General features: G+C 61.9%; 108 protein-coding genes and 1 pseudogene (2 of these 109 running past the window's edge). 58 read left to right on the top strand and 51 right to left on the bottom strand.

Annotation, left to right across the window (positions count from 1 at the left end):
* The 4 genes from F0A17_RS05660 to F0A17_RS05645 all read right to left on the bottom strand — a co-directional run.
* On the bottom strand, nucleotides 1-1,006 hold the 5' portion of the coding sequence (locus F0A17_RS05660; RefSeq protein WP_149327368.1) for a FecCD family ABC transporter permease. The gene continues 65 nt to the left of window position 1, outside the view; only the first 1,006 of its 1,071 coding nucleotides appear in the window; it begins with the start codon at nucleotides 1,004-1,006; its stop codon lies off the left edge, out of view.
* The gene (locus F0A17_RS05655; RefSeq protein ID WP_149327367.1) at nucleotides 996-2,129 is read right to left on the bottom strand and encodes an ABC transporter substrate-binding protein; all 1,134 of its coding nucleotides are present in this window, start codon (nucleotides 2,127-2,129) and stop codon (nucleotides 996-998) included. Before F0A17_RS05655 ends, F0A17_RS05660 begins: the two co-directional genes overlap by 11 nt.
* Before the next feature lie 190 nt (nucleotides 2,130-2,319).
* Nucleotides 2,320-2,778: a RidA family protein gene (locus F0A17_RS05650; RefSeq protein ID WP_149327366.1), complete on the bottom strand. Its 459-nt coding sequence runs from the start codon at nucleotides 2,776-2,778 to the stop codon at nucleotides 2,320-2,322.
* A 144-nt stretch (nucleotides 2,779-2,922) separates the two neighbouring features.
* Nucleotides 2,923-4,002 (bottom strand): class I SAM-dependent methyltransferase, encoded by a 1,080-nt coding sequence (locus F0A17_RS05645; RefSeq protein WP_149327365.1) that lies wholly within the window; start codon nucleotides 4,000-4,002, stop codon nucleotides 2,923-2,925.
* 98 nt (nucleotides 4,003-4,100) lie between these two features.
* Between F0A17_RS05645 and F0A17_RS05640 the strand changes: the two genes are divergently transcribed.
* The gene (locus F0A17_RS05640; protein ID WP_149327364.1) at nucleotides 4,101-5,138 is read left to right on the top strand and encodes a GlxA family transcriptional regulator; all 1,038 of its coding nucleotides are present in this window, start codon (nucleotides 4,101-4,103) and stop codon (nucleotides 5,136-5,138) included.
* 35 nt (nucleotides 5,139-5,173) lie between these two features.
* On the opposite strand, the gene F0A17_RS05635 is transcribed toward F0A17_RS05640, so the two are convergent.
* A complete protein-coding gene (locus tag F0A17_RS05635; protein ID WP_149327363.1) occupies nucleotides 5,174-6,571 on the bottom strand; it encodes an aminotransferase-like domain-containing protein in 1,398 nt (465 codons plus the stop codon).
* 99 nt (nucleotides 6,572-6,670) lie between these two features.
* Here F0A17_RS05635 and F0A17_RS05630 point away from each other — a divergent pair, with 99 nt between their 5' ends.
* The gene (locus F0A17_RS05630) at nucleotides 6,671-7,273 is read left to right on the top strand and encodes a LysE family translocator (RefSeq protein ID WP_149327362.1); all 603 of its coding nucleotides are present in this window, start codon (nucleotides 6,671-6,673) and stop codon (nucleotides 7,271-7,273) included.
* 32 nt (nucleotides 7,274-7,305) lie between these two features.
* A complete protein-coding gene (locus F0A17_RS05625) occupies nucleotides 7,306-7,752 on the top strand; it encodes a PaaI family thioesterase (protein ID WP_149327361.1) in 447 nt (148 codons plus the stop codon).
* 40 nt (nucleotides 7,753-7,792) lie between these two features.
* Here the strand turns inward: F0A17_RS05625 and F0A17_RS05620 are convergent, their stop codons facing one another.
* On the bottom strand, nucleotides 7,793-8,740 hold the full coding sequence (locus F0A17_RS05620; protein WP_149327360.1) for a threonine/serine dehydratase: 948 nt from the start codon (nucleotides 8,738-8,740) through the stop codon (nucleotides 7,793-7,795).
* A gap of 10 nt (nucleotides 8,741-8,750) precedes the next feature.
* On the bottom strand, nucleotides 8,751-9,374 hold the full coding sequence (locus tag F0A17_RS05615; RefSeq protein WP_149327359.1) for an exopolysaccharide biosynthesis protein: 624 nt from the start codon (nucleotides 9,372-9,374) through the stop codon (nucleotides 8,751-8,753).
* Between the two features lie 356 nt (nucleotides 9,375-9,730).
* Between F0A17_RS05615 and F0A17_RS05610 the strand changes: the two genes are divergently transcribed.
* Nucleotides 9,731-11,452, top strand: a complete 1,722-nt coding sequence (locus F0A17_RS05610; RefSeq protein ID WP_149327358.1) for a methyl-accepting chemotaxis protein — start codon at nucleotides 9,731-9,733, stop codon at nucleotides 11,450-11,452.
* A 135-nt stretch (nucleotides 11,453-11,587) separates the two neighbouring features.
* On the opposite strand, the gene F0A17_RS05605 is transcribed toward F0A17_RS05610, so the two are convergent.
* Complete coding sequence (locus tag F0A17_RS05605) at nucleotides 11,588-12,577, bottom strand: LysR family transcriptional regulator (RefSeq protein WP_149327357.1); 990 nt, start codon at nucleotides 12,575-12,577, stop codon at nucleotides 11,588-11,590.
* A gap of 143 nt (nucleotides 12,578-12,720) precedes the next feature.
* On the opposite strand from F0A17_RS05605, the gene F0A17_RS05600 reads away from it, so the two are divergent.
* Nucleotides 12,721-13,344, top strand: a complete 624-nt coding sequence (locus F0A17_RS05600) for an FMN-dependent NADH-azoreductase (protein WP_149327356.1) — start codon at nucleotides 12,721-12,723, stop codon at nucleotides 13,342-13,344.
* Between the two features lie 118 nt (nucleotides 13,345-13,462).
* Entirely contained in the window at nucleotides 13,463-14,812 is a 1,350-nt protein-coding gene (locus tag F0A17_RS05595) for a cytochrome P450 (protein WP_149327355.1), read from the top strand.
* Between the two features lie 147 nt (nucleotides 14,813-14,959).
* Here the strand turns inward: F0A17_RS05595 and F0A17_RS05590 are convergent, their stop codons facing one another.
* Complete coding sequence (locus F0A17_RS05590; protein WP_228716820.1) at nucleotides 14,960-16,414, bottom strand: sensor domain-containing diguanylate cyclase; 1,455 nt, start codon at nucleotides 16,412-16,414, stop codon at nucleotides 14,960-14,962.
* A gap of 348 nt (nucleotides 16,415-16,762) precedes the next feature.
* Here F0A17_RS05590 and F0A17_RS05585 point away from each other — a divergent pair, with 348 nt between their 5' ends.
* The 4 genes from F0A17_RS05585 to F0A17_RS05570 all read left to right on the top strand — a co-directional run bounded on the left by F0A17_RS05585 (nucleotide 16,763) and on the right by F0A17_RS05570 (nucleotide 19,920).
* Nucleotides 16,763-17,698, top strand: coding sequence for a DUF5996 family protein (locus F0A17_RS05585; protein ID WP_149327354.1), 936 nt, complete (start codon nucleotides 16,763-16,765; stop codon nucleotides 17,696-17,698).
* 43 nt (nucleotides 17,699-17,741) lie between these two features.
* The gene (locus F0A17_RS05580) at nucleotides 17,742-18,047 is read left to right on the top strand and encodes a GNAT family N-acetyltransferase (RefSeq protein WP_149327353.1); all 306 of its coding nucleotides are present in this window, start codon (nucleotides 17,742-17,744) and stop codon (nucleotides 18,045-18,047) included.
* Between the two features lie 15 nt (nucleotides 18,048-18,062).
* Nucleotides 18,063-18,992, top strand: a complete 930-nt coding sequence (locus F0A17_RS05575) for a pirin family protein (RefSeq protein WP_149327352.1) — start codon at nucleotides 18,063-18,065, stop codon at nucleotides 18,990-18,992.
* A gap of 94 nt (nucleotides 18,993-19,086) precedes the next feature.
* The gene (locus F0A17_RS05570; RefSeq protein ID WP_149327351.1) at nucleotides 19,087-19,920 is read left to right on the top strand and encodes an AraC family transcriptional regulator; all 834 of its coding nucleotides are present in this window, start codon (nucleotides 19,087-19,089) and stop codon (nucleotides 19,918-19,920) included.
* Nucleotides 19,921-19,970: 50 nt separating this feature from the next.
* On the opposite strand, the gene F0A17_RS20745 is transcribed toward F0A17_RS05570, so the two are convergent.
* The 4 genes from F0A17_RS20745 to F0A17_RS05550 form a co-directional block, all read right to left on the bottom strand.
* Nucleotides 19,971-20,966, bottom strand: coding sequence for a DUF2795 domain-containing protein (locus F0A17_RS20745; RefSeq protein ID WP_228716819.1), 996 nt, complete (start codon nucleotides 20,964-20,966; stop codon nucleotides 19,971-19,973).
* A 103-nt stretch (nucleotides 20,967-21,069) separates the two neighbouring features.
* Nucleotides 21,070-21,663 (bottom strand): LysE family translocator, encoded by a 594-nt coding sequence (locus F0A17_RS05560; RefSeq protein WP_149327350.1) that lies wholly within the window; start codon nucleotides 21,661-21,663, stop codon nucleotides 21,070-21,072.
* A 194-nt stretch (nucleotides 21,664-21,857) separates the two neighbouring features.
* The gene (locus F0A17_RS05555; RefSeq protein ID WP_149327349.1) at nucleotides 21,858-22,544 is read right to left on the bottom strand and encodes a type 1 glutamine amidotransferase domain-containing protein; all 687 of its coding nucleotides are present in this window, start codon (nucleotides 22,542-22,544) and stop codon (nucleotides 21,858-21,860) included.
* A gap of 76 nt (nucleotides 22,545-22,620) precedes the next feature.
* The gene (locus tag F0A17_RS05550) at nucleotides 22,621-23,037 is read right to left on the bottom strand and encodes a DCC1-like thiol-disulfide oxidoreductase family protein (RefSeq protein ID WP_149327348.1); all 417 of its coding nucleotides are present in this window, start codon (nucleotides 23,035-23,037) and stop codon (nucleotides 22,621-22,623) included.
* Between the two features lie 228 nt (nucleotides 23,038-23,265).
* Here F0A17_RS05550 and F0A17_RS05545 point away from each other — a divergent pair, with 228 nt between their 5' ends.
* From F0A17_RS05545 to F0A17_RS05535, 3 genes are all read left to right on the top strand, one after another.
* Complete coding sequence (locus tag F0A17_RS05545) at nucleotides 23,266-23,607, top strand: YbjQ family protein (protein ID WP_149327347.1); 342 nt, start codon at nucleotides 23,266-23,268, stop codon at nucleotides 23,605-23,607.
* Between the two features lie 127 nt (nucleotides 23,608-23,734).
* Nucleotides 23,735-24,118 carry a nuclear transport factor 2 family protein gene (locus F0A17_RS05540; RefSeq protein ID WP_149327346.1) on the top strand — a complete coding sequence of 128 codons (384 nt, stop codon included), beginning with the start codon at nucleotides 23,735-23,737 and terminating at the stop codon, nucleotides 24,116-24,118.
* Nucleotides 24,119-24,165: 47 nt separating this feature from the next.
* Complete coding sequence (locus F0A17_RS05535) at nucleotides 24,166-24,912, top strand: SDR family oxidoreductase (RefSeq protein ID WP_149327345.1); 747 nt, start codon at nucleotides 24,166-24,168, stop codon at nucleotides 24,910-24,912.
* Here F0A17_RS05535 and F0A17_RS20560 read toward each other — a convergent pair.
* Nucleotides 24,870-25,094, bottom strand: coding sequence for a hypothetical protein (locus F0A17_RS20560; protein ID WP_187774629.1), 225 nt, complete (start codon nucleotides 25,092-25,094; stop codon nucleotides 24,870-24,872). The two genes, F0A17_RS05535 and F0A17_RS20560, sit on opposite strands and share 43 nt — an antisense overlap.
* Nucleotides 25,095-25,500: 406 nt before the next feature.
* Between F0A17_RS20560 and F0A17_RS05525 the strand changes: the two genes are divergently transcribed.
* The 3 genes from F0A17_RS05525 (at nucleotide 25,501) to F0A17_RS05515 (ending at nucleotide 28,959) form a co-directional block, all read left to right on the top strand.
* Nucleotides 25,501-26,019: a GNAT family N-acetyltransferase gene (locus F0A17_RS05525; RefSeq protein WP_149327344.1), complete on the top strand. Its 519-nt coding sequence runs from the start codon at nucleotides 25,501-25,503 to the stop codon at nucleotides 26,017-26,019.
* A 139-nt stretch (nucleotides 26,020-26,158) separates the two neighbouring features.
* Nucleotides 26,159-28,363: an OsmC domain/YcaO domain-containing protein gene (locus F0A17_RS05520; protein ID WP_149327343.1), complete on the top strand. Its 2,205-nt coding sequence runs from the start codon at nucleotides 26,159-26,161 to the stop codon at nucleotides 28,361-28,363.
* Nucleotides 28,364-28,482: 119 nt separating this feature from the next.
* The gene (locus F0A17_RS05515; RefSeq protein WP_149327342.1) at nucleotides 28,483-28,959 is read left to right on the top strand and encodes a LabA-like NYN domain-containing protein; all 477 of its coding nucleotides are present in this window, start codon (nucleotides 28,483-28,485) and stop codon (nucleotides 28,957-28,959) included.
* 367 nt (nucleotides 28,960-29,326) lie between these two features.
* Here F0A17_RS05515 and fabF read toward each other — a convergent pair whose 3' ends face one another.
* The gene (gene fabF, locus F0A17_RS05505; RefSeq protein ID WP_149327341.1) at nucleotides 29,327-30,592 is read right to left on the bottom strand and encodes a beta-ketoacyl-ACP synthase II; all 1,266 of its coding nucleotides are present in this window, start codon (nucleotides 30,590-30,592) and stop codon (nucleotides 29,327-29,329) included.
* 88 nt (nucleotides 30,593-30,680) lie between these two features.
* Between fabF and F0A17_RS05500 the strand changes: the two genes are divergently transcribed.
* The gene (locus tag F0A17_RS05500) at nucleotides 30,681-31,343 is read left to right on the top strand and encodes a TetR/AcrR family transcriptional regulator (protein WP_149327340.1); all 663 of its coding nucleotides are present in this window, start codon (nucleotides 30,681-30,683) and stop codon (nucleotides 31,341-31,343) included.
* Between the two features lie 189 nt (nucleotides 31,344-31,532).
* Nucleotides 31,533-31,961, top strand: coding sequence for a pyrimidine dimer DNA glycosylase/endonuclease V (locus F0A17_RS05495; protein WP_149327339.1), 429 nt, complete (start codon nucleotides 31,533-31,535; stop codon nucleotides 31,959-31,961).
* Nucleotides 31,962-32,172: 211 nt separating this feature from the next.
* Here the strand turns inward: F0A17_RS05495 and F0A17_RS05490 are convergent, their stop codons facing one another.
* Complete coding sequence (locus F0A17_RS05490; protein ID WP_149327338.1) at nucleotides 32,173-33,480, bottom strand: MFS transporter; 1,308 nt, start codon at nucleotides 33,478-33,480, stop codon at nucleotides 32,173-32,175.
* A 151-nt stretch (nucleotides 33,481-33,631) separates the two neighbouring features.
* Here F0A17_RS05490 and F0A17_RS05485 point away from each other — a divergent pair, with 151 nt between their 5' ends.
* From F0A17_RS05485 to F0A17_RS05450, 7 genes are all read left to right on the top strand, one after another.
* Nucleotides 33,632-34,489: a helix-turn-helix transcriptional regulator gene (locus F0A17_RS05485; protein ID WP_149327337.1), complete on the top strand. Its 858-nt coding sequence runs from the start codon at nucleotides 33,632-33,634 to the stop codon at nucleotides 34,487-34,489.
* 78 nt (nucleotides 34,490-34,567) lie between these two features.
* The gene (locus tag F0A17_RS05480; protein ID WP_149327336.1) at nucleotides 34,568-35,278 is read left to right on the top strand and encodes a class I SAM-dependent methyltransferase; all 711 of its coding nucleotides are present in this window, start codon (nucleotides 34,568-34,570) and stop codon (nucleotides 35,276-35,278) included.
* A 57-nt stretch (nucleotides 35,279-35,335) separates the two neighbouring features.
* On the top strand, nucleotides 35,336-35,776 hold the full coding sequence (locus F0A17_RS05475; RefSeq protein WP_149327335.1) for a DUF1801 domain-containing protein: 441 nt from the start codon (nucleotides 35,336-35,338) through the stop codon (nucleotides 35,774-35,776).
* Nucleotides 35,777-36,060: 284 nt separating this feature from the next.
* Entirely contained in the window at nucleotides 36,061-38,259 is a 2,199-nt protein-coding gene (katG, locus tag F0A17_RS05470; protein ID WP_149327334.1) for a catalase/peroxidase HPI, read from the top strand.
* A gap of 557 nt (nucleotides 38,260-38,816) precedes the next feature.
* Complete coding sequence (locus tag F0A17_RS05460) at nucleotides 38,817-39,410, top strand: DUF1294 domain-containing protein (protein ID WP_149327333.1); 594 nt, start codon at nucleotides 38,817-38,819, stop codon at nucleotides 39,408-39,410.
* Between the two features lie 230 nt (nucleotides 39,411-39,640).
* Complete coding sequence (locus tag F0A17_RS05455) at nucleotides 39,641-42,202, top strand: HD domain-containing protein (RefSeq protein ID WP_228716818.1); 2,562 nt, start codon at nucleotides 39,641-39,643, stop codon at nucleotides 42,200-42,202.
* 138 nt (nucleotides 42,203-42,340) lie between these two features.
* Nucleotides 42,341-42,850 carry a helix-turn-helix transcriptional regulator gene (locus F0A17_RS05450; RefSeq protein ID WP_223111505.1) on the top strand — a complete coding sequence of 170 codons (510 nt, stop codon included), beginning with the start codon at nucleotides 42,341-42,343 and terminating at the stop codon, nucleotides 42,848-42,850.
* Between the two features lie 473 nt (nucleotides 42,851-43,323).
* On the opposite strand, the gene F0A17_RS05445 is transcribed toward F0A17_RS05450, so the two are convergent.
* Nucleotides 43,324-44,349, bottom strand: a complete 1,026-nt coding sequence (locus F0A17_RS05445; RefSeq protein WP_149327331.1) for a GlxA family transcriptional regulator — start codon at nucleotides 44,347-44,349, stop codon at nucleotides 43,324-43,326.
* 102 nt (nucleotides 44,350-44,451) lie between these two features.
* Here F0A17_RS05445 and F0A17_RS05440 point away from each other — a divergent pair, with 102 nt between their 5' ends.
* Nucleotides 44,452-45,396, top strand: a complete 945-nt coding sequence (locus F0A17_RS05440) for a LysR family transcriptional regulator (protein WP_149327330.1) — start codon at nucleotides 44,452-44,454, stop codon at nucleotides 45,394-45,396.
* Between the two features lie 171 nt (nucleotides 45,397-45,567).
* On the opposite strand, the gene maiA is transcribed toward F0A17_RS05440, so the two are convergent.
* The 12 genes from maiA to F0A17_RS05375 form a co-directional block, all read right to left on the bottom strand.
* The gene (gene maiA, locus F0A17_RS05435) at nucleotides 45,568-46,191 is read right to left on the bottom strand and encodes a maleylacetoacetate isomerase (protein ID WP_149327329.1); all 624 of its coding nucleotides are present in this window, start codon (nucleotides 46,189-46,191) and stop codon (nucleotides 45,568-45,570) included.
* A gap of 93 nt (nucleotides 46,192-46,284) precedes the next feature.
* A complete protein-coding gene (locus F0A17_RS05430) occupies nucleotides 46,285-46,689 on the bottom strand; it encodes a cupin domain-containing protein (RefSeq protein WP_149327328.1) in 405 nt (134 codons plus the stop codon).
* A 60-nt stretch (nucleotides 46,690-46,749) separates the two neighbouring features.
* The gene (locus F0A17_RS05425; protein WP_149327327.1) at nucleotides 46,750-47,154 is read right to left on the bottom strand and encodes a GFA family protein; all 405 of its coding nucleotides are present in this window, start codon (nucleotides 47,152-47,154) and stop codon (nucleotides 46,750-46,752) included.
* Between the two features lie 39 nt (nucleotides 47,155-47,193).
* Nucleotides 47,194-48,417: a YbfB/YjiJ family MFS transporter gene (locus F0A17_RS05420; protein ID WP_149327326.1), complete on the bottom strand. Its 1,224-nt coding sequence runs from the start codon at nucleotides 48,415-48,417 to the stop codon at nucleotides 47,194-47,196.
* Nucleotides 48,418-48,462: 45 nt separating this feature from the next.
* The gene (locus F0A17_RS05415; RefSeq protein ID WP_223111503.1) at nucleotides 48,463-51,231 is read right to left on the bottom strand and encodes an FAD/NAD(P)-binding protein; all 2,769 of its coding nucleotides are present in this window, start codon (nucleotides 51,229-51,231) and stop codon (nucleotides 48,463-48,465) included.
* Nucleotides 51,232-51,240: 9 nt separating this feature from the next.
* Nucleotides 51,241-52,638, bottom strand: a complete 1,398-nt coding sequence (locus tag F0A17_RS05405) for a KamA family radical SAM protein (RefSeq protein WP_223111502.1) — start codon at nucleotides 52,636-52,638, stop codon at nucleotides 51,241-51,243.
* A 1,015-nt stretch (nucleotides 52,639-53,653) separates the two neighbouring features.
* Complete coding sequence (locus tag F0A17_RS05400) at nucleotides 53,654-54,553, bottom strand: hydroxymethylglutaryl-CoA lyase (RefSeq protein ID WP_149327325.1); 900 nt, start codon at nucleotides 54,551-54,553, stop codon at nucleotides 53,654-53,656.
* 204 nt (nucleotides 54,554-54,757) lie between these two features.
* Nucleotides 54,758-56,797: an acetyl/propionyl/methylcrotonyl-CoA carboxylase subunit alpha gene (locus tag F0A17_RS05395; protein WP_149327324.1), complete on the bottom strand. Its 2,040-nt coding sequence runs from the start codon at nucleotides 56,795-56,797 to the stop codon at nucleotides 54,758-54,760.
* The gene (locus F0A17_RS05390; protein WP_149327323.1) at nucleotides 56,794-57,621 is read right to left on the bottom strand and encodes an enoyl-CoA hydratase-related protein; all 828 of its coding nucleotides are present in this window, start codon (nucleotides 57,619-57,621) and stop codon (nucleotides 56,794-56,796) included. The genes F0A17_RS05395 and F0A17_RS05390 overlap by 4 nt, the downstream gene beginning before the upstream one ends.
* Nucleotides 57,622-57,628: 7 nt before the next feature.
* Nucleotides 57,629-59,236, bottom strand: a complete 1,608-nt coding sequence (locus F0A17_RS05385) for a carboxyl transferase domain-containing protein (RefSeq protein WP_149327322.1) — start codon at nucleotides 59,234-59,236, stop codon at nucleotides 57,629-57,631.
* A gap of 166 nt (nucleotides 59,237-59,402) precedes the next feature.
* On the bottom strand, nucleotides 59,403-60,572 hold the full coding sequence (locus tag F0A17_RS05380) for an isovaleryl-CoA dehydrogenase (RefSeq protein WP_149327321.1): 1,170 nt from the start codon (nucleotides 60,570-60,572) through the stop codon (nucleotides 59,403-59,405).
* A 308-nt stretch (nucleotides 60,573-60,880) separates the two neighbouring features.
* Nucleotides 60,881-61,822, bottom strand: coding sequence for a sodium-dependent bicarbonate transport family permease (locus F0A17_RS05375; RefSeq protein WP_149327320.1), 942 nt, complete (start codon nucleotides 61,820-61,822; stop codon nucleotides 60,881-60,883).
* A gap of 129 nt (nucleotides 61,823-61,951) precedes the next feature.
* Between F0A17_RS05375 and F0A17_RS05370 the strand changes: the two genes are divergently transcribed.
* The 5 genes from F0A17_RS05370 to F0A17_RS05350 all read left to right on the top strand — a co-directional run bounded on the left by F0A17_RS05370 (nucleotide 61,952) and on the right by F0A17_RS05350 (nucleotide 67,216).
* On the top strand, nucleotides 61,952-62,905 hold the full coding sequence (locus tag F0A17_RS05370; protein ID WP_149327319.1) for a LysR family transcriptional regulator: 954 nt from the start codon (nucleotides 61,952-61,954) through the stop codon (nucleotides 62,903-62,905).
* A gap of 295 nt (nucleotides 62,906-63,200) precedes the next feature.
* On the top strand, nucleotides 63,201-64,169 hold the full coding sequence (locus tag F0A17_RS05365; protein ID WP_228716817.1) for a Bug family tripartite tricarboxylate transporter substrate binding protein: 969 nt from the start codon (nucleotides 63,201-63,203) through the stop codon (nucleotides 64,167-64,169).
* Nucleotides 64,170-64,229: 60 nt separating this feature from the next.
* Nucleotides 64,230-64,685 carry a tripartite tricarboxylate transporter TctB family protein gene (locus F0A17_RS05360; RefSeq protein ID WP_149327317.1) on the top strand — a complete coding sequence of 152 codons (456 nt, stop codon included), beginning with the start codon at nucleotides 64,230-64,232 and terminating at the stop codon, nucleotides 64,683-64,685.
* Nucleotides 64,686-64,696: 11 nt separating this feature from the next.
* Nucleotides 64,697-66,205: a tripartite tricarboxylate transporter permease gene (locus F0A17_RS05355; RefSeq protein ID WP_149327316.1), complete on the top strand. Its 1,509-nt coding sequence runs from the start codon at nucleotides 64,697-64,699 to the stop codon at nucleotides 66,203-66,205.
* Between the two features lie 3 nt (nucleotides 66,206-66,208).
* Nucleotides 66,209-67,216, top strand: coding sequence for an AbrB family transcriptional regulator (locus F0A17_RS05350; protein WP_149327315.1), 1,008 nt, complete (start codon nucleotides 66,209-66,211; stop codon nucleotides 67,214-67,216).
* On the opposite strand, the gene F0A17_RS05345 is transcribed toward F0A17_RS05350, so the two are convergent.
* The 6 genes from F0A17_RS05345 to F0A17_RS05320 are packed head-to-tail and all read right to left on the bottom strand — an operon-like array spanning nucleotide 67,185 to nucleotide 73,131.
* On the bottom strand, nucleotides 67,185-68,588 hold the full coding sequence (locus F0A17_RS05345) for a sensor histidine kinase (protein ID WP_149327314.1): 1,404 nt from the start codon (nucleotides 68,586-68,588) through the stop codon (nucleotides 67,185-67,187). The genes F0A17_RS05350 and F0A17_RS05345 overlap by 32 nt on opposite strands.
* Nucleotide 68,589: 1 nt before the next feature.
* A complete protein-coding gene (locus F0A17_RS05340) occupies nucleotides 68,590-69,273 on the bottom strand; it encodes a response regulator transcription factor (RefSeq protein ID WP_149327313.1) in 684 nt (227 codons plus the stop codon).
* Between the two features lie 51 nt (nucleotides 69,274-69,324).
* Nucleotides 69,325-70,836: a tripartite tricarboxylate transporter permease gene (locus F0A17_RS05335; protein WP_149327312.1), complete on the bottom strand. Its 1,512-nt coding sequence runs from the start codon at nucleotides 70,834-70,836 to the stop codon at nucleotides 69,325-69,327.
* A gap of 14 nt (nucleotides 70,837-70,850) precedes the next feature.
* Nucleotides 70,851-71,330 carry a tripartite tricarboxylate transporter TctB family protein gene (locus F0A17_RS05330; protein ID WP_228716816.1) on the bottom strand — a complete coding sequence of 160 codons (480 nt, stop codon included), beginning with the start codon at nucleotides 71,328-71,330 and terminating at the stop codon, nucleotides 70,851-70,853.
* 23 nt (nucleotides 71,331-71,353) lie between these two features.
* A complete protein-coding gene (locus F0A17_RS05325; RefSeq protein WP_149327310.1) occupies nucleotides 71,354-72,316 on the bottom strand; it encodes a Bug family tripartite tricarboxylate transporter substrate binding protein in 963 nt (320 codons plus the stop codon).
* A gap of 56 nt (nucleotides 72,317-72,372) precedes the next feature.
* Nucleotides 72,373-73,131: a GntR family transcriptional regulator gene (locus tag F0A17_RS05320; RefSeq protein ID WP_149327309.1), complete on the bottom strand. Its 759-nt coding sequence runs from the start codon at nucleotides 73,129-73,131 to the stop codon at nucleotides 72,373-72,375.
* Between the two features lie 165 nt (nucleotides 73,132-73,296).
* Between F0A17_RS05320 and F0A17_RS20740 the strand changes: the two genes are divergently transcribed.
* The gene (locus tag F0A17_RS20740; protein WP_149327308.1) at nucleotides 73,297-74,094 is read left to right on the top strand and encodes an amidohydrolase family protein; all 798 of its coding nucleotides are present in this window, start codon (nucleotides 73,297-73,299) and stop codon (nucleotides 74,092-74,094) included.
* A 37-nt stretch (nucleotides 74,095-74,131) separates the two neighbouring features.
* Here F0A17_RS20740 and F0A17_RS20735 read toward each other — a convergent pair.
* The 3 genes and pseudogenes from F0A17_RS20735 to F0A17_RS05300 all read right to left on the bottom strand — a co-directional run.
* Nucleotides 74,132-74,221: pseudogene (locus tag F0A17_RS20735) on the bottom strand (helix-turn-helix domain-containing protein); the annotation flags it as partial.
* Between the two features lie 140 nt (nucleotides 74,222-74,361).
* The gene (locus tag F0A17_RS20880; RefSeq protein WP_267285430.1) at nucleotides 74,362-74,493 is read right to left on the bottom strand and encodes a hypothetical protein; all 132 of its coding nucleotides are present in this window, start codon (nucleotides 74,491-74,493) and stop codon (nucleotides 74,362-74,364) included.
* Between the two features lie 46 nt (nucleotides 74,494-74,539).
* Nucleotides 74,540-75,979, bottom strand: coding sequence for a sodium/glutamate symporter (locus F0A17_RS05300; protein ID WP_149327307.1), 1,440 nt, complete (start codon nucleotides 75,977-75,979; stop codon nucleotides 74,540-74,542).
* A 179-nt stretch (nucleotides 75,980-76,158) separates the two neighbouring features.
* On the opposite strand from F0A17_RS05300, the gene corA reads away from it, so the two are divergent.
* The 3 genes from corA to yddG are packed head-to-tail and all read left to right on the top strand — an operon-like array spanning nucleotide 76,159 to nucleotide 78,963.
* A complete protein-coding gene (gene corA / locus F0A17_RS05295; protein WP_149327306.1) occupies nucleotides 76,159-77,244 on the top strand; it encodes a magnesium/cobalt transporter CorA in 1,086 nt (361 codons plus the stop codon).
* An 11-nt stretch (nucleotides 77,245-77,255) separates the two neighbouring features.
* Nucleotides 77,256-78,017, top strand: coding sequence for an AraC family transcriptional regulator (locus F0A17_RS05290; protein ID WP_149327305.1), 762 nt, complete (start codon nucleotides 77,256-77,258; stop codon nucleotides 78,015-78,017).
* A 40-nt stretch (nucleotides 78,018-78,057) separates the two neighbouring features.
* A complete protein-coding gene (yddG, locus tag F0A17_RS05285) occupies nucleotides 78,058-78,963 on the top strand; it encodes an aromatic amino acid exporter YddG (RefSeq protein ID WP_149327304.1) in 906 nt (301 codons plus the stop codon).
* 3 nt (nucleotides 78,964-78,966) lie between these two features.
* Here yddG and F0A17_RS05280 read toward each other — a convergent pair whose 3' ends face one another.
* A complete protein-coding gene (locus F0A17_RS05280) occupies nucleotides 78,967-80,061 on the bottom strand; it encodes a patatin-like phospholipase family protein (protein ID WP_149327303.1) in 1,095 nt (364 codons plus the stop codon).
* A 183-nt stretch (nucleotides 80,062-80,244) separates the two neighbouring features.
* On the opposite strand from F0A17_RS05280, the gene F0A17_RS05275 reads away from it, so the two are divergent.
* Nucleotides 80,245-80,436 carry a hypothetical protein gene (locus tag F0A17_RS05275; protein WP_149327302.1) on the top strand — a complete coding sequence of 64 codons (192 nt, stop codon included), beginning with the start codon at nucleotides 80,245-80,247 and terminating at the stop codon, nucleotides 80,434-80,436.
* 45 nt (nucleotides 80,437-80,481) lie between these two features.
* Here F0A17_RS05275 and ycaC read toward each other — a convergent pair whose 3' ends face one another.
* Together ycaC and F0A17_RS05265 are read right to left on the bottom strand one after the other, a co-directional pair.
* Nucleotides 80,482-81,126, bottom strand: coding sequence for an isochorismate family cysteine hydrolase YcaC (ycaC, locus tag F0A17_RS05270; RefSeq protein ID WP_149327301.1), 645 nt, complete (start codon nucleotides 81,124-81,126; stop codon nucleotides 80,482-80,484).
* A gap of 73 nt (nucleotides 81,127-81,199) precedes the next feature.
* Nucleotides 81,200-82,069 (bottom strand): pirin family protein, encoded by an 870-nt coding sequence (locus tag F0A17_RS05265; protein WP_149327300.1) that lies wholly within the window; start codon nucleotides 82,067-82,069, stop codon nucleotides 81,200-81,202.
* A 127-nt stretch (nucleotides 82,070-82,196) separates the two neighbouring features.
* On the opposite strand from F0A17_RS05265, the gene F0A17_RS05260 reads away from it, so the two are divergent.
* Nucleotides 82,197-83,192 (top strand): LysR substrate-binding domain-containing protein, encoded by a 996-nt coding sequence (locus tag F0A17_RS05260; RefSeq protein WP_228716815.1) that lies wholly within the window; start codon nucleotides 82,197-82,199, stop codon nucleotides 83,190-83,192.
* Here F0A17_RS05260 and F0A17_RS20875 read toward each other — a convergent pair.
* Both F0A17_RS20875 and F0A17_RS05255 read right to left on the bottom strand, forming a co-directional pair.
* Complete coding sequence (locus tag F0A17_RS20875; protein WP_267285429.1) at nucleotides 83,163-83,288, bottom strand: hypothetical protein; 126 nt, start codon at nucleotides 83,286-83,288, stop codon at nucleotides 83,163-83,165. The two genes, F0A17_RS05260 and F0A17_RS20875, sit on opposite strands and share 30 nt — an antisense overlap.
* Nucleotides 83,285-84,493 (bottom strand): MFS transporter, encoded by a 1,209-nt coding sequence (locus tag F0A17_RS05255; protein ID WP_149327299.1) that lies wholly within the window; start codon nucleotides 84,491-84,493, stop codon nucleotides 83,285-83,287. The genes F0A17_RS20875 and F0A17_RS05255 overlap by 4 nt, the downstream gene beginning before the upstream one ends.
* A 160-nt stretch (nucleotides 84,494-84,653) precedes the next feature.
* Here F0A17_RS05255 and F0A17_RS05250 point away from each other — a divergent pair, with 160 nt between their 5' ends.
* The 12 genes from F0A17_RS05250 (at nucleotide 84,654) to F0A17_RS05195 (ending at nucleotide 94,940) form a co-directional block, all read left to right on the top strand.
* Entirely contained in the window at nucleotides 84,654-84,833 is a 180-nt protein-coding gene (locus F0A17_RS05250) for a hypothetical protein (RefSeq protein ID WP_149327298.1), read from the top strand.
* 132 nt (nucleotides 84,834-84,965) lie between these two features.
* Nucleotides 84,966-85,256, top strand: a complete 291-nt coding sequence (locus F0A17_RS05245; RefSeq protein ID WP_149327297.1) for a hypothetical protein — start codon at nucleotides 84,966-84,968, stop codon at nucleotides 85,254-85,256.
* A gap of 96 nt (nucleotides 85,257-85,352) precedes the next feature.
* Nucleotides 85,353-86,129, top strand: a complete 777-nt coding sequence (locus tag F0A17_RS05240) for an AraC family transcriptional regulator (protein ID WP_149327296.1) — start codon at nucleotides 85,353-85,355, stop codon at nucleotides 86,127-86,129.
* A gap of 145 nt (nucleotides 86,130-86,274) precedes the next feature.
* A complete protein-coding gene (dctP, locus tag F0A17_RS05235; protein ID WP_149327295.1) occupies nucleotides 86,275-87,348 on the top strand; it encodes a TRAP transporter substrate-binding protein DctP in 1,074 nt (357 codons plus the stop codon).
* A gap of 75 nt (nucleotides 87,349-87,423) precedes the next feature.
* A complete protein-coding gene (locus tag F0A17_RS05230) occupies nucleotides 87,424-87,984 on the top strand; it encodes a TRAP transporter small permease (RefSeq protein WP_149327294.1) in 561 nt (186 codons plus the stop codon).
* The gene (locus F0A17_RS05225) at nucleotides 87,981-89,258 is read left to right on the top strand and encodes a TRAP transporter large permease (RefSeq protein WP_149327293.1); all 1,278 of its coding nucleotides are present in this window, start codon (nucleotides 87,981-87,983) and stop codon (nucleotides 89,256-89,258) included. The genes F0A17_RS05230 and F0A17_RS05225 overlap by 4 nt, the downstream gene beginning before the upstream one ends.
* Nucleotides 89,259-89,286: 28 nt before the next feature.
* Nucleotides 89,287-90,321: a histone deacetylase family protein gene (locus tag F0A17_RS05220; protein ID WP_149327292.1), complete on the top strand. Its 1,035-nt coding sequence runs from the start codon at nucleotides 89,287-89,289 to the stop codon at nucleotides 90,319-90,321.
* 74 nt (nucleotides 90,322-90,395) lie between these two features.
* Nucleotides 90,396-90,752 carry a RidA family protein gene (locus tag F0A17_RS05215; RefSeq protein ID WP_149327433.1) on the top strand — a complete coding sequence of 119 codons (357 nt, stop codon included), beginning with the start codon at nucleotides 90,396-90,398 and terminating at the stop codon, nucleotides 90,750-90,752.
* Nucleotide 90,753: 1 nt separating this feature from the next.
* On the top strand, nucleotides 90,754-91,695 hold the full coding sequence (lhpI, locus tag F0A17_RS05210) for a bifunctional Delta(1)-pyrroline-2-carboxylate/Delta(1)-piperideine-2-carboxylate reductase (RefSeq protein WP_149327291.1): 942 nt from the start codon (nucleotides 90,754-90,756) through the stop codon (nucleotides 91,693-91,695).
* A gap of 2 nt (nucleotides 91,696-91,697) precedes the next feature.
* The gene (locus tag F0A17_RS05205; RefSeq protein WP_187774635.1) at nucleotides 91,698-92,807 is read left to right on the top strand and encodes a class II histone deacetylase; all 1,110 of its coding nucleotides are present in this window, start codon (nucleotides 91,698-91,700) and stop codon (nucleotides 92,805-92,807) included.
* 14 nt (nucleotides 92,808-92,821) lie between these two features.
* Nucleotides 92,822-93,790 carry a branched-chain amino acid transaminase gene (locus F0A17_RS05200; RefSeq protein WP_149327289.1) on the top strand — a complete coding sequence of 323 codons (969 nt, stop codon included), beginning with the start codon at nucleotides 92,822-92,824 and terminating at the stop codon, nucleotides 93,788-93,790.
* A 112-nt stretch (nucleotides 93,791-93,902) separates the two neighbouring features.
* Nucleotides 93,903-94,940, top strand: a complete 1,038-nt coding sequence (locus F0A17_RS05195) for an Lnb N-terminal periplasmic domain-containing protein (protein WP_149327288.1) — start codon at nucleotides 93,903-93,905, stop codon at nucleotides 94,938-94,940.
* A gap of 246 nt (nucleotides 94,941-95,186) precedes the next feature.
* On the opposite strand, the gene F0A17_RS05190 is transcribed toward F0A17_RS05195, so the two are convergent.
* The 4 genes from F0A17_RS05190 to F0A17_RS05175 all read right to left on the bottom strand — a co-directional run bounded on the left by F0A17_RS05190 (nucleotide 95,187) and on the right by F0A17_RS05175 (nucleotide 98,836).
* Entirely contained in the window at nucleotides 95,187-95,921 is a 735-nt protein-coding gene (locus tag F0A17_RS05190; protein ID WP_149327287.1) for an RNA methyltransferase, read from the bottom strand.
* 173 nt (nucleotides 95,922-96,094) lie between these two features.
* Entirely contained in the window at nucleotides 96,095-97,738 is a 1,644-nt protein-coding gene (gene groL, locus F0A17_RS05185) for a chaperonin GroEL (RefSeq protein WP_149327286.1), read from the bottom strand.
* 62 nt (nucleotides 97,739-97,800) lie between these two features.
* Complete coding sequence (locus F0A17_RS05180; protein ID WP_104204123.1) at nucleotides 97,801-98,094, bottom strand: co-chaperone GroES; 294 nt, start codon at nucleotides 98,092-98,094, stop codon at nucleotides 97,801-97,803.
* A gap of 220 nt (nucleotides 98,095-98,314) precedes the next feature.
* A complete protein-coding gene (locus F0A17_RS05175) occupies nucleotides 98,315-98,836 on the bottom strand; it encodes an FxsA family protein (RefSeq protein WP_149327285.1) in 522 nt (173 codons plus the stop codon).
* 227 nt (nucleotides 98,837-99,063) lie between these two features.
* Here F0A17_RS05175 and F0A17_RS05170 point away from each other — a divergent pair, with 227 nt between their 5' ends.
* Nucleotides 99,064-99,825, top strand: a complete 762-nt coding sequence (locus F0A17_RS05170) for an SDR family oxidoreductase (protein ID WP_149327284.1) — start codon at nucleotides 99,064-99,066, stop codon at nucleotides 99,823-99,825.
* A gap of 126 nt (nucleotides 99,826-99,951) precedes the next feature.
* On the opposite strand, the gene F0A17_RS05165 is transcribed toward F0A17_RS05170, so the two are convergent.
* The 3 genes from F0A17_RS05165 to phhA form a co-directional block, all read right to left on the bottom strand.
* Entirely contained in the window at nucleotides 99,952-100,218 is a 267-nt protein-coding gene (locus F0A17_RS05165; RefSeq protein WP_149327283.1) for a ComEA family DNA-binding protein, read from the bottom strand.
* Between the two features lie 211 nt (nucleotides 100,219-100,429).
* Complete coding sequence (locus tag F0A17_RS05160; protein WP_149327282.1) at nucleotides 100,430-100,780, bottom strand: 4a-hydroxytetrahydrobiopterin dehydratase; 351 nt, start codon at nucleotides 100,778-100,780, stop codon at nucleotides 100,430-100,432.
* A gap of 69 nt (nucleotides 100,781-100,849) precedes the next feature.
* Complete coding sequence (phhA, locus tag F0A17_RS05155; protein WP_149327281.1) at nucleotides 100,850-101,686, bottom strand: phenylalanine 4-monooxygenase; 837 nt, start codon at nucleotides 101,684-101,686, stop codon at nucleotides 100,850-100,852.
* Between the two features lie 306 nt (nucleotides 101,687-101,992).
* Here phhA and F0A17_RS05150 point away from each other — a divergent pair, with 306 nt between their 5' ends.
* A complete protein-coding gene (locus tag F0A17_RS05150; RefSeq protein ID WP_149327280.1) occupies nucleotides 101,993-103,564 on the top strand; it encodes a sigma-54-dependent transcriptional regulator in 1,572 nt (523 codons plus the stop codon).
* Nucleotides 103,565-103,620: 56 nt separating this feature from the next.
* Nucleotides 103,621-104,253: a hypothetical protein gene (locus F0A17_RS05145; RefSeq protein WP_149327279.1), complete on the top strand. Its 633-nt coding sequence runs from the start codon at nucleotides 103,621-103,623 to the stop codon at nucleotides 104,251-104,253.
* Here the strand turns inward: F0A17_RS05145 and F0A17_RS05140 are convergent.
* A complete protein-coding gene (locus F0A17_RS05140; RefSeq protein WP_149327278.1) occupies nucleotides 104,212-106,233 on the bottom strand; it encodes a RecQ family ATP-dependent DNA helicase in 2,022 nt (673 codons plus the stop codon). The genes F0A17_RS05145 and F0A17_RS05140 overlap by 42 nt on opposite strands.
* Before the next feature lie 60 nt (nucleotides 106,234-106,293).
* On the opposite strand from F0A17_RS05140, the gene F0A17_RS05135 reads away from it, so the two are divergent.
* From F0A17_RS05135 to F0A17_RS05115, 6 genes are all read left to right on the top strand, one after another.
* Entirely contained in the window at nucleotides 106,294-106,875 is a 582-nt protein-coding gene (locus F0A17_RS05135; RefSeq protein WP_149327277.1) for an endonuclease dU, read from the top strand.
* A 109-nt stretch (nucleotides 106,876-106,984) separates the two neighbouring features.
* Nucleotides 106,985-107,272, top strand: coding sequence for a dienelactone hydrolase family protein (locus F0A17_RS20650; RefSeq protein WP_223111501.1), 288 nt, complete (start codon nucleotides 106,985-106,987; stop codon nucleotides 107,270-107,272).
* Nucleotides 107,273-107,635: a dienelactone hydrolase family protein gene (locus F0A17_RS20645; protein WP_223111500.1), complete on the top strand. Its 363-nt coding sequence runs from the start codon at nucleotides 107,273-107,275 to the stop codon at nucleotides 107,633-107,635. It begins immediately after the preceding gene.
* Nucleotides 107,636-107,786: 151 nt separating this feature from the next.
* On the top strand, nucleotides 107,787-109,277 hold the full coding sequence (locus tag F0A17_RS05125; RefSeq protein ID WP_228716814.1) for a hypothetical protein: 1,491 nt from the start codon (nucleotides 107,787-107,789) through the stop codon (nucleotides 109,275-109,277).
* Nucleotides 109,274-110,110, top strand: coding sequence for a hypothetical protein (locus F0A17_RS05120; protein ID WP_149327276.1), 837 nt, complete (start codon nucleotides 109,274-109,276; stop codon nucleotides 110,108-110,110). The genes F0A17_RS05125 and F0A17_RS05120 overlap by 4 nt, the downstream gene beginning before the upstream one ends.
* Nucleotides 110,107-111,071, top strand: the 5' end (the start) of a protein-coding gene (locus F0A17_RS05115; RefSeq protein ID WP_149327275.1) for a coiled-coil domain-containing protein. It continues 3,937 nt past the right edge of the window; 965 of the gene's 4,902 nt are visible here — the first part of the coding sequence; it begins with the start codon at nucleotides 110,107-110,109; the stop codon falls past the right edge of the window. The genes F0A17_RS05120 and F0A17_RS05115 overlap by 4 nt, the downstream gene beginning before the upstream one ends.

Here is a 111,071-nt window from a genome sequence, read left to right as displayed (position 1 = left end):
TGATGATGCCGATGGGGATGACGGTGCCGGGCAAGATGATTTTCGACAGCACCGAGCCGATGGACAAAATCAGCGCGCCACAGAGAGCCGAGCCGGGCAGAAAGAAGCGTTGATCCTCACCCACCAGCATGCGTGCGATGTGCGGTCCGACCAGGCCGATGAAGCCGATGGTACCGACAAATGCCACTGCAATGGCGGCCAACAGCGAGACCAGCACCATCACCTCCAGGCGCAGAGCGCGAGGATTCACCCCCATGCTCTCGGCCTTGGTATCGCCCAGGCGCATGGCGGTCAGCGCCCAGCCGTGGCGGGCGAGCAGCGGCAACACGGCGACCAATACCGTCAGCGCGACCCAGAACTTGGGCCAGGTTGCCTTGGTCAGGCTGCCCATGGTCCAGAACACAACCGCCGCCACGGCCTGCTGGCTGGAGAAGAACTGGATCAGCGCCATCAGCGAATTGAAGATGAATACCATGGCGATGCCCAGCAGCACGATGGTCTCGATCGTGACCCCGCGCCGCAGGCTCATCGCATGGATGAGGAAGGCGGTGACCATGGCCATGACGAACGCATTGATCGGTACCACGTATTCCACCGCAGCGGGAACGATCACCACGCCGAAGGCTAGCGCCAACGCTGCACCGAAACTGGCACCCGCCGAGATACCCAGCGTGAAGGGGCTGGCCAGGGGATTACTGAGGATGGTCTGCATCTGGGCGCCGGCTATCGACAGGCTGGCACCGACGACCAACGCCATCAGCGCCACCGGCATGCGAATTTCCCACAGGATGACCCTGGCCTGCTGGCTAACGGCATCCGGCGATGCCAGCGCGGCCATTACCTCACCGAGGCTGAAGCGGGCAGGGCCCAAGGCCAAGTCGAGACAAAAACTCAGCGCCAGGGCAAGCGTGAGCGCCAGCAGGATGAGCTGGCGCCGTAGCACTAGGGCACGATAGAAACCGTGCCCTTTGACTTGCTGGCGGGTCCGGGCGATTTCAACGCTCATTCAGCGTGACCCAATAGCCGGGTTCGTAATCCACGGGTAGGAAGCGCTCGTGCAGCTCCTTCATCGTGGCTTCGGGGTCGAGGTCGGCGAACAGCTCCGGATGGAACCACTTGGCCAGTTGCTGCACGGCGACGAAGTAGTACGGGTTGTTGTAGAACTGGTGCCAGATGGCATGGAAGTTATCGTTCTCCACGGCTTGGGTACCGGTCATGGCGGTGCGCTCGGTCAGCGCTTCGAGCTTGGCCCGGGCACTGGCCATGTCGGCTCCCGGCCCCACGCCGACCCAGGCGCCACCCGGCACGTAGGCGTCCCAGTTGCCCCCCGTCACGACCACATGCTCAGAGTTGGAGGCAATGATCTGTTCGGGATTCAGCGTGCCGAAAGTGGTCGGAATGATGTCCTTGGCGATATTGTCGCCGCCGGCAATCTCGACATATTCGCCAAAGTTGCCGGGACCGAAGCTCATGCAGCAGTCCTCCGAGTAGCCGCCGGCGCGGTCGACGAACACGCTCGGTCGTTCGTCGGCCTCGACCTCGGCTTCGATCACCTGAGTGACCCGCGCCATCTGGGCCTCGGAGAATTCGATGAAGGCCTCGGCATCTTCCTCTTCACCCAACAGTTGGCCCAGCAGGCGCATGGAGGGAATGGTGTGCCGGATCGGATCCTCACGGAAGTCCACGTAGACGATGGCAATGCCGAGTTCCGCCAGCTTTTCGTCGTAGGCGGCATCCTCGGTGGCCGCTCTGGCCTCGAGGTTCATCAAGACGACATCGGGGTTGAGGGAGGCCGCCTGCTCCACGTCGAAGGTACCATCCTTGAAGCCGCCGAAGGTGGGGAGCTCCTCGAGCTCGGGAAACTTGGTGGCGTAGCGCGCATAGCTGTCCGGATCGGCTTGGGAGAAGTCTTCGCGCCAGCCCACCACGCGGTCAAAGGGGTCTTCCGGCTGCAATGCGCCGAGCAGGTAGACCTGACGCCCCTCACCGAGAATGACACGCTCTACCGGCGCCTCGAGGGTAATCTCGCGACCGGCAATGTCAGTAACGGTGATCTGCTCGGCCTGCACGGCGCTGCAGCCAAGCGCCAGGGCCACACCGGAAAGGGCTTTCAAGACAGGATGGGGCATGTTCGTCACTGTTCGCCACTCATGAGGGTATCGTCGCAAAGAGCGTCGGCTGAATGGTACGCACTGCTCCACGACAAGTCGTGTGAAAGCGCTTGCGTATCATTCTTGTCTATAGGAGGAGGCGTAGTATGTGCGAAACGCTGCGGGCTGTCGAGATCGAATCGCTAGCCAGTGGCCGGCGCAGTAGAGCTCAAGTGGCGTGAGATTCGTCGCGGCCGTTCGCTCGGGTCTCATCGCGCTGCGTATCGTGCCGAAAGGCCGGCTCGGCCGGTTGGCGCGCCATCAACGTGATCTCGACATTGGCCCCGCCGCTCAGGCGTGATGACTCGGTGCAGGTGCGAGCGGGGTAGCTGTGGTTCTCGAAGAACTCGGCGTAGGCGGCGTCCATGGTGTGGATGGTGTCCAGGTTGGTCAGGTGAATGTCCACTCGTACCACTTCCGCCATCGAGGCGCCGGCGTATTCCAGCATGCGCGAAAGACGGCGCATCACCCAGCGTGTCTCTTCGGCGATGTCGCCGAGTACGGCCTCACCGCCTTGGATGTCGCTCACCGTCAAGCCGGAAAGAAAGAGGTAATGGCCATCCATCGCGATGTGACTGCCCGGGAAGACCGGAACGGCAAGCGTCGGATCATTGAGGAAGCGATGCATAGCGGCTGGGCCTCGTTGGGTTGTTGTCTCATCCATTGTGGCGTCTCGCGCCGTGGGTGCAAGGCGCTTGCCTTCCTTACCGCTTCCGAGCTGTCCCGTTGAGGCCGGATGCAGTCTGCAACTACCTGCATCCGGCTGGGCTCATCAGGTGCGGCAGACGAAATAATCGTTCTGAATGTCGTGCTCGAGCTGGTATACCTCGATAGCGCCGAAGCCTGCCTCCTCGAGATAAGCCAACGCGCGCTCTCGCCCCCACATGGTGCCTAGCCCTTCGCCGCCCTGGGCCAGCGATACCGTCATGCAGTGGCTGACCGATACCGCGTAGAGCATGACGCCCAGCGGGTGATTCCGGTCAAGATGGTGGTGGCTCGAAGCGTGGATGTCCTGCACCAGGTAAACGCCGCCAGGCGCCAGGGTGCGGTGGATGCCCTTGAGCAGGTTGCGCGGACGCGCCTGGTCGTGAATGCCGTCGAAGGTGGTGACCAGGTCGAAGGCATCGGGCTCGGCGGTGACGTCGAAATCACTCAGGTCGCGTACCTCGAAGGTGAGGTTGGTAAGGCCGGCCCGGTCGGTCTCCCGTCGTGCCCAGTCAATGGCTTCCTGCGATAGGTCGTAGCCGACGAAGCGACTGGCCGGGTAGCGCTCGGCCATGGCCATGAGCGCACGGCCACGTCCGCAGGCGCAATCGAGCACGTGGATGCCGTATTCGAGCCGCTCGGGCAAGCCCTTGGCCAAGGGCAGAATGGCATCGAACAGGGCAGGTAGTACCGTCTGTGCGCTATCGCTTGCCATGACTTCCTGAAAACGGGGGTAGCGTGAGTACGGCACGCCTCCCCCTTCTCGGAAACAGCGCACCACGTCGTCCTCCACGTTGGCCAGAAGGGAGATAAACTGAGCGTAGACGGCGAAATTGACCGGGCCGGAGCCGGTCAGGAGTTCGGCATGCGCTTGCGGAAGCCAGTATCGGCCGGTATCGGGGTCGGCGTCGAGAAATCCGGCCACGAGCATACCGCCAAGCCACTCCCGTACGTAGCGCTCCTGCAACCCGGTACGCTCGGCCACGGCCTGGCTGGTCATGGGAGGTCGCCCGGCCATTGCCTCGAACAGGCCGGTGCGATGACCGATGGCGGTGAGGAGCAGCGCGCCCGCCTCGTTGAGGGCGCGAATCAGACGCCCCTCGAAGGCCTCGGAGTCGGCAGGGGGTATGGGATGAGCATGGCACATGATGGTTCTCCTTGTGGTTGGGTTGTGCAGGGAGAACGTTACTGCCGAGGGATCTACACCACGAAAGGGTCTTGTGCCGCAACAGGGGCTTTCGTGCCATGAGGCGGGATGCGGCGCGCCAGACGCCTTTGACCATCGCCTTGCTGGCGACGCCGGAGGCCACCGCCTCAACGCTCTACGGCATGTTCGATCTGTTCGGTTCGGCGGGGCGTGACTGGGATCTGCTGATCCATGGACGCATGGGCGAACCGCTATTGCGTCCACTAATCGTGTCGCGGAGCGGAAAGGGATTTCGGGCGCCCAATGGCGCCTGGATCGAGCCGGACCGCAGCCTGGCGACTTGTCCTTTGCCCATTGCGGCCTGTATCCCGGATCTGTTCATTGCTCCCGACGAATCATTGACGGGCCGCTACGGGGATGAAATTGCCTGGCTGCGCAATTGCCATGTCCAGGGAGCGCTGCTGGCCGCCGCCTGTACCGGTGCGATGCTGCTGGCCGAAGCGGGATTGCTGGAGGGACAGGCCGCCACCACCCACTGGGCCTACTGCGACGCCTTGGCGCGCCGGTACCCCGGTGTCAGCGTGCACCCCCACCGTACCCTGGTCGCCAGCGGGGAAGGGCAACGGTTGATCATGGCCGGCGGTGGCTCCAGTTGGTTCGATCTCACGCTGTACTTGGTGGCGCGCCTGCTCGGCATCGACGAAGCGATGCGACTGGCTCGAATCCATCTGATCGATTGGCACCATGACGGCCAGCAACCCTTTGCCGTGCTCAGCAGTTCACGCCAGGCCGAAGACGCCTGCATCGCGCGCAGCCAGGTCTGGGTGGCACAGCACTACGATACGCCGTCACCGGTGTCGGAGATGGTCAGAGTCAGCGGCCTGACCGAACGCTCCTTCAAGCGCCGCTTCAAGATGGCTACCGGTGTGACACCACTGGATTACGTTCAGACGCTGCGCTTGGAGGAAGCGAAGCAGTATCTTGAGCAGGGCGACGATCCCATCGAGGCGATTGCCGAGCAGGTTGGTTACGCCGATCCGAGTTTCTTCCGCAAACTCTTCGTCCGCCGGGTGGGGCTCACGCCCCGCCAGTACCGCCGTCGTTTCCGTGGACTTCGGCTGCGACTTTCCTCGTAGGCGTCATTTGCCTGCTCGTGGCGGTCTCGCCGAGCTTACAGCGTGCGCCAGGGCGTCGCAGGGGGCTCGGCGAGCAGCTCGGCGATCGTTTCCAGCGCTCGGGCCAGTGCTTCGCGCGAGGGGGCTGCGCTGAGGCACAGACGCAGCGCCTGGGGGGCCGGCTCACTGCCCACGCAGAAGGGTTCGGCACTGGACACCAGAATATGGCGCTGGGCCAAGGCCTCCATCAGTTCGGCGCTGCGCAGCCCCTCGGGCAACGGTAGCCACAGGTTGTTGCCATGCGGCCGGCCGCTTACGGAATAGTTGGCCAGGCAATCGCGCGCCAAGGACTGGCGTGCGCCCAACTCCTCGATCAGCCAGTCGAGCAGGGCGCGGCTATCGTCGCTGGTCACCCAGCGGCAAACCGCCTCCACCATCAGCGGCGGTACCATCCAGTTCTGGGCGCGCAGCGTCGCCCCCAGGCGTTCGCGCAACATGGGAGGAGCCACCAAGGTGCCGATACGCAGCCCGCCGGCCAGCACCTTCGACGTGCTGAAGATGAACAGGGTTCGCTCCGGAGCCAGACGATAGAGCGGCGTGCCGCGCTCCGACTCGGGCAGGTATTGCACACCATCCTCGACGATCCAGAAATCGTGGCGGCGTGCCAGCGTCACCAGGCGTTCGCGGCGGGCTTCGCTCAGTGGCGTCCCGGTGGGGTTGTTCTGGTCCGGTGTGACATAGACCAGCCTTGGTGGTTGCTGCTGTGCGCAGAGCCGGGCGAGGGCATCCATGTCCATGCCCTGATCGTCCATCGTTACGCCCGCTACTTTCAGGTGTGCCTGACGCGCAGCGCTGATCAGTCCGGGGTAGGTGAGCACGTCGGCGGCGATGCGTTCACCCGGCCGGGCGAGCGCATGCAGTGCCAGGCTGATGCCGTGCTGTCCCCCTTGGGTGACCAGCAGCTCTTCCGCATCGACCGGCATGCCAAGCTCGGTCATCCAGGCGGCGAGCCGCTCGCGATGGGCGGCCACACCCCGGTCCGACTGGTATTCCACCGCGCGGTGCAGGACGAGATCGTTGTCCGCCATCTCTCGCAGCACGCGCCCCAACGTGGCGGCTCGCATGGGATGGGGGGGCGGCAAGCTCAGACTGAGGTCGATGATGCCCGCTTCGACGGGGCGGCTGGCGAGGAAGTCCTGGCTCGAGGACGTCTCGGCTCCCCGTACGTAGGTGCCACTACCGACCCGAGCCACCACCCAACCCTGACGCTCGGCCTCGGCGTAGGCACGTGTCACGGTGCCGACCGTCACTCGGAGGCGGTCGGCCAGGCGACGCTGGGGCGGTAGTTTCGCGCCGGGTGCAAGCTCGCCGCGACGTATCGCATCGGCAATGGCCTCGGCCAGATTGCGGTAGCGAATCCCCCTTGCCGCGAGCTGAGGAACCCAAATTGTCATGGTGACAATAAAACCTTTGACGCTGGATATAGGCTCATTATGCTGGGTGATGAGCGAACAATCCAACCGAAACCGAATGAATTGTATGGGTGCAAATACATGGAAGCTTTGGCGTTCCTCTGGCCGGCGGGCCTCTACATGATTTCCATGACCATCACGCCGGGACCCAATAACGTGATGCTCACGGCCTCGGGCGCCAACTACGGCTTTCTTCGCACCTTACCGCACATCTTCGGCATCATGGGGGGCTGTTTCCTGTTGTTCGCCGGCATCGCTCTGGGGCTGGGGCTGATCTTCGAACGCTATCCCGCGGTGCAAATGACCCTGCGCGTGCTCGGCAGCGCCTACCTGCTGTATCTGGCCTGGAAGATTGCCACGGCGCCGCCGCCCGATCTGCGCCACCGGGGCGAGGGGAGGCCACTCAACTTCTGGCAGGCGGCCGCCTTTCAGTTTGCCAACCCCAAGGCATGGGTGATGGGCCTGGCGCTAATGGCCGGTTTTTTGCCCGAGGGTGGCGACACCATGATCAACGCCCTGCTGTTGGCGGGGTTCGCCGAGCTGGTGGGATTCCCCTGCGTCGCTCTTTGGGCCGGGTTCGGCATGGCCATCAGCCGCTGGTTGCATACGCCACGTGCCTGGCGAATCTTCAATGGCGTCATGGGTGGGCTCACCGCGGCCTGCGTGATATTCATATTGGGCTGATCCGTGCGTCAATCAAAAAAACAGGAGCCCCGATGACGCCCTCTACCGTATTCCAGCCCGCTCACGCCGATTACCGTCAGGAAGTGGAACGTATTCTGCAGGCGGCGCCCTTCATTCGGGCGCTGGGGCTAGAAGCCGAGGAAATTGCACCGGGTTACTGCGCCACTCGACTATCGGTACGCCACGATCACCTGCAGCAGGATGGTTTCGTGCATGCTGGGGTGCAGGCCACCATGGCCGATCACACCGCCGGAGCCGCCGGGGCCACCCTGATTGCCCAAGGTGCGCTGGTGCTGACGGCGGAGTTCAAGATCAACCTGCTCAGGCCCGCTCAGGGCAGCGAACTGCGTTGCCTCGGACGCGTGCTGAAGCCCGGGCGCACGCTGATCGTGACGGAGTCCGAGCTGTATGCAGGCGACGATGCCGCCATTCTCGTCGCCAAGGCGACCGTCACCCTGGCAGTGGTCGCGCCACGCTAGGCCATGTTCGAAGGTATGCGTATCGCGGATGTCGTCGCGATCAAAGACACTCCTGCCACTCTTCCCGGCTCATGTTGCCGCCGGTAATCACCACCACGATATCGCCCTCCGGCGGCAGTACGGCGAGATCCTCCATCAATGCAGCCACACCCACGGCCGCCCCCGGTTCTGCCGCCAGCTTGGCTTGGTAGACCAGATGACGCATGGCGAGTCGGATGGCATCCTCGTCAACCGCTACCAGTTCGCGGGTGTGGGCTCGGCACAATGGGTAAGTCAATTCCCCGACCACGGCCGCTCCCAGGCTCTTGGCGCGGGTATCGATTCGCTCCAGGCGCGCCGGCTCGCCGTGAAGCCAGGCGTGCGCCATACTGGCCGCCCCCGCTGGCTCCACGCCGATCAGCGCCAATTCGGGGCGCAGGGCCGAAGCTGCCACACCGATGCCTGCGATCAACCCACCGCCGCCCACCGGGCACAAGATCGCCGACGCTTCGGGCGCCTGCTCCAGTATCTCCAATCCTACCGTGCCCTGACCGGCGATGATGCGCTCGTCGTCGTAGGGGTGAACCAGCGTCAGGCTGCGTTCCTCGATCCAACGATGCATCAGCTCCCAGGCGGCGTTGATATCGCCATGCAGAATCACGTCGGCGCCCAGGGAGCGGCTGCCTTCCACCTTGAATGCGCTGGCATTTTCGGGCATCACGATGGTTACCGGCACGTCCGCCTGGCGTGCCGCCCAGGCCAAGCCCAGGGCATGGTTGCCGGCCGACACGGCGCCTAGCCCACCGGCAAGCTCTTCCCGGCTCGCGGTACGCACCCAGTGCAGGCCACCGCGTGTCTTGAAGGAACCGGTGCGCTGGAACAATTCCCCCTTGAGCCACACACGGCGCCCTAGTCGATCGGAAAGGGCGTGGTCGAGTACCAACGGGGTAGGCGACAGGGTATCGGCAATGAGGCGCTGCGCTTGTTGGAGCTGTTCGAGCTGGAGCATGACGGGTCTCCTAGAGAAAATGAATCAGCACGACGGACAGCGACAGGCCGGTAATGGCGAATGCCAGCACGGCCAACAACCCGTCGCGGGCCATGAAAGACAGGCCGAACAGGGTCAGGGCGACCCCCGCGATGTTGACGGAAAAGGGAATGAACTCCATGGGTGGCATGGCGATAGAAATGATCACGCAGGTCAGGGCAGAGAGCTGCATGCCGAGGTTGCCGGTCATGAAAGTGATACGCCGGTGCAGCAACCGGTCGATCCAGCAAGCTGGCCGATACATCCACTTCAGTGCCGTGTGTACCTTGTCGCTGGGCAATGTGCGGTTGCGCAGCCAGCGGGGCAGCCAAAAAGTGCGTCGTCCGATCAGCAACTGTATACACACCAGCAGCGTGAACATGGCCATCAGCGAGGGCACGCCGGGAATGCCGCTGATGATCGGCGCCAGCGTGACCAGACCCGCCAGCAGTAGCAGGGGGCCAAAAGCACGCCGACCTATGGCGTCAAGCACCTCGTCAAAGCGAATCCGCCCCGATGGGGTTTCGATCGACTCGATGGCCTGCATCAGCTCGACGAGGTTGTGCGGCTCGTCCTGGTGGGAATCGTCGCGATTTTCGCTTCGTGTCGTCGGCATCCCTTCTCCTTCGTTCTCTTGCCGCTGGGTGGAATCCATTCCATTGGGGTTGGCTTGGCTACAGCATAGTCACGCCTCGCTGCCGGGTGGCTGAACAGGCTCGTGCTCAGCCCTAGGCGTCAGGTCCGGCGCCGCTCGTGAGAGAACCTGGATGACGGAGGCGCCGAAACGGAAACCTCCGATACTCGCCCAGGCCGGCACGGTGAGAACGTGTGAGCATTGTCGAGACTGGCTCGGAGTGTGGTGCGGAGAGCTTGGCGAGAAGACAGGGGCCTCAACTTTTCCCCTTGCCTGCCGATGTATAACTCAAGGAACCCAAGGCCAAAAATCAGAACGCACCATGCAAGGGGCTAATGATGAAGAATGTATCCATCAAGTGGAGCCTGACTGCAGCACTAGCGGCGCTGGTGCTGATGATCGGCTTGATCAGTGGGTTGGGATTCTATTCCAGCTCCCACAGTGAAGCGGCCCTGCACGAACTGGCGGAAACCAACGTGAAGCTGGCCAACATGGCCAACCGCGCTCAGGTGAACGTGTTGCGCGCGCAGAACTTCCTGGATCGCTATGCCAGCCTGAGCACCCAAGGCAACCCGGACAAGGGGCGAGAATACCAGCAACGAGCAGTGGCGGCGGTGGAAGCGGCTCAGCAGCGTTTCGTCGAGTTCCGCGAGGTGCCTCTCGATCCGGCTGACGTACGCACGCCCCACGTGGAGGCCATTACCGAGGCCTACGAGGCGTTTGTCACCGAGGGCCTGGTGCCGATGCTGGAGGCAGCACCGTTCCAGATCATGCGCAGCCAAGAGCAGTTGGGCGAGCTGGGCGCGGAGCTCGACTATGCCATGGAGGCCTTCATCGACTTCACCGAACAGCGCGGCACTAGCGCCATCGAGGAGGTCGAGAACCTGGACCGTCGCGTGGCGATCATTGCCACGACGCTGTTGGTGGTGGCACTGGCGGCCGCCTTCCTTATTCGCTTCGCGTTGATGCGTGCGGTGGTCGCTCCGCTGCGCGAAGCGGTCACGCACTTCGATCGTATCGCTGGCGGCGATCTGACCGCTCGCATCGAGGATCGCGGTCGCAACGAGATCGGTCAGCTCTACGGGGCGCTGGGGCGCATGCAGGAGAAGCTCAAGGCACTGGTGATCTCGCTGCGCGACAGTAGCGATAGCGTATTCACCGGTGCCGGCGAGATCGCCACGGGCAGCCAGGACCTCTCCTCGCGTACCGAGCAGCAGGCTTCGGCCCTGCAGGAAACCGCCTCCAGCATGGAGGAGATGGCGTCTACCGTCAGCAAGAACACCGAAACCGCTGTCGAGGCCGACCGGCTCTCCACCGCAGCATCGAAGACCGCGGAGGCCGGCGGCCAAGAGGTCGAGCGCACCGTACGGCTGATGCGCGAGATCGCCGACAGCGCTCGGCGCATCAACGACATCATCGGTGTGATCGACTCCATTGCCTTCCAGACCAACATCCTGGCGCTGAATGCTTCGGTCGAGGCAGCCAGAGCAGGGGAGCAGGGACGCGGTTTCGCCGTGGTGGCAAGCGAAGTGCGATCCCTGGCCAGCCGCAGCGCGGAATCGGCCAAGGAGATTCGCAAGCTGATCGAGGACACCACGACCCGAGTGGCCAGCGGTGCCGAGCAGGCCGAGCGCAGCGGCGAGACGATCAATGAAACCGTCGAATCGATTCGCCAGGTCAGTGCCCTGATGGGGGAAATCTCCACCGCCACGCGAGAGCAGAACAGCGGCATTGAACAGATCAACACCGCACTGACCGAAATGGACTCGGTGACCCAGCAGAACGCCTCGCTGGTGCAGCAGACCAGCGCCGCTGCCGCCTCGCTGGAAGAACAAGCCCAGCGGCTTGCCGCACTGATCGACACCTTCCGAATCGACAGCAACGCCAAGACGGCGCCGGCGCTGCCCACGCAAGCGAACCATGCCTGTCGCGAAGTACCGACAAAGGCCGGAACCGAAAAGCGTCCCGCATCGCATCAACTGGTCAAGCTTGAATCGCCCAAATCGGAGAAGTCCCGTTCGCAGACCAGCGGCGACGAGGATGGCTGGAGCGAGTTCTGACCACTGCCGAAGCCTGTCTCGGACGGTAGCTTTCCCTCATGCCCCGAACCGTACCCGGCTCGGGGCTTTTTAGGTGTCGTCGCAGCACTTAACGAAGGCTGAACCGAGCGACAGATGAAGCGCAGTGAAGTTCCATCAAGTCACTGGCGGGTTCGCTATGGCTGGCTTCGGCAACGCCGGATCGTCCCCTGGGCTCGGCGCCTGGCACAGTGCCGAGAGTCCCGTCTCTTCGGCAAGCGCCGGCAGTCGTTCCGCCAGGAAATCGATCAGGTAACGTACGGCGGGGCGCAGCCCGCGTCGGTACGGATACACCGCATGCAATTGCCCTTGGGGCAGCCGCCAGTGCGGCAGCAGCCAGGTCAGTTCGCCCGTTTCCAGTGCCTGGCGACACATGAATGTCGGCAGGACCACGATGCCGATACCGGCCATGGCGGCATCCCTCAGCACATTCATGTCGTCGGTGATGAGCCGTGGCGTCAGCGAGACCGGCACGCGGTTGCCATCGGGGTCGGTGAACTCCTGCACGTGGCGCCCGTCGGCAAAGCGCATGGAGAGGCTCGGAAAGCGCTTTAGATCGTGCGGGGCCACCGGCATACCGAGACGCTCCATCAGCCTAGGGCTTGCCACCAGCATGGCGGGGCTGGCGGCGAATCGTCGCGATACCAGCGATGAATCCTCGAGACGGAGGCGAACGCGAATGGCGAGATCCACCCCTTCGGATACGAGATCCACTCGTCGGTTGGTGGCATCCAGTTCCACTTCGACCTTGGGGTAGCGCTCCATGAATTCGGGCAGCGCCCGTGCCAGCAGCGACTGGGAAATCGAGATGGGGCTGGTCAGCACGACTCGCCCTCGCGGCTCCTCGTGCACCTGTTCGACGACGCTCTCGGCCGCTTCGGCGGCTGCCAGTAGATCGCGACAATGACCCAGGTAGGCGCGGCCGGTATCCGTTAGCGTCAGGCGTCGCGTGGTCCGGTGCAGCAACCGAACCTCCAGCCGCTCCTCGAGCCGGGCGATACGACGGCTGAGCGTGGACTTGGGCATGCCCAAGGCATGCGCCGCGGCGGTGAAGCTTCCATGTTCGGCGACAAGCGCAAAGAAATAGAGATCGTTGAGGTCCTGCATGCCGCATCCTCTTTGGGGGCTATCTATTGTTCTAGCAGTGGAACAATGATTTCAACCAGCACCGACTAGTGGCAGTGGTGAGGAAATCCCAAGATGGGCGACATAGGCGCACGGGGCGCCGACTCACCGTCCGAGGAGGTATCATGAAACTGCTGCATCTGGATTCCGGCCTGTTGGAAAACCAATCGATTACGCGGCAGCTTTCCGCTCGCATCGTCGAGCGGTTGCGTGCTGCCACGCCCACGCTCGATGTCGTCTATCGCGATTTGGTCGTTAACGCGCCCAGTCATCTTTCCGGTGAGATACTGACTGGCGCAGGCTTGCCAGAAGAGACGCGCAACGCGCACCAGCGCGAGGAAACGGCGCTGACCGAAACGTTGCTGGAAGAGTTCCTGACGGCTGATGTGATCGTGATCGGCGCCCCCATGTACAACTTCGCCATTCCGAGCCAGCTCAAGGCCTGGCTGGATCGTATTCTCCAGGCCGGCAGGACTTTCCGCTACACCGAGAACGGTGCGGTGGGCCTGGCCGGGGGGCGCAAGGTATACATCGCATCCTCGCGTGGTGGCCTCTACTCGCAGGGGCCGGGCGTCGACAGCGACTTCCAGGAACGTTATCTGCGCGCCGTGTTCGGCTTCATCGGTATCGACGATGTCACCGTCATTCGTGCCGAAGGCGTGGCAATGGGCGACGAGATGAGGCAGAACGCACTGAACGCTGCCCACGATGCCATAACCGAGACTGTCCTGTCCGCAGAAGTGGTCTAGCGTTGCCGGATCCGAGGCCCAGCTTAAGGCAACGCTTGTAAAGATTTGTGTAAAACAAGGGCTTACGATCACTCGCGCGACTAGACTGCCCATAGTCAGGCAATCAAAGGAGCGTGAGATGACAAGGGATTCGGTTCAAGGAACGTTGCCGAAGGCGAGCGTGGCGGAATCGCTTGCCGTATTGAACGATGTCTTCGTTCCCAACGTGGCGAAGGGGGTGCTCATCCGGCGCCCCAAGGTGGTGGGCATGGCGGAGCGTCTTGGGCTGGACCGGCGCGCCGTCCACCGCCTGCAGCAGCTCAACGAGAAATACGGCAGCGGGCCGCTGATGCTGCAGGTGCCGGGTGAAAAAACGATGGCACTGGTGCTTGACCCCGCGCATGTCAATCGGATACTCGAGCAGTCGCCGGAGCCGTTTGCCACCGCGGAGCAGGCCAAGCGCAGCGCGCTGGAGCATTTCGAACCCGACATGGCGCTGGTTTCCCATGGCTCAGAACGTGCCGAGCGACGCCGCTTCAATGAGGCCGTGTTACAGAGCGAATGCCCGGTACACGGGCTGGGGGAGCGTTTCGTCAAGGTGGCCAAGGAGGAGGCCGATGAACTTCTCCATACCACGCGGCAACGGGGCGATTCGCTGGACTGGGATACCTTCTTCGAGACCTGGTCGCGTGTGGTGCGCCGCGTGGTGCTGGGCGACACCGCCCGCGACGATCACGCCCTTACCGAAACATTGGGCAAGCTGCGCGCCGCCGGCAATTGGGGATTCATGCACCCGGGTCGTCATCACCTGCGTGACGCCCTGCATGAACGGCTGTGCATTTACCTGAAACGGGCGGAGCCGGGCAGCCTGGCCGCCGAAGTGGCCCGCGTGCCCACCAACGACATCACCCAGCCCGAGCACCAGGTTCCGCAATGGCTGTTCGCCTTCGATCCGGCGGGCATGGCCACCTTCCGCACCCTGGCGCTGTTGGCCGCACACCCTGAGCACGCAAGGCGCGCACGGGAAGAGGCCGCCAATCTGGAACAGCATCCCACCCCCGAGCTTCCCTACCTGCGCGCTTGCGTGCTGGAGTCGCTGCGCCTGTGGCCCACCACGCCGATGGTGCTGCGTCAGAGCACCGAGACAACCCTATGGGAAAACGGCGCCATGCCGTCGGACACTTCGCTCTTGATCCTGGCGCCCTATTTTCATCGCGACGACCGTCACCTCGCCTCGGCCAACCGCTTCGATCCGGACCTGTGGCTGCAGCCGGAAGGGACGGGGACATGGCCTCTCATCCCCTTCAGCGGCGGCACCGGCATCTGCCCGGGGCGGCGCCTGGTCCTGCTGGTGACCAGTACGGTATTGGCGAGGCTCTTATCCCATCGCGAGTTCCGCCTGGACCCGCCCTCCCGCTTACTCAGCAGCAAACCGATGCCACCGCTGCTCAACAATTACGATCTCAAGTTCACGCTCGGCGGATACTGAGACGGAAACGAGTCCGGCCGGGGCCGGCCGTGTGCCTTATCGACCAGGTCCGATGGGATATTCGCCTTCCCCCGTCGGTGACGACCCCGGATCGGCTAGCCCGGCCATCATGCGGTCGAACAAGGCAGCGACCTGACGTCGTGGCGCTCAGCCGAGGGCGCGTTGCTTGCGGCGTTGGGTCTTGTCGTCGTACATGCGCTCGTCCGCCAGGGTAAGCACCTCCTGGGCGGGCGTTTCGGTGGAGCTGGCGCAGCCCAGACTCATGCGAAGCGTCAATGTCACGCGCTCGCCATGTGCGGTAGTGATGAGACATCGCTGGTCCTCCATGTGCGTCCTGACCAAGCCTGCCAGGCGATTCGCTGCCGACAGGCCGGCGGAAGGAAACAGGACCACGAATTCGTCGCCACCGTAGCGCGCCAGGATATCGCTCGCGCGACAGTGCATTTGCAGACGCTCGGCCACCGAGGTGATGAGCTGGTCGCCCGCTACATGGCCGTGGCGATCGTTCACTTCCTTGAGCCCGTCGACATCTATCATCAGCACGGCAAAATCCAGGCCTGGCGACTGGGTCTTGCCCTGAATGCTCAGCTGCAGCGCCGATTCGAAGAAGCCCCGGTTGTAGAGACCGGTCAGTCCATCGCGTTCCGCCGTTTTTTTCAGCGCCAGGTGGAGTAGCTTGTTCTCGGTGGCCGCCGCCAATTGGTCGACGAACAGAGTCAGCATGCGCTCCAAGGCGGCGTCGAGCTTGGGGGCGCGTACGATCAGCCAACCTTCGTACATGCTGAGACGTCCCGCCATGGGAGTGGCGTAGAGCTGCTCGCCGACGGCTTTTTCGCTGAGCTTGACGGTGCTGGCATGTGGCTCGTGCAATGTCGCGAGCAGTCTGCACAAGCGGTGCTCATCGTCGGGATCGAGGCGAAGGCCGGCAACGGCCGCGTAGCGCGTCACTTCGGGGCGCTGACACTCCTGCAGGAACACGGCGAATCCGTACTCGGGGAAATCGGCGTGCAGATGCTTCAAGGAGTCATCCAGCAGCGTATGGATGTTCGAGGCGCGATTGGCGACGACGCCGAGATCGAGCAGGGCGTGAAAGACGCGGTTCTGGAACTTGATCTCGACGATACTGCGGCCAATCTGGCGGTTCTGCCCGTACATCACCCGGGCAATCGCCAGAAAGTAGACCACCGCCCCGGCGCCCTGGTAGATATCCAGGCCGGCACTGACGTAAGGGCGAAAAGCGAACCCCGTCAAGATACCCCAGCCCAAGGCACCGCCGGCAAACAGGGCCATGGAAGCCAGCATTCGGTGCGGGCCGCCCACCACCATATTGTTCATGAAGCAGGCAAGGCCGATGGACAGAGTGGCCAGAACGTAGAAATCCAGTACGCTGCACCAGATACCAAACAGCAGGCTATCGAGGAGCAGGTTTTTGAACTCGGCATGCTTCGAGTGCTGAGCTCTGGCAGCATGGACGTAGGCGACTCCCGGCCATAGCAGCAGGAGAAGACCCGGCAGTATCAGCGACCAGCCGCTGCCCTCGACCAAGGCAATCCACACGGTAAGCCCGAAGGTATGACAGAAGGCAAAAGCACGGGGAGCCAATGTAGCCAGGGCGAGACGATGGGGGCGCCTATGTGGCTCTTGAGAGAAGGGAAGCCGAGAGGTTTGCAAAGTCTTGGTCTGATCCGCCTGCAATGAATTGTAGGTCGTTGGTTGAGCGGCTGACGCCGTTTCAAACGGATTTACCCTTTAGCCTAGCACTTGTGCAGGTCGCAAGCAGTACCCGCTCACCCGTTCCGCTCTTGGGTAACGCTTGCCATGCGTCTCTTCGACCCCGGTACCGAATCCTGGGCTAGCGCCTCAAGCGTCACATGATCCCCGTGCACGATCCGTTGCGGGCAGCTAAGTTTCACAGGACGGTTTCGCGTTCTCGTGGCGGGGAAGAATGAGATGACCCTTGACTGGCCGGATATTCCCTATGGCGCCTGGCAAAAGACGTGCTCGGCTCTGCATCTCTATACACAGGTCGTCGGCAAGTACCGGCTTGCCCGCACGCCTTGGGTGAACCATTCCTGGCACGCTACGCTGTATGTCAATTCGCGCGGGTTCACGACCTCGCTCGTTCCTGATGGCGGCGGCGGGGTGGAGATCGTATTGGATCTTCTCGATCACGCCGTGGTGGGGGCAACGACCGACGGGCGGACCGCCGGGTTCGATCTAGGCCCGATGTCGGTTGCCGCTTTCCACCATCAGTTCGTGAAACTCATACGTCAGCTCGGTGGCACGCCCGAGTTTCATGGTCGCCCGAACGAAGTCCCGCAACCGATCCCTTTCGAGGAGGATCGTGCCGAGCGTCCCTACGATGCAGCCGCCGTGACCCGCTTTTTCCAAGCCTGCGTTGCCGTCGATCTTGTGATGAAGCGCTTTCGCACCTCTTATCTGGGCAAGGTCAGTCCCGTGCATCTCTTCTGGGGCAGTTTCGACCTGGCCGTCACGCGATTTTCGGGACGGACCGCACCGCGGCATCCCGGCGGTATCCCGGCGCTGCCGGATGATGTCACGCACGAAGCCTACAGCCATCAGGTATCGTCGGCCGGGTTCTGGCCCGGGGGGGCGGGCGTGGATTTTCCGGCGTTCTATGCCTATGCCTATCCTGTACCGTCTGGGTTTGCCGATGCGCCCGTGACCCCTGAGGCCGCCTATTTCGACGCCAACCTGGGTGAGTTCATTCTGCCCTACGATGCGGTGCGACAATCGAACGACCCCGTGGCCAGGCTGATGGCCTTCCTCGAGAGTACCTATCGGGCTGCCGCCGATCTCGGCGGTTGGGAGCGTCATGCCCTCGAATGCAAAACCGGAATTCCCCGCCAACCGCGAGCGATTTGAATGTCGAGCGGGCGGCGTAACGTTACAAGCGGGAGGAAAGGCCATGGCCACACCCACCTCGGAGACGCTGCCGATCGAGCGGGAAGAGGGGGCGAGCAAGGGACGCTACGTCGTTCGCCTCGAGGGCGCCGAAGCCGAAATGACCTATTCACGTGCAGGGGACGCCATGATCATCATCGATCACACCGAGGTTCCCGATGCGATGCGTGGCCGTTCGGTGGGACAAGCCCTCGTGCGCCGCGCCATAGAAGACGCTCGCACCGAAGGACGCACGGTCCTGCCGCTCTGTCCTTTCGCCAAGGCCCAGATCCTGCGTCATCCCGAGTGGCAGGACGTACTGAAGCGCTGAGCGCTGGGAGCGACCATGAGCTGGCTACCTTGCCCTGACCCTATTCCCGGCGATGCACGCGCGGCTGACCTGATCGAGACAGCGATCATACCGCGGGCACGTGATCTCGGTGGGCTGGAGGTCCGCCGTGCCCTGCCTTCGGCGAAGCGGCAAATGGTGGGACCCTTCATTTTCTTCGATCAGATGGGACCGGCCGAGTTCGTGCTGGGGGAGGGGTTCGACGTGCGACCGCATCCCCACATCCATCTTGCGACCGTCACCTATCTTTTCGATGGCGAGATCCTGCATCGGGACAGTCTTGGCACCGAGCTCAAGATCCGGCCGGGTGCGGTCAACTGGATGACGGCCGGCCGCGGTATCGTTCATTCCGAGCGCACCGCGCCCGAGACGAGAGCGCGTGGCACGCGGCTCTTCGGCCTTCAGACGTGGGTCGCGCTGCCCGCTTCCCACGAGGAGACCGATCCGGCGTTCTCGCATACCGGTGAGAGCGAGCTTCCGGTCATCGAGGAGGGCGAGTGTCGTGTGCGGCTCGTGGTGGGAAAGGCGTGGGGACACAGCTCGCCGGTCAACGTCTTCTCCGACACGATCTATGCTGATGTTGCGCTCGAGCCCGGCGCTCGTCTCCCCATCGACGCGGATCACGAGGAGCGTGCACTGTATACCGTTAGAGGCGAGATCGAGATTGCCGGAGAGCGGTTTCCGCCCGGCCAACTTCTGGTTCTGCGCTCCGGCGCGCCATTGACGGTCCGCAACCCAGGGCCAAAGGAGGCGCGCTTCGTGCTGGTCGGAGGCGAGACGATGGACGGACCGCGATACATCTGGTGGAACTTCGTCTCGTCACGTAAGGAGCGCATCGAACAGGCAAAGGCGGAGTGGAAGGCTGGACGCTTCGACACGATTCCCGGTGACGCCGATGAGTTCATCCCGCTGCCGGAATCCCGCTGAGAATGCGATCGCCCTCCTGTGCCGCCGAGCGAGACAAGCGTACACGCACCATGACGGGTGATGCTGGACGCTGTCGATCGCTGGGGAACCGACTATGACCACGCTTGCCAAGCCCATCTTCTGGCGTGATCCGCGCCTACCCCATGTGGAGCTGCGCAAGGTCGAGGATGGTCGTCAGGTCTGCTACGCGCCGCATAGCCACACGCAATGGTCGCTGGGCGCCGTCACCGCGGGGGAGAGCACTTTCCAGTATCGCGATGACGACTACCCCATCCAGGCTGGCACCCTGGTGATGATGAACCCCAACTGGGTACACGCCTGCAACCCCATCGACGACCAACCCTGGTCCTACCTGATGCTGTACGTCGACACCGCCTGGCTGACCCGCCTGCGCTTCGACCTGGGGCTGCTGGACGCGCCGCGCTGGCAGGATATTGCCACCGCAGTGATCCGGGAACGTGAATGGTATGCAGGCTACTGCCGCATGGCGGCTTGCCTGCTGGATCCGAGCCACGACCTGTCGACCAAGCAAACGGCGGTGGTCGAGTACCTTGCCGCCCTGATGCACAAGCTGGCCGATCCGCTCGCCCAGCCGCTGCCCAGGGCCCCGATCCTGCTGCAGGAACTGGCTGCCTACCTGGACGAGAACGCGGCAAAAGAACTCTCGCTGGACGACCTGTGCGAGCGCACCGGTTATAGTCCCGGACATCTCATCCGCGCCTTCAAGCAGCATTTCGGCTTCACGCCCCACGCGTACTTGATCAACCGCCGCATTCAACTCGGCCAGCGCGAACTGAAGGGCGGCAAGCCGATTGCCGACGCAGCCCTGAGCGCTGGCTTCTCCGACCAGCCGCATTTCCAGCGCACCTTCAAGCGCCTGGTAGCCGCCACGCCGAACCAATATCGGCAAACGTCTCACGAGCCGTAGGTACTCCCGCCTAGCGATGGGCGCGGCGTTCGCCGAAGGCACGCGCGCCATCAGCGCACCTCGCCCACCGCCTTCTGGATATCCGCCATCGTCTCGTAGCGCCGATCGGGAAATTCGTTCAGCGCCTCGATGACCTCGTCGGCGGCATGGTTGGACGTTGCCTGCTTGATCAGGTCGGCCTTGCCACAGGGGAAGTTCACCCCCTTGAGCGCCTGAGCGATGCCTGCCGCGGAGGCCGTATCGCTGGCCGCCTTCCCGCCACGCTCACCGCCCTTGCTGCGGTCGCCCCTGGGCTCGTGAGTGTCGGGCTTCATCTGTGGCTCCGCCAACCGGCCCCCCTCCAGCGCTTCGGTCGGCCACTCCCGTCGCTTAAGACCCAGCGTCTTGAACAGTGACGCCTTGCCCGAGATCGATATCTCTTCCTCACCGAGGTCGTCATGCGCGCCGATCAGCAGCAACTGAGCGTTCTCGTAATCAAGCAGCCGGCTGTCGTCGATATCGATCCAGCGCTTGTCGGCGAACTTGTCCTGGAGGTGCTTGGGGTAGTCCGGCTTGGCGTGAGGGAAGCCGGGCACGTCGAGGGAGGGGTGACGCACCGAGATGACATAGCTCGCCTCGGCCAGGATCTTGAGTTCCCGCTGTGCCTGGCCGGGCTTGGCGGGGCTGGTAAGACGGTAGGCCAGACGCGAGCCGTCGTCGCGCTCGAAGATGGCATAGCGGCCTTCACCGACGGGAATGGCCTCGCCCTGTTCCTGCTCGCCGCGAGTCTTGGTCTCGTACTCCAGCGGTGCCAGCGACTCGCCGATCTCCTTCGGCTTGCCCGTCATGTCGATCATCATCCACTCGCGCGCGGTGGACGTCGGCTTGCCTTTGACGATTTCCGGCATTCGCTTCTTGCCCACCAGGAACAGCCGGGCGTCATTGCCTTCGTCTGGCACCAGCACCACGTACAAGCGCTGAATGTCATCGAGGCTCGCTACCTTCTGCACGTTGACCTTGGGGCGGTAGAAAAAATAGATATCTCCTTTCTCCACGTAGTCCGCCATCTGGCACCTCCTGCGCCGAATCGGGCGTTAAGACAACTCGTCTTCTTGGGGTAGCAGAGGGGCATCGGCCGTGCAAAGGCGATGGGCGCACTCGAAAGGCGGCTCACTCGACCAGCAGGTACGCGCAGCTAGCGGCGAGCAGCAGCGCCAGGGTGCGATTGACCGACATCAGTACCCCCGGTCGGTGTACGTGGCGGCGCAGAAAAGCCCCGGCGTAGACCCAACTGCCCAGCGACAGCCAGCAGATCGGCAGGTAGAGCCCAGCGAAGAGCAGGATCTGCTCCAGGTCGCCGCCGCTGGTGTAGGCCCCGATACCCGAGGCCGACGCCAGCCACGCCTTGGGGTTGAGCCACTGCATCAGCGCGCCCGTCATGAACCCCGGCGCTCGATGAGCCACACGTTCCGGCAGGCGGCCATCGTCGCGAAACAGCCGAACGCTCAGGTAGAGCAAGAACGCCACGCCGGCCCAGCGCAGGATATCCTGCAGCCCCGGTACCATCGCCAGCACCGAATAGAGCCCAAGCCCCACGGCAACGAACAGCACGACGAAACCCAGCGTAGCCCCGGTGACGAACACCAGGCCCTGTGAGAGGGGGTAGCGCGTCCCGCTGCTCAGGCACACCAGGTTCACCGGTCCGGGCGAAATCGAGGCTGCAAGGGCGAACGCCGACATGGGCAGAAGCAGGGCAAGGCTCATCGTCATCTCCTGGTAGCAATGAGCCGAAGCATGCCGCCGCAGTGTGCAGGCGGTATTGAACAAAATTGAGGTGTCAGGGCCGGGCAGTGGAAGAATCGAGAGTCGATCGGACGGCATGTCCGTTGATGGAGATACGATCGGGCAAGGGAGGCGACGCTACCGGCCTGGAGCAGGCCGGTAGCGCTGTGCGTGCTTTACGGACCAAGCGCTTCCAGCAGCAGCCGGGCCGTCGGCTCGGAGGAAGCCGGGTTCTGGCCGGTGATCAACTGGCCGTCGCGGCGGGTGTAGGGGGCAAAGTCGTCGGCCTTGGAATAGCGGGCGCCGCCGGCGATCAGTGCGTCCTCGACCAGATGCGGCACGACGTCGGTGAGCCCAACGGCGGCTTCCTCGCCGTTAGTGAAGCCGGTGACGTCGCGACCGCGAATGATTGGCTCGCCGTGGGTGTCATGGGCGTGGATCAGCGCGATGGGCGCGTGACAGACAGCGGACACCGGTTTCTGCTGCGCCCAGAAGGCTTCGATCAGGCGGATGGAATCCGCATCATCCACCAGGTCCCATAGCGGGCCGTGGCCCCCCGGATAGAAAACGGCGTCGAAATCGTCGGCGCTGACCTCGCTCAGACGACGGGTATTGGCCAACGCTTGCTGAGCCTCGTCATCCTGCTGGAAACGGCGGGTCGCTTCGGTCCGGCTCTCTTCGGCGTCGCTCTTGGGGTCCAGCGGCGGTTTGCCGCCCTTGGGGGAAGCCAGCACCACCTCGGCACCGGCATCCAGGCAAGCGTAGTAGGGTGCCGCCAGCTCCTCGAGCCAGAAACCGGTGGGCTCGCCGGTATCGCCGAGGCGGTCGTGCGAGGTGAGGACCATTAGAATGCGTGGACTCATGGAACGCTCCTGTGGTGCTGTTCGGTAAACAGATGACGTCAGTCATCAAGATAGCGTGGCCTCGAGGGTTCGCGAATCATGGTTCCCGCTCCCGCCCCAGATTCTCGATTGGCTTCCTGCCCAGTACCTTCAAGAGCCCACGCCGACACGCCCTGAGCAGCGGATAGAGCCGTGCCGTCCGTTCGGGGTTCGCAAACAGACGATACATCAGCCGGTTGAACATGCCGCTGTGGGTACCGAGCAGGGTGAGACGATGCAGGGCTTCGCTACCGTGGTACCAGCGTTCGCCAATCTGCAGGGCGAAGCCTTGGTCCAGGTCGATGCCAATGGCGGTGAGTTCCCGACGCGCTTCACTGTGCTGCCGAGCATCGATCAGCTCGAGTTCGCCGACGTCCGTGCGTATGCGATGCCAGCGCACGTAGCGTCGGCACATCGGGCATTCGCCGTCATAGACCAGGCGAAGCTGGCGCTTCGGCGCAGCATCCTCTTGCATGGCACTCGCTCTTCGATGTACGGCGACCGTTTCTGGAGTTTCCTTTCGCATAGCATGGCTGCAATAAGACGCTGTGCCCAGGCCGTCTCTTCGAGCCGTCATCGCTGCCTGGAGGGTCGTTCCCACCGCAGGGTGAACAGTGCATGATGTCGTTCAGACTCCTGCCGACGGGCTGTGTTGCTCCTCGGCCTCGTCATCAAAACGCAACCACGGAACGGAGGGCCCCCCATGTCCGAGCGAGTGATCCTTACCACTTCATCGCATCTCGAGGGCTACCGCGTCACGGAACACATCGACATCGTCTCGGCGGAGTGCGTGTTCGGCATGAACATTCTCAAGGACATGTTCGCCGGCTTCCGGGACTTCTTCGGCGGGCGCAACAAGGCGTCCCAGAACGCACTGCGCGATGCTCGCGTCACCTGCCTCAACGAGCTGCGCCGGGAGGCGGAGGAAATGGGCGCCAATGCGGTGATCGGTATCGATCTCGACTACAGCGAGATATCCGGCGGCGGCAAGTCGATGCTGTTCCTGGTGGCTACCGGTACCGCGGTGAAGGTGGCCAAGGCCTGACTCGCGCCACTATCCACCACGCATGCCGAGGTCGTTTGCCGACCCGTTCGCAATCGGCTGCTCTTCATCCATGTGATCAGTACCTGCACTCAAATTTCCGTTACCGCTAGCTCAACAGGAGCATTTCATGGACGAATCGACGAAGCGCGATCTGATAGAGCGCTACATCGCTGCCTACAACCACTTCGACATTGACGGAATGCTGGCCGTGCTTGCCCCGGATGTCGTCTTCGAGAATTACTCGGGCGGTGAGCTCACCACCTCGGCTGTCGGCATCGACGAGTTTCGCCAACTCGCCGAGCATACCAAGGGATTCTTCTCCGAACGTGTGCAGCGTATTACCAGCCTGACCTTCAGCCAGGGCGGCGCCACGGCGGAGATCGACTATCACGGCCGCCTGGCGGAGGATATTCCCGGCGGGTTGAAGGCGGGTAGCATCCTCGAATTGAATGGCGAAACGGAGTTCACGTTCGGCAGCGAACGGATCTCCAAGATCGTTGATCGAAGCTGACGTGCCATGGCTGCGCGCGGTTTGGAGAGGACAGGGGAGGAACCTCAGTGAACAAAGTTCTGGTGATTACCGGTGGCAGCCGAGGCATCGGCGCGGCAACGGCGCGTCTGGGCGCCGCTAGCGGTTATGCCGTGTGTATCAACTATCGGCACAACGAAGCCGCTGCGCTCGCCGTGGTCGAGGAGATTGCCCGTGCCGGCGGCGAGGCGATCGCCGTGGCGGGTGACGTCGGCCATGAAGCCGATGTGGTGCGGCTCTTCGAAGCGGTCGACGAGACGCTCGGTCCGGTGACGGCACTGGTCAACAACGCCGGCATCCTGGAAACGCAGATGCGCGTCGAAGACATGGAGGCAGCGCGCTTGAGCCGTATACTCACAGCCAACGTGATCGGCAGCTTCCTCTGTGCGCGGGAGGCCGTGCGGCGCATGTCGATCCGGCACGGTGGCCAGGGGGGGGCGATCGTCAACGTCTCCTCCATCGCCTCGCGGCTCGGCGCACCCAACGAATATGTCGACTACGCGGCGGCCAAGGGCGCCATCGACAGCTTCACCCTCGGACTGTCCAAGGAGGTCGCGGCGGAAGGCATTCGCGTCAACGCCGTGCGCCCGGGCGTGATCTACACCGAGATTCATGCCAGCGGCGGCGAACCCGACCGCGTCGAGCGGGTTAAGGCCTCGGTGCCCATGCAGCGCGGCGGCAAGGCCGAAGAGGTGGCTCGCGCCATCCTCTGGCTGCTCTCCGACGAAGCTTCCTACTCGAGCGGCGCGCTGCTGGACGTGACGGGCGGGCGGTAGTCGCCTGCTTCGATATCGCGCCTCAATGCTAATGCCTGAGTTTCCAGAAACTGCCACAGCCGCTTGGCGACAGGCCCGTGGGGGCGGTCGCGCCGACGCCCCGCGACCAGTTCCTCGGTAACGCAGGGGAGGTGGCGCCCGGCAGTGGAGAGCACCATTCCCGGTGCCCGTTTGCGGATCATACCCGCGGCTCACATGACCCCCATCGAGTTCCCGTCGGAATTCATGGAGGCAGTACTCAATTTTTTGCGCAGCTAGAAGGCACGGGAGCCGTACTCAGGGATACGGCGAGAACCAGCGACGCCGAGGATTCAATGACTTGGTGGCATTGTCTGGCTGCCGGCCGCATGGCATGGCTATCCGTCTTAGCCCTTTGTCTATATTGTGTCTCTCGTTACTTATCGTTAAATTAAGTAACAAAGCCGCCAAGACGGCTCGATAGCAGCAGACAAACGTACGCAGGGAACTACCCGGCAAACAGGAAGGGAGCGCTCGCAACCTTCCTGTTTGCCGGGTAGATTCGTTATTTGTCCATGTCTCGATTTCTCCCCAACTCAGCCTTCTCATCCTTTCAAGACGACCTAGGCCATGAAGCCGAAGTTCCTCATCCGCGATGAAACGGCAGCCGATATCGGCGCGATACGTGACGTGACTGCGGCCGCCTTCCAGACGATGGCATATAGCCGCCACACCGAGCAGTACATCATCGAGGAACTGCGTGCCGCCAATGCCTTGGCGGTATCGCTCGTGGCGGAGCGGGATGGCCGGCTGGTAGGGCACATCGCCTTCTCCCCGGTGACCGTCTCGGACGACAGCCAGGGCTGGTACGGGCTGGGACCCGTGTCGGTGCTTCCGGCATACCAGCACCAGTGTATCGGCAAAGCTCTGGTGGAGGAGGGGTTGGCGCGCCTGAAAACTGCCGGTGCTCAAGGATGCTGCCTCGTCGGCCACCCGGAGTATTACGTCAAGTTCGGGTTTCGCAACATGCCGGAACTCGTTTGTGAAGGCGTGCCACCGGAATATTTCTTCGTGCTGCCTCTGGGCGGTGAGGCTGCCCAGGGTACCGTTACCTTTCATGAGGCATTTTCCGCTGAGGGACCGGGATAATCCCTTTTTGCTCCCGATTTCAGCCATGGCTCGGGCTATGCGTTCTCAACTGCGCCGGCGGTGCCGAAAGGGCCAGAGCGGTGTGCTAGACTGCGTGCCTCGGCCTGCGCCCGCAACACTTCCCCACCGGTAGCCCGTCATGGAAATCAACGTCAATTTTCTCGAGAATCTCAGGCTTGAAGCCAAGTTTGACGATTTCACCGTCATCACCGACCAGCCCATTCGCTACAAGGGCGACGGCTCGGCGCCAAGCCCCTTCGACTACTTCCTGGCGTCTTCCGCGCTGTGTGCGGCCTACTTCGTGCGGGTGTACTGCAAGGCGCGTGACATTCCCACCGAGAACATCCGCCTCTCGCAGAACAACATCGTCGACCCGGAGAACCGCTACAACCAGATCTTCAAGATCCAGGTCGAGCTGCCGGAAGATATCTCCGAGAAGGACCGCGAGGGCATCCTGCGCTCGATCGACCGCTGCACGGTCAAGAAGGTGGTGCAGACCGGGCCGGACTTCCAGATCGAGACGGTGGAGAACCTCGACGAGGACGCCCAGGCGCTCTTGATGGCCAAGCCCGACGAGGCATCATACACCTGGATCGAGGGCAAGGACCTGCCGCTGGAGCAGACCATTGCCAACATGTCGGGCATCCTGGCGGACCTGGGCATGAAGATCGAGATCGCCTCGTGGCGCAACATCGTGCCGCACGTGTGGTCGCTGCATATCCGCGACGCGGCTTCGCCGATGTGCTTTACCAACGGCAAGGGCGCCACCAAGGAGAGCGCACTGTGCTCGGCGCTGGGTGAGTTCATCGAGCGCCTGAGCTGCAATTTCTTCTACAACGACCAGTTCTTCGGTGAGGAGATCGCGAACAGCGCCTTCGTTCACTACCCCAACGAGGAGTGGTTCAAGCCGGGGCCTAACGACGAGCTGCCCGAGGGCATTCTCGATGCCTACACTCGGGAGATCTACGACGCCGACGGCGAGCTGCGCGGCTCGCACCTGATCGATACCAACTCCGGCAAGGTCGATCGCGGCATTGTCGCCTTGCCCTTCGTGCGCCAGTCGGATGGCGAGACGGTCTATTTCCCCTCGAACCTGATCGAGAACCTCTACCTCAGCAACGGCATGAGCGCCGGCAACACGCTGCAGGAAGCGCAGGTGCAGTGTCTTTCGGAGATCTTCGAGCGGGCGGTGAAGCGGGAAATCCTCGAGCAGGAACTGGCGCTGCCCGACGTGCCCACGGCAGTGCTCGAGCGCTATCCGGCCATTCTCGAGGGCATTCGGGCGCTGGAGGCACAGGGCTTCCCGGTGCTGGTCAAGGACGCCTCCCTCGGCGGCCAGTTCCCGGTGATGTGCGTGACCCTGATGAACCCGCGCACCGGCGGCGTGTTCGCTTCCTTCGGTGCGCACCCCAGCTTCGAAGTGGCGCTGGAGCGCAGCCTCACCGAGCTGCTGCAGGGCCGCAGCTTCGAAGGCCTGAACGACTTCCTGCCGCCGACCTTCAACTCCCAGGCCGTCAGTGAGCCGAACAACTTCGTCGAGCACTTCATCGACTCCTCGGGGCTGGTCTCGTGGCGCTTCTTCAGTGCGAAGAGCGATGTCGAATTTGTTGACTGGGACTTCTCCGGTAGCGGTTCCAACAGTACGGAAGAGGAAGCCGCCACCCTGTTCGGTATTCTCGAGGAGATGGGTAGAGAAGCGTACATGGCCGTGCACGAGGACCTGGGCGCGCCGGTGTGCCGCATCCTGGTGCCGGGCTACTCCGAGGTGTATCCGGTGGATGACCTGATCTGGGACAACACCAACATGGCCCTGGATTACCGCGAAGACATCCTCAACCTCCATGCGCTGAACGACGACCGGCTGGCGAACCTGCTGGAGCGCCTGGAAGAGAGCCAGCTCGACGATCACATGGATATCATCACCCTGATCGGTATCGAGTTCGACGAGAACACCGTGTGGGGGCAGCTCACCATCCTCGAATTGAAGCTGCTGATCAACCTCGCCCTGCAGCAGCATGAAGAGGCGCTGGAACGGGTCGAGATGTTCCAGCAGTACAACGACAACACCGTGGAGCGCGGCCTGTTCTACCAGGCAGTGGCCGCGGTGCTGGAGATCGTCCTCGACGATGAGCTGGAGCTCGACGACTATCGGCACAACCTCACGCGCATGTTCGGTGAGAAGACCATGGAAGCGGTGGTCGGCTCGGTGAACGGCGAAGTGCGCTTCCACGGCCTGACGCCCACCAACCTGCAGCTCGAAGGCCTGGAGAAGCACCAGCGTCTTATCGAGAGCTACAAGAAGCTGCATGCGCACCGTGCCAAACGGGCAGGCGTAACGGGGTAGGCCGTACAGGCGTTCCCCCGCTTCTGCCGAGACGCCCCGGGCCAGCACACTGGCTCGGGGCGCTGCGCCAAGATGGGCTGCGCACGCCGGCGTAGCCTTGCAGAGAAAGAGTCCACAACATGGAACGAGTTGCGATATTCGTCGACGTCCAGAATGTCTATTACACCGTACGGGATGCCTATAAGCGTAATTTCGACTACAACAAGTTTTGGGCAGCGGCCACCGCGGGTAGAGACGTCGTGAAAGCGGTGGCCTATGCGATAGATAGGGGGGATCAAAAGCAGCGGGAGTTCCAGAATATCCTTCGCGCTATCGGCTTCGAGGTAAAGCTCAAGCCTTTCATTCAAAGGGCGGACGGTTCTGCCAAAGGCGATTGGGACGTTGGCATCACGCTCGATGCCATCGAGTACGCCGAGCAGGCCGATGTCATCGTGTTGGTATCGGGCGATGGAGATTTTGACCTGCTGGTGACTAAACTTCGTGAAGTACATGGGAGGAAGGTCGAAGTCTATGGCGTTCCCCAACTGACGGCCAATTCACTGATGAGCGCGGCCAGTGAGTTTATCGCTATCGATCAACCACTTTTGTTGGGCTGAACTGGCTTACTGAGGCCATGACGGTACGGCTCGAAGCGCATCTGACGGCCGTTAACGGTTCCCCGAGCCTGAACGAAACAGGCCCCTCGATGGCCGACCTGATTCTCACCACTTTCGATTGGGTTCCGAACAGACGCGGGGCTTCGTGCGTGACCTGCGGGTGCGCTGGGCGTTGGAAGAGGCCGGGCGAGCCTATTGTGTCGAGAGCGTGCCGTTTCGCGGCCGAGGAGCCGAGCGGTCGCCTTGGCTAAGCGCGCCTACGTGTGGGCGTTAAGCCAAAAAACAATTTCGCGATAGTACCATACTCCGAACAAGATAACTGGTTCGGGGTAAGTCGTTTATGACCCGCGAGTCTTTAAGCGTGCCGCTACACCTTGCTCACGATCAGCGCCGCATTCACCCCACCAAAGCCGAAACCGTTGCACAGCACGTGCCGAGTCGCGTGTTCGCGTGTCTCACCCGGGACGATATCCAGGTCATGCAGGTCCTCGTCACGGTTCTCCAGGTTCAGCGTCGGGGGCAGGCGGTCGTGCATGATCGACAGGGCGGAGAAGATGCTTTCCACGCCGCCGGCGGCACCGAGCAGGTGGCCGGTAGCCGACTTGGTGGCAGAGATCGGAATGCCACCGAGGGCATCGCCGAAGGCGTTGCGCAGCGATGCGACCTCGGCGCGGTCGCCGACCGGCGTCGAGGTGGCGTGGGCGTTGATATGGTCGATGTCAGCGGGAGAGAGCCCCGCCATGCGCAGCGCCGCCCGAATGGCCGCCGCGGCACCGGCGCCGTCTTCCGGGCCGGCGGTGATGTGGTGGGCATCCGCGCTGGTGCCGTAACCGCTGAGGATGGCCAGCGGCGTGGCCCCGCGCGCCTCGGCGTGGGCCAAGGTTTCGATCACCAGCAGCCCTGCGCCTTCGCCCATGACGAAGCCGTTGCGGGCCTGGTCGAAGGGGCGCGAGGCCTTGGCGGGGGCGTCCTGCTCGGTGGAGAGCGCCTTCATGGCGTGAAAGCTGGCCAGTGACAGCGGATCGATACAGGCCTCGGCGCCGCCCACCAGGGCAATGTCTGCCTCGCCGCTGCGGATCAGGCGCATGCCGTCGCCGATGGCCTGCACGCCGGCTGCACAGGCCGTCACGGGGCAGCCGATCGGTCCCCGGAAGCCATAGCGAATCGAGACATTGCCCGCCGCCAGGTTGGCCAGGAAGGCCGGCACGGTGAAAGGGGAGAGCCGGCGGTGGCCGCGCGTCGACAGGGTGTTCTGCGCCTGGGTGATGGTAGGGAAGCCGCCGATACCGGAGCCCACGATGGTGGCCGTAGCCAGGCGATCCGCATCGCTCTGGGGGAACCAGTTGGCCTGGATCAGCGCCTCTTCGGCGGCGGCCATGGCGTAGAGGCTGAACAGCTCCAGCTTACGGCGCTCCTTGGCATCCATCACGCGGTCCGGATCGAGGCCGGCTTCCGGGTCGTCTTCAATGCTGGGCACCGAGCCCGCGACCTTGACAGGCAGGTCGCCGGTATCGAAGCGGGTAATCGAGGAGAGGCCGGAGCGGCCGGCAAGCAGGCGCTCCCAGCTTGCCTTGACGCCGCAACCAAGCGGGCTGATCATGCCCATGCCGGTGATGACGAGCGGTGATTGCATGGTAATTTCCTGAACAGCTTGGGGTTGTGCCACGCTAACACCGGACTTGATATGATCAAGGTAATATTCAGCGGAGTGAGAGGTCGCCATGCCCTACTCGACGAACCACAAGGCCAAATCGCGGGAGCGCATCCTCAAGTCCGCTATCGAGCTGTTCAGCCGTAAAGGCTTCGAGAAGGTATCCATCGGCCAGATCATGAAGCTGGCCAAGATGACCCATGGCGCCTTCTACGCGCATTTCGCCTCGAAGGAAGCGCTCTATCACGCCTCGGTGCGGGAAACCCTGGAGAGCAGCCGTGCGGCCAGGCTGGTCAAGGGGCCGCTCTCGGTGAAGCACCTGACGGAACTGGTCGCCAACTGCTGGAACCTGCAGGAGCTGGAACGCAAGCGCAAACCGGGGCCCGAAACGGTGCTGTTCAACGAGATCGGCAACGAAAACGCCGAGATCCGCACGCTGTTCGAAGCCTCCTACCTGCGCATGAAGAAGATGCTGGAAACCCGTCTCATCGCCCTTAGCCGCCTCAAGAAACTGCCCTTCGAACCCGACCGCGAGGTCATCGCCGACAAGTCCCGCGTCATCCTCGCCTCGCTGGTAGGCGCCGTGGCCATCGCCAAGAGCCTGCCCGGCGAACAGGAACGCCAGCACATCCTCAACGCTGCGCAGCGCAACATCCTGCAGATGCTCGGCGTCGACGAGAGCGAGCTGGAAAGCATGCTGGACGACGTGAGGCAGGAGCAGAGTCCGGCGTAGCATGACCCTCCCGGGCTCGACGCAGCTTTCCAACCGATGGTCGAGCCTTGCAGGCGAAGAGATGAAAAACGCAAGCGATGTGAAATAACGGGTCGTCGGTTCTGAGGCGGGGTAACCCTCTTATCGAACGTGCGTGCGTGTTGGATTCGATAGACGAGCAGGCAGCGAAACCTTTGAGGAGCCCCATGCATGCGTCTCTGGTCTTTACATCCCAAGTATCTTGATCCCCAAGGCCTAGTTGCCCTGTGGAGGGAGGCTTTGCTAGCGCAAGCTGTGTTGCGCGGCGACACACGTGGCTATCGCAACCATCCGCAGTTGCACCGATTTAGCGACCATGCGACACCGCTTTCTGCCATTTCACTCTATTTGAAAAACGTTCATTTGGAGGCTGTGGCGCGTGGCTATGCCTTTGACGTAAGCAAAATCGGACCAGCTCAAGAATTGGTTTCCCTTACCGTCACCGCTGGGCAGATGGAATACGAATGGAAGCATCTCTTGGCGAAACTTAAGGTACGTAACCCTGCGTTGTGCCAGAAATGGCAGGTTATCGAACGACCCGAGGCACATCCTATTTTCCGTGTGTGTCCCGGCGAAGTTGCGTCATGGGAGCGTCAGTGAAAAGGCTCAATTTCACGCCAATCCAGTCCGCCCACATTAGCTACGCTTCGCTCTACTAAAGCCCCTTTTTCGGTTAAATATTCTCTAACGCCCGGCGGACGGTACATGGTGGTTCGCGGCCGCCTGTGGCGAATCTCAACCCGAACCTCCCGGCACAGGAGCGCGAGGGTCTTGTACGAGACCTTATGGCCGCCCGTCGGGAGGTCGGAAGTCAAGGCAGCCTGGCCGTTCTGGTGATTCCGTCGTTCCTGCCATCAACGTATCCCGGCTGGGCGCATTGGGTCGCCGGGCAGGGTGCATTCGCGTTGGCCTCATTCGGGGTCGTGCTTTTATTGGCTTGCGTCTCGCCCCCTAGGGTTGGTTGCCGGCGCAGATTGACGATCTGCAACAGAGCCCCCAACGCTGCCACACCGGCAGCGCAGATAGCCAGCGTCCAGACGGGTAACTGTAGCAACAGCACGAAGCCGCCCGCCGCGGCGCCGATGGCGCTGCCCAAATAGAGCGCCGATTCGTTCAGAGCGATGGCGAGGTTGCCATCGCCCTGGGTTTGGCGAGCTCGCAGCAGCTCGTTGTTCTGCGGCACTTGCAAGGCCCAGCCAACGGCCCCCCACAGGGCGATTGGCAGCATCACCAACCAAGTGCTCAGGGCTGCTGAGAGCGGAAGCACGAACAGCGACACAGCAAGAACCACCATTATGGCAAAGGTCAGGTTCGGGCCTTTGAGACGATCGACCAGCGGCCCGATCAGAAAGCTGCCTAGCACGCCGCCGATGCCCCAAACCCAGAGGTAAGGAGTGACGGAGCGCACGGCGCCGTATGCCGGATCGGTCAGAAGGGGAGCGATAAAGGTGTACATGCCGAGGCTGGCAATGGCCGCAAACAAGGACACCGTCAGTATGACCAGCACGTGGCCGTCGCTGAGGATCGCCAGCTTTTGACCTAGTGAGCTGGCTGTCGCTGCGGGCAGAGGTGGGAGCCTCAGCAGCAAACCGATGAAGGCCATCACGCCGAGAATTGCGACCAGCCACAAAGCCGACTGCCAGCCCATCTGCTCGGCGATGAATAACCCCAATGGGACGCCCAGTACGACACCGCTGGCCATACCTCCCATGATGATGGCAATAGCCTTGCCACGGTGCTCTGGCGTGGAGACTGCGGCTGAGGCGCCAATGCCCATGGCCAAATACACACCGGCGCCCATACCGGCAATGGCGCGCCAGGCCATCAGCGCGGTGAAGTTGTCGACTAGGGCGCTGGCAGCGTTAGCGATGACGAACAGGCCTAACGACAACAGCAGGCCGGTGCGCTGGCGATTGGCAGGCGTCAGGGCAACGACGATCGGTGAGCCCAACCCATAGGCCAGGGTAAAAGCGGTAACTAATTGGGCGGCTACCGCGACGGAAACCGTGAACGAGGCTTCGATCATCGGAATCAGACCAGCGGTAACGTAGGACGCCATGCCGAGGGCAAAGGCGCCCAACGCTATCAGGTAGATGGGAGACCGGTTGGGTGTGTGCATGTTCTTACCCCTACAGATTTATGACACATCACGATGTATGCTGCGGGTCAGGCTAGATTCCTGATTAGGCCCGCCAGCCAGGCAAGGTAGTTTTCTTCGGTTCTGCGAAGAGTACAATTTGATCGTTTATGCTATTACTTGAGGTAACGGGATGAGCGCACCTCAGACAGCTTCCCGACACACTCGGGCAGAGTTGGCCGATTTTCTTCGTAGCCGCCGAGAGCGAATTTCACCGCAAGAGGTAGGATTGCCTGCTGGTGGCCGGCGGCGCACACCGGGGCTACGCCGCGAAGAGGTCGCCGCCTTGGCCGGGGTTGGGCTGTCCTGGTACACCTGGCTGGAACAAGGGCGTAACATCAAGGCGTCTTCTGCCTTCCTCGACAATCTCTCGCGAGTGCTCAAGTTGGATGCGACCGAACGCCGGCACCTTTTCCTGCTGGCGCATCAACGGTTGCCGCAGGAATCAGGACATACTTCGTGCGCGGTGCCGCCGTTGATCAATCGGTTGTTGAGGGATATGCCTTCACGTCCCTCTTACGTACTCAACTTGCGCTGGGATGTGTTGACTTGGAACACGGCTGCGGACAAGGTGTTTGAATTTTCCCGTGTTCCCACGGATCGACGCAATCTGCTATGGATGTTATTTACTCGCCCCACCATGCGCGAACTGTTTTCCCCCTGGCATGAGCAGGCGCTACAGATATTGTCGAGCTTCCGTCGCGATTTCGTACGTGCCATTCATGATGCCGATATCACCCACTTGGTGAGAGAACTGGAAAAGGCATCGCCGGAATTCGAAACCTGGTGGCAGCAGCAAGATATCCATGGACCATGCCTGGGCATTCGCCATTTGCATATACCCGAGGTAGGCCACGTGGTGTTCGAGCATACGTCGTTGTCTATCGACGAAGATCGTCATCTGCGTCTTGTCTACTATGCAGCAGAGGAGGAAAGTCCTGAGAGTCGAGCTTTTGAACAGTGGCTTCAACAAGACACGGCGCAGGCATAGACGCATATCGACCGCCCGAGAGGAGGAGACGCTGACGACCGCGAATCAACCGATAACACGGAGAGTACGGAGAGTGAGATGCATCAGGACGAAATCAAGGCGCTGTTCGACCGGCAGGCCGCCAGCTACGACGCGCAGTGGGCGAAGACGGCGCCGATTCGAAACGGCTTGCACTGGCTCCTCGGGTCGCTGTTTGCCGAGCTGCCATCGGACGCGCGGATCCTCTGTGTCGGCGTGGGAACCGGCGATGAGCTGCTCTATCTCGCCTCGAAGTATCCCGGCTGGCGTTTTACCGCGGCAGAGCCATCGGGCGCTATGCTGGCGATCTGTCGACGCAGGGCAGAAGAGGAAGGGGTGGCGTCACGGTGTGTATTCCACGAAGGCTACCTTGCCTCACTGCCGGCGCTGAAGTCGCATGATGCTGCCACTTGTTTCCTGGTCTCCCAGTTCATTCTGGACGAGGTGGAGCGCTCCCGGTTTTTCCGCGAAATTGCAGAAAGGCTCAAGCCGGGCGGACTTCTCGCGAGTTCCGACCTGGCGTCGGATGTCGACTCGCCTGAATACGACGTGCTGCTGCATGCCTGGATGAACATGATGGCCGGAGCGGATATTTCCCCAGAAGCGGTGGAGCGCATGCGTAACGCCTACGCCAACGATGTGGGTGTCCTCTCGCCGGCCAAGGTTGCGTCGATCATCGAGGCAGGTGGCTTTGAGCTTCCTGTGCCGTTCTTCCAGGCCGGCTTGATCCATGCCTGGATATCGAGACGAGGCCAAAACCCAGTTGCCTGACCAGGCTGTGCAGAGGATTCACGCTAGGCCTGCATTCAGACGGATGAGGGGCATGCCATGACACGCGACAAGATCAAGCCACCGTCAGATGCGAAACCGAAGCTTCTCTCGGGAGGCAACCCGCAAATCGCTAAAGCTGACGGCAACGGCCCGGTGCAGGCCTACATCGCCGCCATGCCGGAGTGGAAGCAGGACATCGGGCGCCGGCTCGATGCGCTTATCGTGCGTACGGTCCCCGAGGTGCAAAAGGCCGTGAGATGGAACTCGCCCTTCTATGGGATCGAGGGCCAAGGGTGGTTTCTCACGTTCCATTGCTTCACCAAGTACATCAAGGTGGCGTTCCTCAACGGCGCCTCGCTGGAGCCGCTGCCGCCCATCGCATCCAAGGACCCCAACACGCGCTACCTGCATATCCACCAGGACGAACCGATCGACGACGCCCGGGTGGCGGAGTGGATTCGCCAGGCCTCCAAGTTGCCCGGCGAGCGCATGTTCTAGCGAATGCCCGGGCCCGGCGTACGTGACCCTTTAGCGGCCAGGTGTGTTGTCCCGTCGATGAACCGTTCGTGAGATTGGCACTGATCGCATAGCCTACCTTTATCGAGGCGAAAGCCTCTCCCAGTTTGACGGCTTCGTTGTTGAATCCTTCACTGTAATGTGACGGCTTATAGGATCTCCCCAATGCCTTCCGTATCGGACCTGTGGTGCTTTCGAAACCTGAGGCGATACGGAGTCGTAGGCGCCAATGCCCTGTAGGCCACCATCCAGTGAGGAGAATTCCCGTGTCAGAACAAAAGCCTACACGCCCGGAGTGGGCTGCGCGCACCACGCCCCGCCTGCAGGGCAACGAGCACTGGTGGCCCGACCAGCTCACCCTCAACGTACTGCACCAGAAGCACCCCGACGCCAGCCCGTTCGGGGCCGATTTCAGCTATGCCGAGGCGTTCTCGCAGCTCGACGTCGACGAGCTTTGCGCCGATGTCGATGCACTGATGACCGACTCACAGGAGTGGTGGCCCGCCGACTGGGGCCATTATGGTCCATTCTTCATTCGCATGTCGTGGCACGCGGCCGGTACCTACCGTGCGCTCGACGGCCGCGGCGGCGGCGGTACCGGCGCCCAGCGTTTCGCGCCGCTCAACAGCTGGCCAGACAACGGCAACCTAGACAAGGCGCGTCGCCTGCTGTGGCCGATCAAGCAGAAATACGGCGAGAAGATCTCCTGGGCCGATCTGCTGGTGCTCGCCGGCAACCGGGCGCTGGAAACCATGGGCTTTCGCACCTTCGGCTTCGGCTTCGGCCGCGCCGACATCTGGGCGCCCGAGGATGACATCTACTGGGGTCCCGAAACCGAGTGGCTGTCGACCAACGACGACCGCTACACCGGGAGCTGGGAGGATGGTAGCCGCGTACTCGACAACCCGCTCGCCGCGGTCCAGATGGGGCTGATCTACGTCAACCCGGAAGGGCCCAACGGCATTCCCGATGCGATGAAATCCGCCCAGGACGTGCGGGAAACCTTCGCCCGCATGGGCATGAACGATCGCGAGACCGTTGCGCTGACGGTGGGCGGCCACACCTTCGGCAAGATGCACGGTAACGGTCCCGCTGAGGCCGTGGGCGAGGCGCCCGAGGCCGCGAAGATCCACAAGCTGGGGCTCGGCTGGGCCAACAAGCATGAGACCGGCCTCGGCGAGTATACGGTCACTTCCGGGCTCGAAGGGGCCTGGACCCCGACACCGATCCAATGGGATCACTCCTACCTCAACACCCTCTTCGCCCACCGGTGGGAGGTCAAGAAATCGCCCGCCGGTGCCAACCAGTGGGAGCCGGTCGAGGTCAAGGAAGGCTACTGGGTGCCTGACGCCCATATCCCAGGCAAGATGAATCCGCCGGTGATGAACACCGCCGACATGGCGATGATCACCGACCCCGCCTACCTCGAGATCGCCGACGAATTCCACCGCCACCCGGACGTGCTTGCCGACGAGTTTGCCCGTGCCTGGTACAAGCTGCTGCATCGCGACATGGGCCCGCAAGCCCGCTACCTCGGCCCGCAGGTGCCCGACGAAGTGCTCGTCTGGCAGGACCCGGTACCCGAGCGCGAGGGGCCGCTGGTCAACGAGCAGCAGATCGCCACCCTCAAGCAGCAGATCGCCGACGCCGGCCTCAGTGCCAAGCAACTGGTGAGCACCGCCTGGGCCTCGGCCTGCACCTACCGCCAGACCGACCACCGCGGCGGCGCCAACGGCGCACGCATCTGTCTCGAACCGCAAACCGGCTGGGACATCAACCAGCGCTCCGGCGTGTACGACGTCATCGACAAGCTCGAGCAGATCAGGAGCGCTTATGACGCCAATATCTCGCTGGCGGACATGATCGTGTTAGGCGGCAGCGTCGGTGTCGAGATGGCGGCCAAGGCGGCCGGGAACAACATCACCGTGCCGTTCACCCCGGGCCGTACCGACGCCACCCAGGAGATGACCGAGGTGGATACGTCCGCCTACCTGGAGCCGAGACACGATGCCTTCCGCAACTACATGCAGCCCCAGGTGACCTCCATCCCGGCCGAACACCTGATGGTCGACCGCGCCTTCATGCTCAACCTCAGCGTACCGCAGATGGCCGCGCTGCTCGGCGGCATGCGCGCCATCGGCGTCAACGTGGGTGACAGCAACGACGGCATCCTCACCGACCGCCCCGGCCAGCTGACCAACGACTTCTTCGTCAACCTCATCGACATGGGCACCGTGTGGGAGCCCCTCGACGACAGCGAGGAACGCTTCGAAGGCCGCCACCGCAAGACGGGCGAGAAGAAGTGGACCGCCACCCGCGTCGACCTCGTGTACGGCTCCAACTCCCAGCTACGCGCCATCGCCGAGGAGTATGCCGCCAACGGCGGAGAGGAGCGCATGATCGACCGCTTCGTGAAAGGGTGGGTCAAGGTCATGGAGAACGACCGCTTCGACCTGCACCGCTGAACGACAGGTCCGCGGCAGCAACGCGGACCTGACTTAAATAATTGACCCCGAAGGTGGGATATCTGCCTTCGGGGTTTTTTAGGCACTGTCGGAAAAATGCCTGCGCTCGGCCATACGGCGTTAAAAATCATCTCAAAATACTCATTTACAGCTCGTAAACTCCGCTTTTTCGATAATTTTTGCCTTGTCTGGCCATCGCTCGCCGATTTTTCCGGCAGCGCCTCGGCTCGCATGTCAGGACAGAAACAGATCAGAGAAGTGGCGCTATCGCCGCCTCATGCTTTGGTTGGCGTTGCCCTAAACGTTTCTGTTGGTTACGGTTAGTAAAAAGTCACAGAAGATGACTAAGCAACTAAGACGTACTCAGGGACTGCCGCATTAGGATGATGCGAATCATCATCCATTCTGCCAGCAGGGGCGGTAGCGTGCCCTGACTCCCAACTTCCCCGCCAGACGAAATCAATCCTATTTACATTTTCCAGTAACTTACTGAATTGAAACAGATTCGACAGCACATGGTATTCTCTGACAATTGATTGATTCAGAAGAGATAACCCATGCGCCATGAAGGCAAACTCACCGAGTGGAACGACGCCAAGGGCTTCGGATTCATCACGCCAGCCGCAGGCGGCCCTCGCGTATTCGTGCACATCAGCGCCTTTCCCCGTAGTGGGCGCCGCCCAACAGTCAACGAGCCGATTACCTACCACCTGACACAAGACAGCCAGAACAGACCGAAAGCCCAGAAGGCGGCCTACCTGAAAGCAGCACGCCACGCATCCCCGCGCTCCAAAGGGCTGACACTGGCATGCGCCATAGCCGCTGCGTTCTTCGCGCTCCTGGCAGCCCTGAGCGCTCTAGGGCATATGCCATGGCATCTCATAGCGGCATACGCACTGCTGAGCGTGATCACTCTCGCCATGTACGGTATCGACAAAGCCGCAGCAGGGAAGGGCAGAAGGCGCACACCAGAAGCCACGCTTCTCTTCGCAGGCTTGATCGGCGGCTGGCCCGGTGCGCTGGTGGCACAGCGACTGTTTCGGCACAAAACCAGGAAGCGGCCTTTTCAGGTAATTTTTTGGTGTGGGGTGGTGGTGAATTGTGGGGTGCTTGGGTGGCTTGTTTATTCGGGTGAGGTCGGGCGGCTTTAGGCTGGTTTAGGATTCGGTAACAGTTACTAGGCTGTGGCGCGTCATGATCATTTCTGCATCCAGACATATTAGTTAACACGAATGCATGTGTTGGAGCCAGTAACGTGAGCATGCACGCGAATGCTGTATAGGTGGTCGAGCTATACTTGGCCGCGTTAAAAAATCAATGAAGGTTGTTTGTGAATTTTTTGTATGTTGTTGTTTGTGATAATTAAGTAGGAGGGATGGTTTTGTCTTTTGAAAGAGTTGGGAATACCGCGTTATGGAATAATACTCTAGGCGTAAAGAGTGGCCAGTTTAACGAAAAGAGAGAAGAGTTGCGGGCTTCTTACATGAATTTTAGAGAAAAGACAGCCCACCTGGTCTCTAAAATTTCAGGAACACTTCCTGGGCTGACGCAGCATGATGTTAGCCATTTGGATGCTTTGTGGGAAGTTGCTGATCTAATATGTGGAGATAGTTATCCATTTAATCCGATAGAAGCGTATGTTTTCGGCGGTGCAATACTTTTGCACGATTCAGCATTGTGTTTCGAAGCTTACGATGGTGGTGTAGAAGAGGTCCGCAGTACAGCTATTTGGAAAGATACTTTAGCCAGTGTTTTGGATAGCGTGGCCTATGATGAGGCAGTACAAATTTCAGATTTTGCCGCGTTAAGGTATCTTCATGCTCATCAGGCAGAGTCGTTAACCGAAAAAAGCTGGTTGGATCCTGAAAGTAAAAGTCCTTTGTTTTTGATTGAAAATAGTTTTTTTCGAAAGCATTTGGGGAGGCTGATAGGGCAAATAGCGGCTAGTCATCACTGGTCCATAGAAGAAGTTTCTAACAAATTGCCCTTGCAAGTAAACGCTTTACCTGGTTTTCCAAGGGATTGGCGCATAGATCCTATAAAAATCGCCTGCATGTTACGTTGCGCTGATGCGGCACATATTGATAATGAAAGAGCTCCTGATTTTCTCCATGCGCTAATTAAAAGGAGAGGAGTCTCTTTTACACACTGGAAGGCGCAAAATAAATTAGCATCAGTGGATGTAGATCAATCTGATAGCACTGGATCAACACTGATTTTTACTTCAACTCACAGGTTTCTAGAAAACGAATCAGAAGCATGGTGGGTAGCTTATGATGCGGTTTGTATGGTTGAAAAAGAAATAAGAGCATCAAATGCTCTACTTGAAACAAGGAGCCAGCAGGCACTTTTTCAAGTTAAGCGAGTTAAGGGGGTTGAATCTCCAGAGTTAATGTCTAAGTATATTCAAACCGAGGGCTGGTCTCCCTGCATGGCAGAAGTTTATGTGGGGAATATAGAAAATCTCGTAAGGACACTTGGTGGGGAAAAATTATATGGTGAGAGTTGCGATAAATTCGAGGTCATGGTTAGAGAGTTGATACAAAACGCCCGAGACTCCATACAAGCACGAAAAGAGCTGGAAAAAGATTTTAAAGGTAAGATATTAATAAGTTTGGAAAAAAGCTCGACAGGCTACTGCTTGTGTATTGAAGACGACGGCGTCGGAATGTCAAAAAGGGTTCTGATAGGGCCGCTATTGGATTTTGGTACTAGTTTTTGGACTTCTACGCTAGTGCATAGTGAGTTTCCTGGACTGAGATCCTCTAAGTTTAAGGCTGTTGGACAGTTTGGTATCGGTTTTTACTCTGTTTTCATGGGGGCTGAAAAGGTTGTTGTTGCTAGTAGGCCGTGGAATGGTGGCTCTTCAGATGTTTGGCAGCTAAATTTCAATCGCGGTCTATCTTTGCGTCCACTGCTTAAGAACACAAAGCCCGATGATTTTAAAACAGATATTTCTACACAGGTTAAGCTTGATTTGAAACCAGAGATTTTAGTAAATCATGAGGAAGTAGAGGTTAAACGAAATGTTGCTGGGGCTGAAAATTTAAAAATTAATGCTGCTGATTTTATTTCTTCACTCTGTGCGGCTTTGGATGTTTCTGTTTTTTTCAAAGTTGGAAACTGTGATTATACTGAGATACATAGAAATATTCTTCTGCAAGATGATTACCAGTGTTGGTTGGATAGAATATCTTATGCCAAATACCAATCAACATACGTTTCAAATTATATATCCAATAATGTGGAAAGATTAAGGCCAATAGTTGAGGATGGTCTGTGGCATGGTTTGGCTGCTATTTCCACTTCATCCCACGTGGAGCAAAGTTTCCTAAACGTGCGAACTGTTGGTAATCTTTGTAGCAGTGTTCATGGTCGCAGCGGTGAGGATTTTATTGGATATGTTAATTATCTTCCTAAGTCAGCGCGGCGGGAGGGTTTAAAGTTTTCTGCCTCTCCCCAAGCAATTGAGTCTTGGGCCAAGGAACAAATTGAAATACTACATGAAAAAGGCATCACGCCTTTGGAGAAATGTCAATTGGCTTATAGTTTATGTTATTTTGACATTGATCCTATAGATGTGGCGAATGTTGTTGTATGTCGCAATAATGATTTTGAGATTTTATCTTTTGAGGAGTTGGCGCTTCTTTCTGTTGAGGAAGGTGTTGCTTTTGTGAAGGCTTCATACATGGACCATGTAGATGCTTATAGCAGCATAAAATCAATGGAAGGCAAGGCTCTTTTTAGACCTATAAGAAATTCGAATTTCCTTTCTTTGAAAATGTTAGACGGTAAGCCAGAAAATGATAGAAGTGTCCTAGGATGCTTGTTTCGTAAAATTATTCAATTAGGCTATAAACCTGAGGTGAGAATAGAAAGCGAAATTGGAAAATCCATGTTTGGTATGAACGACGCTTTAATAGTTACTTCAAAAACAAATTGAAGCTTTAAGTTTTGCTTTAATTGTCGTTACTCGCCTATTTTAATTTAAATAATTGCTGATCGGTTCACTTTGCATAGACGTACCATACAGTTATGATTTTCACCTGACACGTGCCCCCACCCAGCAAAGGACCCCAAATTGATCATCCCCCAAGCCGGGCGCCTGCAGCTGGATCGTGAGCGCTTGAAGCAGCACCGCAAGCGGCTGGGCCTGAGTCAGGAGGCGCTGGCCGAGTACTGTTTTGATCGTCGCTTGTGCGTCTCTATCGCTTCCATCAAGCGGGCGGAGAGTGGCAAGGCGGTGTTGTATCGTACCGCTCGCCATCTGGCCGAGATCTACGAGGTGGAGGTCGAGGCGCTGTCGGCAGAGGCCGAAGAGGCTGCCGTTGTCGCTTCCGATATCGAGGAGATGGAGAGTGCGCGCGTACTGATTCAGCTGCATGCCGTGGCGGCCGATCCCTCGGCGCTGGCGAGCTGGGTGCAGCATTTCGGCGGCAGCCTGGAGGAAGGGGGCACGGCGCTGTTCGGGCTGCCCCGGGCTTACCGCAGCGATGCGCAGCGTGGCTTGTTGTGCGCCGCCACCCTGGTGGAGCAGGGGGTGGCCCGCGGCGTATATCTTCACGCTGGTCACTTCGTACGATATAATTAAAAAGCTACCATCACGGTAGCTTTTGTCATTAATCAGGAGGCCAATTTTTTGAGGATTTGCTAGGTTTTAATTCCGGAGTATTTCCCGGAGTGTTTTTATTATCACGTCGGCGTTGATCAAGTTTTCCTGTTGACTTGGCAGTTGGCTTTGGACCTGGTTTAAGAGCCATGGTGGTTTTCCTTATGTGTTTGAGAGAAAGCCTCTCATGTATCAATGTACCTGTATTGATGCAGGTGTCAATAGGCATGAGATGTGTGCAGTAATGAAATCCGTCTGACCCCACACCCCGTGGGCTCCCTAGAGTTAAGCAGTATTTTTTGCCGTTTACCTGACTTCCTTCTTACGTGGAGCAACACTTCTTCCAGCGTTAACGGCAGTGCGAGAGCCGCAGAAGACTCTATACTACCTATCAGCGATTGCAGCGATGAAAGAATGGCAAACCCAAAAACCAGAATTATTTACCAAACGAGTAGTTACTCACCCGGGACCGATACCTTTCGCTTAAGCGATGCCGGAGTTGTCTGCTCCATCTTAAGTGTCAACTTCCAAAGCGACGAAACATTGGCATATCCGACACGGTATGCAATTTCATCTAGCGTGAGACTACCGGTAGCCAGCAAGCGATGGGCATGACGCATACGGACTGTATTGATAAGCACTTGAGGGCTTGAGCCTGTTGCTTTAACGATGCGCCTAGCCAAGGTTCGATGGGTTAGATTTAAAATTTTTGCTGCCTCAGCGATCGTAGGCACATCCGGCAAGCTAGTTTCAATCAGCGTTTCGAAACGGGAAGTCACGTCGTCTTCACCCGACCGTAAGTGGTCCCATACCCTGTAGCGGGCTTGAGTGGGACGGCAGTCAATTAGAAAATATTTCATTGCCATATCGGCAATATTACGCCCCACCTGCTTACGGATTAGGTAAAGCATGAGGTCCATCTGCGCCATAGCAGCACCGGCGCTGATGACGTTCTTGTCATCGATAAGCATCTGTCGGGTGTCGACTTTCACCTTAGGAAAGTGTTTCTGGAAGAATCCGCCGAGTCTCCAGTGGGTTGTTACTGTTCGGCTATCAAGAATGCCAGCCTGAGCCAATAGCAAAACACCAGAGCAAGACGCAGCGACCGCACCTCCAGCATCATGATGGGCACGTGCCAGCTTTGCGAACACATGTGCATCTGCCAAAAGCAGTCTTTGCCAAATATTAGAATCACGGAAGCGATCCACTATATCGGCTTCGGCGTTGAGTGCTGGATGATCCAGCCCAATGCCTGGAATCACCAATATCGCATTCGAGAAGTTCCTCACTTCTTCGAGAGGCAGAGCAGGCAGAGTCATGCCCGCTGAAAGCGCTACCTGTCTCTGAGTAGAAAACACTCCCCACGTGAGTGGTGGCTTCCCTTGAGCGCATGCACAGCGGCTTGCCACCGTCAAAACATCCAGCGTAGCACCAACGCTGGCAGCAAGAGCCCCTTTCGGTACGGCGATTGCGAATTGCATAAGCAGTGTCCTAAATGGAATCTATTTTGTCATTTTAGACAATTGCTGAGACTGCGCAAGCCCACGTAGCTTGGCACTAGGTTGCTGACAAAGGACATCGTGATGGAGCTTAGACACCTGCGCTGTTTCCTGGCTGTGGCTAATGAATTGCACTTCACACGAGCCGCAGAGAAGCTACACATAGACCAATCTCCTCTTTCGAGGACGATCAAGGAGCTTGAGGAAGACGTTGGTGCACAACTTTTCACTCGTACGACGCGTAGCACGCGCTTGACGGCAGCTGGCGCCTCGTTGCTTCAGCAGGCCCCGCGGGTTTTTTTACTTTTGGAGCAGGCACGCGACGGGATACGTGCCGCAGCGGCAGGTTGCGATGGAAGGTTGCGTATTGCGCTGTCGGATGGGATTTCTACCCCTAGGCTCGCTTCGTTGGTCGCTCTGACTTGTCTGGAAGAGCCTGACCTGGGAATCCATTTTGACGAAGTATCGCTTGCTCATCAGGTCAAGGGCTTAAGCGATGATCTTTACGATTGCGGACTTTGCCAAAGTAGCGACCGTAACCATGGATTGCGTACTGAGCTGGCATGGACAGAGCCATTGCATGTCGCTATGCCTGTTGATCATCCGTTACTAGCCTACAAACAGATTCGTGCCGAAGATGTGTTGAGGTACCCGCTTCTGCTAGGGCATGCAGAAAGCTGCGCAGGCTACAACGCTCAAATTGAAAAGCTTTTTCTACAGAACTCTCTGGGACTACCACTACCTGTGCAACGTGTAGCTTCGTTTAGCCTGATGATGTCTTTGGTTTCGGCTGGCTATGCTTTGGCACTGATTGGTGAGTCGCAGATGCAAACCAGCCGGGATACCCTTATTCGCAGCCGACCACTTGCTGACCCACAATATCGACTGTCGACATATTTACTTCTGAGGGACAGGCCGGCCGAGCCAGCTCTAACTCGTCTTATAGATCGGCTTCGTCGATTGGACTCGCATAATGACGGACCCCATACCGATCGCCGCCCTACCTACGGTGAATTACGTGCTTGCTAAGCCGCGCTGGGTTATGGGCACGCTTCGACGTCTGATCCGGAGCGCAACAATGAGCGCAACAATGTTTTGGAGTCTGGCCAGGGAGTTAAACAAGTGTGGCACTGTAGGCACCTGCACGATACTCATTAGTCATCTTCCGCACGGTGCTGCTTCCCTCTGTAGTCGCTGATCTCAGCAGTTGTCCGGATGCGCCCTTTGAAAAGCGGGAAGCTCTAAGCACATCGAGTAAATCCGAGAGACGGTCGGCATGTCGTCAAGCCGCAGACCCAGCGATAATGCCGAATAGACTTGAGGAGCCAGCCCGATGTCAGCAAGTGTGGGCTGGTTACCGTGGCAAAAATCACCGGTGGAGTTAGAAGCGAGCACCTCCTCCATACCCATAAGCCCGTCACGCAGCCAAGCCAACTTCCACATGCTAACATCGTTTTGTGTCGCATTAATATTCTGCTGGAGGTAACTAGCCACTCTCCGAGTCGTGAGAGGATGGGTATCGCATACAATTTGATAAAAAAGGCTTCTGACCCGGGCTCGCCCAGCTGGATCAAGAGGCAGCAAGGCCGGGCTGGAATACTTTTCCTCAAGGTACTCGATGATAGCTCCTGATTGGGCAATACGCACTTCGCCATCTTCTAAAGCAGGTATCAATCCGAAGCCATTCACTCTTAAATAACCCTTTGATCGATTGGACTGTTGATCTAGGTCCTGGACTTTAGTTTCATAACCGATTCCTTTAATATTCAAAGCAATGCGAACCCTGAAAGCGGACGAGGATCGAAAGTAGTCGTGCAGAATCATGTTAGCACTCCGTACGGTGAATCCGTTATCCGGATGACTCGTAACAAATTGCCCAAAAACCTGCCGTATTGGCAGGTTTTTGGGATCTACCTACTAACGCGCCTCTGCCTTTCCGACTACTCGGGCAACCGGTTCGCTTTCCTTGTTGACAAAAACACAAAGTAGTTTCATTGGAATATCACTCAACACCCTGGCGTAGTGAACATCTTGATCAGAGACCATGTAAGACATACCTGGAGTAAAACGGCGGTCCGGCTTGCCTTGTGTAACGAGATCGAACTCGCCTTCAAGCACATAGGTAATTTCCAAACCAGGATGGACATGAGGAGCTGCGCTATTCCCCGCCGGAACTTCAATCAAATTAAAATTGATAGTGTAGCCCTCGGGAAACTGCGCTTTTTGTAGGACGGTACGCTTGATGCCACCTTGTACGTAAGTCGTTCCAACAGCAGCGGTAAGCGCGGACTTTAATTCTTCATCATACTGGGCTTCGTTCATTACAATCTCCTTATTCATTTCAGATTCGTCGCTTATAAACCCGGCGCATAGCCGGCTGGATTATATGCCTAGATCAAAGCGTTGCGTCTTCTCAACAGGCAACAGCCACTCAGAAGCTCGACATGTATATATTTCAGCTTGCGGGGTAAAGTCGTTGGGGTGATCGAGAGTCCCTCCCTTTAGCACGATTTTTCCTGGAGCTGATGAAATTTTTGCAAAGATGTGTGATCCACAGTCTCCGCAAAAATGGCGCTGCACTGGGTGTCCACTATCACCACTGTCTTCAAACAACGCGGTTGCTCCCTGTTGCTTAAAGTCTTGTTCTTGTATAAGGAGATTGATTGTATAACTTCCGCCACTTAGCTTTTGACAATGCGTGCAGTGGCATAATGAGACAAATCGAGGCTCACCGGTAAAAGCGTATCTCACTGCACCGCACAAGCATCCGCCTGTATGTTCTTTCATGGAAGTCTCTCTTATTTTATGCGATATTATTCGAGCCGTTTACTTCAGTGGCTTTTGCCGCCAGGCCAAAAGGGCGCCAACAGCCAATGCACCAGCTGATACAGCGAGTCCTTGCTCTAGTCCACCAGGTCCATCAGCCAACCAACCAACAAGCAGCGGTCCGATAATCTGACCGAATGCAAAAACCACAGTAAAAGCGCTTATAGCGGCCGACCAGTATTGTTCATCCAGGTTGTGCCGCACCAAGGCTGTTGTTGAAGCGACGACGGACATGAAGACGCCACCGAACACCAGTCCTGATAAGAATGCCAATGGCACAGAACCAGCTAGGATTGGTAAAAGTGTCGCGCCTGCCAAAACCGCGTTCAGGATGGCTAGCGCTTGACCACCTTTGTATCGGCTTAACAAACCCGCCCAAAGGCGAGAAGAAGCCATCACAGCAACACCCAATACTGAATAAAAAAGAGTTATGAGCCAGGGTTGCATCTGTTGCTCTTTCAGCAACGCGACCACAAAAGTCATGTACCCAATGCAGCCCACCCCAAATAGGAAGTAGCCCCCTAACGCCCAGCTGAAGCGACGCAGATCGTATTGGTGGCGCTGGGTTGAGCTACCCGGACTGCTGCTGATCGCCTTAGCCAGCGGTGCCATCAGCCCAGCTGCGACAAAGCAAAGCAGGCCTAGCCCGTACCAGGTCCATTGCCACGCATGGGCATGCCCATATACTTGGGCAGCGTTTAAAAGCACAGGGATTAATAATGAAGACAGTACAATTCCCAACCCTGTGCCGCCATAGTAAATACCTAATAGGAGGCCAGAGCGCTTAGAGTGCATCGAACTGATTCTGGAAGCCAATACACCTCCTGCTATAAAAATAAAGGAACTCACCACCCCTGAGCATACCCGCAAGACAAGAAGCACATCAGCTACCAAAGTGGTACCCGATAGGAGCATGAAGATACCAGCTAACACGGTGCTCAATGTCAGCAAGCGTGACACGCCAATCCAGCGCAATACCAAGGGCGCAAGCAACGCACCGGCCAAATATCCTACAGCGTTACTTGTGTTCAGAGACCCCGCTAGAGTGTAGCTCCAGTTAAGGTCCTCTCGCATTGGCGGTAGTAACAGACCATAGGAAAACCGCGTGATGCCCAATGCCACTGCAGATGCCAACGACAACGTGAGGGCAGCCAAGCAGGGGTGCAACTCATGTAGGGCCGGCAACGGTTTATCAATAGTGTGGGACGGCCGGTACGTTTTCATTTCGGAGCCCTCTTATTGCGCTTATCGATAGTAAGCGATGGGTTATCAAGCAATTTTCTTAGTGGCTTCCTCGGTGCGAGCCGGTTGTAACTGGTGCTTTTTCTTATGCTCCTCTTCCATCTGATTCTTTACCGAAGGCGAGGCATGTCTGCGTGAAAGCACTTCCACTATCTGCAGAGCACACTGCTCAGCGTCGAGAGAAAACCGGGACGCTTTAGAGGAGCGCGGCAGGGCATGAGTATAAAAATGCGGGCCTTCAATCGGGATTCCGATCGCCCAGAGGCGGTCGTGAACGCAGCCCTTTGAGTCAATGACTTTGAGATCCTGGCTAATGTCGAGCCCGCCTGGATGATAGTCGCCGTTGAGGTAAGGCCGGGCGATGCCGCTAGCCAGCAAATTATTGGATAGAGGACTGGAGTCCGTAAGCGGTGAGTACACATCTAGACGGGCTGAAATCAGCACATCAGCATAGTCTCGTGCTGGTTCCTTTCCTAACCGGCTAACGATGCAAAACTGCCCGCGCTCGCGATCCAACTCAATTTCATTGCCAGGGCCGCCGGCTACGCTTAGTACTCCAGCTTCCATCAGTGCTAACAGTTCGGCGTTTCGCTGCTTGGGTGGCCCGAAAGAAATTCTGTTCGCTGTTGGAACGAAGGACTCAACGAAAACACGGTGAGATGAAGGGGTAAGGCCGCCAAACTCCACTGCAGCACGCAAGGCTTCGCGTGTATCTCGAAGCACATCAGCTGCCGCTTTGACTGGGCTAGTTAGGTTCCCGAGACAGGCATGCCTGAGATCCTCTTCGACCTGCCGACGGAAGTAGTCGCGAAAGTGCTCTAGCGACGAAAACTTCTCGTATGCGAGCGGATCAAGCAATCTATCTATAGCCTCGCATTCCTCGTCGGATGGCACGAACTCTGCGGGGTCGACCTTTCCATCTTGTAGGGCCAAGCGGTAAGCATAAGCCATCTCTAGCTTAATGAGTGGTAGCACTTCATGTTCGTAGTTCAGACGAGGGCTACCACGAGCAACGATCGCGGTATGGCGTAGAGAGTCAACAGATTTTAGCGTAAAGAATGCCGCCTGGTGGCTTCCAGTCAATCCTTTCTGGTTGATCCCCCTTGCAGCAAATGGCAAGCAGTTGCGAGAGACAAGCAGTATTCTGGGTTCGTTTCCGGACGGTATGTATTCGAGTCGGTCTTTGGTTTCGCGAAACCATCCGCCACGTGCACTGGTAAGGGAGGAAATCACATCGTAGGCAGTCAGTCCAAGTCCTTGGATGGCAACGCACGCCCTCTCATGGATAGTGGCCAGGTTTTCAGTGGGGTATGGCGATCTGTAATAAGCAGCACTCGGATTAATATTTTCAGCTGTGCTGGCAAACGATTGGTACTTGAGATCAGTTTCCGTGGGCGACCGAGTTCCATGACCAGTGGCAAGAACTATGTAATTCGCAAGGAGTTGGGTCCCTTCGTCGAGTTCAAGCAAAAAGGTTTCGTCGTCTATCTTTCGAAGATCAAAAACGCGACGGCGGATGTGCCTAATTTGGATTCGTTCCGGTAGAGAACGTGTCATTTGCTCGAACGCCCACCCCAAATACTGACCCAACAATCTTCTTGGAAGATAGTCCGCGTCGCTAATTGCTTCACCTTCACCGGAGTTAGATATGCGATAGCGGTTACCGATGCGGCGATACCCAGCTTGCCGCGCCCATTCAGTAAGTGACGGGCCGTGGGCCCCGTTAACCAGACTATTAAGCCCGAAAATACTGATCTGTGAAGCCACGGTATTGATCAGTAGATCCTCGTGCTGATCTGAAGAATGAGCGCCTTCACCACAGGGGCCTGGATCAATCATCATGATTTCTACTTCTTGGCCGTCTAGACTGACCTCCTCAATATACTTGATGAGTTTTTCGAGCACGCTTATGCCCCGCGGCCCCATCCCCACGATGGCAATCCGACTGACCGTTGCAGCCTCTTTGTTCCCTCCTTTAGCAATCGGGCTCAACCCATGATTTTCTACAGGCTCCGCATGCAATATGGCAATATCCGCATTATTGGGAAGACGCGGAAATATCTCAAGCACCTTCGGGTCGTGTCCGGGGATGACGTGAAAGGGGCCATCCGCCAAGCACTCCATGACGTCATAAGCAGCGAACATTTGCTGGACGTCCACAACGATTGGAAAAGGGCTTCGTAGGTTAATGTTTTCCCAGAAATGGGCAGCATCGCTGGCGAGAACGATGTTCCCTCGCTGGGTTGGGATGCTGACGATCTGCATGCCCTTCGTGTGCCCCCCAACGTTATGCAAGCGGATACCATCCCCAAGATCAACGTCTCCATCATGGACGATCAATCTGTCTTGGAAGAGGCAATCAATAGCATCTTTGATATTTTTCGACTCGAACGGCCTCCGTAGAAGCGAATAGGTCATTGAGCGACCTGTGCAGTAAGCCATCTCAGCTTCTTGTATGTGATATTTGGCTTTTGGGAACAGTCCAAGATTGCCACAGTGGTCATAGTGCATATGCGTGATGATCACGTCAGTGACATCTTCGGCCTTGATGCCGATGTCGGAGAGTAGGTCTTTCGGACTATGCAAAAACGTCCTACCTCTTTTGCGGGCCATACTCTCGTCGAATCCCGTGTCGACAACAACAGTGCGACCAAGGCCCTTAATTGCCCACAGGTAAAAGGACAAAGGCATCGGACTGCTATGTTGGTCCTCGTGGAATAAGAAATTCTCACTGGCTTTGCGACCCTCATGCATTGCGTAGCGAAGCGCATATACCTCAAAGATTGACGAATCCATATCAATTCCTCACGAGACAGAAGCGCGTTTATCGACGCCACTATTGCTTGTACTAGAAATAGTTGAGTCATCCCAAGCCGAGGAGGAAATGATACTGCTGACCTCGGCATGAGCTTCCTGCTCAAAAAAGAAACGTGACTCGCCAAATGCTGGCCGTAGTTGGTCTAGCCAAGTTGCATGCGGATCAAAGCGTGCGTAAAAAGGCCGGCGCACCCAATTAGGATTTCTCGCCTGTAAGAACTGCAGCGCGAATACTTTCTCACCGGCCAACTTTACGATTCCGTCTATCACCACCTTTCCAGGATGAGCGCTCATTGATGGTCCGCGAACTGTCCGCGCTAGGCCCGACACCTGCTGATAAGCCTGCTGAAAGACTTCATAAGCCTTGACCAGTGGCACCTCAAAGTAGCTTCGAGGCCCAGTGTCTCGCTCGACGAACATATAATAGGGAGTCGCTCCGAGCTTTACACCGGCAGTCCAGAGCTCTGCCCAACCTGCTGGGTCTTCATTAATATGGCGAATCAACGGTGCTTGCATTCGGACCGTTGCACCGGTAGCGATGATATTGCGAACAGCTTGTTGAGCTATCGCCGGGCGCAATTCGGCGGGATGGTTGTAATGCCCCATCACAGCAAGATTCTTTCCTGATGCAACGACTTTTTCAAACAGCCGCATGACATCATCTGCATCGGGATCGCTAACGAAGCGTTGTGGCCAGTACGCGACGGACTTTGTGCCGATGCGAATATTCTGTATATGAGAAAGATCAGCCGACAACAAAGGCTCAATGTAGCCAGCCAGAGAACGAGCATTCATTATCATCGGGTCGCCACCGGTAATAAGAACATCCGTCACCTCCTTGTGAACCTTCAAATAGTCAACAAGAGCCCGAGCATCTTTTGCGTCGAATTTAAGTTCGTTCATACCAACGAACTGCGGCCAGCGAAAGCAAAACGTGCAATATGCATGACAGGTCTGACCTGCACTTGGAAAGAAAAGCACGGTTTCCCGATATTTATGCTGTAGACCCTTGATAGGCTGTCCATAAAGATAGGGGACGTTGTGTGTAAGCTGCCCAGCAGGATGGGGATTCATATTCATTCGAATACGTTTTATGAGCTCCCCCTCGCTTCCTGCGGAACGCCCACTTTCAATATTGCAAAGTAATTCATACTCTTCAGTTCGCAGCATTTCGCGATGCGGAAACGTTAGGCGGAAAATGGGATCATCTGGAATGTTGCTCCAGTCAATAAGTTCATCTAAAACGTAAGCATTGACTCGAAAAGGTAGAACGCGTGAAACTGCAAGAACCGACTCTTGCTGTGACGGCGTTAATAGTTTCCATTGCGGTGCGCTTTTAATACTGTTGCGGGTGTAAGGCTTGAATCGGTAATCATGATTATCCATGTGAACCAATCTCCTTGCGCTGAACAGTAGGGCGTGCTGTTTGCCGGTCGTGCTGGTCTTAGGACTATCCGTCTATGTAAGTATAAGGGTCATCACGGTTGCTTGATGACTCCAGAAAGTCTGCAAGACGGTATCTACTGGATTAACTATACCGTCTCATCACCCTTAGACCATGGCTGTTTAAGTCTTATTCATTGCCCATTTGGCTATAATTCAAAAAATTGTTACACTACAAATAATTAGTGACTTCGACCCGGCCTTTTGCAGGTGTAATGCCCCTTGGTTTCTGCACACCTACGCAGCTAATGCCGGGTGTGCCCGGTGTGCCACACAGCCCAACAGCTGATGTGACTCTAGTGCTGTATCCAGCGGCTGATGACTGCTCGGGCCTAGCCCAACGACTCGAACCGATATTGCCAAATGCGCTCTTCCTTCAAGGACCGGAGACGTTATCGAGGTCGGTTTCGATGCTGGTGTTCGCTATGTTGAACGGCTTGAGCAGGACATGACTGCGATGCCAATCGGTCCACGACAACAACGTTTTGCAACGGCCGCATCAATCACTTTACTGGATAGGCTGGGCCAATCAGAACATCCGCGCGACCTGTTGGAATACCCTTGCTTGGCTGGGTGCTTTCTTAATTTGGCGGCGACTTCCTGGAGTTTGAGAAAGACGGGGAGTTGCTCGAAATATAACCATCCGGACCTTTGACCGTAAGTATCGGTCGTGGTGTTGAACTTGCTGTCGAGGCAGCGGTTGCTGGCAGCGTTATTCAACTTGTTGTGCAGTGGTTGCAGCCTTATCTAAATAGCGGGCAGCTCGATCCGGTACTGGAGCCATGGTGGCCTTCCTTCAACGGGCCTAATTTATGCTACACCGGCCGAAGATTGGTGCCTACACCTTTGCGAGCTTTCATCGACTTCATCAAAGATAGAGAGTAGAAATTTGTTTGGGGAACGACAAAGCCCCCAAGCCAGTCACCTGGCTCAGGGGCTTTTCGTTTCTATCACCTGATTACTTAGCCGCCAGCGCCACGCCGACCTTGGAGCGGTTCGGTCGGCCGATGGTCTGGGTGATCCAGGTACCGGTGTCGGCGAGCTTGTCGAGGTCGATGCCGGTGTCGATGCCCAGGCCGTTGAGCAGGTAGACGACGTCTTCACTGGCCACGTTGCCGGAGGCGCCCTTGGCGTAGGGGCAGCCGCCGAGGCCGGCGACGGAGCTGTCCACCACGCTGATGCCTTCTTCCAGCACGGCGTAGAGGTTGGCGATTGCTTGGCCGTAGGTGTCGTGGAAGTGGGCGGCGAGCTTGTCCATGGGAATGTCGCGGCTCACGGCTTCGATCATGCGCTTGGCGGCGAGCGGGGTACCGACGCCGATGGTGTCGCCCAGCGAGACTTCGTAGCAGCCCATCTCGTAGAGTGCTTTCGATACATCAGCGACCTTGACCGGGGCGATCTCGCCTTCGTAGGGGCAGCCGAGCACGCAGGAGACGTAGCCGCGCACTCGCACGTTTGCCTCTCTGGCTCGCTCCAGCACCGGGGCGAAGCGCTCCAGGGATTCGGCCACGGAGCAGTTGATGTTCTTCTGCGAGAAGGCCTCTGAAGCTGCGCCGAAGACCGCCACTTCCTCCACGCCGCACGCCAGTGCCGCTTCCAGCCCCTTGAGGTTAGGGGTAAGGGCGGCATAGGTGACGCCTTGGCGACGCGTGAGGCCGGTCATCACGTCGCGATGGTCGGCCATCTGCGGCACCCACTTGGGTGAGACGAAGCTGGCCGCTTCGATGTACTTGAGGCCGGCGGCAACCAGGCGGTCGATCAGTTCCAGCTTGGTGGCCGTGTCGATCGGGTTGGGTTCGTTCTGCAGCCCGTCGCGGGGGCCGACCTCGACCAGGCGCACGTGCTTGGGAAATGCCATTCGAATTTTCTCCTATCCTGTACACGGCACGCGACCGGTGGCCTTGCCCGCGGCTGATCCGGGGGCTGCCTTTCGCGAAGATCGCTGTGAACCCCTCCCTGGGCGCTCCATTTTTCATCCTGAAAAATGAGCTTCGCTCACGGCAGCTCCCGGCGCCGCTACTCTCGGCGCACTTGCCTTGACGCTCTCGTTTCCGCTCCAATCTTACTCGGTGGGAGCAAACTCGAGCAGTACATCGCCTTGTCCCACCGTATCGCCGGCGTTGAAGTGGAAGCTTTCCACGTGGCCGTCGGCGGGGGCGGTCATGGTGTGTTCCATCTTCATGGCTTCCATGACCATCAGCGGCATGCCTTTCTCCACCTTCTGACCGGCTTCCACCAGCAGTGCGACCACGGTGCCGTGCATCGGTGCGGTGAGGGTCGATTCGGTTTCGTGGTGGCCGTGGTCGATGGCGTCGATGCGGCGCCAGAACAGGCGGGTTTCGCCACGCGGATCGACCATGACGACGACGTTACCGTCGCGCCGGGCCTGCAGGCGGCGGCGATGGCCGTTAAGGGTGACGGCCACGGCGTCGCCCTCCAGGTGCTGCAGGCGGGCGGTGAGGGTTTCGCCGCCAATGGTCAGGTCCCACGGGTCCGCGCCGCTGGCCCGGGTGCCTTCCACGACCACCACGCTCGCTTCGTTCTGCACATGGGCCGGGTCGCAAAGCGAGATGCGGATGGTGTGCGGGGCGTTGAGGCGGAAGCCGTCGTGGCGGTCCCAAGGGGAGTCGCTCTCGCACTCGCGGGCAAGCTGGTTGAGGCCGATCAGGGCGGCGCCGGCGTACTCTTCGATGGTGTACTGCTTGGGGGCGAAGAGAGTGGCTTCGTTCTTCTCGATGAAGCGGGTGTCCAGCTCCGCATTGCGGAAGGCGGGGTGCGTGGCCAGCCGCTGCAGGAAGGCGCGGTTGGTGACCACGCCCTGCACGTCCAGCGCGGCCAGCGCCCGGTTGAGGGTGGAGAGCGCCTGGTCGCGGTCGTCGCCGTGGACGATCAGCTTGGCGAGCATGGGGTCGTAATGCATCGAGACCACATCGCCGGTGTCCACACCGCTGTCCAGGCGTACCCGTTCAGGATCGAGACCGGCACCCTTGAGGTCCATGGCGAAGCGCTCGAGCTTGCCGGTGGCGGGCAGGAAGTCCTGCTCCGGGTCTTCGGCGTAGAGGCGTGCCTCGAAGCTGTGGCCGGTAATGGTCAGCTCGTCCTGCTGGAGCGGAAGGGCTTCGCCCATGGCCACGCGCAGCTGCCACTCGACCAGGTCCTGGCCGGTGATCATCTCGGTAACGGGGTGTTCCACCTGCAGGCGGGTGTTCATCTCCATGAAGTAGAACGACCCATCTTTGTCTAATAAGAACTCGACGGTACCGGCGCCCACGTAGCCGATCTCCTTGGCGGCGCGTACGGCGGCTTCGCCCATCTCGCGGCGCAGCTCGGCGGTCATACCGGGGGCGGGGGCTTCTTCGAGCACCTTCTGGTGGCGGCGCTGCACCGAGCAGTCGCGTTCGAACAGGTAGACGCCGTTGCCGTGGCTGTCGCAGAACACCTGAACCTCGACGTGGCGCGGCTGGGTCAGGTACTTCTCGATCAGCATGCGGGTGTCGCCGAAGGCGGCCTGGGATTCGCGGCGACAGCCGTCCAGCGCAGCCTGGAAGTTCTCACCGCTCTCCACCACGCGCATGCCCTTGCCGCCGCCGCCGGCGCTGGCCTTGAGCAGCACCGGGTAGCCGATCTTGTCGGCTTCGCGGCGCAGCAGGGCGTCGTCCTGGTCGTCGCCGTGGTAGCCCGGCACCAGCGGCACGCCGGCGTTGGCCATGCGCGCCTTGGCGGCGGATTTGTCGCCCATGGCGGCGATCGCCGAGGCGGGCGGGCCGACGAAGGTGATGCCGGCGGCGTCCAGCGCCTCGACGAAGGCACCGTTCTCGGAGAGGAAGCCGTAGCCGGGGTGGATAGCGCCGGCGCCGGTGCGCTTGGCGGCTTCCACCACGGCTTCCACGTTGAGGTAGCTCTCGCGGGCGGCGGCCGGGCCCAGGCGCACGGCCTCGTCGGCTTCGCGCACGTGGCGCGCGTTGGCGTCGGCATCCGAGTACACGGCCACGGTGCGCAGGCCCATGGCGCGGGCGGTGCGCATCACGCGGCAGGCGATCTCGCCGCGGTTGGCCACCAGCAGGGTGTCGAAGGGCGTGGTGCGGGAATCGGTCTGGCTCATGAGCGGCGCTCCGAGGAATGCGTGTTGTCGTCGGCCCAGGCGGGGCGGCGCTTCTCGAAGAAGCTGGTCAGGCCTTCTTGACCTTCGGCGCTCACGCGCAGCTCACTGATCACGCGGCAGGTGTGCTCGCGGGTGGCCTTGCTGTCACCGTCGCGGGCCACTTCGGCCAGCAGCGCCTTGGTGGCGCGCTGGGCCTGGGGCGAGCCGACCAGCAGGGTCGCGATCATCGCCTCGACCGCCTCGTCGATGGCGTCGTGACCGACGATCTGATGGGCCAGGCCCAGCTCCAGCGCCTGGTCGGCGTCGATCACTTCGGCGGTCAGCGCGTAGCGGCGCATCTGGCGCGAGCCCAGGGCGCGCTGCACGTAGGGGCTGATTACCGCCGGCGAGAGGCCGATCTTGACCTCGGAGAGGCAGAACTTGGCTTTCTCGCTGGCAATCACGATGTCGCAGCAGGCGGCCAGCCCCACGGCGCCGCCGAAGGCGGCGCCCTGCACGCGGCACACGGTGGGGCAGGGCAGGGTGTCCAGGCCATGCATCAGCTTCGCGAGCTTGCGCGAGTCGGCCAGGTTGCCTTCGAAGTCGTACTCCACCATGCGCTTCATCCAGTTCAGATCGGCGCCGGCGGAGAAACTCTTGCCCTCGGAGCCCAGCACCACCACGCGCACCTCGCCGTGGCGGGCAGCGTCGTGAAGCTTGTCGAGATGCACGTTGAGTTCGGCGATCAGACTGTCGTCGAAGGCGTTGTGTACGTCGGGACGGTTCAGCGTCAGCCGGGCGACGCCGCGATCGTCGATGTTCAGGTTCGAATATGTCTGTGTCATGGCGACCTCACATCCGGAACACGCCGAACTTGGTCTCTTCGACCTCGGCATTCATGGCGGCGGCAAGCGACAGCCCCAGCACGTCGCGGGTCTGGGCCGGGTCGATCACGCCGTCGTCCCATAGCCGCGCACTGGCGTAATAGGGGTGCCCCTGGTGCTCGTACTGCTCGCGGGTGGGCTGCTTGAAGGCTTCTTCCTCTTCCTTGCTCCACTCGCGGCCTTCACGCTCGTACTGCTCGCGCTTGACCTGGGCCAGCACACCGGCGGCCTGTTCACCGCCCATCACCGAGATGCGCGCGTTGGGCCACATGAACAGCAGGTTGGGCTCATAGGCGCGGCCGCACATGCCGTAGTTGCCGGCGCCGAAGCTGCCGCCGATCAGCACGGTGAACTTGGGTACCTTGGCGCAGGCCACGGCGGTGACGAGCTTGGCGCCGTGCTTGGCAATGCCTTCGTGCTCGTACCTGGAGCCGACCATGAAGCCGGTGATGTTCTGCAGGAACACCAGCGGGATCTTGCGCTGGGCGCACAGTTCGATGAAGTGGGCGCCCTTCACTGCGGATTCGGAGAACAGCACGCCGTTGTTGGCGACAATGCCCACCGGGTAGCCGTGGATGTGGGCGAAGCCGGTGACCAGGGTGTCGCCGTAGTAGCGCTTGAACTCGTCGAAGTCGGAGTCGTCGACGATGCGGCCGATCACTTCGCGCACGTCGAACGGTTTCTTGAGGTCGGTGCCGACGATGCCGTAAATCTCGCTGGGATCGAGCTTGGGCGGCTTCGGCTCCTGCCTCTTGAGCTGGCCGCGCTTCTGCCAGTTCAGCCGCGACACGCAGGCGCGGGCGAGTTGCAGGGCGTGGGCGTCGTTCTCGGCGTAGTGATCGGCCACGCCGCTCACCTTGGCATGTACGTCGGCGCCGCCCAGGTCCTCGGCGCTGATGCTCTCGCCGGTAGCCGCCTTCACCAGCGGCGGGCCGCCGAGGAAGATGGTGCCCTGCTGCTTGACGATGATCGACTCGTCGGCCATGGCCGGCACGTAGGCGCCGCCGGCGGTGCACGAACCCATGACCACGGCGATCTGCGGGATGCCTTCGGCGGAGAGGGTGGCCTGATTGTAGAAGATGCGCCCGAAGTGGTCGCGGTCGGGGAACACTTCGTCCTGGCGGGGTAGGAAGGCACCGCCGGAGTCGACCAGGTAGAGGCACGGCAGGCGGTGCTTGCGGGCGATCTCCTGGGCGCGGATGTGCTTCTTCACCGTGAGCGGGTAATAGGTGCCGCCCTTGACGGTGGCGTCGTTGGCGACGATCACGCATTCCACGCCACTCACACGGCCGATGCCGGTGACCACGCCGGCGGCGGGCACGGCGCTCTCGTAGACCTCATGCGCGGCCAACGCCGAGAATTCGAGGAAGGGCGAGCCTTCGTCGATCAGGTGGTCGATGCGGTCGCGCACGAACAGCTTGCCGCGCGATTCGTGCCGGGCACGGGCCTTCTCGCCGCCGCCCTGGCTGATCGCCGCGGTCAGCTCGCGCAGCTTCATCACCTCGTGGCGCATGGCCTTCTCGTTGGCCTGGAAGCCGTTGCTGCGCGGATTGATTTGGGTTGTCAGGATGGACATGTTTCGGTTCCTGAACTGGCTCGCGTGACTCGGCACGCGATTTGCTGGGAATTTGGCAAGAGGGAAGAGATAAGAAGGAAGAGATAAGAAAACCTCTTCGCTCGGCAACGCCTGGTGGCTCCGACTTCTTTTCTTCCCTCTTTCCTCTTCGCTCTTCCGTCTTCGGTTATGCCGATTCAGTAAAAATTTCGCGGCCGATAAGCATCCGGCGGATCTCGCTGGTGCCGGCGCCGATCTCGTACAGCTTGGCGTCGCGCAGCAGGCGCCCGGTGGGGTACTCGTTGATGTAGCCGTTGCCGCCGAGCAGCTGGATGGCGTCCAGGGCCACCTGGGTGGCCTTCTCGGCGCAGTAGAGAATCACACCGGCGGCGTCCTTGCGAGAGGTCTGGCCGCGGTCGCAGGCGGCGGCCACGGTGTAGAGGTAGGCGCGGCAGGCGTTGAGCGTGGTGTACATGTCGGCGATCTTGCCCTGCACCAGCTGGAACTCGCCGATGGACTGGTCGAACTGCTTGCGCTCGTGGATGTAGGGCACTACCACGTCCATGGCGGCCTGCATGATGCCGATGGGGCCGGCGGCGAGCACGGTGCGCTCGTAGTCCAGGCCGCTCATCAGCACGCGTACGCCCTTGCCTTCCTGACCCAACACGTTCTCGGCGGGCACTTCGCAGTCCTGGAACACCAGCTCGCAGGTGTTGGAGCCGCGCATACCCAGCTTGTCGAGCTTTTGGGCGGTGGAGAAGCCGGGCATCCCTTTCTCGATGATGAAGGCCGTGATGCCCTTGGAGCCGGCGTCCGGATCGGTCTTGGCGTAGACCACCAGCACGTCGGCATCGGGGCCGTTGGTGATCCACATCTTGTTGCCGTTGAGAAGGTACGTGTCACCGTCCCGGCGCGCGCGCAGTTTCATCGAGACTACGTCGGAGCCCGCGCCCGGCTCGGACATCGCCAGTGCGCCGACATGTTCGCCGCTGATCAGCTTGGGCAGGTACTTGGCCTTCTGTTCGGCACTGGCGTTGATCTTGAGCTGGTTCACGCACAGGTTGGAGTGGGCACCGTAGGAAAGGCCCACCGAAGCGCTGGCCCGCGAGATCTCTTCCATGGCGATGCAGTGCGCCAGGTAGCCCATGCCGCTGCCGCCGTCCTCGTCCGGCACGGTGATGCCGAGCAGGCCCATGTCGCCGAACTTGCGCCACAGGTCGTTGGGAAATTCGTTCTTCTCATCGATCTCGGCGGCGCGTGGGGCGATCTCGTCGCGGGCGAAGGCGTTCACGTGGTCGCGCAGCATGTTGAGTTCGTCATCGAGGCCGAAGTCGAGGGGCTTGTAGGACGTGAACATGGCGGCGGAACTCCCTAGTGTCAGTGATAGACCAGCTGTCTATGATGCGGACCGCGCAGGCGCAGCTCGCAGCGCAATAGATGAATGGTACTAGACTAGGCGAGGTTGACGTTAACGTAAAGTGCAGCTTTGGAGCGTTCTACGAATGTCGAAGAGGGGCGCGCCTAAAGGTTGGATCGTCCTTATCAACATAGCCGGTGAGACGGTGGGCGAAAGAGCCGCAGAGATAGGCGTTGCCAGTCATAAGCCAAAGGCTGAGATGCAGCGAGCCATGGCGGATGCCGAAGGCTCGCTGCGCCTTGCTCGAGCTAGCCGGCCGCCCACTGAATGGCCTGGTGATAGAGCGGGATGCCGACGATCACGTTCAACGGGAAGGTGAAGCCGAGGGAGGCGAGCATGGCCAACCCGATGTTGGCCTCGGGAATGGCGGTACGCATGGCCGCCGGTGCGGCGATGTAGGAGGCGCTGGCGGTAAGGGCCGTGAGGATCAGTACCGAGCCGGCCGGCAGGCCCAGCGCCAGTCCCACTATCATCCCCACCAGGGACAGCGCTGGCGGCGCCACCAGGGCGAAGGTCAGCAGTCGCCAGAGCCGCCAGGGAACGGGGCGCAGGGTGTCCGCCGCGGTCAGACCCATTTCGAGCAGGAAAAGGGCCAGCACCGCATGGAAGGCGCCGGTCAGCAGATCGGTGACGTTGGCACCTTCCGCCGGGCCGTACATGGCGCCGATCAGTACCCCCCCGGCCAGCAGGATCACGCCGCGGTTGGTCAGCGTCTCGTGCCACAGCCCTTGCATGGCTTCACCGGCTTCGCTGCCACGGTAGCGGCGATACAGAGCAATGGCGACCATGATCGCCGGCAGTTCCATCATCACCAGGTAGAGCGTGACCTCGGCGCCGATGACCAGGCCGCGCCCCTCGGCGAAGGCGAGCGCCACGGCGAAGGTGCCGGCGCTGACCGAGCCGTAGTGGGCAGCGAGGCTGGCGCTGTCTGCCGGCGAGAGATGCACGCATCGCCGCAGGATCGGCATCAGCGCCAAGGGAATCAGCGCACCGAGCGCCGCCACGGCGAGCAACTCCGGCACGATCGACCAGCCGAGGTTGCCGTAAAGCGCCATACCGCCCTTGAGGCCGATAGTCAGCATCAGCAACAAGCTCAGGGTGTCGTAGGCGGCCTTGGGAATGGTCAGGTCGGACTTCACTAATCCGGCGAGCAGACCGAGCAGAAAAAACATCACCACGATATCGGGCATGGATAACTTTCTCGCAATGCGGTGGCAGGGGTGTCGCGGATTGTGCAGAGGGGGTACTATTGATTCCAATAAATTGTTTGTGGGTGTTGTATAGATGATTCACTATAGATTGCCGCACGGGGTACCGAAGTGAACGTTCGGCATCTGACGTTCCGGCTCCTTCAGGTGTTCACCGCGGTAGTGCGCACGGGCTCGGTCAGCGAGGCGGCGCGTCAGCTCCACCTGACTCAGCCGACGGTGTCGCAGCAGCTCAGGCGTTTGACCGAGGCGGTGGGCGAGCCGCTGCTGCATAGTGGCCATGGGCGGCTGACGACCACCGAGGCGGGGCGGGAGCTCTATCGCGCCAGCCGCGAGGTACTAAGCCGCTTCGAGGATTTTGAGGACTATCTCGCCGCCTTGCGCGGTGGCGAGCGGGGACGCTTCAGCATTGCCCTGGTCAATACCGCCCAATACGTGCTGCCGCGGCTGCTGGGCCCTTTTAGCCAGGCCTTCCCGGAAATCGACGTGACCCTGCACATTGGCAACCGCCGCCAGATGCTCACGCGTTTCGAACGCCAGGACGACGACCTCTATGTGTTCAGCCATCCGCCCTCACTGGCGCATGCCCTGGCTGGTCGTTTCCTGCGCAATCCGTTGGTAGTGGTGGCACCGCATACCCATCGCTTCGCCGAACGGAATCAGGTGGCCATGAGCGAACTGCTGGAGGAACGCTTCCTGCTGCGCGAGCCCGGCTCGGCGACGCGCATGTTGTTCGAGAGCTGGTTGCAGGAGCACGGCCTGTCGCTGGGGCCAACCCTGCAGATGGCGAGTAACGAAGCCATTCGCGTGGGCGTGGCGGCCGGCATGGGGCTGGCCGTGCTCTCCGAGCACGTGCTGCCGCCCGAGCATCCCGATCTGGTGATCCTGCCGGTGCGCGACCTTCCCATCGAGAGCCACTGGCAGTTCATCGTGCGTCGCGACCGCCGCCTGCCCCATGCCGCGCTGGGCTTTCTGCGCTTCGCCTCGGGGCATCTCGACGAGTGCGTCGAGCCACACTTCGTGGCCAATGAGCTGGAGGGACTGCTGGCGCGGCTGGCAATTTAGACAATGGTCGAAGGCAGGGAGCATGCAAGGTTGGTGACAGGTTGACCCTCTAGAGTTGGTGCTGCCGGGGCGAGCCCCGAACTAAGGAAACACTGATTTATTGCTGTGCTCGATATCCTGGCCGCCGGCGGTGCTCAAAATCCTCATTGAGCAGTCAGTCAACTCCGGTTTCTGCGCTCCGGCGGCGACCAGCCTCTCATCGCTCGCGACATAAATCAGCGGTTCCCTAAACCAACAATGAAGGATATTTCACGCCATGTTTGAACGAATTGCACAGACCGGTCGGAAGGCGCTTATGACCGGTACCCTCGCGGCCCTGCTGGCTTCGCTGACGATGACGGCCCCCGTCGCGGCCGACGAGTTCCCGGATCGGCCCGTCGATCTGGTGGTGGGCTTCGGAACCGGCGGCAGTGCGGATCGCATGACGCGTGCCATGTCCAACTTCCTGGCCGAGGAGTTCGAGGCTCCCGTACGTGTGACCAACCGCCCGGGAGCGGGTACCCAGGTTTCCTCCAACTACATCCTGTCGCGGCCGGACGATGGCTACACGCTTTATGCCTCTACCTTCGCGCCGTACCTGACCAATACCATCCTGACGGGCGGAGCGTCCTACGGCATCGACGACTTCTCCTTTATCAACTTCCAGTGGTTCGATCTCGACCTGATCGCCGCCAACAAGGACAGCGGCTTCGAGGATCTGCCTTCGCTACTGGAGGAGATCCGCGACAACCCCGGCCAGGTGCGTGCCTCTGTGGTCCAGGGTTCGGCGGGCCATCTCATGGTGCGGCTGCTGCTCGAAGAGGCGGGCATCCCCCAGGAGAACCTCAATCTAGTGACCTACAACAGCGGCGGTGAGGCTCGTTCCGCAGTGGCTGGCGGTCAGGTGCACTTCATCTCCATCAGTGCTCAGGGCAGCGAGGGCATCCGCGAGTTCCTGACGCCATTGGCCATCGTCAATGACGAGCGAATCGACCAGTGGGATGTACCCACCATCAACGAGGCCCTCAAGCCGATGGGTTTCGAGGTGCCGGTGCTGCAGGGCTCGATGCGCGGCTTTGCCGTCAGCAGCGAAATGGAGCGACAGTACCCGGAGCGATTCCAAGTTCTCTCCGAGGCAATCCAGAACACCCTGGCGCGCAAGGATGTCCAGGATCATCTCGCCTCCAACGACATCGGTGGTGTCTGGGTCGGACCCGAGCGCTCCAATGAGATGATGCGCACCAACTTCGAGGTCTTCGAGAAGTACGCCCACCTGCTGAATTGAATCCTGCCGAATGAATGATGCGGCCTCGGGCAGATGCCTCGGGCCGCCTGGAGTCGTCTCATGACCACCAACAAACGCGACTATGGGGACCTGCTGGTTCTCATGGCTCTGGCCGGCTTTACCCTGTGGTACCTGATGGATGCCATTCGGGTGTCGTCGGCCGTGCAGAACCTGCTGTTGATTCTGCCACTCTCCTTCGTGGTTCTGGCCATCGTGCTGCTGGAGGTGGTGCTGCGCCTGAAGGACGGCACCTTGTTCCAGCGCCAGGGGGAGGAGGGGGAGCCACTTTTCCGCACGTTGCCCGTGGTGGGGCTCTTCGCCGCTTACGTGATCTCGCTCGCGACGCTGGGGTTCGATGTGGCCACGGTGGTGTTCGTCGCGCTGTTCCTGCTGCTCAAGGGGGAGCGTAACTGGCTGCTGCTGGGAGGCTATAGCCTGGTCTTCGGTTTCGGCGTGGCGTTCTTCTTCGCCGAGATGCTGCCCTATCCCATGCACATGCTGGTGCTGCCTGACTGAGGAGCGACACCATGATCGATCTTGCCGCCGTCGAGCAGGGGTTGGCCCTGCTGTTCTCGAGTTTCGCGCCGTGGATGGTCGTTGTCCCCGGCATCGTCATCGGCCTGATCTTCGGCGCCACGCCGGGCCTGCAGATCTCCATGGCCATGGCGATCTTCCTGCCCATGACGCTGTACATGGACTTCGTGCAGGCCATGCTCTTCCTCACCGCGATCTTCACCGGGGGGTCCTTCGGTAGCGGCATCCCGGCGATCCTGATGAACATACCCGGCACCTCCTCCGCTATCGCCACCGCCTTCGACGGCTACCCCATGGCACGCCAGGGCAAGCACAACCAGGCGCTGGGCGTGGCACTGGCCTCGTCGGTGATCGGTGTGCTGATGGGCTACCTGATCCTGTTCGTGATGATTCAGCCGCTCTCCTTCATGGTGCTGAAGCTGGGGCCGGCGGAGATGTTCGCCATCATCCTGTGGGGCATGACGCTGATCGCCAGCCTCAGGGGCGAGCAGATGCTCAAGGGGCTGATGGCCGGTTTCGTGGGCATGCTGGTGGGCACCATCGGCTTCAACGAGCTGGGCATGGCCAGAGGCACCATGGGCCAGACCTATCTGCTCGACGGGGTGCCGGTGATACCCGCGATGATGGGCATGTTCGCCGCCTCGGAGCTGTTCAAGCTCGCCAACAAGGGTTACATCGTTGAATCCGAGGCCTCACGCAAGGTTCGGGTCGGGGAGATCTTCCAGGGTTTCAAGATGGCCGTGGCCTACCCCTGGGTACTGATTCGCGGCGGACTGATCGGGGTGTTCGTCGGCGCCGTGCCGGGCGTGGGCTCGTCGGTCTCGAACCTGCTCTCCTACGTGGAAACGCAGCGTCGCGACGAGGACCCTTCCTCGTTCGGCAAGGGCAACCCCAAGGGGGTGGTGGCGTCGGAGTCGGCCAACAGCACCTCCGAGGCGGGCTCCATGGCGACCCTGCTCGCGCTGGGCATTCCGGGCGGCGGCGCCACCGCGGTGATGCTGGCGGCCTTCGCCATGCACAACATCACCGGCGGGCCGCAGTTCATCCGTCAGCAGACCGACGTGGTCTACGCGATCATCTTCGCCAACTTCGCCCAGGTATTCCTGCTGATGGTGATCGGCCTGCTGTTCATTCCGCTGCTGGCCAACATCGTCAAGGTACCGATGCGCTACCTGATCCCCTCGGTGCTGGTGCTGGCGGTAATGGGTTCCTTCGGCCTGACCGGCAACATGACCGGCCCTGCCACGGTGCTGATCTTCGCGGTGGTAGGGTGGCTGCTGCGTCACTACGGCTACTCGGTGCCCGCCGCGGTGATCGGCATGCTGCTGGGAGCGATGGCGGAGAAATCGCTGCTGCACTCCTACCAGATCAGTGGTGGCGACCTGGCCTACGTGCTCGAGCGGCCGGTGACCTTGATCATCCTGGCGTTGCTGATCATCTCGCTGTTCGGCCAGCGCCTAGTGGGCTGGTTCAGGGGCCGCCAGCGCACGGCCGGCGCCTGATCGATGGTGCAGCGTACCGTTTCGACACTTTTGATCGGAGCCCTGGGCGGCGGCATCGCCGCCCTGGTTTCCCTGCCCATGGCCTGGATGCTGGGACCGCTCTTCGCGGTGCTGATCGCTTCGCTGGCCGGCGTACGGGCGAGTATCGACAAGCGGCTGCATCGCGGTTCCATCGCCATGCTGGGGCTGTTCATCGGCAACCGTATCGAGCTGGGCGAGCTGTGGCATCTGCTGGAGTGGTACCCCAGCGTGCTGGCCATGCTCGCCTACATGGCCGTGATGCTGGCGGGAGGCGCCTGGCTGTTCTCCGCCAGCGGCATGAGCCGTCTGAGCGCCGTGTTCTGCTCCTTCCCAGGCAGCATGAACGCCACGGTGATCCTGGCCGAGCGCCTAGGCGTGGACATCCGCTGGATCGCCATCACCCATGCCATGCGCCTGGTCATCGTGGTGGCCTCCGCGGCCTTCATGGCCAGCTACCTGGCCGGTGGCATTGCGCTCGGCGAGGGTAATGGGGTGGGCTGGCAGGATATCTCGCTGCTGGTGCTGGCTCCGGCCTCCTGGTGGCTGGGCAGGCTGCTGCGCTTTCCGCTACCGGAATTCCTCGGACCCATGGCCGTGGGGGCGGTGCTGGCGACGCTGGGCCATGGCGTGGCGCTTCCCGATGTGCTGCTAGTGGCCACCTTTCTAGTGCTGGGCAGCTCAGTGGGGGCGCGCTTCGCCGGTACGCCCTGGCAGCGGATCGTCCAGGTTGGCCGTTACGGCCTGCTGTTCGGGCTCTATGCCGTACTGATGGCGGTGGCCGCCGCCTGGCTGCTGTCGACCTTCACGCCGCACACCTTCATCGCCACACTGCTGGCGCTGCTGCCGGGCGGGGTGGGGGAGATGGCGGTAATCGCCGTGGCGCTGGACGTCGATCCCATCTATGTGGTGACGCACCACGTGCTGCGCCTGTTGCTGCTGATTCTTGCCACGCCGACCATTATCGCGCTGGGTCGGCGGTTGGCCCGTTAGGCCTTGTATGGGGAAAAGTCACCGTCACCGTCAGCCCCTGCCCCGGGGGGCTGTCGAAGGCCAGGCTGGCGCCATGGGCGCGGGCGATCTCGTCGACGATGGCCAGGCCCAGGCCGCTGCCCGGTGTCTCGGGGCTGGCACGGTAGAAGCGTTCAGTAATCCGGTCAAGTTGCTGTGGCCTCACGCCGATGCCGTCGTCGCTGACCCGCAGCTGCATGCCGTCAGGGCAGTGGCAGACGGCCACGTAGATAGTGCCGCGATAGGGTTGGCTGCCACCGGCGTGCTGGCTGGCGTTCTCGATCAGGTTCTGCACCAGCCAGCGCAGCATCACGCTGTCGCCGAGGATTCGGCTGTCCTCATCCGCTGCGCAGAACTCCAGTTCCTGGCCACGCTGGTAGATGCGTGAGATCGCCTCGGTGCAGGCCTCGCGGCAGGTCTCGGCGAGATTGATTTCGGTCATGGCGGAAGCGTCCATCAGCTCATGGCGTGCCTTGGCCAGGGTGAGCAGTTGCTGAACCATGTAGCCGGCGCTCTCGGCGATGCGGCCGATCTCGTGCAGGTTGTGCCTGGCCCTGGGGGCGTCGGGCTGGCGCACGGCCAGCTCCGCCAGGGCGCGAATCTCCGATAGTGGCGTGCGCAGCTGGTGCGAGACGTCGGCATTGAACTGCTGGGTGTTGTAGATGCTCTGGCGCATACGCTGCATCAGGCCGTTGATGCTGGCGACCAGGGTGGAGACTTCCCTGGGCACTTCGGCTTCGATCGGCTCGAGATCGTTCTGCGAACGGCGCCGTAGCGAGCGGCTGATCGAGCGCAGCGGTGCCAGGCCGCGATGAATGGCCAGCAGGGCGATGGTCACGGCGAGCAGGCCACCCAGCGCAATCAGAATCGTGAGCGTCAGCAGGAACTCGTTGATCAGGTTCTCCCGCGCTTCGGTGGACTCGGCCACAATCACCTCTATCTGGTCGCTGTGGGTCGAACGAACCACGGGGAAGGTGGTGGCGACGGCACGTAGTGTATTGCCGGCGTAGCGGGTGTCGTAGAACAGCGGCTCGTCGAGCGACCCGGGAGGGTCATCCAGGCCATCGAAGCCCGCCAGCATGTTGCCCTCGGCATCGCGTATCCGATAGAAGATTTTGCCGTCGCCGCGGCTGCCCAGCGTGCTGATGCTGAAGTAGTGCATGTTGATGCGCAGCTCGCCGTCCACCGAGTAGATTCGTCGCTCCAGGCGCTCGGCGGCGTTGAGCAGCATGCCGTCGAAGGTTTCGGTGATCTGACGGGAGAGCACGTAGTAGCTGGTGACCAGGGTCAGCAGGCCGACCAGGGTGAAGGGCAGGCCGATCCACAGCAGCAGGCGGGAGCGAATGGAGGTCATATCAGTGGGGCTTGGTGTCGAGCAGCTGGGTGTCGAGCAGATAGCCCAGCCCACGCACGGTACGCAGCTGGATGCTATCGCCCAGTTTCTTGCGCAGGCGTGAGATGTAGGTCTCGATGGCGCTGGGAGTGATGGCGTCGTCCAGGTCCGAGAGCCGGTCGATGAGCTGCGCCTTGCTCACCAGTCGCCCCTGGTTGATCAACAGGTATTCGAGCACCTCGCGCTCTCGGCGGTGCAGCGTGACCGGTTCGCCGTTGACCAGCACCGCTGGGCTGTCGGGCGGCAGCTCGACGTCGCCGCAGTGCAGGCTCTTCTCGCCGAACTGCTTGGCCCGCCGTACCAGCGCCTTGGCTCTGGCGACCACTTCCACCAGCGAAAAGGGCTTGCCGAGATAGTCGTCGGCGCCTTCCTCCAGGCCCAGCACGCGCTGATCCAGGTCGTCGCGGGCCGAGATGATCAGTACTGGCGTGTTGTCCTGGCGGGCACGCAGGCGCCGCAGCACGTGAATACCATCCAGGTTGGGCAGCCCCAGGTCGAGCAGGATCAGGTCGAAGGAGAGATGGCGCAGCCACTGCTCGGCGGCCTGGCCATCGTCGCAGGTCTCTACCTGGAAGCCTGCCTCGCCGAGAACGGTGGCGATGGAGGTGGCCAGGTTGGGGTTGTCTTCGATGACCAAGGCTTTCACGTGCGTTCCCGATGCGAATTCAAAAGCATGAATGGTAACGAATCGGCATGCTTACTGCCGCCCCGGGTGCGCTGCCGGGCGTGGCCGCTGGCGCAGCGTTTTCCAGGCCTGGGAGAGCAGTATCACGGCCAGCAGGGCGATGATGCCCAGCGAGATGGGGCGGGTGAACAGCACCGTCCAGTCGTTCTGGGCAATCAGCATGGTCAGGCGGAAGTTCTGCTCCGCCATGGGGCCCAGCAGCACCCCCAGCACCACGGGCGCCAGCGGGAAACCGAGCCGGTTGAGCAGGTAACCGGCCAGCCCGAAGGCCAGCATCACATAAAGATCGGTGACATTGCCGTTCACGGTGTACACGCCCACTGCCATCAGCACCAATGTGGTGGGAACCAGCAGCGCGGAGGGCATGCGCAGCACCTGGGCGAACAGGCGAGTCGCCACCATGCCGCCGAGCAACAGCAGCAGCATGGCCGTCAGCAGCATCTGCCACATGAAGCCGAACACCACGTCGGGGGAGCGGGTGAACAGCTGTGGGCCGGGCTGCAGGCCATGGATCATCAGTGCGCCCAATACCAGCGCCGCGATCAGGTTGCCGGGTATGCCAAGCGTCAGCGAGGGGATCATGGCCGCTGCGTTGTCGGCGCTGTTGCCGGACTCCGCCGCGGCGATACCGACCGGATTGCCGCTGCCGAAGGTCTCGGGATCCGGCGCCTTGCGCTTGGCCTCGTTGTAGCTGAGCAGGGCGGCCAGGTTGCCGCCGGCGCCAGGCAGAATACCCACGGCCACACCGATCAGCGAAGAGCGGCTCCAGGTGCGCCAATGTCGGCGCAGCAGGCCCAGGCTGCCGCCACTCGGCTTGGCTCGAAAACTGTCGCTGTTGAAGTAGGATTCGTTGCGCCTTTCCGCCATCTCGAGCACGGGCGGCACGGCATACAGCCCGATCAATACGATGAGCAGCTCGAAGCCGCCCACCAGATAGAGCGTATTGAAGGTGAAGCGTTCTTCTCCGCTGATGGCATCGACGCCCACCAGGCCGATGATGACGCCGAGGAGAGCGCTGAGCATGCCCTTGCTGACATCCTTGCCGACCAGCACGGCGATGCTGACGAGGCCGAACACGGCCACCCAGAAGTACTCCGCGGGGCCGAAGGCTAGGGTCACCTTGGCCAACATGGGGGCCAGCGTCATCAGGGCCAGGGCGCTGACGATACCGCCGATGGCGGATGACCAGCAGGCCGTCTTCAGGGCCAGCCCGCCCTCGCCCTTGCGCGTCATCGGGTAGCCATCGAAGGTGGTGGCGATGGCGGCGGGCGTGCCGGGGATGTTGAGCAGGATGGCGGGAATGGCGCCGCCGTACATGGAGCCGTTGTAGATCCCGGCCACCAGCCCCAGGGCAATGATGGGGTCGAAGCCGTAGGTCAGCGGCAGCATCAGGGCAATGGCCATGACCGGGTTCAAGCCGGGCAGCGCACCGATCAGGATGCCGATCAGCGTGCCGACGAACAAGCTGATCAGCGAGCCGAACTGCAGGGCCACCGGGAGCGCATTCAGGAGCGATTCGAACATGAGCTGGACCCTATCTAGGAGGCGAGGAAGAACTCGACGGGCAAGGGACGCTTGAGCACCACGGCGAACAGGGCGTACAGCAGCGTGATGAAGCCCAGGGTGATGCCCACTACCACGGCGGGTCGACGCTCTCCCAGCAGCACCGCCAACAGCGTGATGAACAGGGCGCTTGTGGTATAAAAGCCGACGATTGGCAGGGCCGCGTAGTACACCAGACAGCAGCCCAGGGTCGTGGTGAAGCGCGCCGGATGATCGGCCAGGGCGGGAGCAGGGTGAGTCGTCGTGTTGCGACCTGCGGCGGAGTCGGTCGTTGCGTGTGCGGCCAGCACGCTCTTTATGCCTCGCCAGATCAAGGGCAGGGAGAACGCGCCCATCAGGGTGCCGACCCCGATGGGAACGTAGGCGGCATCGGCAAAAAAGTCCTTCCCCATCCAGACGGTGGTGACGCCAATGATGAGGAAGACAATGCCAGAGAAGATATCCCTGTAGTTCATGGTCTTATCGATGCCTTTGTGGGTCACTGTTGCTTGAGGCCGAGGCTTTCCAGGGTCTCGCCGATGGCCAGGGTTTCCTGTTCCAGGCGCTTGCGCAGTGCTTCGCCACGTACCAGGTTGAGGGTTTCGCCCTGGGCGGCGAGGAATTCCTGGAACTCCGGATGCTCCACGGCGCGGGCCACGGCATCGGCGACCGCTTCCGCACGCGCTTCCTCCATGCCTTCGGGGCCCAGCATCATGCGCCAGAGCACAGTTTCCAGATCGGGGTGACCCAGGGCGGCGAGGCCGGATGCCTGCGGCAGGGCCTCGTTGTCATCGGCGGAGGTCACCAGCAGGCACTTGGCCTGGCCATCCTCGACATAGGGCAGCACCGGCGTGATGGAGCCGCCGTAGATGTCGACGTGACCGCCGAGGAAGTTCTGCAGGGTCTCGCCGGCACCGCCGAAGGGAATCGGGCGGGCGGTGATGTCGTAGGCTTCGAAGATCCGCTCCGCCGCCAGGCGCATGGTGCCGCCGACGCCATCGTTGCCATAGGTGTACTTGCCGGGGTTGGCTTGCAGCTCGGCAAGGAACTCCTCGCCGCTCTCGGCCGGGAAATCAGGCGCGACACAGAGGGTATAGGCGCTCTGCGAGGTGCTGGTGATGGGAGTCAACGTCTCGTAGGAGTACTGCACGCGCTGCATGTGCGGCACCGTGGTGATGGGGCTGTTCCAGGTGGAAAGCAGGGTATAACCATCGGGGCGCGCCCGGGAGAACTGGTTGACGCCGATGGCGCCGCCACCACCCGCCACGTTGAGCACGGCAACGGGCTGGCCCAGTTCCGCCTCGAGATACTGGTTGAGCATGCGTGCCACGTTGTCGGTGCCGCCACCCGCCGGTGCCGGCACGATGACCTCGATGGGGCGGCTGGGATAGTCGCTGGCCATGGCCGGGGTGAAGGCAAGGGCTGACACGGTGGCGGTGGTGAGGAGCAGCGTGGTTTTCATTTGTCGTACCTGTCGTTGGAATCGTGAGGCCATGGGGGCGGGTGTCGAGGCCCGCTTCAGGCGTGTTGCTCGCCGAGAGTGACGCGATAGCGGAAGCGTTCGGGACGGCCATGCACGCGGCGGTATTCGATGACGCGGCCCACAGGGTTGCGCGCGATGCGCTCGATGACGGCAACCGGCGAATTGGCTGGCAGTTCCAGGTGCCTGGCGCTTGCCTGGGTGGCGGAGCCGAATGAAAGCTCATCCGTCGCCGACGTGATCAGGATCCCGAACTCCTGAAGGAAAACGGGGTAGAGCAGCGGTCCCATGTCCTTGGGATCGAGCGCCAGCAGCCCTTCGAAATCGGGCAGGCGCAGGTAAACCTCCTCGAACAGCATCGGTTCGCCGGACCACAGGCGAATGCGCTCGAGCTTGAGGCAGCGTGTCGCGTCCGACTCGCCGAAGGCCAGCCGGACCTCGTCGGGCGTCTCGATCTCATGGCGACTGAGGATGCGGCTCTCGGGAATCACGGAGCCGTCGGGGTCGTCGGCGTCGTGAACATGGAAGAAGCGAAACAGGTCAGCGCGGAAAGCCGGCTGCTTGACGAAGGTGCCGGTGCCGCGGCGACGCTCCAGCAGGCCTTCGTCCACGAGCTGCTTCAGCGCCATGCGCATGGTGGCCAGCGCCACGCCATACTCCTCGGCCAGGCGGTTCTCCGAGGGGATCGTGTCGCCCGGCGACCACTCCCCATTGGCGATCCGCGACGCCAACTGGTCGCGCAGCCGGGCATAGAGGGGAAGGCGCCCGTCGGCTTGGGGCATGCGCAATGCACACATGGGTTCGGTCTCCTGGATTCGCTGCCTTGTTGTCGTCACTAAAGACGAGTGTATACTTCTAGTCAACTAGTTCTCTAGAGAACTAGACTTAAGTCTAGTCAGGATGGCCATGCGTGTTAGCGGTCAGGGCCTGACGGATGAGGAAGCCAGGGTGAGGAAACCAGAGTGAAGCAAGGATACGACTGTCACGCCCACGTCTATCCGCAAGTGGATGAGACCAAGGGTTCCAACTATCGTCCGTCACGACCGGCGCCCCGGCATGAGTGGCAGGCGCATCTGGAGGCATGCGAGCTTCGCGGTGGCGTGCTGGTTCAGCCAAGCTTTCTCGGCCACGACAATCGTGAGCTGCTGAGGATCCTCAGCGAGCTGGGTGAGAACTACCGGGGAGTGGTTCAGCTTCCCAAGGAGGCCAGCCTGACCGAGATGCGCCAGCTCGATGCGGCCGGCATCGTCGGCGTGCGATGGAATCTCATCGAACGGCGCCGCGAACTTCCCGACCTCAATGATCCGCAATGGATCGATTTCCTGGACCGGCTGAAGGTGCTGAACTGGCACTTGGAGCTGCATCTCGAGGGGGATCGCCTGCCAGAGCTATTCCCAGCGCTGCACGAGCATGGTGTCAGGCTGGTGATCGATCACATCGGGCTGCCCGTCGAGGCCGATCCCGCCGTTGATACCGGTTTCCGTCTGCTGCTGGAAGCCGGTCGATACGGTCGCACCTGGGTCAAGTTGTCGGCACCTTATCGTTCCCCCGTGCGCGACCTGCTACCTCATGTTCGCGAGCTGCTGGACAAGCTGGGGCGCGAGCGGCTGGTGTGGGGCAGCGACTGGCCCTGGACCCGCCATGAAGACAAGCACAGCTATCGCGACACCTTCGACTGGATGGCCGACTGGGTCTGCGATGATGACGATCGGCACGTGATCCTGGACCGCTCCCCGCGGGAGCTGTTTCGTCTCGATTGAAGGCCTGGTTCGGCGGCACGATGCCCAGCCGCTTCATGCGGCGGTAGATGGTCGGGCGCGACAGTCCCAGCTCCCGGGCCACGGCGCAGACGTTCCATTGGTGTCGGCGCAGGGCGCGGTAGAGCAGGTCCTGCTGGAGCGGTCACGCCGATGAACCGGTGGCGGTGAACAGGGTCAGCCCCTGGCTGGCGCCGGGGTGGGCCAACTGACCATGCACCTGTTTCGGGGCTGCTGGGTACGCTGATCTAGGGCAGTGTACTCAAAAATCTACAGATTGGTACCGGTGCCGCAGCGAACGAGCTGGGTGGCAGGGATAGTGGCTTCGGCATGCACGTCGAGATTCTGGGTCCTCCATTCGTCGTCGAAGGGACCGAAGGGGCCGATGGTGAAGAAGACCATGGCGATACACCGGGGTGACAGCTGTCACGTTACGCCCATGCTGCCGTCACCACCTGCCGCGCCCGCGATCCGGCACCAAGCGGCCGAAATAGAGCAGCCCGAAGGCCAGCCAGGCCACGGTGAGCACCAGGGTCAAACCCAATATCGCGGGTGCACCGAACTGGGCGATCAGCGGGAGCGAGGCGGCGGTGAACAAACCGCCGCCGACCACCGGCTCGAACATCAACTGCTTGTAGCCGAAACTCTCGAAAGCGCCGGAGCGGTTCTTGGGGTCGGCCATGCGCATCAATAGCAGACCGGTGACGGTGACGCCCATCGATTGGCCGAAGTCGCCGATGCCGCGCTCGAACCAGTTCTCGGGAATCACCCGTGGTGCGATCACGATCAGCACGAACAGGCACCAGCCGATGCCCGCCAGCGATAGCAGCAGGAAAGGCAGGAAGTAGGCGCCGAGCGCGGTGAGCGACAGCGTGGCCAGGGCGGCAACGATAGTGAAATCGAGGGCGGTACCGGCGATGCGGGCCATGGTGCGGCTGGAAACGTGTGGCTCGAGGCCGAAGCGGGTGACACAGAGTTGCACGATCACGCCACCGATCATGGCAATGGGAAACAAGGGCACATGAGCGAGAATCTCGATCCCGCCGTCGCTGGCCCAAGTCTGCCGCTCAATCCACTGCAGGGCGTTCAGGATCAGCCAACCGATGCCGATCGCGATCCCCACCAGGCCGATGTGCAGGCTCAAGGGATCGGCCGTCTCCTCCTCCTGGGCCAGGTCCTTCTTGAACTCGGCGTAATCCTGGGTCGAAGGCTTCTCGCTCTCCTGTTCTTCTTCCAATGATTGGGGCTCGCGTACCTGCTCGGGTCCGATCACGCCGCGACGAGCGGCGATATTGATCATCAGGGTGCCGATCAACACGCCCGAGACGATGCCCACCGTGGCCAGGCCCAGGGCCAGGTCGGCGCCTTCCTCGAAGCCGAGATCGGCAAAGGTGCCGGCCATACCCGCCGCCGTGCCATGGCCGCCTTCGAAGCCGATCTCGATCAGGGCGCCGGCCATGGGGTTCATGCCGAACAGCGGCGCGAGCACGAGAAGCGCCAGGGACAAGCCCACGACGTACTGGCCCCAAGCCATGGTTTGGCCAACGACGACCTGCGGGCCGGCGCGAAACCAGATGGTACGCAGGCCGGGAATCGGGCGCCCGATGAACAGGGCGGCGAAGACGACATTGATCAGCAGGCCGGGCAGGGCGGCCCAACTGTCATAGGCGAAGGCGGGGAACAGGCCCGCCGGGTCGTCGTAAGGTAGAGTGGTGAGCTGGCCCAGGGCCTCGGGGCCGAGCAACAGCAGTATCAACCCGCCAATGACCGAACTGGGAAGAAACCATCGCCTGAGCCAGGCCGAGCGGGACAGAATGGCATTGCTGGCCAGCAGTGCGAGTGATAAGAGCATGAGTGCGACAAACAGTTCGCCGACGGTGAGGGTCATGATCGCCTCCTTCCCTGGATTGCGCTCTGATATGGCTCGATTCACCTGTCAGGGTAGTCGAAACCTCGCCGGGCTCGATCCGGCGTGAGAAGAGCCCGATGCCGCATGGCGTGCCCGGCTTCGCGTTGAGATGCTTACATGCCAGTATTAGGCTTGGTCCGGTTGCCAAGGATCTTCACATGACCCGACTGTTCCAGAAGCACTACCACCCGGCTGGCACCGCACCGGGCACCTTGCGCGAAGTCTCTCTCGAGCAAGTGGCTCTGCACGGTCCGGCGACTTACTGCCTGGCCCGTCGCGACGGCGGACGCTGGGGGAAGATGGACGACATCGTTGCCGAGGCGATTCCGCACGATTCGGCCGATGGGCCACTGTACTGGCTGCACGTGCAGGGCATGCCCACGCCTGGGGAGCTGGAGCTGCTCGGCGAGCGGGTCGGCCTGCATCCGCTGGCCCAGGAAGATATCCTCAACGGCGGCCAGCGGCCCAAGGTGGAGCGCTTCGATGCTTCGTTGGTCGTGATCATGGGCATCCCCGACATCGACGAGACGGAAGGGCTCAAGCTCTATCAATTGACGCTGTTCATGGGGCTCAATACCGTGGTCAGCGTCATGGCGGAGGGCATGGACCCCTTTCCCGAAGTGCGGCGGCGGCTCCAGGAGCGCGGCGGCCGCGCCCTGGGCGAACCCGACGACCTGTTGTACGGGTTGCTCGACACCGCCGTCGATCATGCCTTCCCAGTACTCGACAGCGTGGGCGAGCGCCTCGAGGAGGTCGAAACGGAGATTCTCGACTGTCCCACGGGCACCACGCTGGAGCGTCTGCACGGGCTGAAGCGCGAATTGATCATGCTGCGCCGCTACCTATGGCCCACCCGCGAAGTGCTCAATCAGTTGCTGCGCGACCATGCCGACTTGTTCACGCCCGATACGCGCATGTGGATGCGTGACGTCTACGACCATGCCGTGCAAATCATGGACTTGGTGGAAAGTTACCGCGAAATGACGGCGAGCCTGCTGGACGTCTATCTCTCCAGCATGAGCCACCGGCTGAATGCCAGCATGCGCACATTGACCATCATCGCCACCCTCTTCATGCCGCTGACCTTCATCGCCGGTGTGTACGGCATGAATTTCTCCCATCCCACCAGCCCCTTCGCCATGCCGGAGCTCAACTGGTACTGGGGCTACCCCATGGTGTGGGGCGTGATGATCCTGGCGGCCCTGGGCATGATCTGGATGTTCCGCCGCATGAAGTGGTTCTGAGCGTGCCTGTCATGCCCGGTCACGACCCCACCCAGCCCACCGTCGAGACGCGTACCTATCCTGATCGCGTCCTGACCGATCGCCATGGCTTTCACCAGCTATTGTTGGGACTCGGCGGGGCGCTGGAACTCGAGTCGGCGGGAAGGCTCACGCGGGTGACGCGTGGCGTTCTGGTCCCGGTGGCCAGCGGCGAGGAGCATCATTACCTAGCGCCAAACGACAATCGTGTCCTGGTGCTCGACTTGCCCGAGGCATGGTGCGAAGCGCTGACGTTCGAACCGTTGGTGAGGCGCCGAGCGCAGCGCCTGCCCGAAGGAATCGTTGCAAGGGGCGAAGGGCTGGGGGGTGGCAGTGGCAGGGACCTTTCCCGTTGGCTGCAGAGTGCACTGGCGGCCGACGGTCGACAGGTCATGGTACCGCGCCTGAAGCTGCTCGAGTTGCTGCCCGCCGTGCGCGCCGACTTGGCGCACCCTTGGCGCGTGGCCGAGATGGCTCGCCATTGCCATCTGGCCGAGGCCGCTTTCGCCCGCCAGTTCCGCGCGCTGACAGGACTTGCGCCGCACGCCTGGCTGGCGCGGGAGCGTCTGGCTCAAGCCCGTGAATGGCTGAGAACCAGCAACGCCACGCTGACCGAGGTGGCGTTGGCCTGCGGCTTTGCTGACAGTGCGCACTTCTCGCGCAGTTTCCGTCGGCAGCACGGAGTCCCGCCGCGAGAGTGGCGGCAGGCGCAAGCCGCCAGATGTCAGGATTCGACAAGTCTCGCCATGAGGTGAGGGGCATCCTGTGGCCTCGACACACTGACGAGGTCGCTATATGCCTGCTCTCAACCGACACCAAGCCACGGCCATCGGTGCCACCACCATCCTCAACTGGTCGTTGCTTGCTACCTTGACCCAGCTATCGGGAGCGGTGCCGCCGTTTCTGCTGACCGGACTGGCGTTCGGTATCGCTTTCCTATGTTTTCTCGTCTGGAATCTTGTTCGGCGGGAATCCAACATCGCCCCGCTGCGCCAGCCGCCTTCCGTATGGGCGCTGGGCGTCGGCGGGCTGTTCGGCTATCACGCGCTCTACTTCGTCGCCCAGCAGAACGCGCCGCCGGCCAACGCCGGTCTGATCAGCTATCTCTGGCCGCTGTTGATCGTACTGTTCGTCGGCCTGCTGCCGGGGGAGCGCCTGCTGCCCCGGCACGTGATGGGCGGGCTGCTGGGTTTTGCCGGCGCGGCATTGTTGATCGGTGGCGACTTGGGCGGTGGAGGTGGCGCGCTGGGCTATGGGGCGGCCTTCGCCTGCGCCCTGGTATGGAGCGGCTACTCCGTAATGTCGCGGGCCAAGAAAGCAGTGCCGACCAGTGCCGTGGGCGGTTTCTGCCTGGTGACGGCACTGTTGGCCGTCGCCTGCCATGGGCTGTTCGAGGCGCCACGCTGGCCGCAGGGCATCGAGTGGTTGGGCGTGGTCGGGCTGGGGCTGGGCCCCGTGGGCAGTGCCTTCTTTACCTGGGACATCGGCGTCAAGCATGGCGACCTGCACCTGTTGGGCATGCTTGCCTACGCCACGCCGCTGCTTTCCACCGTGGTGCTGGTCATGGCCGGCTATGCCGAGGCCTCGCCACTATTGGCCTTGGCGGCAGGCGTGATTACCCTGGGTATGCTGATCGGCAGCGGTGCGCTGAGGCGACGCAGAGGGATGAAGCAGAAAACGGCACATGCCGATGCCACCTGATGCTCACGCCTCGTCCTCGCGACGCTTCGCCCTCCGGCTGCGGCGGCCCTCCGCGGCAGTGACGGGACGAAAGCCATCGCCGAACACCGCGTTGAGATCGAAAGTGGAGTGGTAACCGATGGCGTCATAGTGCTGTTCGAGCCACAGGTCGGCCCAGTTGCGTCCTTGACGGTACAACCGCGAGATGAAATCCCACTGGGCATTGAGCTTGCTCGAGGCGCTCAACTGCTCCGCCTCCTGCTCGGCGTGGATCAGGTGCAATCGCATGGAACGGTAGCGCTCCACCTCGAGGTCTTCGGCGTCGATCAGTTGTTGAAGCAGTTGGATACTGCGCAGCTCCTTGATCAGGCTGGAGTTGAAGGTGATCTCGTTGATGCGGTTGACGATGTCCCGGGCACTGTCCGGCAGGGCCTGGCGCACGAGCGGGTTGACCTGAACGACGACAAGGTCCTGGCAGCCCATGTCGTCGACCAGGGGGAATAGGGCGGGGTTGCCGCTGTAGCCGCCGTCCCAGTAGGCCTCACCCTCGATCATCACTGCGGGAAACATGAACGGCAGGCAGGCCGATGCCATCACCGTATCCACCGATATCTCCGGCTGGCGAAAGATCTTGGCTCGGCCGGTGCGCACGTTGGTGGCGGTGACATAGATCTTGACTCTGCGGCAAGCGTTGACCCGCTCGAAATCGACCAGTTCCCGTACCAGGTCGCGCAGGGGATTGATACCGAGTGGATTGAGCCTTGCGGGTGCGACCAGTTGGGTCAGGCTCTCGAACATGAGGTAGCTGGGCGAGTAATCGAGGCTGCCGGTGCCTGCCAGCCAGTCCCAGGGCGTCGGCTGGATGGGGGAGAAACGAGCCGCGTGACCGACACCGCGCCAGAATTCATGAAGCCGCTCGCGCGCGCCCTCCCGGCCTCCGCGCTGCAGGCCGTCGGCCAGTACTACCGCATTCATCGCCCCGGCGCTGGTGCCGCTGACGCCGTCGATCTCCAGCTCTTCTTCCTCCAGCAACCGGTCGAGCACACCCCAGGTCAGCGCGCCATGAGAACCGCCGCCCTGTAGCGCGAGGTCGATCTTCCTGCATACGTCCTTCGCCATTCTGCCTCCTCGATGCGGTCGGTGTTGCGTCGCAGTGTAGATGTCTCGTGCCCGCATGTCCCGCGTCTTGGCGATGGTGCGTTCAGTAAGCGCATCTTGTACTAAAGTCTAAGAAGTGGGATAATATGAAAAATGCTTCCATATCGATGCAGGAGGCGGTTCTTCTAGGACCGTAAAGCCATTATGACGACATTGCGCTTTCCCACCATCTGGGATCTGCCTTCGTTCAACCGTCGGGTTGCGAACGAAGCGAATATGGATCCGGCGCCCTTCACCGAGCGTTTCCTGACCATCTGGGACAGCCCGCGTCCACGCCGTGCCAAAGCGAGTGCCGGCAAGCGCGCCTCGCGCAAGCTGCCCAAGTTCTATCTCTAGCGGCCGCGTCACGCTGAGGCCCGGCGGCTGCCGGGCCCTGGGGGCTCAGCGCTTGTGCGCCAGGCTCTGCTGCTCGTAGCTCTGGATCAGGTTGGCGTAGGCGGGCAGGTGGCCGGCCAGCAGGCCGGCCAGCAGGCCGCCGAAGCCCTCGATGTCGTTGCGCCAGTCGCGGTGCAGTTCGCAACCGACTCCGAACCAGGTCATCAACTGGGCGCCGGCCTGCGACATGCGATCCCAGGCCGCCTCACGGGTGGTTGGGTTGAAGGTGCCTGAGGCGTCAGTGACCACGAACACCTCGAAACCTTCCTCCAGTGCCGAGAGCGCCGGGAAGGCAACGCAGACTTCCGTGACCACCCCAGCGATCAGCAGTTGCTTCTTGCCGGTGGCCTTGACGGCCGCCACGAACTCCTCGTTGTCCCAGGCGTTGATCTGACCGGGGCGGGCGAAGTAGGACGCATCGGGGAAGGCTGCCTTGAGTTCGGGCACCATCGGTCCATTGGGGCCGTCTTCGAAGCTGGTGGTGAGGATGGTGGGGATCTCGAAGAACTTGGCGATGTCGGCCAGGGCCAGCACGTTGTTCTTGAAGTCGTCGGGGCTGAAGTCGCGCACCAGCGAGAGCAGGCCGGACTGATGATCGACCATTAGCAGGGCCACATCATCCTTGTTCAGGCGGTTATAGGAATAGGACATCTCGTTTCTCCTTGGCTTTCTCGAGTGAAGCGCCCGGCAGCGAGACCGGGCGCGGTTGGCTGCGGCAGGGCCGCTAGCCCTCCAGGCGGCCGAACTTGCCGGCCTGGAATTCGGCAAAGGCCTGGTGAATCTCCGCCTCGCTGTTCATCACGAAGGGACCGTAGCCCACCACTGGCTCCCCCAGGGGCGCCCCGGCGAGCAGCAGCAGCTTGGCGTCGTTGTTGGCCTCAAGACGTATCTCGTCGCCCTGGCGCTGGAAGGCCACCACGGCTTCGTCACGGACGACAGCCTCGCTGTTGACCTGCACGGTCCCTTCGAGCACCACCAGCAGTGTGGTGTGACCTTCGGGAACTGCCAGGGTGGTTTCGGTGCCCGGTGCCACCCGCAGATCCCAGACCTCGATCGGAGTGAAGGTGTGGGCCGGGCCTCGATGCCCCCGATACTCACCGGCAATCACCCGCAGCTCCCCGGCTCGCTGCGGAAGCGCGACCCGTGGGATATCGGCATCGAGGAGCGTCTGGTAGGCCGCCGGCGTCGATTTGTGCTCGGCCGGCAAATTGACCCACAGTTGCACCATGTCCAGGGTGCCGCCCTGCTGCGTGAAGTTGCCGGAGTGAAACTCCTCGTGGACGATGCCCGCCCCGGCGGTCATCCATTGGACGTCTCCTTCGCCGATACGCCCGCCGCTGCCGGTGGAGTCGCGATGTTCCAGCTCGCCCTTGTAGATCAGGGTCACGGTCTCGAAGCCACGGTGTGGGTGTGCACCGACGCCGCGGGGACGGCTTGCCGGGGCGAAATCGTGGGGACCGGCATGGTCGAGTAGCAGGAAGGGGCTAAGGTGATCGGCACCCAGACGGTCATAGGAGAACAGGGAGCGGACGGGAAAGCCGTCACCGACCCAGTGGCCGCGTGGGGCGCCATAGATGCCGAGAATCTTTTTCATGGTCTGGCTCCTGATGGATTGGGCTTTTGCCCGATACAGCAAGCCTAGAGAAGCAACGCTCTTGCCAGTAGAGGCTATAATTCGCACGCTGCGTTCCATGAGTAGAACGATGGGGGAGCGATAAGCCATGCAGGATCTCAACGACCTCTATTACTTCGTGCAGGTGGTGGACCACGGTGGCTTCGCTCCAGCCGGACGTGCTCTAGGAGTGCCCAAATCGAAACTGAGCCGGCGTATCGCTCAGTTGGAGGAGCGCCTGGGCACACGCCTGATCCAGCGCTCGACACGCCACCTGTCAGTCACCGAGCTGGGCCAGGCCTATTACCGCCACTGTGCGGCGATGCTGGTCGAGGCTGAGTCGGCCGAGGAGCTGATCCAACGCAATCTCGCTCCGCCGAGGGGCACGGTGCGGTTGAGCTGCCCACCGAGCCTGCTGCACTACCTGATTACTCCGCTGCTGGTGCGCTTCATGGCGCAGTGCCCCGACGTGGAGGTGCAGGTAGAAGCCACTAGTCGCAGGGTGGACGTGATCAGGGAAGGCTTCGACATGGCCATCCGCGTGCGCTTCCCGCCGCTCGAGGACAGCGACCTCTCGATGAAGGTGTTGTCTCGCAGCCCCCAGCGTCTGATGGCAGCGCCAGTGCTCTTCGAGAAGCGGCAGAGGCCGCAGGTGCCGGGGGATCTGGCGGGATTGCCTAGCCTCGATTTCGACCAGATCGACAGGCAGCACCTTTGGGTACTCGATGGGCCGGATGGCGCGACCGCCCGGATTCGTCACCAACCACGGCTGGTCACCGATAATGCCGAGACGCTGCATCAGGCTGCGCTGGCGGGCCTGGGCGTGGTCAAGCTGGCGCTGCTGGTGGCCGGACAAGACCTCAAGGCGGGGCGCCTCATCGACGTGCTACCCGGCTGGGAACCGCGGGGAGGGATCCTGCATGCCGTCTTTCCGTCGCGTCGCGGCGTGCTACCCGCGGTGCGGGCGCTGCTCGACTTCCTGGCCGAGAATATCGCCGAGATCGACTTCACAAGCCACACCGCCTGGGCGCTGGCGCCGAGTGGGGAAGAGATAAAGGCAGAGGGCTTGTACGGCTCAGCACAACCGTGTGCCGAGCAGCAATAGTGAGGCGTCGGCATTCTGCCAACCCCACCACACCAGGGCCAATGCGACGCCTAAGGCCAGCAATGCGGCGGTTTTCAGCACATGAAGACGACTCATGCCTGCGCCTCCTGAGCGACGGGCCGCTCGATGGGGGCTTCGCTGATGAACCAATGCAGCAGGGCTGCCGCCACCGAGAGCAGGATGGCGAGCTTCCACACCACATCATAATCGCCATGCAAATCGTAGAGCATTCCGCCCAGCCATACCCCGGTGAACGAGCCGACCTGATGGAACAGGAAGACGATGCCGCCCAGCATGGAGAGATGTCGTACCCCGAATACCGTGGCCACGATGCCGTTGGTCAGCGGTACCGTGGAGAGCCATAGCAGGCCGATGGCGATGCCGAACAGATAGGCGCTGGCGGGGCTCAACGGCAGGAACACGAAGGCTGCAATCACCGCGCCTCGCGCGAGATAGAGCCAACTGAGCAGGCGCGGCTTGGAGTAGAGCCCACCCAGCCAGCCGGCGGCGTAGGTACCGAAGATGTTGAACAGGCCCACCAAGGCCAATGTGGTGCTACCCACATGCACGGCGAGGTCGTTGCCGAACAGGTAGCCGGGTAGGTGTACGCCGATGAATACCACTTGGAAGCCGCATACGAAGAAGCCCAGGCAGAGCAGCCAGAAGCCGCGGTGTCCGGCGGCCTCGTCCAGCGCTCCCCGCAGCGAGAGATCGGTGGCTTGGCGAGCCGAGGGGCGATCCTTGAGCATGGCGCCTAGCGGCACCATCATGGCCGCCAGGGCTCCCATCGCCAGCAGTGCGACGGACCAGCCGAGCCAGCCGAGCAGGCCCAGGGTACCCGGCAGCATGGCGAACTGGCCGAACGAGCCTGCCGCGCTGACGATGCCCATGGCCATACTGCGCTTCTCGGGTGCCACGGCGCGGCCCACGGCGCCGAGGATGACCGAGAAGGTGGTGCCGGAAAGACCCAGCCCGATCAGCAGCCCGGCGGAAAGCGACATGCCCAGCGCCGTCTCGGAAAGCCCCATGAACAGAAGCCCCAATGCATAGAGCACACCGCCGGCCGCCACCACACGGGCCGCGCCGAAGCGATCCGCCAGGGCGCCGGTGAAGGGTTGGGCGAACCCCCAGATCAGGTTCTGCAATGCCAGGGCAAAGGCGAACACTTCACGTCCCCAGCCCAGCTCGCTGCTCATCGGCTCGAGGAACAGGCCGAAGCCATGGCGCAGCCCCATGGCCAGCGAGATCACCAGACTGCCGAGCAGGATCAGCAAAAGCGAGTGGCGGCGAAGGGTGTCCATGGGCTTGTCCTGTTGGCCGACTAATGAGCTCCGCACTATCGCGCTTTCTCCAGGCGCGGGCAATGTCGCTGTTTGGCGACTTTCCTGTTGCCGGTGCGCCACATGTTGCCAGCGCCATATTCCGTTACAATGAACACTGTTCGCCAACTTGGAGATAACCATGTCACGGCAACGTATGTTTGCACTTCTCGTTCTGCTCTCGGTCATGCTGGTGGCCGGTTGCAGTTACCAACCGGCCCGCGTCAAGTCCGAGCCATTGGTCATCTTCGACGACGGCCATGGCGGCCGCCACGGCGGTGATTTCTGCCCGCCGGGGCAGGCCAAGAAGGGGCGCTGCTAGTCCCTTCACATGATGAGGCGAGAGTCCTGCCCGTAGAGGCGACGGCCATGAGACGCGTCATGACGAACGTGGCCACAAGGACTCCGAACGGGAGCCGAAGGGGACGTGATTCGCTTGCCTGCGAGGTGTGCCATGAAAACGTCTCTCCGCTGTTTCATCCTGTCCATTGCCGTGTCTACGCTGGCGCTGAGTGGCTGCAACTACTCGCCGGCGCGTGTCACGCCCGAACCCCTGATCGTGGTCGACGGCGAGCGCCATTACCACGAGGGCAAGCATCGCCATCGGCACCGTCACGACGATGATCATGATCGCCGCCGGTACGATGGCTACCGGCATGATGACCGCCGATATTACGACCGCCATCGCGAACGCTTCTGTCCGCCGGGCCATGCCAAGAAGGGGGGTTGCGGTCCATGGCGCTGAACGTGGGCGTTACCGAATCGGGCCGGCGGTTTCGTCCGGGGGCATGTCGGAGTAGTGTAGGATCTACCCTGACTGAACGGATCCCGAGAAACCGTCATGGCCCTTCTCGAACTGCGTGCCTCCAATCTGGGGCGAGAGCATGTGGCGCATGCCCATTCGCATCATCAGCTGATATTGGCGACCTGCGGTAGCACTGAACTCGAGATCGAGGGTGTCGGCGATCGGGTGACCGGTGGGCGAGGTTGCCTGATACCTTGTGCCAGCCACCATGAGTATGAAGGCGATGGCCGCAATCGCACTCTGGTACTCGACCTATCCCTGGCATCGCTATCGCAGTGGCATGATGGCGATGCCATGCAGCGGCTGTTCGAGCGTCCGCGCTTCTTCGACGTTCCCACCCGCCTCAATCGTCTCGCCGGCACGCTGATGCTCCAGCTCGAGCAGTTTCCGGCATTGCATAGCGAAATCGCCGCCCTCCTGCTGCGTGCGCTCTACCTGCATCTCGAGGATCGCGGCTCCGCCGCCATCGCATCGTTGCCCTTGGCGCGCCTGAACGGACGTATCGACCTCGAGCGGCTCAACGCCTGGATCGATCGTCATCTTGGCGACGAGATTCATGTCGAGCAACTCGCGGCGCTCTGCGCCCTGAGCCCGGGGCATTTCCACGCGTTGTTTCGCGACCTCACCTCCGTCACACCGTTGTCCTACGTGCAGCGGCGTCGTCTCGAGCATGCCCGCTCGTTGATTCGTCACAGCCGCCTGAGTCTCGGGCACATCGCCAGTCTGGTCGGTTTCCGCGACCCAGGCAGTTTCAGCCGCGCCTATCGACGTCACTTCGAGATTTCGCCTTCCACCGAGCGTCGAGATCGCTGAGTCTGGGGCAAGAAGACATGAGCCACGGGCAAGCGGGGCGGCCGATCCGACCCTAGGCTGAAAAGGTACGCCGTTGCGGGTGGCTCTATGGAGCAAACGGTGCGCAGATGTCAGTTCGATACAAACAATCAAAATGAGGTGGATCATGACCCCGAAGTCGCTGACCCGTCTGGCAGCGCTCGCCGCACTGCCGTTGGCTGCTGGCAGCGCCAATATCCAGGCGCAGTCCCACGAAATGGCCATCGCCACCCTGTTGCCCGAGGACATGAGCAACAACGAGGTCTACCCGGCGCTGGTGCACTTCAAGAACCTGGTCGAAACCCGCACCAACGGCGAGGTGGAAGTGGTGATCTTCGGCGGCGGACAGCTCGGCTCTGAAGTGGAAACCGCATCGGAAGTGCAGGGCGGGCGTACCCTGCAGTCGACGATCATCACCACGGGCGCCATGTCCTCTTTCTATGACGATTACCAGCTGATGACCGCGCCTTTCCTGTTCGACAACTGGCGCCAGGCGTGGGCCTTCTTCGACGGTGAATGGTTCGCCGATTTCATGTCCGGCACCATTGAAGAAGCCAATATGCGCTACCTGGGCACCTTCGACGACGGTGGCGGCTTTGTGGCGTTTACCAACAATGAGCGGTTGATCGAGACGGTGGAAGACCTGGAAGGTCTCAATATCCGTACCGAGGAGAACCCGGGGCACGTCGCGATCATGAAGGCGCTGGGCGCCTCGGCAACGCCGCTGCCTTGGGGCGAGCTGATTACGGCGTTGGAGACCGGCTTGGCCGATGGCCAATTCAATGCACCGGTGCTCAACACAACCTTCAATTTCGATGAGGTGACGGACTACACCACGCTCACCGGCCACGTCTACAACAGTGCGGCCTGGTTGATCAGCGAGGACTGGTTTCAGGAACTGAGCGAGGAGCAGCAGGCGGCCATCGTCACCTCGGCACGCGAGGCCATCGAGCTTGCCCACGGCATGTCGGGAGCCTTGGCCACGGCCAGCTGGGAGGCGTCCTGCGAGCGCTTCGAGGCGTGCTACATCATGCCTTCCGAGGAGCGCGAGCGGATGGCCGAGGTCGCCCGGCCGGCCTGGAAAGAGTGGATCGTGGAGGATTTCGGCATCGAAGCCGAGCGGGTGGATGCCTTTCTCGAGGAGGTCGCCCGGGTGGGGGAGGAAGTGGCCGAATCGGACGTGTCGGTCTACGGCCAGTAACCCGCCGTTCGCTTGCCTGTTCAACGCCGCCCCGCGGTCGGCTTGCTCGGCCGCGGGACCCTTCGAGGCTTTCCGATGCCATTCCTCCAGTCCCTGCGCCGCTTGAGCGACGCGGTCAATCAGGTCGCTATCGTGCTCTGTGTCGCCTGTGTGCTGATCATGCTGGGCATTTCGTTCACGGCGTTTCTCTACAAGCTGGCTACGGGCAGCTCGCTCAGCTGGACCTACTCGTTGGCGCGGCTCTTCCTGCCCTGGATCGGCTTTCTATCCATGACCATTTCGCTGCGTTACGGCGAACATGTGGCCATGACGCTGCTGGTACGCAGTCTGCCCCGTGCCATGCTGCAGCTCGCCGCCGGCCTGTGCCTGGCGGTGATCGGCCTGTTCGGCGCGCTGCTGCTGTGGTACGGCTGGGATTATTTCCTCGGCGCTTCCCAGGTCTACATGGTCTCGGATCGCATCCAGATTCCCGGCAAGTTCACCGCCATCGTGGTGCCCATCAGCGGTGCCATCATCCTGCTGCACCTGGTTCAGGGGTTCGCGCTGCTCGAGCACTTCATTGACGACGAATCGGCTATCGACGAGCTGATCGAGACCATCGACACCGACACCATCGATACGGAGAAGCGCGCATGACGCCTGCTATCGTGACCTTCGTCGTGCTGCTGCTGATCGGGGCGCCGGTAGCGGTGGTGATGGCGCTTTCCGGCCTGGCCGGCGGCTTTGCCATGGGCGGCGAGCGCATGCTTGGGATCATCGCCGATCGCATGTTCTCCGGCGTCTCCGGTTTCCTGCTGATCGCCGTTCCCTATTTCATTTTCACCGCCGAGCTGATGAACCAGGGCGGACTGACCCACAAGCTGATCGCTTTCAACAATGCCCTGTTCGGGCGCGTGCGCGGGGCGCTCTCCCACGTCAACGTCTCGGTGTCGGTGTTCTTCGCCGGCCTGACCGGAGCGGCGATCACCGATACCGTGGCCATCGGCAAGATCATGATTCCCGAAATGACGCGGCAGGGCTACGACGCCGAGTATGCGGCGGCGATCACTGCCTGCTCGTCCATCATCGGGCCCATCATCCCGCCTAGCGTGGTGATGGTGGTCTATGCCACGCTGCTCCGCGACATTTCGGTGATCGACCTGTTCGCCGGCGGCATCGTACCCGGGCTGTTGATGGCATTGGCCCTGCTCGGCGTCAGCTTCTTCCTGGCCTGGAAACGGGGATATCCCAAGCAGGCGCCGACGCCCTTCAAGGTGGCGGTCTTTTCGTTCCTGGCGGCGCTGCCGGCAATGATCGTGCCGCTGATCATCCTGGGGGGCATTCTTTCGGGCCTGACCACCATTACCGAGGCGTCCGGGTTCGCCGCCGTCTATGCCATTGCGATCGGCCTGTTGCTGTACCGCAACCTCAGTTGGCAGAAGATTTGGCACTCACTGGTGGTGACGGTGCGCTTTTCCGGCGTGGTGTTCTTCCTGCTTGCCACTTCGGCGGTGCTCGGCTGGTTCGTGACGCGCTCGGGGATTGCGCGCGATGCTGCGGGGTTGATCACCACTTTCAGTGACTCGGCCTTTATACAGCTGATGCTGGTTTGCGTGCTATTGATCCTGATCGGTACCGTGATGGACGTGCTGCCGGCACTGGTGGTGGTGGCACCGGTGCTGGTACCGGCGATGATCCAGCTTGGCTTCGATCCGCTACATTTTGCCATCCTGATGATCGTGGTGCTCAATATTTCCAACGTGACGCCGCCGGTAGGCATGACCTTGATGACCGCGGCGCGCATCGCCAACGTGCCTTACGAGCGGGCGATTCTCGCTTCGCTGCCGTTCTACGTTGCATTTCTGGCGGTGATCGTGCTGCTCGCGGCCTTCCCGGCGCTCTCCACTTGGATCCCTTCGCTGCTCGACTGAGAAACGCGGAACGACAAGGACCGACACAATGAAGCTCTTCTACCATCCCGATCAGGAGCGTCACGCTCCGGCGACCTTCCTGGTCCGCGGCCAGCAGACCTCATCGCCCGAAGGCCCGGTGCGGGCCGAGCTGCTGCGCCAGGGCCTGGATGCCGTCGGGCTCAGGTTGAGCGCGCCGGAGGAGGTCGACAGCCCACGCCTGCGCGAGCGGCTGGCCAGAATTCATACGCCGCGTTACCTGGACTTCCTGGAGACCGTTCATTCCCGCTGGCGCGAGCTGCCTGGGGCTTCCGACCTGGTGATGCCCAATATCCACCCGTGCGGCGGCGGCCATCATTATCCGCGGCATCCGGTGGGCCAGGCAGGCTGGCATTTGCACGACATGGCCTGTCCCATCGCCGCCGACAGCTTCAACGGCATCCTGGCCAGCGCGGCTACGGCCCAGGCGGCTGCCGAGGCGCTGCTCGGCGGACACGGCACCACCTACGCACTGTGTCGTCCGCCGGGTCACCATGCCGGGCCGGACCGGGCGGGGGGGTTCTGTTTTCTCAACAACTCGGCCTTGGCGGCCACGGTGCTGCGCGAACACTTCTCGCGAGTGGCGATCCTCGATGTGGACCTGCACCATGGCAACGGTACCCAGGATATCTTTTACTCCCGGAGTGACGTCTGGACCGGTTCGCTGCACGCCGATCCGTCCGAGTTCTACCCCTTCTTCTGGGGCGGGGCGAACGAGGAGGGCATGGGCGATGGCCTCGGCTGCAACGTCAACCTGCCGCTGCCGCTGGGCAGCGACGGAGGCGCCTTTCTCGAGGCGTTGGAGGTTCTGATCGCCCGCATGGAAGCCTTCCGGCCCGAGGCGGTGGTGATCGCCCTGGGGCTGGACGCTCACCGCGACGACCCGCTGGCCGGCATGACGCTCGAGACCGAGGATTTCACTGCGGTCGGCAAGCGCCTGTCGCGGCTTGGCCAACCCACGGTACTGGTTCAGGAGGGGGGCTACCCCACTGAGCATCTAGGCGGCAACCTGGCCGCGTTCATGAAGGGCTTCGCTGGCGGCTGACGACACGTCGCCAATGTGCAAGTATCGATTGTTTCAATCCGTCACCTACATCGAGAGATAACGACATGATCGACATGACCATCCGATACCATGAAAGCAATGCCCGTATGAGTCAGATCGCCGTGCACAACGGCACAGTCTACTTGGCCGGCCAAGTGCCGAGCGATGCCGCGGCCGACATGCGCGGACAGACCGAGCAGGTCCTGGCGCGCATCGATGCGTTGCTGGCCCAGGCGGGCACCTCCAAGGGCAACCTGTTGTCGGCCCAGGTCTGGGTGAGGGATATGGCGGAGTTCGACCAGATGAACGAGGCCTGGGAAGCCTGGGTGGTGCCGGGCCGCCCGCCGGTTCGCGCCGCGCTCGAGGCCAAGCTGGCCAAGCCCGAGTGGAAGGTCGAGATCATGGTGGTCGCGGCCCTGCCGGAGGCATGACATGCGTATCATCACCGCCGACGAAGTCGCGGCAGCGCTCCCCTGGCACGCCCTCGTCGACCGCCTGGCGCTGACGTTCCGTGACGGCGTGGAATCGCCGCCGCGTCACCATCATGCCATGCATCGCCCCGACGGTGAGGCCACCATGCTGCTGATGCCGGCGTGGGAGCGTGCCGGTTACATCGGCGTGAAGATGGTCAATGTCTTTCCGCAAAACGCCGAGCACGGCCTGCCGGCGATCGCCGGCGTCTACCTGCTCAGCGAGGGCGCCCACGGGCGGCCGTTGGCCTGCCTCGACGGCAGCGAGCTGACCCGGCGGCGAACTGCCGCGGCGTCGGCGCTGGCCGCCCGCGAGCTGGCGCGTCAGGATGCCGAGAGCCTGCTGGTGGTGGGCACCGGCAAGCTGGCGCCAATGGTGGTCGAGGCACATGCCGCGGTGCGACCGATCAGGCGCGTACGGATCTGGGGGCGCAACCCCGAGAAAGCGCGACGACTGGCGGCCCATTATGCCGATCGTTTCGACAGCGAGGCGGTCGAGGATCTCGAGTCGGCGGTACGTGAGGCCGATGTGATCAGCTGCGTGACGCTCTCCAACGCGCCGCTGGTCCGCGGCGAATGGCTCGCTCCCGGTGCGCATCTGGACCTGATCGGCGCGTTTCGTCCCAGCATGCGCGAGAGCGATGCCGAGTGCCTGCGCCGCGGCGAGGTCTTCGTCGATACCTACGCCGGTGCCCGGGGCGAGGCGGGCGATCTGCTGCAGGCCCTCGACGAGGGCGCCTTCGCCTTCGACGACATCCGGGCCGAGCTTGCCGAACTCGTGCGGGGCGAGAAGCCCGGTCGCTCGGCTGACGACGCCATTACGGTATTCAAGTCGGTGGGTGCCTCGCTGGAAGACCTGGCGGCAGCCATCGAAGTATGGGAGCAGTTGGAGTCGCGGCGATGAGCTTGGGCAGGACCGGTTTCTACTGGCACGAGCGCTGTTTCTGGCATGACCCCGGCGCCATTGGCGTATTCTCGTCACCCGGCGAGTTTCTTCAGCCCCAGCCGGCCTCGGAGAGCCCCGAGAGCAAGCGGCGCTTGAAGAACCTGCTGGAGGTGTCGGGACTGATCGACGAACTCGACGTGCGCAAGGCGCCGCCTGCCGCCCGCGAGGACTTGGCGCGCTTTCATACCGGGCGTTACCTCGACGAACTCGATGAGGGCGACCGGGCCCAGGGCGGCGACGCCGGCGATTGCGCTCCCTATCGGCCCGGTAGCCTGGCGGCGGCCAGGCAGTCGGCGGGCCTGGCGATTGCCGCGGTGGAGGCGGTGGCCACCGGCGAGTTGACCAATGCCTACGCCCTGTGTCGTCCGCCGGGGCATCATGCCGAGGCCGACCTGGGCCGCGGCTTCTGCCTGCTGGGCAATATCCCGGTGGCGATCATGCGCGCCCGGGCGAAGGGGCAGGTCAGGCGCGTGGCGATCCTCGACTGGGACGTGCATCACGGCAATGGTCAGCAAGCCGCCTTCTATGACGACCCCGACGTGCTGACCGTCTCGATCCATCAGGCTGGCAACTACCCGTTGGATACCGGCTTCTTCGAGGAGCTGGGCGAGGGGGCGGGGCACGGTGCCAACCTCAACCTGCCGATGCCGCCCGGCTGCGGTATCGGCGCCTACCGCTACGCCATGCAGGAGTTGGTGTTACCCGCCATCGGCGGCTTCGCGCCGGACCTGATCGTGGTGGCTTGCGGTTTCGACGCCTGCGCCAAGGATCCGCTGGGTAAGATGATGCTCAACAGCGCGGCGTTCGCCGCCATGACCCAGCAGGTCAAGGCCCTGGCCGAGCGCATCAGTGACAGCCGCCTGGTGATGATTCACGAGGGCGGCTACTCGGAAGGTTACGCGCCGCTATGCGGTCATGCGGTCATCCAGACCCTGGCCGGTAGCCGAATCTCGGTACCCGATCCACAGAACGACGAGATCGCCGCCTGGGCCTATCAATCGCTGCAACCGCACCAGCGAGCGCTGATCGATAACTGGCGCCAGGGTTGGCTGCGTGTCGCACCATTCTGATCGACGAGAATCCCATGACTCCCCTCTACGATAGCGATGGCTGGATATGGTTGGATGGCGAGTGGCTGCCATGGCGTGAAGCCAGGACCCACTTGCTGACTCACACCCTGCACTACGGCATGGGCTGTTTCGAGGGCGTGCGGGCGTACGCGGGGCCACAGGGAACGCACCTGTTTCGTGTGGCGGAGCATACCCGGCGGCTGCTCGACAGTACCCACGCCTTGGACATGGCGTTGCCGTTCGACGAGGCGGCCTTGATCGATGCGCAGCGTCAATGCCTCACCCGCAATGGGTTGCGAAATGCCTACCTCAAACCGACCGTCTTCTTCGGCGCCGAAGGGCTGGGGCTGCGCGCCAGGGGGTTGACGGTGCATGCGATGGTCGCCGCCTGGGATCTTGGCGATTACATTTCGCCGGAGGCCGCCTCCATCGGCCTGCGCGCGCTGACTTCCTCCTGGGCGCGTCATCACGTCAATATCAGCCTGTGTCGGGCCAAGACCAACGGCCACTACGTCAATTCCATGCTGGCGCTCAATACGGCCGTCAAGGCGGGGTTCGACGAGGCGATCATGCTCGATCCGGAGGGCTACGTCGCCGAGGCCTCCGCGGCCAACGTGTTTTTGTTGCGGGATGGCGCGCTGCATACGCCGGAAGTCACCTCCTGCCTGCAGGGCATCACGCGTGACAGCGTCATCCGCCTGGCTCGCGATGTGCTGGGTCTGGAGGTGCGCGAGCGCCGCATCACCCGCGATGAACTCTATATTGCCGATGAAGCCTTCGTCACCGGTACCGCCGCCGAGATTTTGCCGCTGCGTGAACTCGACGGTCGCCATATCGGAGCCCGGGCGAATGCTCCCAAGCCGGATGTTCCGATCGCCGAGGATTCGGTCACTGCGAATCTACAGCGACTCTACCGACGCGTCACCCGTGGCGAGCTGGGAGACGATTTGGGGGCGTTCGAGTCCTGGCTGACCCCGGCCTGATCCGCGTCCGTAGCGAAGCGATACCGTTCCTTTATCGAAAGGCAGTCAGTCATAGAGACTGATAATATGGGCCGTACCTTTTCGCTCGCACCTTTCGACAGCTTGGAACGAGATGGCTCAGCTATTCACGGGGTTCGCGCTCACGCTACAGGCTCTGGCCATGCTCTGGGGCGCGGCGGCGTTATGGTTCCGGTTGCCCTGGTCCACCCGCTGGCGCCGGCTGGTGGTGGGCTTCTGGCTATTGGCGGCCCTGGCGCTGCTGCTGTTGGGGCTGCAGGGCTACCGCATGGCCCTGGCCGGCCAGCTCGGCCTGCTGGCGGGACTCTGGCTCTGGTGGTTTCGGCTGCGCCCCACCCATGACCGGCCTTGGGCCGACGATGTGGTGCATCTCGCTACCGGCGAGGTCGACGGTAATCGGTTGACGCTGCATCACGTGCGCAATTTTGAGTGGCGTACCCGCGATGACGCATCGGTGCGCTGGGAGACGCGGGACTACGAGCTCGACCGGCTCGATTCCGTCGATATGGTCGTGTCGAGCTGGGGGCGTCCGGGGGTGGCCCACGTCATGGTCTCCTTCGGCTTCGAAGGGGAAGACTTCGTGGTCTTTTCGGTGGAGGTCCGGCGCCTTGCGGGCGAACGTTTCTCCGAGATGGGAGGCTTCTTCCGCCAGTACGAACTGGCCATCGTCGCCACCGACGAGCGCGATGCGATACGCCTGCGCAGCAATGTGCGCGGCGAGCGTGTCTCGCTGTTTCGCATCCTCATGTCGCGCAGCACGATGCGTTCGTTGCTGCTGGCCTACGTCGACGAGGCCAATGCGCTCGCCCATAAGCCGCGCTTCTACAATACCATTACGGCCAACTGCACCACGCTGGTCTACGCCATGACGCGCAGCATTGGCGCAGGGCTGCCGCTCGATTACCGACTGCTGGTCACAGGTCAGCTACCCGCCTATGCCTTCAAGGTGGGCGGGCTCTGGCCCGGTCACTCTCTGGCCGAGCTGGAAGCGCGCGGCCGCATCGATGAGCAGGCTCGCCGTGCTCACGATGCGCCTGACTTCTCCTGGCGGATCCGTCAGGAGGTGCCGGGCTGGGAAGGTTTGGGAGGCGACGGTCGGCCGAATCATGAGGCGGCGCAGGAGTCTCCCTGACGGGACTGTCTCGAGGCGCAAACGAAAGAGCGCCACGGACTCGAGTTCCGTGGCGCATGTCTCCCTGGGCATGGTCTCTATGCCAACTCTCCCTGTTCAGGCTTCCCGGCCTGCTCGCGTCCGTGTCGCACCGTAGACAGTATCCCTTGTCGGCCCCTTCATGGGTCCAGTCCCTTTATCACATGGATCGATGACCGCACCGTAACGACTTGATGAACGCTATGTGTCAAGGGGACATAACGCAGCCTAGCCCTCTTCGCGGGGTTCTTCCAATGAGCTGAGCAGGCCGCGCAGCAGTGACAGTTCCTTGCGGCTGGGTTGGGCGCGACTGAAGAGCGCCTGAAGTTGCGCCTCGGTGCGAGCATGGGGCTGGGTGAGGAAGCCGCTGGCCTGCATCACCCGGCTCAGATGCGCATGGAAATGGTCCAGCTGTTCGCGAGTCGGCTGGCGATCAGCGGCGGGACGGACAGGGCGATAATGACTGTCGGGATGCTGGCGCCATGCCTTGAAGGTCTCGTAGGCAAGCACCTGTACCGCTTGGGAGAGGTTGAGAATGCCGTAGTCCGGGTTGGCGGGAATGCTGACCTGATGGCTGCAACAGCGGATTTCGTCGTTGGTCAACCCGAAACGCTCGCGACCGAATACCAGCGCCACCGGGTCGCTTGCGGCGCTGGCCACCAGCTCACGGGCCATCGTCTCGGGTTCGTCGTAATGGGGCAGCGGCAGGCTGCGCAGCCGGGCGCTGGCACCTACCACTTGTACGCAGTCCGACACTGCCTCCCGCAGCGAGGCGACCACTCGAGCGCTGTCGATCACGTCCTCGGCGCCCGCGGCCAGGCGCGATGCCTCGCTATCGGGAAAGCAGCGAGGATTCACCAGCACCAGATCGGCCAATCCCATGGTCTTCATGGCCCGCGCCGAGGCACCGATGTTGCCGGGATGATAGGTCTGGACGAGGACGATGCGGATATTGGATAGCATGGAAACAAGACGGAGACGAGTAGAGAAGAAAGAAAGGCGCTTCGCACCGTGAAGCGCTCATTCTACACGGCCTTGGCTTCATCCTCCTGCCTAAGCCGGCGGGCAAACAAAACCCCCGCCGGTTTCCCGGCGGGGGTTGGATCAGGCGGATGCCTGGGGTTGGCCAGGGGCGATTACATCATGCCGCCCATGCCACCCATGCCACCCATGCCGCCCATGTCCGGACCACCTTCCTTCTCTTCCGGATCGTCAGCGATCATGCACTCGGTGGTGATCATCAGGCCAGCCACGGAACCGGCGGACTGCAGAGCAGTACGGGTCACCTTGGCCGGGTCCAGCACACCCATCTCGAACAGGTCGCCGAACTCGCCGGTCTGGGCGTTGTAGCCGAAGTTGCCTTCGCCTGCCTTCACCTCGTTGAGGATCACGGACGCTTCCTGACCGGCGTTGGTGACGATCTGGCGCAGCGGAGACTCCATGGCGCGCAGCGCGATGGCGATACCGTGGGTTTGATCCTCGTTCTCGCCCTTGAGGTCCTTGATCTTGGTCAGCACGCGCACCAGGGCGGTACCACCGCCAGGCACCACGCCTTCCTCGACCGCAGCGCGAGTGGAGTGCAGGGCGTCCTCGACGCGAGCCTTCTTCTCCTTCATCTCCACTTCGGTGGCGGCACCGACGCGGATCACGGCCACACCGCCAGCCAGCTTGGCGACGCGCTCCTGCAGCTTCTCACGATCGTAGTCGGAAGACGTTTCTTCGATCTGCGCGCGGATCTGGTTGACGCGGGCTTCGATGTCGCCTTCGTTACCGGCGCCGTCGATGATGGTGGTGTTCTCCTTGGACATGGTGATGCGCTTGGCGCTGCCCAGATGATCCAGGTTGGCCTGCTCCAGGGTCAGACCCACTTCCTCGGAGATCACGGTGCCGTTGGTCAGGATGGCGATGTCCTGCAGCATGGCCTTGCGGCGGTCGCCGAAGCCGGGTGCCTTGGCGGCAGCGACCTTGACGATGCCGCGCATGTTATTGACCACCAGGGTGGCCAAGGCCTCGCCTTCGATGTCCTCGGCAATGATCGCCAGCGGCTTGCCGGACTTGGCGACGGCTTCCAGCACCGGCAGCAGTTCGCGGATGTTGGAGATCTTCTTGTCGACCAGCAGCAGGTAGGGGTCTTCCAGCTCGACCGCCATGGTGTCCTGGTTGGTCACGAAGTAGGGCGACAGGTAACCGCGATCGAACTGCATGCCTTCGACGACTTCCAGCTCGTCCTCGAAGCCGCGGCCTTCGTCGACGGTGATGACGCCTTCTTTGCCGACCTTCTGCATGGCTTCGGCGATGATCTCACCGATGCGCTTGTCGCCGTTGGCGGAGATGGTGCCGACCTGGGCGATGGCCTTGGAGTCGGTGCAGGGCACGGCCAGAGCCTCGATCTCCTTGACCGCGGCGATGACGGCTTGGTCGATACCGCGCTTGAGGTCCATCGGGTTCATGCCCGCGGTCACGCCCTTCATGCCCTCGGTGACGATGGACTGGGCCAGTACCGTGGCGGTGGTGGTGCCGTCACCGGCGACGTCGGAAGTCTTGGAAGCGACTTCCTTGACCATCTGGGCGCCCATGTTCTCGAACTTGTCCTTCAGCTCGATCTCCTTGGCGACGGAGACGCCGTCCTTGGTGACGGTGGGGGCGCCGAAGGACTTCTCCAGTACCACGTTGCGTCCCTTCGGACCCAGGGTGGCTTTCACGGCATTGGCCAGAACGTCAACGCCACGGGCCATGCGCTTGCGGGCATCATCGGAGAATTTGACTTGTTTCGCTGCCATTTTTCGCTACTTCCTGTGAGTTCGTGAACGTCTTATGGGAACGGAGTAATTGCGCGGCGTGCTCAGCCTTCAACCACGGCGAGAATGTCGGACTCGCTCATGATCAGGACTTCCTCGCCATCGATCTTTTGCTTCTCGACGCCAAAGCCTTCCTTGAAAATGACGGTGTCACCGACTTTGACGTCCAGCGGACGAACGTCACCGTTGTCGAGAATCCGGCCGTTACCGACGGCGAGCACTTCGCCACGAGTCGGCTTTTCCTGGGCGTTGCCCGGAAGCACGATGCCGCCAGCGGTTTTCTGCTCTTCTTCAACGCGACGGACGACGACGCGATCGTGCAAGGGACGGATGTTCATTGCTCACGTTCTCCTGATGGTCAGTGGTGCCATGGGGTACATGGCGGTTCATCATCGGCCTTCCAGCGGGCTGGAAGGTGGAGGGCGAGGACGCCTTCCTTGTTGAAGATGCCGAGTTCCACTCGGCACCGTAGCCTGTTGCTGTGCGTGAAATGGGGACGGGCAAATCCCTTTCAAGGGCCTGCAGTAAAAAATTTTCACGTGCAGGCATGTCGGGACGTTATCGGCGGCGCGGTTCGTCATGGCTGATGTAGTCGCCCTCGAGCGGCTCGTGCTCCGAGCCGCCGCGATGCGACTCACGATCTGCGTCATGCAGGTCCCGGTCCCGCTTGCCCGCTTCGCTCCAACCGTCGGTGCCATGTTGCCCCGAAGGGCGGCCCGCCATGCCGCTCAGACGCAGGTTGAGCAGCGCCAGCCCCCTGGCAAGCAGGCGCCTGGCCTTGGGAACGACGCACAGCAGGCCCAAGGCATCGGAGAGAAACCCGGGGGCAAGCAGCAGGGCACCGCCGAATATCAGGGCGGCGCCGGTGAGCAGCTCGTCGGACGGCAGCTCACCCTGAGCCAGGCGCAGCCGGGCGCGGGCCAGTGTGGCGGTGCCCTCCTGACGAATCAGATAGAGCCCGACGAAGCCCGTGGCCAATACCAGAAGCAGGGTGACGAGCAGATCGATGCGGCTGCCAACCGCGAACAGCACGACGAAATCGAGCAGCGTGAAAAGAGAGAAGAGAAGCAGAAAAGGCATGGCGACTCCGGACATGGCAATTCGTCATGAGATGGGGGCGGAGATGGCGAGTTCAAGCGTGGCGCGTGACGGTTCGAGGCGATCGGGGTCATGCTGCGACGCAAAATTAACCCATGCGATACTAAAGAAACCTGCGTGCCGTGCCGATGAGAACGTGCACGAGGGCGACTTCGCCCAATGGACCACACCGGGCGGATGTGGTGTCGACGATCCACAGGGGACGGCGAATGAAACTGGACAAGCGCGTGATTGCGATTACAGGGGGAGCCCGTGGCCTGGGCTTCGCCATGGCCCGTCGACTGGGGCGTCAGGGCGCGACGTTGGCGCTGATGGATATGGACGACGAAGCGCTGGACAAGGCCGTATCCATTCTGCACCAGGAGAGCATCGAATCGGGGGCTTTCCGCGTCAACGTGGCGGACGAAACCTCGGTCAAGCGTGCCTTTGGCGACGTTGCCGCTTCGCTCGGGCCGATCGGCGGCCTGGTCAACAATGCCGGTATCCTGCGCGATGCGCTGCTGGTGAAGGCGAAGGGCGGCAAGGTGGAAAAGACCATGTCGCTGGAGCAGTGGCAGTCCGTCATCGACATCAACCTCACCGGCGTGTTCCTGTGCGGTCGCGAGGCGGCCTCCCAGATGATCGAGGCGGGTCAAGACGGAGTGATCGTCAATATTTCCAGTATCTCGCGGGCGGGCAATATGGGACAAAGCAACTATGCGGCGTCCAAGGCCGCGGTCGTGGCGTTGACGACTACCTGGGCGAAGGAGTTGGCCCGCTACGGGATTCGTGTGGGGGCGGTGGCGCCGGGGTTCATCGAGACCGATATGACCGCTTCGATGCGCGAGGAAATGCTCGATAAGTTGACGGCCGGCGTGCCGCTCAAGCGGCTTGGCGATCCCGACCATATCGCCCGGAGCGTGGCGTTCATCTTCGAGAACGACTATTTCACCGGCCGTGTCATCGAATGCGACGGCGGCCTACGCCTATAGGAAAAGCTTCTTGCGAACGGCGGCGGGGGCCGCGTGTTGGCGGCCCCCCCCCCCATTACCCGCCGTTTTTTAAAAACGGCGGCGGGGCCGGCTTGTAGCCGGCCCCGCCGCCATTTCCAGGCCTTTTTAGAAAGCCAGCTGGTCGCGGAAGGCTTCGACGGTCGCCGGGCCGATCCCGCTGACCCGGGTCAGGTCCTCGGCGCTTTCGAAGTCGCCGTTGGCTTCACGCTCCTCGATGATCGCCTGGGCACGGCTGGGGCCGACGCCCGGCAGTTCCGCCAATAGTTCCGCATCGGCGGTGTTCACATTGATCGGTGCCACCTCCTGGGCCATGGCCAGTGAGGTGAAGCTGAGGGCGAGAGACAGCAAGACGGCCGATACGACTCCCTTCATCTCTTTTCTCCTTAGTTCTGGTTTCGTTGACGACGCCGAATGGCGCCGCATTCCAAACTAATCGAGCCGAGGCGGGAGGGTGAGAGTCATATTCCCTTTTGCTTTGTAAGCGATTACCGATGTAACGAAGCTGTCATCGTCTCATCCTCTTGTAAAACGACGCGTCCGGCACCCTTCGGTGCCGGACGCGTCGTATCGGGCCGAACGAGCTTCATCCGCCCTGTTCGGTGGCGATCTTGTCGGTGCGAGCGGCGAGTATGAAGTCGTTCTTGTGCAGCCCCTTCATTTCATGGGACCACCAGGTCACGGTGACCTTGCCCCACTCCGTCAGCAGAGCGGGGTGGTGGCCCACTTCCTCGGCGATCTCGCCGACGCGGTTGGTGAAGGCCAGGGCCTGCTTGAAATTGCGAAACTTGAACGTGCGTTCGAGCTGCTTGACGCCGTCGCGCTCCACCACGCTCCATTCGGGGATATCGCGCTTGAGCGCATCGATCTCGGCGTCGCTGACGTGGGGGGCATCCCAGCTGCAGGCTTCGCACTGCTGTTCGGAAAGTTGGCTCATGTTGGCTCCTCGTCGAAGTGTTGTTGGTTTTGGTCAGGGTAGTCGGACAAGGCTGCCGAGCAAGGGCGCTCAGGCCTTGGCCTTTGCCGCCTTGGGGGCCGGTTCGAAGCGCGGTTCGTGCAGGCCCAGCTCCATGGCCTGGTGCACCATGGCCATGATGTCCTGCTGGGAAAGTTCGTGCAGGGTCGAGAGGTCGTCCAGCACGTAGTAGAGCGGCTGAAGGATGTCGATGCGATAGGGCGTGCGCAGGGCCTCGATGGGGTCGAACGGCTGGTGCACCGGCGTCTCCGACAGCGCATGCAGGGTCTCCTTGGGCGAGGAGATGATACCGCCGCCGTAGATGCGCCGACCGTCCGGCGTGTCCACCAGGCCGAACTCCACGGTCATCCAGTACAGCCGGGCCAGATAGACCCGCTCCTTGGGTTCGGCGGCAAGGCCAAGGCGGCCATAGGTGGCGGTGAACTCGGCAAAGGCCGGGTTGGTGAGCATGGGGCAGTGACCGAAGATCTCGTGGAAAATGTCCGGTTCCTTGAGATAGTCGAGCTCCTCCGGCGTACGGATGAAGGTGGCCACCGGGAAGCGCCGGTTCGCCAGCAGCTCGAAGAAGGTATTGAACGGTATCAGCGCCGGTACCTGGGCGGTCTGCCAGCCGGTGCTGGCTTCAAGCACGCGGTCGATGTCGGCGAGCTGGGGAACACGGTCCTCTGGCAGGGCCAGTCGCTCCAGGCCGTCGAGATACTCCTGGCATACGCGACCCTCGAGCATGCCGAGCTGGCGCTGCATCAGGGTCTGCCAGGTGGCGTTGTCCTGCCCGGGCCAGTCGATGAAGCCGTTTTCGTCGGGCAGACGCGCACGGTAGCCGGTCTTGCTGGCGACATCGCTGAGATGAGGATTGGATGACGTCATGGGGTCACTCCGGTCGGCTGTCTTGTGTTTGTCTTGCGAACCTTTTGACCCGAGTCTAGGGCCCAAGCACCCCGGCTTTTCCCCTCTTTGAGGCACGTCGACGGCAGCCAGCCAGCCCTGGCGTAAAGAAAACCTGACGATTGGATGCAGGCTCGTGCCCGCTTTCGTCAAACCGAGACCCGAGTGTATTTGAGTCGGTCGAGGTGTCACGTTATCTTTACAGCGGAGTCACGTCGCTTTGACGGCATTTTGCCGACGGTCTCGTCTTCGCCGCGTTCCGATCACGCCCTCAGAGGCCAAGCCCCAATGAGATTGAGGTTTCACTGCCAGAACCGTATCGGCATCCTGCGGGATATCGTCTCGCACTTCGTCGACTACGGCCTCAACGTCGCGCGTGGCGAGGTCGGGGGCGAGCATGGCAATGCCATCTACCTCCATATTCCCAATCTGCTCAATGCCCAGTTGGCCACGCTCAAGCCGGAGCTCGAGGCGGTGCCGGGCGTGTTCGGCGTGCGCCGGGTCAGCCTGATGCCGAGCGAACGGCGTCACCTGGAGCTCGATGCGCTGCTGTCGTCGCTCTCCGACCCGGTGATGTCGATCGACATGGAGGGGCACATCGTCGCCGCCAACCGCGCCGCCGGCCAGTTGCTCGGAGTGCGCATCGACGAGGTCCCGGGGCTGTCGCTCAACCGCTACCTGCCCGATGTGGATCTCCCGGCGCTGATTCGGCGCAACAATGCGCGGGTCAACGGGCTGCGCATCAAGCTGCGCGACGCCACCTTCCTGGCCGACATCGCCCCGCTGCACCGTGAGCACCACGACGACGTGGCCTCCCTGGCCGGCGCCGTAGTGACCCTGCACAGCGCCGATCGCATCGGCGAGCGCATTTACCAGGTGCAGCGCCAGGAGCTGCGCGGCTTCGATGCGCTGTTCCAGGCAAGCCCAAGGCTTGCCGCGCTGATTCGCGAGGCGCGGCGCATGGCGCCGCTGGATGCGCCGCTGTTGATTCACGGCGAGACCGGCACCGGCAAGGAGCTGCTGGCGCGGGCCTGTCACCTGGCCAGTGCACGCGGGCAGGCGCCGTTCATGGCACTCAACTGTGCCGGGCTGCCGGAGTCGATGGCCGAGACGGAGCTGTTCGGCTATGCGCCGGGCGCCTTCGAGGGTGCGCGCCCCGAGGGCAAGCTCGGCCTGCTGGAGCTGACCGCGGGCGGTACCATCTTCCTCGATGAGGTGGGAGAGATGAGCCCCCGCCTGCAGGTCAAGCTGCTGCGCTTCCTGCAAGACGGCGGCTTTCGTCGGGTGGGCAGCGACGAGGAGACCTACCTTGACGTGCGGGTGATCTGTGCCACTCAGCAGGACCTGCCCAAGCTTTGCGCCGAGGGGCTGTTTCGCCAGGATCTCTACCACCGGCTCAACGTGCTGTCGCTGGCGGTGCCGCCGCTGCGCGACTGCCTCGACGGCATCGAAGCCATGGCGCTGCACTTCATCGACCGTGCGGCGCGCCAGATCGGTTGCCGCATGCCCGGGCTGTCGCCGGCGGCGTTGGCGCGGCTATCCACCTACCACTGGCCGGGCAACGTGCGCCAGCTGGAGAACGTGCTGTTCCAGGCAGTGTCGTTGTGCGAGGGCGATGCCATCGAGCCGGGCCACTTGCGCCTGCCGGACGTGGGGGCGGCGCCGGGACTCTCCGGCATCGACCTGGACGGCAGCCTGGCCGGCATCATGAGCGACGTGGAGCGGCGTGTGCTGGCCGCGCTCTATCCGCAGTACCCTTCCAGCCGGCAACTGGCCAAGCGCCTCGGAGTGTCGCATACCACCGTGGCCAACAAGCTGCGCCAATATGGCATCGGGCCCGGCACGGGCGAGTTGGGCTGACAAAGCCATACGTGACGGGGCTGCTAGAGTAAAGGCATTCGGTAAGGAGAGCTTCGATGGCTCACGGTGCGCCCTGGCATCTCCATCAGCATCGCCTGCCCCTCTGGCTGAAGCTGGCATTTACCGCCTGGATCCTCGTGTGGGCGCCGACCTACTGGATGTTGCTGGGTCCACAGAACTACTTCTGGCTGTGCAACCTAGCCAATTTCCTGATCCTGATGGGGCTATGGAGCGAGAGCCGGCGGTTGATCTCGATGCAACTGCTATCGGTGCTGTTGGTTGGCAGCCTCTGGGCGGTGGACGTGGGCTCCGCCTGGATCACGGGTGTGCATCCCATCGGCGGCACCGAGTACATGTTCAATCCCGAACAACCGTTGATGACCCGGCTGCTTTCGCTCTACCACCTGGTGTTGCCTGTGATATCGGGCCTGGCCGTCTACCGGCTTGGCTACGATCGCCAGGCGCTGCTGTGGCAGACGGCGCTGACCTGGATCGTGGTGCCGCTGACCTATGCGGCTACCGAACCCGAGCGCAACGTCAATTGGGTTCATGGGCCCTTCGGCCAGCCCCAGGAAATGTTCGACCCGCTGCTCTATCTCACGGGCTTGACGCTGCTCTGGCCGGTGGCGGTCTATCTCCCGGTGCATCTACTGATGGTTGCCCTGCAGCGAAAGGGCTGGCTGCGCTGAGCCTTGCTGCTTCAGCCCCGGTTCCGCCAGGTTGCGTACCTCGGCATAGCGATAGGCCTCCAGTGCCCCGAAGCCATTCAGGCGCCTTGCTTTGAGGCGGGTGAGCAGGGGGCCGCTCAGGCCGCACAGGAAACGCGCGAGCAGGTCGGGCGTGACGGGGTGGGCATCGTCGCTGTTGGTCAGTTGTTGAACCAGTTCGCCCGCCAGCCGTTCGATGGTGTCTGCCGTCAGCGGTTCGAGCGGCGCAGGGTCGGGCAGGCGCGCGACCTGACCGCGGCAAGCCGAGCAGTGGCCGCACTGCTCGGGCGCGCGCTGGTCGCCGAACCACTCGGCGAGCCGGCGGCTGAGGCACGCCTCGCTCTCGAACAGCGCCAGCATGGCGTGCAACCGCTCGACCTCGGCGTGCTCCTTGTCGCGAAAATAGGCGTGCAATTCCTCGGTCAGGGCGGCAGGGTCGAGATCGTCGCGCAGCACATCATAGACCTCGGTCATCTGCTTGCTCTCGAGCACCATCCAGCCTTGGGCGACGAAGTAGTCCAGCGCGGTGATCACCCGGGCTCGCTCGACGTTGAGGCCGCGTTCGCCGCCCAGGCGCTGGAGCGCCTCGAAATCCAGGTTGAACCAGGTGCGCGCGCGCTGCGAGGCGTCGAGGATCGCCTGGACGAAGGCGCCGCGCTCGCCCTCGAAGCGGGCCACCAACGCCTCGGGTTCGTCGTGCAGGCGAAAACGGTACTCGGCGAAGTAGCTGTAGCGCGGCGCGATGATGCCGCGCAGTTCGAGCTGTACCAGCAGCGTCTTGAGCGGTAGGGGGCGGATGTTGCTTTGCTGCGATAGTGAGTTGAGCACCAGCTCCCACTGGCGTGCGGCACCGCCTTGGTTCGCTCTGGTCAGCTCGTCGATCACGCGGCGAATGCCATCGGGCTCCGGCGTGTCGCCGTAGACGAAGTTTTCCAGCACGTTGACGTGATCGCGCCCGGCCAGCATCAGGCAGGCTGAGGGGTTACCGTCGCGGCCGGCGCGGCCGATCTCCTGGCTGTAGTTCTCGACCGACTTGGGCAGGTCGAAGTGGACCACGTTGCGGATGTCGGCCTTGTCGATGCCCATGCCGAAGGCGATGGTGGCGACGATGCAGGGCGTATGGCCGACCATGAAGTCGCGCTGGATACGCTCGCGGATCTCGCCATCGAGTCCGGCGTGGTAGGCAATGGCACTCATGCCCGCCTTGCTCAGGTAGGCCGGCAGGCGCTCGGCGGTCTGCTGCAGGGTGACGTAGACGATGGTGGGCTCGGGCGGCTGGGCGCCAAGCTTGGGCCGCAGCCAGTCGACCAGCCGGCGTGGGCGCATCTCGGCCGGCACCGGCGCCACTTCCAGGTTGAGGTTGGGGCGATAGAAGCCGGTGGCGGTCACGTCACCCTCGGCAATGTCGAAGCGCTCGCGCATGTCGGCGATCACCCGCGGCGTGGCCGTGGCGGTCAGCAGCAGCACCTGGGGAATGCCGAACTCACGACGATATTGGGGCAGCTTGAGGTAGTCCGGGCGAAAGTTGTGGCCCCACTCGGAGATGCAGTGGGCTTCGTCGACCACCAGCAGCGAGATCGGCACGCGGCGGATGAAGGCGCGGAAGCGCTCGTTCTTGAGCCGCTCCACCGAGATCATCAGGATACGGATCTCGCCGCGCTTGACGCCCTCCATGACCGCGGCTGCCTCCTCGCGGCTCTGGCTCGAGTCGATGCTGGCGGCGGCGATGCCGTGGCGCGAGAGAAAGGCAAGCTGATCCTGCATCAGCGCCAGCAGCGGGGAGATGACCAGGGTGAGATGCGGCAGATGCAAGGCGGGCAACTGGTAGCACAGCGACTTGCCCGAGCCGGTGGGAAAGATCGCCGCCGCCGAGCGGCCCGCCGTGATCGCTTCGATGACCGGGCGTTGTCCGAGGCGGAAGTCGTCATAGCCGAAGACTCGCTGTAACGTCTGATCGATCATGTAGGCACTCCCTGCGCTGTTGTTGTAAACACAGAATTCTATCGACTTGAGGCGGAGGCCATGGCGACCACCGGGCGGCAGCGCACATTCTCGCATATCGTCGGCTTCGACGATTGTCCGTTCCCGCGCGGGCACCGTGGCGACGTGGCCATTGTCGGCACGGTGTTCTCGCGCCTGCGTCTGGAAGGCGTGCTCTCCGGCAAGGTGCGCCGCGACGGCGTCAACAGCACCCGCGAGCTGATCCGCCTGGCCGGCAGCTCGCGCTTTGCCGCGCACCTGCAGCTCGTCATGCTGCAGGGGGTGGCACTTGCCGGCTTCAACGTGGTCGACGTGCCGCAACTGCATGCCGAGCTTGGCCTGCCGGTGCTGGTGGTGGCTCGCCGTGCACCACGCCGAGAGGCGATGCGCCGGGCGCTGCTCAAGCGCATTCCCGGTGGTGCCCACAAGTGGGCGCGGGTCGAGCGGCTGGGCGAGATGGAGCCACTCGAAGGTGTCTACGTGCAGCGCGTTGGGCTGAGCGTGGAGGAGGCGGCAGCGACCCTGCGCGCCACCACGCCTCACGGCAGCGTGCCCGAGCCGCTGCGAGTGGCGCACCTGATCGCCGGCGGCGTGACCACGGGCGAAAGCAGCGGCCGCGTGTAATGGAGGCGATCGTGTGCCTACACTTTGAGAGATACCGAACTGTCACCGAGCAGAAGAGCTATCACCAACCAGTAGAAGGGCTATCACGGAGCAAGCAGGAGGTGGCCGTATGTCCACATCCAGGAGTGTCGAGATCGATGCGGACGGTGTCACGCTGGAAGGGGACCTGATCCTGCCCGAGGGGGCGACCGGCATCGTAGTCTTCGCCCATGGCAGCGGCAGCAGCCGCTTCAGTTCGCGCAACCGTCGGGTCGCGCAACACCTGGCCGATCAGGGGCTGGCCACGCTGCTGTTCGACCTGCTGACCGCCGACGAGAACGACATCGACATGCGCACCCGGCAGTTGCGCTTCGATATATCGCTGATCGGCTCACGCATGACCGCGGCGGTGGGCTGAGTGGCCACGGCCGACCCCACCCGGCATCTCTCGATCGGCCTGTTCGGCGCGAGCACCGGGGCGGCCGCGGCGCTGATCGCTGCCGCCGAGCGCCCCGAGCAGGTACGCGCCGTGGTGTCACGCGGCGGGCGTCCGGACCTGGCCGGTCGACATCTGGCGGAGGTCAAGGTACCGACGCTGCTGCTGGTCGGGGGCAATGACGAGCCGGTGATCGATCTTAATGAGCAGGCTCGGGAGCGGATGACCGAGGCCAGAGAATGCGAGCTGATCATCGTGCCCGGCGCGACGCACCTGTTCGAGGAGCCGGGCAAGCTCGAGGAAGTGGAGCGGCTGGCGCCCCGTTTCTTCCTGAAGCACCTCTAGCAAGCGTTCCTGTGGGCGCTGCGGCGGGTGCCCTGCGGGCGTGGCCGGTCATCAGGCCGGGAGCGTAGAAAGACAGGCGCAACCACGTCATGACCCGAGCAGCCGAGCTTGGCATAATGCCCCTCTTTTCTTTGCCCGCAGGGAAGATGTCATGACCGCCTGGAGCAAGCTGCTGATCGCCACGACGCGGCTGATCGACCTGCACGACAGCGCCCATGAACCCGGCTCGCCCTTCGTGCAGGTCAGTCAGGAACAGCGTCGCGGCCTGCGTGACGGCTACTGGCTCGACCTCGGCTGCCTGCTGCTCGACTACCTGCTCGACGAGGATTTCGCCACCAACAGCGCTTTCGTCTCGCAGACCCGCTGCCTCAATCACCTGCGCGAGATGTATCCGCAGCTGCCGCACGATGACTTGAGCTTCGTCATCAACCTGCTGGCCACGCCCAGCGAGATTCACTTTCGACAATCGTCTCCGACCTCGAGCGAGATGGGGGAGGGTCGCGCCCGGCGTAGCACCAAGCGCACGGCGCTGGTCGAGAAGCAGGGCCAGACCGGCCAGGTGCGGCTCACGCCGAGCGGCCGCCAGGCGGTGACGCTGGCCAGCCAGGTCGAAGATCTGCTCTATTCCGAGTACGACGCCGCCAAGGTGCTGGCGGCGCTGGCGCGGGGCGATTTCGCCCGCATTCCCGACATCACCAACCAGATCCTGCTGGCCATTCGTGCGCTGACCCAGGAGCTGCGCCGGGTGCGCGAGAATCCCACCCGCGAGGGCAAGCTGGCCGCGCTGCTCGACAACGAGCGCCACTATCACAACGCCTTGACCAACATCCAGCAGACCCTGCTCGATGCCCGTGCCCAGCTCGCCACGCCGCGGCTGATGGAGCGCTTCGAAAGCTGGCGCGAGGTGCAGGAGGAGGAGTGGGATCTGCGAGTGCTCTCCAGCGCCCTCGGCCGGGTACTCAACGCCATCGAGAACCTCTCGCGCCGTCTCTCGGAACTTCTCGCCGACATCGCCGAGGGGCGCATCCAGGCCATGGGCGTGATCGACTTTCAGGACATGGCGCGCCAACTGCTCGAGGCGCCGCCTGCGGCCGCGCTTCGTGACGCCGTGGTGGCGCGCATGATGCCGCTGCACGTGCAGGCGACGTTTCCGCGCCTGGCGCCGCTGGTACCGCTGCTCGAAAGCCGCCGTGCCGAAGCCAGCGCCTCGGCACTGGTGTTCGACGAGGCCGGCGACGCGGCCCCCGAGGACCCGCTGCTGGCACGCTTCCTCGAGGCGCGCAGCCCGGCGCTGCGGCAGCGCATCCAGCAGGCACCGCTGTCGCTGCCCGAGGCGCTGGCCGAAGGCTGGCACCGCTTCGAGGAGGGCGATTGCCTGGCGCAGTTGCTCAATACCTTCGTCGACACCGAGCTGCTCGACCCGGGATTGACGGTGGGTATCGACGCCACGCCGTTCGAGCTTGCACTCGACGACGGCCGCCGCATCGAGGGGGCCGTGACCCCGTCCCTCGGCTTCTTTCTACAGGCGCCCGGGACCGCGCCGCACTCCTTACAGGCGCCCGGGACCGCGCCGCATTCCTTGCAGGCGCCCGCTGCCGCGCCTAACGACATATCGCGCATCGATCAGGACGAGCCCGTATGAACATGACCGAGATGGGCGAAGTGGTCGCCTACCTGCTGCGCTACCGCAGCGCCGAACGTACCCCGGGCGGCGGGCGCAAGCGCCGTGCCGCTCGCGAAGGCCAGCTCTCCGAGCGTGACGTCTGCGCCCTGATCGATGACGCCAGCGAGGGCGAACGCGAGGCGCTGCGCGACTTCCTGGGCGGCCAGGGCCTGCGGCTCAAGGCCTTCGAGGCGGGCGACTACCCGGGCATCGCGCCGGGGTCACGCTACTACGCGCTGCTGCCCGACCCGGAGCTGGAGCAGCCGCCGCTGTATACCCGCGAGCCGGTGTTCGAGGCGCTCAAGCTACGCCAGGAGAGCCGCGCCGAGCTGGCCCAGTGGTACCTGCAGCTGTGGCTGTTGATGCACACGTTGCTTTATACACGCTACAACCGAGCGCTCTCCGATGTCAGCCGTTACCAGGAAGCCACCTTCGCCGGTGCCGAACTGGTCGAACTGGTGCGCGACCAGCTCGAATCACTGCGTGCCCTGGGCGAGGAGGCGCCGGAAACCAGCCGGGCACTGCTCGAGGAGCGTGGCGAGGACATCAGCCGCCGGGTGCGTGCCTTCATCGACCTGCAGGTACGCGCCGGCCTGCTCGAAGGCCTGCGCGAGACCGATCCCGGCACGGCCACCGAGGAGGGTGGCGGCGAGGTCTGGCAGCAGACCTTGCTCGGGGCGCTGGAGAGCGAGCAGATCGGGATTCACCAGCTCGGTCATTTGCAGGCCCTGGCCCGGGGCCGCGTGTCGAGCCGTCCCGTGGACGAACGAGATCAAGTGTCAGTCGACGAGCACGAGGAGACCCAGGCATGAGCGTGATCAATCGCATCGAGGTCGCCAACCTGCTCAACAAGCACGGCGACGTGGCCTCGCCCTGGGACGCCAAGATGCGCCATGTGCTGCTCGATCTGCGCGGCCAGTCCAGCGCCATCAGCATGGAGAACGGCTTTGGCAAGACCACACTGGCCGAGGCGCTGATCGGCCTGTTGTCGCGCGATCGCACGCTGCTCTCCCGCACGCGGCGCAAGTGCTCGCCTTCTTCGGTGGGCGGTGATGGGAGAAGTTGGAGTCACCTGCGGGTGGAGTTCCGTTCACGCAGCGGGCTCGAGCGTCAGGACGACATGCTGGCGGTGGCCGGCGAGGAAGTGGCCGGCGAGACCTTCGTGTTCGGCTTCTACGGCTACAGCGACGGCAGCGGGCTCTCCTTCTACCATTATGCCGGGCGTCTCGAGGACGTGCCGGTGCATCACCTCACCCTCGACGGCAAACTGGCGCTCTACGCCAACCGCGATGTCAAGGCCGTGATGGCCGAGCGTGGCGTGCGCCTGACTCACAACCGCGAGGAGTGGCTGGAGGCGGTGGGCGCCCACGTGTCGCGCCGCGAGCTGGCCCAGCTCGCGGCCTTCCAGAAGGAGGGCGGCGCCGACAAGAGCCAGATCTTCAACGCCATCAAGCCCCGCGCCGGCGAGAAGGCCGACCAGGCGTTCTTCTTCGAGGTGCTGGCGCCGGAGATCCTTTCCGGCGCCACCCGCGGCGAGACCGACGAGAGCGAGGAACTGATCGAGGAGGTCATCCTCAACTCCGGCACCAACATCACCGAGCTGCGCCATCGCCTCGAGGAGGCCGAAAGCGACCAGCGCCGTGCCAGTGACAAGGTGGTGCGCTTGGCGGAGCTGCGTGAGCAGGGCGAGACCCTGCTCGATGCCCGCGCTCGGTTAAGCGAGCTGGACCAGGGCCTGGCGGCCAGCGAAGCGCTGCTGGGCGGACAGGCCCT

The organism is Billgrantia pellis, from assembly GCF_008297955.1.
GTDB classification, from domain to species: Bacteria; Pseudomonadota; Gammaproteobacteria; order Pseudomonadales; family Halomonadaceae; genus Halomonas; species Halomonas pellis.
The sequence above is the reverse complement of the archived record's forward strand: the minus strand, read 5'-3'. Positions and strand labels throughout refer to the sequence as shown.

What these genes read in the sequence shown, in the direction of transcription:
- F0A17_RS05655 (WP_149327367.1), bottom strand. Translation starts at nt 2,129, where the DNA reads ATGCCCCATCCTGTCTTGAAAGCCCTTTCCGGTGTGGCCCTGGCGCTT.
- F0A17_RS05650 (WP_149327366.1), bottom strand. Translation starts at nt 2,778, where the DNA reads ATGCATCGCTTCCTCAATGATCCGACGCTTGCCGTTCCGGTCTTCCCG.
- F0A17_RS05645 (WP_149327365.1), bottom strand. Translation starts at nt 4,002, where the DNA reads ATGTGCCATGCTCATCCCATACCCCCTGCCGACTCCGAGGCCTTCGAG.
- F0A17_RS05640 (WP_149327364.1), top strand. Translation starts at nt 4,101, where the DNA reads ATGAGGCGGGATGCGGCGCGCCAGACGCCTTTGACCATCGCCTTGCTG.
- F0A17_RS05635 (WP_149327363.1), bottom strand. Translation starts at nt 6,571, where the DNA reads ATGACAATTTGGGTTCCTCAGCTCGCGGCAAGGGGGATTCGCTACCGC.
- F0A17_RS05630 (WP_149327362.1), top strand. Translation starts at nt 6,671, where the DNA reads ATGGAAGCTTTGGCGTTCCTCTGGCCGGCGGGCCTCTACATGATTTCC.
- F0A17_RS05625 (WP_149327361.1), top strand. Translation starts at nt 7,306, where the DNA reads ATGACGCCCTCTACCGTATTCCAGCCCGCTCACGCCGATTACCGTCAG.
- F0A17_RS05620 (WP_149327360.1), bottom strand. Translation starts at nt 8,740, where the DNA reads ATGCTCCAGCTCGAACAGCTCCAACAAGCGCAGCGCCTCATTGCCGAT.
- F0A17_RS05615 (WP_149327359.1), bottom strand. Translation starts at nt 9,374, where the DNA reads ATGCCGACGACACGAAGCGAAAATCGCGACGATTCCCACCAGGACGAG.
- F0A17_RS05610 (WP_149327358.1), top strand. Translation starts at nt 9,731, where the DNA reads ATGAAGAATGTATCCATCAAGTGGAGCCTGACTGCAGCACTAGCGGCG.
- F0A17_RS05605 (WP_149327357.1), bottom strand. Translation starts at nt 12,577, where the DNA reads ATGCAGGACCTCAACGATCTCTATTTCTTTGCGCTTGTCGCCGAACAT.
- F0A17_RS05600 (WP_149327356.1), top strand. Translation starts at nt 12,721, where the DNA reads ATGAAACTGCTGCATCTGGATTCCGGCCTGTTGGAAAACCAATCGATT.
- F0A17_RS05595 (WP_149327355.1), top strand. Translation starts at nt 13,463, where the DNA reads ATGACAAGGGATTCGGTTCAAGGAACGTTGCCGAAGGCGAGCGTGGCG.
- F0A17_RS05585 (WP_149327354.1), top strand. Translation starts at nt 16,763, where the DNA reads ATGACCCTTGACTGGCCGGATATTCCCTATGGCGCCTGGCAAAAGACG.
- F0A17_RS05580 (WP_149327353.1), top strand. Translation starts at nt 17,742, where the DNA reads ATGGCCACACCCACCTCGGAGACGCTGCCGATCGAGCGGGAAGAGGGG.
- F0A17_RS05575 (WP_149327352.1), top strand. Translation starts at nt 18,063, where the DNA reads ATGAGCTGGCTACCTTGCCCTGACCCTATTCCCGGCGATGCACGCGCG.
- F0A17_RS05570 (WP_149327351.1), top strand. Translation starts at nt 19,087, where the DNA reads ATGACCACGCTTGCCAAGCCCATCTTCTGGCGTGATCCGCGCCTACCC.
- F0A17_RS20745 (WP_228716819.1), bottom strand. Translation starts at nt 20,966, where the DNA reads ATGGCGGACTACGTGGAGAAAGGAGATATCTATTTTTTCTACCGCCCC.
- F0A17_RS05560 (WP_149327350.1), bottom strand. Translation starts at nt 21,663, where the DNA reads ATGAGCCTTGCCCTGCTTCTGCCCATGTCGGCGTTCGCCCTTGCAGCC.
- F0A17_RS05555 (WP_149327349.1), bottom strand. Translation starts at nt 22,544, where the DNA reads ATGAGTCCACGCATTCTAATGGTCCTCACCTCGCACGACCGCCTCGGC.
- F0A17_RS05550 (WP_149327348.1), bottom strand. Translation starts at nt 23,037, where the DNA reads ATGCAAGAGGATGCTGCGCCGAAGCGCCAGCTTCGCCTGGTCTATGAC.
- F0A17_RS05545 (WP_149327347.1), top strand. Translation starts at nt 23,266, where the DNA reads ATGTCCGAGCGAGTGATCCTTACCACTTCATCGCATCTCGAGGGCTAC.
- F0A17_RS05540 (WP_149327346.1), top strand. Translation starts at nt 23,735, where the DNA reads ATGGACGAATCGACGAAGCGCGATCTGATAGAGCGCTACATCGCTGCC.
- F0A17_RS20560 (WP_187774629.1), bottom strand. Translation starts at nt 25,094, where the DNA reads ATGATCCGCAAACGGGCACCGGGAATGGTGCTCTCCACTGCCGGGCGC.
- F0A17_RS05525 (WP_149327344.1), top strand. Translation starts at nt 25,501, where the DNA reads ATGAAGCCGAAGTTCCTCATCCGCGATGAAACGGCAGCCGATATCGGC.
- F0A17_RS05520 (WP_149327343.1), top strand. Translation starts at nt 26,159, where the DNA reads ATGGAAATCAACGTCAATTTTCTCGAGAATCTCAGGCTTGAAGCCAAG.
- F0A17_RS05515 (WP_149327342.1), top strand. Translation starts at nt 28,483, where the DNA reads ATGGAACGAGTTGCGATATTCGTCGACGTCCAGAATGTCTATTACACC.
- fabF (WP_149327341.1), bottom strand. Translation starts at nt 30,592, where the DNA reads ATGCAATCACCGCTCGTCATCACCGGCATGGGCATGATCAGCCCGCTT.
- F0A17_RS05500 (WP_149327340.1), top strand. Translation starts at nt 30,681, where the DNA reads ATGCCCTACTCGACGAACCACAAGGCCAAATCGCGGGAGCGCATCCTC.
- F0A17_RS05495 (WP_149327339.1), top strand. Translation starts at nt 31,533, where the DNA reads ATGCGTCTCTGGTCTTTACATCCCAAGTATCTTGATCCCCAAGGCCTA.
- F0A17_RS05490 (WP_149327338.1), bottom strand. Translation starts at nt 33,480, where the DNA reads ATGCACACACCCAACCGGTCTCCCATCTACCTGATAGCGTTGGGCGCC.
- F0A17_RS05485 (WP_149327337.1), top strand. Translation starts at nt 33,632, where the DNA reads ATGAGCGCACCTCAGACAGCTTCCCGACACACTCGGGCAGAGTTGGCC.
- F0A17_RS05480 (WP_149327336.1), top strand. Translation starts at nt 34,568, where the DNA reads ATGCATCAGGACGAAATCAAGGCGCTGTTCGACCGGCAGGCCGCCAGC.
- F0A17_RS05475 (WP_149327335.1), top strand. Translation starts at nt 35,336, where the DNA reads ATGACACGCGACAAGATCAAGCCACCGTCAGATGCGAAACCGAAGCTT.
- F0A17_RS05460 (WP_149327333.1), top strand. Translation starts at nt 38,817, where the DNA reads ATGCGCCATGAAGGCAAACTCACCGAGTGGAACGACGCCAAGGGCTTC.
- F0A17_RS05445 (WP_149327331.1), bottom strand. Translation starts at nt 44,349, where the DNA reads ATGCAATTCGCAATCGCCGTACCGAAAGGGGCTCTTGCTGCCAGCGTT.
- F0A17_RS05440 (WP_149327330.1), top strand. Translation starts at nt 44,452, where the DNA reads ATGGAGCTTAGACACCTGCGCTGTTTCCTGGCTGTGGCTAATGAATTG.
- maiA (WP_149327329.1), bottom strand. Translation starts at nt 46,191, where the DNA reads ATGATTCTGCACGACTACTTTCGATCCTCGTCCGCTTTCAGGGTTCGC.
- F0A17_RS05430 (WP_149327328.1), bottom strand. Translation starts at nt 46,689, where the DNA reads ATGAACGAAGCCCAGTATGATGAAGAATTAAAGTCCGCGCTTACCGCT.
- F0A17_RS05425 (WP_149327327.1), bottom strand. Translation starts at nt 47,154, where the DNA reads ATGAAAGAACATACAGGCGGATGCTTGTGCGGTGCAGTGAGATACGCT.
- F0A17_RS05420 (WP_149327326.1), bottom strand. Translation starts at nt 48,417, where the DNA reads ATGAAAACGTACCGGCCGTCCCACACTATTGATAAACCGTTGCCGGCC.
- F0A17_RS05415 (WP_223111503.1), bottom strand. Translation starts at nt 51,231, where the DNA reads ATGGATTCGTCAATCTTTGAGGTATATGCGCTTCGCTACGCAATGCAT.
- F0A17_RS05405 (WP_223111502.1), bottom strand. Translation starts at nt 52,638, where the DNA reads ATGGATAATCATGATTACCGATTCAAGCCTTACACCCGCAACAGTATT.
- F0A17_RS05400 (WP_149327325.1), bottom strand. Translation starts at nt 54,553, where the DNA reads ATGGCATTTCCCAAGCACGTGCGCCTGGTCGAGGTCGGCCCCCGCGAC.
- F0A17_RS05395 (WP_149327324.1), bottom strand. Translation starts at nt 56,797, where the DNA reads ATGAGCCAGACCGATTCCCGCACCACGCCCTTCGACACCCTGCTGGTG.
- F0A17_RS05390 (WP_149327323.1), bottom strand. Translation starts at nt 57,621, where the DNA reads ATGACACAGACATATTCGAACCTGAACATCGACGATCGCGGCGTCGCC.
- F0A17_RS05385 (WP_149327322.1), bottom strand. Translation starts at nt 59,236, where the DNA reads ATGTCCATCCTGACAACCCAAATCAATCCGCGCAGCAACGGCTTCCAG.
- F0A17_RS05380 (WP_149327321.1), bottom strand. Translation starts at nt 60,572, where the DNA reads ATGTTCACGTCCTACAAGCCCCTCGACTTCGGCCTCGATGACGAACTC.
- F0A17_RS05375 (WP_149327320.1), bottom strand. Translation starts at nt 61,822, where the DNA reads ATGCCCGATATCGTGGTGATGTTTTTTCTGCTCGGTCTGCTCGCCGGA.
- F0A17_RS05365 (WP_228716817.1), top strand. Translation starts at nt 63,201, where the DNA reads ATGACCGGTACCCTCGCGGCCCTGCTGGCTTCGCTGACGATGACGGCC.
- F0A17_RS05360 (WP_149327317.1), top strand. Translation starts at nt 64,230, where the DNA reads ATGACCACCAACAAACGCGACTATGGGGACCTGCTGGTTCTCATGGCT.
- F0A17_RS05355 (WP_149327316.1), top strand. Translation starts at nt 64,697, where the DNA reads ATGATCGATCTTGCCGCCGTCGAGCAGGGGTTGGCCCTGCTGTTCTCG.
- F0A17_RS05350 (WP_149327315.1), top strand. Translation starts at nt 66,209, where the DNA reads ATGGTGCAGCGTACCGTTTCGACACTTTTGATCGGAGCCCTGGGCGGC.
- F0A17_RS05345 (WP_149327314.1), bottom strand. Translation starts at nt 68,588, where the DNA reads ATGACCTCCATTCGCTCCCGCCTGCTGCTGTGGATCGGCCTGCCCTTC.
- F0A17_RS05335 (WP_149327312.1), bottom strand. Translation starts at nt 70,836, where the DNA reads ATGTTCGAATCGCTCCTGAATGCGCTCCCGGTGGCCCTGCAGTTCGGC.
- F0A17_RS05330 (WP_228716816.1), bottom strand. Translation starts at nt 71,330, where the DNA reads ATGAACTACAGGGATATCTTCTCTGGCATTGTCTTCCTCATCATTGGC.
- F0A17_RS05325 (WP_149327310.1), bottom strand. Translation starts at nt 72,316, where the DNA reads ATGAAAACCACGCTGCTCCTCACCACCGCCACCGTGTCAGCCCTTGCC.
- F0A17_RS05320 (WP_149327309.1), bottom strand. Translation starts at nt 73,131, where the DNA reads ATGTGTGCATTGCGCATGCCCCAAGCCGACGGGCGCCTTCCCCTCTAT.
- F0A17_RS20880 (WP_267285430.1), bottom strand. Translation starts at nt 74,493, where the DNA reads ATGGTCTTCTTCACCATCGGCCCCTTCGGTCCCTTCGACGACGAATGG.
- F0A17_RS05300 (WP_149327307.1), bottom strand. Translation starts at nt 75,979, where the DNA reads ATGACCCTCACCGTCGGCGAACTGTTTGTCGCACTCATGCTCTTATCA.
- corA (WP_149327306.1), top strand. Translation starts at nt 76,159, where the DNA reads ATGACCCGACTGTTCCAGAAGCACTACCACCCGGCTGGCACCGCACCG.
- F0A17_RS05290 (WP_149327305.1), top strand. Translation starts at nt 77,256, where the DNA reads ATGCCCGGTCACGACCCCACCCAGCCCACCGTCGAGACGCGTACCTAT.
- yddG (WP_149327304.1), top strand. Translation starts at nt 78,058, where the DNA reads ATGCCTGCTCTCAACCGACACCAAGCCACGGCCATCGGTGCCACCACC.
- F0A17_RS05280 (WP_149327303.1), bottom strand. Translation starts at nt 80,061, where the DNA reads ATGGCGAAGGACGTATGCAGGAAGATCGACCTCGCGCTACAGGGCGGC.
- F0A17_RS05275 (WP_149327302.1), top strand. Translation starts at nt 80,245, where the DNA reads ATGACGACATTGCGCTTTCCCACCATCTGGGATCTGCCTTCGTTCAAC.
- ycaC (WP_149327301.1), bottom strand. Translation starts at nt 81,126, where the DNA reads ATGTCCTATTCCTATAACCGCCTGAACAAGGATGATGTGGCCCTGCTA.
- F0A17_RS05265 (WP_149327300.1), bottom strand. Translation starts at nt 82,069, where the DNA reads ATGAAAAAGATTCTCGGCATCTATGGCGCCCCACGCGGCCACTGGGTC.
- F0A17_RS05260 (WP_228716815.1), top strand. Translation starts at nt 82,197, where the DNA reads ATGCAGGATCTCAACGACCTCTATTACTTCGTGCAGGTGGTGGACCAC.
- F0A17_RS20875 (WP_267285429.1), bottom strand. Translation starts at nt 83,288, where the DNA reads ATGAGTCGTCTTCATGTGCTGAAAACCGCCGCATTGCTGGCCTTAGGC.
- F0A17_RS05255 (WP_149327299.1), bottom strand. Translation starts at nt 84,493, where the DNA reads ATGGACACCCTTCGCCGCCACTCGCTTTTGCTGATCCTGCTCGGCAGT.
- F0A17_RS05250 (WP_149327298.1), top strand. Translation starts at nt 84,654, where the DNA reads ATGTCACGGCAACGTATGTTTGCACTTCTCGTTCTGCTCTCGGTCATG.
- F0A17_RS05245 (WP_149327297.1), top strand. Translation starts at nt 84,966, where the DNA reads ATGAAAACGTCTCTCCGCTGTTTCATCCTGTCCATTGCCGTGTCTACG.
- F0A17_RS05240 (WP_149327296.1), top strand. Translation starts at nt 85,353, where the DNA reads ATGGCCCTTCTCGAACTGCGTGCCTCCAATCTGGGGCGAGAGCATGTG.
- dctP (WP_149327295.1), top strand. Translation starts at nt 86,275, where the DNA reads ATGACCCCGAAGTCGCTGACCCGTCTGGCAGCGCTCGCCGCACTGCCG.
- F0A17_RS05230 (WP_149327294.1), top strand. Translation starts at nt 87,424, where the DNA reads ATGCCATTCCTCCAGTCCCTGCGCCGCTTGAGCGACGCGGTCAATCAG.
- F0A17_RS05225 (WP_149327293.1), top strand. Translation starts at nt 87,981, where the DNA reads ATGACGCCTGCTATCGTGACCTTCGTCGTGCTGCTGCTGATCGGGGCG.
- F0A17_RS05220 (WP_149327292.1), top strand. Translation starts at nt 89,287, where the DNA reads ATGAAGCTCTTCTACCATCCCGATCAGGAGCGTCACGCTCCGGCGACC.
- F0A17_RS05215 (WP_149327433.1), top strand. Translation starts at nt 90,396, where the DNA reads ATGACCATCCGATACCATGAAAGCAATGCCCGTATGAGTCAGATCGCC.
- lhpI (WP_149327291.1), top strand. Translation starts at nt 90,754, where the DNA reads ATGCGTATCATCACCGCCGACGAAGTCGCGGCAGCGCTCCCCTGGCAC.
- F0A17_RS05200 (WP_149327289.1), top strand. Translation starts at nt 92,822, where the DNA reads ATGACTCCCCTCTACGATAGCGATGGCTGGATATGGTTGGATGGCGAG.
- F0A17_RS05195 (WP_149327288.1), top strand. Translation starts at nt 93,903, where the DNA reads ATGGCTCAGCTATTCACGGGGTTCGCGCTCACGCTACAGGCTCTGGCC.
- F0A17_RS05190 (WP_149327287.1), bottom strand. Translation starts at nt 95,921, where the DNA reads ATGCTATCCAATATCCGCATCGTCCTCGTCCAGACCTATCATCCCGGC.
- groL (WP_149327286.1), bottom strand. Translation starts at nt 97,738, where the DNA reads ATGGCAGCGAAACAAGTCAAATTCTCCGATGATGCCCGCAAGCGCATG.
- F0A17_RS05180 (WP_104204123.1), bottom strand. Translation starts at nt 98,094, where the DNA reads ATGAACATCCGTCCCTTGCACGATCGCGTCGTCGTCCGTCGCGTTGAA.
- F0A17_RS05175 (WP_149327285.1), bottom strand. Translation starts at nt 98,836, where the DNA reads ATGCCTTTTCTGCTTCTCTTCTCTCTTTTCACGCTGCTCGATTTCGTC.
- F0A17_RS05170 (WP_149327284.1), top strand. Translation starts at nt 99,064, where the DNA reads ATGAAACTGGACAAGCGCGTGATTGCGATTACAGGGGGAGCCCGTGGC.
- F0A17_RS05165 (WP_149327283.1), bottom strand. Translation starts at nt 100,218, where the DNA reads ATGAAGGGAGTCGTATCGGCCGTCTTGCTGTCTCTCGCCCTCAGCTTC.
- F0A17_RS05160 (WP_149327282.1), bottom strand. Translation starts at nt 100,780, where the DNA reads ATGAGCCAACTTTCCGAACAGCAGTGCGAAGCCTGCAGCTGGGATGCC.
- phhA (WP_149327281.1), bottom strand. Translation starts at nt 101,686, where the DNA reads ATGACGTCATCCAATCCTCATCTCAGCGATGTCGCCAGCAAGACCGGC.
- F0A17_RS05150 (WP_149327280.1), top strand. Translation starts at nt 101,993, where the DNA reads ATGAGATTGAGGTTTCACTGCCAGAACCGTATCGGCATCCTGCGGGAT.
- F0A17_RS05145 (WP_149327279.1), top strand. Translation starts at nt 103,621, where the DNA reads ATGGCTCACGGTGCGCCCTGGCATCTCCATCAGCATCGCCTGCCCCTC.
- F0A17_RS05140 (WP_149327278.1), bottom strand. Translation starts at nt 106,233, where the DNA reads ATGATCGATCAGACGTTACAGCGAGTCTTCGGCTATGACGACTTCCGC.
- F0A17_RS05135 (WP_149327277.1), top strand. Translation starts at nt 106,294, where the DNA reads ATGGCGACCACCGGGCGGCAGCGCACATTCTCGCATATCGTCGGCTTC.
- F0A17_RS20650 (WP_223111501.1), top strand. Translation starts at nt 106,985, where the DNA reads ATGTCCACATCCAGGAGTGTCGAGATCGATGCGGACGGTGTCACGCTG.
- F0A17_RS05125 (WP_228716814.1), top strand. Translation starts at nt 107,787, where the DNA reads ATGACCGCCTGGAGCAAGCTGCTGATCGCCACGACGCGGCTGATCGAC.
- F0A17_RS05120 (WP_149327276.1), top strand. Translation starts at nt 109,274, where the DNA reads ATGAACATGACCGAGATGGGCGAAGTGGTCGCCTACCTGCTGCGCTAC.